This is a genomic window from Pseudomonas sp. NFACC46-3 (assembly GCF_900114515.1).
In the GTDB taxonomy this organism is placed as follows: Bacteria; Pseudomonadota; Gammaproteobacteria; order Pseudomonadales; family Pseudomonadaceae; genus Aquipseudomonas; species Aquipseudomonas fluorescens_Q.
On record NZ_FOTH01000019.1, the window covers coordinates 1 to 115,032 of the forward strand.

Here is a 115,032-nt window from a genome sequence, read left to right on the forward strand (position 1 = left end):
CAGTGGCAAGAAGAAAATCGTTCGCTGGCGCTATCAATGTTCAACCTTTTTGCGCCAGACATTTGTCGAGTGGGCTGCCCACAGCATCAATCAATCGGTATGGGCAGGGGCGTACTATCGCCAGCAGAAGGCCAAAGGCTGCTCTCATCAAGCAGCCCTGAGGGCACTGGCTTTTAAATGGATCAGGATCGTTTATCGGTGCTGGAATGCTGGATCCCAGTATGACGAGAGCGTCTATTTACAAGCCTTGGCCCGCCACGACTCGCCTTTGATAAGAGCACCGGAGGCAACGAAAGCATGTTGACGGAAGAGCTCAGAGCGTGAAGCAGCCCCAAGGCCAGTCACTGAGGTGTATCAGGTTGATGTAGTCAGCTTCATTGGGGGTGCTTCGCACCCCAGCGGGAGCAAGCTCCCTCGCCACGGGAGTTATCTTCCGGCTGCAAAGCCCTTTTCAGAAACTCCGCCGTCCGGCTTTCCCGGCAGGCCGCGACTTCCTCCGGAGCCCCGCAGGCCACGACGTTCCCACCTTGGGAACCTGCGCCCGGGCCGATGTCGATGACCCAGTCACTCTGTGCCACGACGCGCATGTCATGTTCCACCACAACCACCGTGTGACCGTCCTCCACCAGGCGATTCAACTGTACCAGCAAGCGGTCGACGTCTTGGGGGTGCAGCCCGTTGGTGGGCTCATCCAACACATACAACGTCGCCCCCCGGGCCTTGCGCTGCAGTTCTGTCGCCAGCTTGATCCGCTGGGCTTCGCCGCCGGACAGTTCCGTGGCCGGTTGGCCCAGGCGCAGGTAGCCCAACCCGATATCCTGCAGCACCTGCAATGAGCGCCTGGCCGCCGCTTGCTCGGCAAACACCTCGAGTGCCTGGTTCACGGTCAGTTGCAGCACTTGGGAAATGTTCAAGCCCTGCCAGTTCACTTCCAGGGTCTGCGGGTTGTAGCGCGCCCCGTGGCAAGTGGGGCAGGGTGCGTACACGCTGGGCATGAACAGCAATTCCACACTGACGAAACCCTCGCCCTCACAGGTTTCGCAACGGCCCTTGGCGACGTTGAAGGAAAACCGTCCGGCATCGAATCCCAGTGCTTGCGCCTGCGCTGTCGCGGCAAACAGTTTGCGCACGTGATCGAACAGCCCGGTGTAGGTGGCGAGGTTGGAGCGCGGGGTGCGGCCGATGGGTTTCTGGTCCACCTGCACCAGCCGCCTGACCGCCTCAAGCCCAGCGCTAACGCGTCCGCCGCTGGTTTGCACGGGTTCGTCTTCCAGGCTTTGTTCATCGGGTTCGGCGTTGGGGCTGGCCTGGCCCAGGTGGGCGCCGACCAGATCCAACAGGGCCTGGCTGACGAGGCTGGATTTGCCTGAGCCGGAGATGCCGGTCACGGCGGTGAAGCAACCCAAGGGAAAGGCCGCGCTCAAGTTGTCGAGGTTGTTGCGGGTGATGCCTTCCAGGCGCAGCCAATCCCTGGGTGTCCGAGGGCTGCGTGCCATAACGTGTTCCTCGCCAAAGAGGTAGGCGCGGGTGCGTGATTCCGGCACTTGGCCGAGGCCTGACGGCGGACCGCTGTAGAGGACTTTCCCGCCTTGTTCGCCGGCGTCCGGGCCGACGTCGATGAGCCAGTCGGCCCGGCGCATGGTATCGAGGTCATGTTCGACCACAAACACCGAGTTGCCCGCTGCCTTGAGGCGTTGCAGGGCGCCAAACAGCGCCTCGCTGTCGGCCGGATGCAGGCCGGCGGAGGGTTCGTCCAGCACGTAGATCACCCCGAACAACTGGGAATTGAGCTGGGTCGCCAGGCGCAGGCGTTGCAGTTCGCCGGACGAAAGCGTCGGCGTGCTGCGTTCCAGGGCGAGGTAGCCCAGGCCCAGGTCGATCAGGGTGACGATCCGTTCCAGCAGCTCGGCGGCGATGCGTTGGGCGGCCAGGCGTTTCTCCAGGGAGAGATTGGGCGTGTGGCGCGCGTCGGGCCCACCCGCGTGCGGGTTGTCGCCCCTGGCGGCGCGTTGCTCGCGGGCTTTTCGGGTTTGCTGGTGGCTGAGGACGTCGCCCGTTTCTTCGGCCTGTTCCAGGTAGTCGGGTGCCAGGACGCGCTTGAGCACTTCGGCCAACTCAAGCAGCGGCAGGTGCGACAGCTCGGCGATGTCCAGGCCGGCAAAGGTCACCGTCAACGCCTGGCGTTTGAGCCGCTTGCCTTCGCACACGGGGCAGGGGCTGGCGCGCATGTATTGCGCCACGCGTTTGCGCATCTGCGCGCTTTGGGAGTGCATGAAGGTGTGCAGCAAGTAGCGTCGGGCGCCACTGAACGTGCCCTGGTAGCTCGGTTCGAGCTTGCGTTTGAGAGCAGCGCGGGTCTGGGCCGGGGTGAGCCCGGCGTATACGGGAACGGTAGGGGTTTGTTCGGTGAAGAGAATCCAGTCCCGCTGCTGCTTCGGCAGGTCGCGCCAGGGGATGTCGACGTCATAGCCCAGGGTCACCAGGATGTCCCGCAGGTTCTGCCCCTGCCAAGCCATGGGCCAGGCGGCCACGGCGCGCTCGCGGATGGTCAGCGACGGGTCCGGCACCATGGAGGCTTCGGTCACCTCATAGACCCGGCCCAGGCCATGGCATTCCTGGCAGGCACCTTGTGGCGTGTTGGGCGAGAAGTCTTCGGCATAGAGCATCGGTTGGTCGGCCGGGTAGCTGCCGGCGCGGGAGTAAAGCATGCGAATCAGGCTCGACAGAGTGGTGACGCTGCCCACCGATGAGCGTGCGCTGGGGGTGCCGCGCTGTTGCTGCAAGGCGACTGCCGGCGGCAGGCCCTCGATGCTGTCCACGTCCGGCACGCCGACCTGGTCGATCAGGCGCCGTGCGTAGGGTGCGACGGACTCGAAATAACGACGCTGTGCTTCGGCGTAGAGCGTGGAGAAGGCCAGCGATGACTTGCCGGACCCCGACACACCGGTGAACACCACCAGGGCATCGCGGGGGATATCCACGTCGACGTTCTTGAGGTTGTGTTCGCGGGCGCCACGCACCCGGACGAAACCGGTGCCTTGCGGCAAGTCAGCGGTTGAAGCGGGGGCGTGGCGCGGATGCATCGGGCATTCCTTGTGGACGTTGGTGCAACGTTTAAGGGCGTTATGGCGCTGCATTATGGCGATGGCAGAGTGGACTGGACCAGGATACCAACGGTGAACATGGCACAAAAGTGGGCACGGTCCTGTGGCGAGGGAGCTTGCTCCCGCTGGGGTGCGAAGCGCCCCTAATGAAGTTGATGACTCACAGCAATGACAGGCTTTAGGGCTGCTGCGCAGCCCAGCGGGAGCAAGCTCCCTCGCCACAAAGCGGTATGGCCCACATCCACGACCTTGTCATGGAAGACCTTTGTGGCGAGGCTTAAGTTTTTTCCCAAGTTGATTTCAATCAAGGGCCGAAGATGGGGCCGGCCCCTACCATGATCGCCAAGATCCTGTCTTTAAGCCCTGGCGTCCATGACCCCTCCCTTTGTGATGCTGCACCTATCCCGCTTCTGGCTCCGTGGACTGTTCGTTTTCCTGCTGTTGTTCACGGGCCTGGCCCAGGCCAAGGACTACGGCGACACCCCGCAACAGCGCATCCACCATGTCCTGGGCCAGACCGACGCGATCTCCGAGCCCGAAGGGCGGTTCAAGGTGCGCACGCTGTCCGCTGCCGGCAAGGTCCTGGGCTATGTGTTCCAGAGCCTGGACGTGGTGGACATTCCCGCCTATTCCGGCAAGCCGATCAACGTCCAGGTCATTCTCGATCCTGCAGGGGTGATCCTCGATGCCTATGTGCTCGAACACCATGAGCCGATTCTGCTGATCGGCATCGCCGAAGAAAAACTCCACGCGTTCAGCGCGCGCTACAGCGGCATCAAGGTCAACCAGCGGGTGGTGGTGGGGCATTCCAGCGACCCGAATGCCGTGACCGTGGATGCCATCGCCGGGGCTACCGTGACGGCGATGGTGGTCAACGAAGTCATCATGCGTGCCGCCCACGATGTCGCGGTGTCCCTGGGCCTGGTCAAGGGCGATGCGGGATTGGCCGTGGCGCCGGCTCGTGTGCGCGAGGACATCTACGAGCCCGCCGACTGGAAGACCCTGACCGGCAACGGCGCTGTACGGCGCCTGCACCTGACTCGCGCTCAAGTAGACGCCAGCTTCAAAGGCACCGACGCCGAACAGGTGGAAGTTGCCAGCGCCGCCCAGGCCGACGACACGTTCATCGACCTGTACGTCACCCACCTCAACCCGCCCACCATTGGCCGCAATCTGTTGGGCGATGGGCAATATCGCACGCTGATGAGCGAGCTCAAACCCGGCGAACAAGCCATTGCCGTGATGGGCAGCGGGCGCTATTCCTTCAAGGGCTCGGGTTATGTGCGCGGCGGCATTTTCGACCGGGTGCTGGTGCGTCAGTTCGGCGACGTCATCAGTTTCCGTGACATGGACTTCCAGCGCCTGGATGACGTGGCCGCCGAGGACATGCCTGAGTTCGACGAAATGGCGGTGTTCATCGTTCGCGCGTCCCACCGTTTCGACCCCGGTTCGCCTTGGAGCCTGGAGCTGCTGATCCGCCGCCAGACCGGGCCGGTCAGCGGTATTTTCAGCAGCTTCGAGCTGGCCTATCAATTGCCGGAGCCCTACCTGGAGCGGCCATTGCCGACCGCCGAGCAACTGGCGGCCGCCGAAGAAGCGAGCCGGCCGATGTGGCTGACGCTCTGGTATCAGAAAAGTGTCGAAATCATCGTGCTTGGCGTAGCCCTGCTGGTGCTGACGGCGATCCTGTTTTTCCAGGATTCACTGGCCCGGCGGCCGACGCTGTTGCACTGGCTGCGCCGCGGCTACCTGGTCTTCACCGTGGTGTTTCTGGGCGGCTACGCCTTGGCGCAGTTGTCGGTGGTCAACGTGCTGACCTTCGTCCACGCCTTGTTCGAAGGCTTTCGCTGGGAACTGTTTCTCACCGATCCGCTGATCTTCATTCTCTGGGTGTTCACCGCCGGCAGCATTCTGCTGTGGGGACGTGGGGTGTTCTGCGGCTGGCTGTGTCCGTTCGGCGCGTTACAGGAGTTGATCAACGAACTGGCGCGCAAGCTCAAGGTGCCCCAATACGAGTTGCCGTTCGCCGTGCATGAGCGGCTCTGGGCGATCAAGTACATCATTTTGCTGGTGCTGTTCGGCGTTTCGCTGGAGTCGATGGCCACCGCCGAGCGGCTGGCCGAAGTGGAGCCCTTCAAGACCGCCATCACCCTCAGATTCGACCGCCAGTGGTGGTTCGTGGCGTACGCCGTGGGCCTGCTGGTGATCAACCTGTTTACTCGCAAGGTCTATTGCCGCTACGTCTGCCCGCTGGGCGCGGCCCTGGCGATGCCGACCCGGCTGCGGCTGTTCGACTGGCTCAAGCGCCGCAAGGAATGTGGCAACCCCTGTCAGCTGTGCGCCAAGGAATGCGAGATCCAGGCGATTCATCCCGATGGCCGGATCAATGCCAACGAATGCCATTACTGCCTCGACTGCCAGATGACCTGGCACAACGAAAACAAATGTCCGCCGCTGATCAACAAGCGCAAGAAGCGCGGCAAGGCGGCCGTGAGCGATCCGCAACTGATTCCCGTGGTGCAGGTGAACCCGGCGCCTTGAGGCCCCCAATGGCCTGTCCCTTGACCGTTTCATTCTTCATGGAGCACACAGCATGAGCGATAAAAAAAACCAAACCCCGGGCGTGGTGGAAGAACCCAGGGGTGTCAGCCGGCGCAGTTTTCTCGGCACTGGCGCGGTAACCGGTGCCGTACTGGCCGGCGCGACGGCGCTGGGGGCCGGGACGTTCACCCGTGAGTCCTGGGCTGCGGCGGCCAAGGAGGCCAAGTCCAAGATTCACGTCGGGCCTGGGGAGCTGGACGAATACTATGGTTTCTGGAGCGGCGGCCACCAGGGCGAGGTGCGGGTGCTGGGTGTGCCATCGATGCGTGAGCTGATGCGTATCCCGGTGTTCAACGTCGACTCGGCCACCGGTTGGGGCCTGACCAACGAAAGCAAGCGCATCCTGGGCGACAGCGCCAAGTACCAGAACGGCGATTGCCACCACCCGCACATCTCCATGACCGACGGCAAGTACGACGGCAAATACCTGTTCATCAACGACAAGGCCAACTCGCGGGTCGCGCGTATTCGCCTGGACATCATGAAGTGCGACAAGATCCTCACCGTGCCCAACGTGCAAGCCATCCACGGCCTGCGCCTGCAAAAGGTGCCGTACACCAAGTACGTGTTCGCCAACGCTGAGTTCGTGATCCCGCACCCCAACGACGGCCATACCTTCGACCTGCAGGACAAAAACAGCTTCACGATGTTCAACGCCATCGATGCCGAGAAAATGGAAATGGCGTTCCAGGTGATCGTCGACGGCAACCTGGACAACTCCGATGCTGACTACACCGGCAAATACGCCGCCAGCACCTGCTACAACTCCGAGAAGGCCTACGACCTGGGCGGCATGATGCGCAACGAGCGCGACTGGGTGGTGGTGTTCAACATCCCGCGCATCGAGGCGGCGATCAAGGCCGGCAAGTTCATCAACCTGGACGGCTCCAAGGTGCCGGTGGTCGATGGCCGCAAGATCGATGGCAAGGACTCCGAATTCACCCGCTACATTCCCGTGCCGAAGAACCCCCACGGGCTCAATACCTCGTCGGACGGTAAATACTTCATCGCCAACGGCAAGCTGTCGCCTACGGTCTCGATGATCGCCATCGATCGCCTGGACGATTTGTTCGCCGACCGCTTCAAGGACCCACGCGAAGTGATCGTCGCCGAGCCGGAACTGGGGCTCGGGCCATTGCACACCACGTTCGACGGGCGCGGCAATGCCTACACCACCTTGTTCATCGACAGCCAGGTGGTGAAGTGGAACATGGACGAGGCCATCCGCGCCTACAAGGGCGAAAAGATCAATTACATCAAGCAGAAACTCGACGTCCAATACCAGCCTGGCCATAACCATGCGTCTCTCACCGAAACCAGCGAGGCGGACGGCAAGTGGTTGGTGGTGTTGTGCAAATTCTCCAAGGACCGCTTCCTGCCCACCGGCCCGCTGCACCCGGAGAACGATCAACTGATCGACATTTCCGGTGAAGAAATGAAGCTGGTGCACGACGGCCCGGCCTTCGCCGAACCGCATGACTGTATTCTCGCGCGGCGCGATCAGATCAAGACCCAGAAGATCTGGAACCGCAACGATCCGTTTTTCGCCGACACCGTGGCCCGGGCGAAGAAGGACGGCATCAACCTGGAAACCGACAACAAGGTCATCCGCGACGGCAACAAGGTGCGGGTGTACATGACGTCGATGGCGCCGGCCTATGGCCTGACGGAGTTCACCGTCAAACAAGGCAATGAGGTCACGGTGACCATCACCAACATCGACCAGATCGAGGACGTGTCCCACGGCTTTGTCATGACCAACCATGGCGTCAGCATGGAGATCAGTCCGCAACAGACCTCATCCATCACCTTCACCGCCGACAAAGCCGGCTTGCACTGGTACTACTGCAGCTGGTTCTGCCACGCGCTGCACATGGAGATGGTCGGGCGCATGCTGGTTGAAAAGGCCTGAGTCATTCACTAGGGAGACAGGCGCAATGACCGGGAATATGCAGCATCCAAACGTTCGTCGACTGGTCATTGCCCTGGTGTTCAGCCTGCTGTCGGGCGGCGTGCTCGGCGCGCCGCAGCCGATCACCGATTTGCCTTTGCAGGCCGAGGGCGACCAGCAATGGCGCCTGCCTGCGGGCCAGTACCGGGGCTCGTTCAGCATCGACCAGCCCATGACCCTCACGTGTGCGCCGGATGCGGTATTCCAGGGCCTGGGCGAGGGCAATGGCGTGATCATTCGCGCCCCGAACGTGCGGGTCCAGGGATGTACGTTCCTGGATTGGGGCCACGACCTGACGGCCATGAACGCGGCCGTGTTCATCCAACCGGTTGCCCAAGGCGCGGTGGTGCGTGGCAACCGGATGCAGGGCCAGGGCTTCGGTATCTGGGTCGATGGCACGCGGGACGTCAGCTTGATCGACAACCGCATCCAGGGCGACCCCAGCCTGCGCTCCCAGGACCGTGGCAATGGCATCCATTTGTATGCCGTACACGGCGCCCGGGTCATCGGTAACCAGGTGCGCGAAACCCGCGATGGCATCTACATCGACACCTCCAGCGGCAACCTGCTCCAGGGCAATGTCCTGGAGGACCTGCGCTACGGCGTGCATTACATGTTCGCCAACGATAACCGCCTGCTGGATAACGTCACCCGGCGTACTCGCACCGGTTATGCCTTGATGCAAAGCCGCCAGTTGACGGTCATCGGCAATCGCTCTGAACAGGATCAGAACTACGGGATCCTGATGAACTACATCACCTATTCGACCCTGCGCGACAACTTCGTCACCGACGTGCGCGACGGGTCCACCGGCGACACCATGATCACCGGTGCCGAGGGCAAGGCCCTGTTCATCTATAACTCATTGTTCAACCGCATCGAAGGCAACCATTTCGAGCGCAGCGCCGTGGGTATCCACCTGACGGCGGGCTCGGAGGATAACCGCATCGCCGGCAATGCCTTCGTCCACAACCAGCGCCAGGTCAAATACGTGGCCACGCGGCTGCAGGAATGGTCGGTGGATGGCCGTGGCAATTATTGGAGCGACTACCTGGGTTGGGATCGCAATGGCGATGGCTTGGGCGATGTCGCCTATGAACCCAACGACAACGTCGATCGCCTGCTGTGGCTGTATCCCCAGGTGCGCTTGTTGATGAACAGCCCGGGGATCGAACTGCTGCGTTGGGTGCAGCGAGCCTTCCCGGTGATGAAATCCCCCGGGGTGATGGACAGCCATCCGCTGATGGAAACGCCTGTCCAGCCCCCGCCACGCAACAGTGCCCAGGAGGACGCGTCTTGAACGTCGTCGAGATCGAAGGCGTCAGCCAGTACTATGGCGATGTCGCCGTGCTGCGCGGGCTGGACTTGAACCTGGCCCAGGGCGAAGTGCTCGGCCTGTTCGGGCATAACGGTGCGGGCAAGACCACCACGATGAAGCTGATCCTCGGTTTGCTGCGGGCCAGCGAGGGGCAGGTGCGTGTCTTCGGCCGCGCGCCCAGTGACCCGAGCGTGCGGCAGATGCTCGGTTATCTGCCCGAGAACGTGATGTTCTATCCGCAATTGAGCGGGTTGGAAACCTTGCGCCATTTTGCCCGGCTCAAAGGCGCTGCACCGGAGCAGGTGCAGCGCTTGCTGGAAGAGGTCGGGCTGGCGGGTGCCGCGACACGGCGCGTGAAGACGTATTCCAAGGGCATGCGCCAGCGTCTCGGCCTGGCCCAGGCGCTGCTTGGCCAACCGCGCCTGTTATTGCTGGATGAACCGACCGTGGGCCTGGACCCGATCGCCACCCAGGACCTCTATCAGTTGCTCGACCGCCTGCGTTGGCAGGGCACCAGCATCATTCTCTGTTCTCATGTCCTGCCTGGTGTGGAAGCTCACATCAACCGCGCCGCGATTCTCACCCGGGGTCGCCTGTTGGCCCTGGGCAGCCTGGCCCGCCTGCGGGAGGACGCCGGGTTGCCGACGTTGATCCGCGCTTCGGGCCTGTCGCGGGCCGATTGGCTTCGCCAGCATTGGCGCAGTGAAGGGCACGCCACCCAAGGCTGGGGCGCCGAAGGGGTGCAGGTGTCCGCGCCGGATGGCAGCAAGCTTAAATTGCTGCGCCAGTTACTGGCCCAGGATGACCCGTCGGATGTCGAGATCAAGCCGCCGTCGCTGGAGGATTTGTACCGTCATTACATGGTCCGTGCCGCGGCCGAGGAGACCCGCCTATGAATCCGGTCTGGAACATGGCTCGCAAGGAATTCAGCGATGGCCTGCGCAATCGCTGGTTGTTGGCGATCAGTCTGTTGTTCGCGGTGCTGGCGATCGGCATCGCCTGGCTCGGCGCGGCGGCATCCGGTCAACTGGGGTTCACCTCGGTGCCGGCCACGGTGGCGAGCCTGTCCAGCCTGGCGACCTTCCTGATGCCGCTGATTGCCTTGCTGTTGGCCTATGACGCGATTGTCGGCGAGGACGAGAGCGGCACCTTGCTGCTGTTGCTGACCTACCCGTTGGGCCGCGGACAATTGCTGCTGGGCAAGTTCGTGGGGCACGGCTTGATCCTGGCCCTGGCCACCTTCATCGGTTTTGGCTGCGCGATGCTGGCTATCGCCCTGTTGGTGGACGATGTCCAGTTGAGCCTGCTGCTCTGGGCCTTCGGTCGCTTCATGGTGTCCAGCACGCTGCTGGGCTGGGTGTTCCTCGGGTTGGCCTATGTGCTGAGCAGCTTGTCGGCAGAGAAATCCACCGCGGCCGGATTGGCGCTGGGGGTGTGGTTTTTCTTCGTGCTGGTGTTCGACCTGGCGTTGCTGGCATTGCTGGTGCTGAGCGAAGGGCGCTTCAGCCCGGAACTGTTGCCATGGCTGCTGCTGTTCAACCCTACCGACGTGTATCGGCTGATCAACCTGTCCGGGTTCGATGCGGCGTCCAGCGGCGCCGCGGTGCTGACCTTGGGCAGCGACCTGCCGGTGTCGGCGCCTTTGCTCTGGCTGTGCCTGGGCCTGTGGATGGCGGTGCCGTTGTGGCTGGCCTATCGGTTGTTCAATCGCCGATGCCCGTGAATTTCAATCTTGATAAGGGAGCATGCAACGATGAACAGGGTGTATTTCAAGGCGGGTCGCCTTTGGGTCGGGGTATTGATGTGCCTGGCACTGGCGGCCTGCGGCAAGGCCGAGCCACCCGCGGCCAGCGAGGCCGCGCTGGCGTTCCATCCCAGTGACGAATGCCATGTGTGCGGCATGGTCATCACTGACTTTCCCGGACCCAAGGGCGCGGCGGTCGGGGCAGGGGGCGTAAAGAAATTCTGCTCGCCGGCGGAGATGCTGGGCTGGTGGTTGCAGCCGGAAAACCATCGGGCCGACGTCAAGCTGTATGTCCACGACATGGGCCGCAGCCATTGGGACACACCGGATGACGCCCACCTGATCGACGCCCGGACCGCCTACTTCGTCATCGGCAGCGGGCTCAAGGGCGCCATGGGCGTTGTCCTGGCTTCGTTCTCCGACCCCCAGGCGGCACAAAAACTCGCCAGCGATACCGGTGGTCGGGTGCTGCGCCTGGAAGACATCGACCAGGAACTGCTGGGGCAGGCGACCGCCATGTCGCCGATGAGTCACTGATATTGCCTGCACACCGAACCGCCTTTGTGGTGAGGGGATTTAGCGAAACGTCGCACCGCCTCGCTGGGCTGCGAAGCAGCCCTGAGACTTGACAGCGCGCTGTGTCAGGTTGACTGCATTCAATTTGCTTGGGGCTGCTTCGCAACCCAGCGGGAGCAAGCTCCCTCGCCACAAAGGTATTCCATATCAGGGGTGTGGGTGGTGGCGGCACCGTCGTGTGCGCCGATCTTCTCATCCCATGGAAGCGTCCACCCGCTACCCAAGTAGCATACGTCGACTCGACGCGGCTTCGTACACTCAGGGCTCCTATCACGCACCCGTCGGAGGCGAAGATGCAGCAGGCCCAGAGCGAAGGTGTGGTGAGCGCCATGTCCCAGGCCACGGACGTCCAGCAGGTGGCCCAGGAGTTGGCGCGGCAGTTGTTGCACCCGCACCTGGGCTTCGTGCTGTTTTTCTGTTCCGCCGAATATGATCTGCCGGCCCTGGGCCAGGCGCTGTCCCAGAGTTTCGGCGGGATTCGCCTGGTGGGCTGTACCAGCGCCGGTGAAATCACCGCGCAAGGTTATGGTCGCAACTGCGTGACGGCGGTGGGTTTCGATCACCGGCACTTTTCCATCGCCGCCGAACTGATCGGCGAGATGGAGCACTTCAGCCTGATCGACGCCCAGCAAATGGTCGAGCGTCTGGCGAGTGGCTGTCGCAGCAACGCCCTGGCCCCGATCAAGGGCCACAGCTTCGCCTTGACCCTGCTCGATGGCCTGTCCAGCCGCGAGGAAATGGTGCTGGCGGCCTTGAGCGCCGCGCTGGGAGACATCCCGCATTTCGGCGGGTCGGCCGGCGATGACAACTACCTGACTCACACCCACGTGTACTTCGAAGGCCAGTTCCACAGTGGCGCGGCCGTGGTGGTGCTGATCAACACCTGGCTGGAATTCGAAGTCTTCACCACCCATCACATCCTGCCCCGGGAGGAGAAATTGGTGGTGACCGGCGCCGACAGCGCCTCGCGACGGGTCTACGAGCTCAACGCCGAACCCGCCGCCGAAGAATACGCCCGGCACATCGGCGTGCCGGTGAGCGCCCTCGACTACCGGGTCTTCGCCGCCCATCCACTGGCGGTGCGCATCAACGACCAGTACTACGTGCGCGCCATCCAGCAGGTGCATCCGGACCTGAGCCTGAGTTTCTACTGTGCGGTGGAGAACGGCATCGTGCTCACCGCCATGACCCCCGGGCCCTTGCTGCACAACCTGCAAACCTTGTTCGACGGTTTGCAGGCACGCCTCGGCGACTTGCTGCTGACCATCGGCTGCGATTGCTTTCTCCGGCGCCTGGAGCTGGAAGATCGCGGCGGCCTGGAGCAGATCGGCCAGTTCCTGCGCGAACAACGGGTGATGGGGTTCAACACCTATGGAGAACAGTTCAATGGCATGCACATCAACCAGACGTTCACCGGAGTTGCCATTGCCCGACATCGCGTCCCCGGCCATCGCTGAGCTGCAGGCCCAGCTCGCCGCCCAGCAGCATGAAAACCGCAAGTTGCGGCGCATCAATGAGGCGCTGATCGAACGGGTGGAGTCCGGCGTAACTCGGGGCAACGACCCGTACGCGGCGTTCCAGCACTCGGTGGTGCTGGCCGAGCAGGTGCGCGAGCGCACCGATGCATTGAACCAGGCCATGGCCGAACTCAAGGCCGGCAATCACTTGCTGGGCGAGGCGCGGCTGCGGGCGGAAACCGCCCACCGGCATCTGATCGACGCCATCGAAAGCATCTCCGATGCGTTTGTGCTGTTCGACGAGCAGCAACGCATTGTCCTGTTCAACAGCCGCTTCAAGGCCTTCTGGGCCAACAGCCGGGTGCGCATCATCGCCGGCATGCGCCTTTCCGAGGTCAAGCGCTTGATGACCGCCAACGGGCTGTTCAGCGAAGAGCCCCGGGGCCAGGCCGACGAGCATGTGCTGTATCGCTTGCAGAACGGACGTTGGTTGCAAGTCAGCGAGCGGCCGACCCAGGAAGGCGGGCGGGTGATCCTGTTTACCGACATCACCGACGTCAAGCTCAGCGAAACCGTGCGCCGCGAGCAGGCCATCGCGCAGAAATCCCATTTGTTGCAGCGGGCGGTGGACAACCTGTCCCAGGGCGTGGCGATGGTCAATGCCCAAGGCGTGCTAGAGCTTTGGAACCGGCGCTTCCTGGAACTCAGCGGCTTGGCTCCGGTGGCTGCCCATCGGCCCTTCAACGAGGTCATCGCCGACAGCGAGCTGCACCTGCTGACGCCAACCAGCCGTGACAGCAACGGGCGGCTGATTCACGAAAGCGAACAGCGCCTGTCGGATGGCCGGGTCCTGGAGATCCGCACCCACCCGCTGCCTACCGGCGGTTATGTCAATACCTTCACCGACATCACCGAGCGCTATCAGCACGCCGAAGCCCTGAGCGAAAGCGAGCGCTGGATCCGCCTGATCACCGACCATGTGCCGGCGCTGATCGCCTACCTCAACGCCGACCTGGTCTACGAGTTCACCAATAAGGTCTACGAGCAATGGTATTGCTGGCCCCGTGGCGTGATGCTCGGCCAGAGCCTGCGCGAGGCCCACAGCGAGCAGCATTACCAGCGCCTGGAAGCCTACGTGGCCCGGGCGTTGGCGGGGGAGAGCGTGACGTTCGAGTTCGCCGAGACCAACATCAACAACCAGGAGCGCTACATGCTGCGCTCCTATGTACCCAACCGCCTGGCCAACGGTGAAGTGGTGGGGATTTTCGTGCTGATCCGCGACATCACCGAACGCCGGCGCACCGCCGAAGCGCTGCACCAGGCCTACCAGAACCTGGAACAGCGGGTCCAGGAACGGACCGCCGAACTGACTACGCTCAATGACCAGTTGCTGCGCGAGATCGACGAGCGCAGCCGGGTGGAATTGCGCCTGCGGGAGGCCAAGCGCGAGGCCGAGCAGGCCAACCTGTCGAAGACCAAGTTTCTCGCAGCGGTCAGCCATGACCTGCTGCAACCGCTCAACGCTGCCCGGTTGTTCACCAGTGCCTTGCTTGAGCGCCGCGAGCCGGTCGCCAACGCGCAACTGGTGCGTAACGTCAGCAATTCGCTACAGGACGTGGAGAACCTGCTGGGCACCCTGGTGGACATCTCCAAGCTGGACGCCGGGGTGATCAAGGCCGACGTCGCGCCGTTCGGCCTCAGTGAGTTGCTCGACAACCTGGCCGCCGAATACGCCCAGATCGCCCGCAGCGAAGGGCTGGAGCTGCACTTTGTCGGTTGTTCGGTGCTGGTGCGCAGCGACATGCAATTGCTCGCGCGGATCTTGCGCAACCTGCTGAGCAACGCCATTCGTTACACCCCCAGCGGGCGGGTGGTGCTGGGTTGCCGGCGACACCGCCAGCGCGTGTCGATCCAGGTCTGGGACAGCGGCATCGGTATTGCCGAGAACCGCCTTGAGGAAATATTCCAGGAGTTCAAGCGTGGCGACGTGCAACGCCCGAACCAGGACCGTGGGTTGGGCCTGGGCCTGGCGATTGTCGAAAAAATCGCCGGGATCCTCGGGCACCGGATCCAGGTGCGCTCTTGGCCGGGCAAGGGCTCGATGTTCTCCATCGACGTGCCGCTGAGCGCCACCGCGCCCAAGCCGCTGCCGTGCCTGGACATGAGCGAGCCAATGCTCGAGCGACTGCGCGGGGCGCGGGTCTGGGTGCTGGATAACGATGCAGCGATCTGCGCTGGCATGCGTACGTTGCTGGAGGGTTGGGGTTGCCAGGTAGTGACCGCGTTGTCGGAACAGGACCTGGCCCGCCAAGTGGACAACTACCATGCCGAGGCCGACTTGTTGATCGCCGATTATCATCTGGACAACGATCAGAATGGCGTCGATGCGGTGGCCAGGATCAACGCCCGCCGGGCCTCACCGATCCCGGCCATGATGATCACCGCCAACTACAGCAACGAACTCAAGCAGCAGATCCGCGAACGCGGGCACACCCTGATGCACAAGCCGGTGCGGCCGATGAAGCTCAAGATTGCGATGAGTCATCTGTTGGGCCAGCTCCCGAACCATTGAGTCGGACACCGTTTGTGGCGAGGGGATTTATCCCCGTTGGGCTGCGAAGCAGCCCCAGGATCTGTCAGACGTACTAAATTGTTAGGTTTTAGGGCCGCTTCGCGCCCCAACGGGGATAAATCCCCTCGCCACAGGAAAGTGTTAACCGTGTCCCCCCGGTCCAAACAGGGGGACCGGTTCAGCGCCGCAAATAAGCCCCGAAATCAATATCCCCGGCACTGAGGATCGCCTGCACCCGGTTGTGCACGTTGAGTTTGCGCAGGATCGCCGAGACGTGGGCCTTGACCGTGGTTTCGGCGATGTCCAGGGTGTAGGCGATCTGTTTGTTCGACTCGCCCTTGGTCATGCGTTCGAGCACCAGCAGTTGCTTGCGGGTCAAGGCCTGGAGCAGTTCCGGCGGGAATGCCGGTGTTTCGTTCAGGCGGCGGCCCATCGGGCTTTTTTGCGTGCGAATGATGTCGGGCGGCAGGTACACGTTGCCGTTGAGGATCTGCTCGATGGCGTCGGTCATCTGCGAGCGTGGCGAGGATTTGGTGATGAAGCCCACCGCACCATAGGTGATAGCCTGCAGCACCACCTGTTTGTCCTGTTCGGCGGAGACAATCACCACGGGGATGGTCGGTGCCTCGTTGCGCAGGTTGATCAGGCCATTGAGCCCGTGCATGCCGGGCATGTTCAGGTCCAGCAGGATCAGGTCCAGGTCGTCGTGCTCGGCGGTCAAGGCCAGGGCGCTGTCCAGGTCGGCGGTCTCCATGACCTCGCTGCCCGGAAAACCGTCGCTGATGACGTTGTGGATGGCTTCGCGAAACAGTGGGTGATCGTCGGCTATCAGGATTTTATACATGGCCATTCACCTCGTTATTGTCGTGTGGGGCAGGGCAGTTGCACGCACTTCTTGCAAGATCAGGGAAAAGGTTCGGGCCGGGCCGCTTGCAGGGGCAGGTTGGCCGCCTCCCAGGCATCGAGGCCATCGCGATACCAGTACACATGGTTATAGCCCATGGCAGTGGCGCGTTTTACCGCGTTCCAGCTCAGCCAGCAATCGGCGCGGCAATAAAAGACCAACGGTGAATCCAACCGCCCGCCGGTGGCCGTGCGCAGGTGATGGCTGAAGTAGTCCTGCCAGGTCGGGTCGAGGTCGCCGTCACCGGTATTGGCCAGCCACAGGCTGCCAGGGAGGTTGGCGTGGGGTTCGTTGTCGATGAAACGCCCTTGGACCCACGGCCGGCGATAAACGTCGATCAGCACCGGGGGCGAGGCCTGCTCAAGCAGCTGTTGCAGGGCCTGGGTATCGAGGGTCTGGGCGCCGTCGACAGTGGCGGGCGTCGGGCTGCGGTATTGGGCGATGCGATAACCCTGCGCCGAAAACAGCGCGGTACCGGCCTGCGCGACATTCAGCGCCAGGCCCAGCAGGAGGATCGCCAGCAAACGGAGCATAGGATTTATCCTTTTTGTTATGCGCCCATTACATGCCAGGGTCGAGGTCTTGTGAATGCGACCATAGACAGGAAAACCAGTACTAAAGTAGTAATTTTGGCCATGAGCCCTGCACAGAACCCCCGTGGGATATGGGTATGGGGCAATTCAATTGGCCTTGCGCAACGCCGCATGCTGCGGATTGAACGTCCACACCGCCAACAGCGCGAACACCAGGGTCAACCCCACGCACACCGCCATCGCCAGCAGGTTGAACTGCTCGTACAGCGCAAAACGCACCAACTCCACGCCGTGGGTGAACGGGCTGACCGAGCAAAGCCAGTACAGCCAAGGGCTGGCTTCCTGCATTTTCCACAGCGGGTACAGCGCCGAAGACAGGAAGAACATCGGGAAGATCACGAAATTCATCACCCCGGCGAAGTTTTCCAGTTGCCGGATGGCATTGGACAGCAACAAGCCCAGGGCGCTGAGCATCAGGGCCACCAGCAACAGGGCCGGCAGGGCCAGCAGCAGGCCCATGGTCGGTGGCTGGATGCCGTACAGCCAGGCGATAGCGAGAAAGGCATAGACCTGCAACAGTGAGATCAGCGAGGTCGCCAACAACTTGCTCGCCAGCAGGAAAGCCCGGGGCAAGGGGCTGGTGAGCAACACGCGCATGCTGCCCATCTCCCGGTCGTAGACCATCGACAGCGAGCCCTGCATGCCGTTGAACAACAGGATCATGCAGGCCAGCCCGGGCACGATATACACCTCGTAGGGGATGTAGGTGTCGTAGGGCGCGATGATGGCGATGCCCAGTGCCGCGCGAAAACCGGCGGCGAACACCAGCAGCCACAGCAGGGGCCGTACCAGGGCACTGAGCAGCCGTGTGCGTTGCAGCACGAAGCGCAACCATTCGCGCGTCACGATGCCGCTGAAACATTGCCAGTACGCATTCATGGCCGGACTCCCGTGGCGGTCAAGTGGGTGAAGGCCGAACCGAGGGTGCCCCCGTGTTCCAGGCTCACCGCGTCGGCCTGGCCGCTGGCGACCAGACGGCCCTGGTGCACGATCAACAGGTCGTCGCTGGGCTGCACTTCGTCGAGCAAGTGAGTGGTCCAGAGCACGCTGATGCCTTGCTCGCTGCACAGTTGCCGGATGTGCAGACCCAGGGCGAGGCGGCTGGCCGGATCGAGGCCGACGCTGGGTTCGTCGAGCAGCAGCAAGTGCGGTTCGTGGAGCAGGGCGCGGGCGATCTCCACCCGGCGTCGATGGCCACCGTTGAGGTCGCGTACCCGCTCGTGGCGGCGCTCCGTCAGGTGCTGGCGGGTCAGTTCGGCGTCGATGCGGGCGCTGCCCTGGCGCCGCGAAAAACCGTGCAGCGCCAGGTGATAGCGCAGATTCTGTTCAATGCTCAGGTCCAGGTCCAGCGTGCTCTGTTGGAACACCACACCCAACTGGCGCAGGGCCGGTCTTGGTGATTTCTGCAGGGAATGACCGCCGATGTGGATCTCGCCACGTTGCAGGTCGTACAGGCGTGTGAGCAGGGCGATCAGCGTCGACTTGCCGGCACCGTTGGGACCCAGCAGCGCGGCGAAACGGCCTGCGGGCAGGCTGAAGTTCATCTGCTTGAGAGCTTCGCGCGCGCCATAGGCAAAGCTCAGGTCGCTGACCTCCAGGGCGTTCATGGCGTGACCACCACGCCCCAAGGGTAGCGCCCGACTTTCACCGACTTCAGGACCTTGCGGCTCTCTACATCGATCACCGAGACATCGCCGCTGACGCCGTTGGTCGCCAGCAGCTGCTTCTGGTCCGGGGTGAACGCCAGTTGCCAGACCCGTCGGCCCACCAGCAGGTAATCCAGCACTTCGAAGGTCTTGGCGTCGATCACCGCCACATGGTTGGCCGGGCCCAGGGCGACGAACGCCAGCTTGCCGTCGGCGCTGAGCTTGATGCCCACTGGTTGGACCTTGTCCGGGTGCACGCCCTTGATCTGGAACGTCAGGGTCTTGAGCACCTGGCGCGTGGCGACGTCGAGTACGGTCAACGTGCCGCCGATCTCTGCCGAGGCCCAGAGCTGTGTACCGTCGCGATTGAACTCGACGAAACGTGGCCGCTGGTCCACCAGGGTGTTGTCGGCCAGGGTCTGGGTGCTGGTGTCGATCCAGTGCAGCATGTTCGTGGTTTCACTGGTGTTGACCGCCCACTTGCCGTCAGGGCTGACGGCCATGCCTTCGGGTTCGACACCCACGCCGATCTGGCCCAGCACTTCGGAAGTCTGGGTGTCGATCACCGTGACCAGGGCATCGTCTTCGTTGGAGACATACAGCCAGCGGTCGTTGGGGTGCAGGGCGAACTGCTCCGGGTCCTTGCCGGAAGGCAGTTCCTTGATGATCTTGCGGGTGGCGACGTCCATCACCTGGACCCGGTCCGAGTCGCTGGCGCAGATGTACAGCAGGCGATTGTCGTGGGACAGCAGCAGGCCCCGGGGGCGCTGGCCAACCGGCAGGGTCTCGATGACTTCCAGGCTCTGCATGTCGATCAGGCTCAGGCTGTTGTCCTTCTCGTTGGAGACCCAGGCGATGCTGGCGGCGGCGGGGCCGGCAGCCAGCAGAACAGCGCCCAGGGCAAGGACTTGGCAGAGCAGGGCCGGTTTGAACAGCGGGCGGCACATGGCGGTTTTCCTTATTGTTGTTTTCGGTCAGGGGTAACGGCAGCTCACTTCGGGCCGGTCATAACCCAGGCTGTCCATTTCATTGGAAGGGTGGAGAAAACCGTCCTGGGGCGAGGTGCTGACCAGTGCCCGGGGCTGGACCAGGGGAATCGGTTGGCGCAACTGGCCGTTCCAGGGCCGGTAGCTGAGCTTGCGACCCTTGAAGCCGTCCAGGGGCAACTGGTCGCTGAGGGCCAGTTGGCGAATGGCGAGCGGGTCGTCCTGACGCAACTTGCTCACGGCGCTGGCGATGCTGCGCACGGCGATCCAGGCAGCAAAGTCGCGGTCGTTCATCCAGCGTCCGGCCAGGGCTTCAAAGCGTTTTTGCAGTTGCGCCGCGCCGTAGGTTTCCACGGTCTTGTGCCAACCGGTGGGCGTCAGCCCTTGGGTGCCGGCCACCGGGCGTGGGTACCAGGTCTGGTAGGGCAGGTATTCACCGAAGTCGCCGCGCTCATCGGCCACCAGCACCACGTCGTACTCGGCGGTCTGGGTGAACAGCGGCATGTCGGCCTGGGCGCTGCGGCGCTGGTCGTTGTCGAACTGCCAGGCCTTCTCGGCGACGATCTTCATGCCGAAGCGTTTCATGGCCCGGCGCAATGCGGCGGCATAGGCCTGGTCCTCGGGCGTCTGGCCGACGATCAGCAAGGCCCGCTGCCATTTACGCACGACGCTGAACTGCACCAGGGCATCGGCGAGCATGGCGCGGTCGGGCAGGCTGTGCAGCACGTTGCCCAGGCAGTCGGTGGTGCGCAGGCTGTCGTCGGGGCTACCGGCGTTGAATAGCAGGCTGTCGGGCAGGGCGGCGCTGAGTTGGCGCAGGCTGGCGGCCGGTGCGTTGACCACGAACAGCCGCAGGCCCTGGTCATGTTGGGTCCGGGCGGCCTGGAGCAGCGCTTCGGGAGTGTCGACGCTGGTGCTTTCCAGGCGGTAGTCGTGCTTGAGAAAACGCCCGGTGCTGCTGCTGTCGACGATCGCCAATTCAGCGCCGCGCAACCCGGCATCGGCCGGTTCGGCAATGACGTTGGATAGCAACGGGCCCGGATCGGGACGGTAACCCAGGTAGCCGATGCGCACTTGCAGCGGCGTGGCATCGCCCGCGTGAGCAGTTGCCGCTGCCAGCAGAGAAACCAGGGCGTAACTGACGAGCCGGCGCATGACATCCTCCATTGCAGGTAGCGCCAGCATAGAAAGCCCAGGGGCATGGGGAAATATGCAGAAAGTACCGCCGGTGCAGTACCAAGGTAGTAACTCACCTTGGAGGTCGGGGTTTTAGCATGCAGGCATCGTCATTGACCAGGAGGGGGCAGACCATGCGGATTCTCAAAGCGCTGCTGTTGCCGTTTCTGCTGATCCTGAGTTTGATCGGGGTTGACCGTCCCAAAACCGGGAAACCCCCGCTCCCACAGGGTGTAGGTGTCAATTCAGGGCTGGAGCGCTAGCCATGTCAGCCCTCTGGCGCATCAACCTCTGGGTCTCCGCCTTTTTCGCCCTGGTCACCCTGGCCTGTGCAGTCCTGCTGCTGCACCAGGCCATGGCCGATGTGAAACGAGAGCTGCAATCGGCCGAATCGGTGGTGCATTACCTGCGCGAAACCGCCGAGCGCGATCCGGCCAGTCTCCAGCCGCGGTTGACCGGCAGCCTGCGGCATGTGCGGGTCCGTTGGCTGGCCCCTGGGGAGTTGTTCCCGGCGAATGAATCCGGAATGAAGGCCTGGCTCGGCCGCCGGTTACTGGATGACGGACCCGCGGCTCAGGTGGTGGATTTGCCGGACGGTCGGCGGGCCTGGATTGCCGTCGACCCTCGCGATGAAATCGACGAGATTCTCGATTCCTTGGTGCAACTGTTGTACGTCTGTGCCCTGGCGCTGTCGCTCAGCCTGTTGGTGATTCGTTGGGGGGTACGCCGGGGCATGCGCTTGCTCGATGAGCTGCTGCATGCGTTGCGTCAGGTCTCAGCCGGGAACCTGCAGGTGCGCCTGGGCACTGAGGGTGTCCCGGAGGCGCAGCATCTGGCGGGGCATTTCAATCGCATGACCGCTGCGCTGGCCGAGGCCCAGGCCGATAACGCCCGGCTTACCCAGGCCTTGCTGGCCGTGCAGGAACAGGAGCGTACCCAGCTGGCCCAGACCCTGCACGACGACTTGGGCCAATACGTGGCCGGCATTCGTGCTCGCGCCTGCCTGCTGCGGCTGTTGATGGATCAGCCGCTGGCGCTGGAGCAGACCGTCAGCCAGCTCGAAGAGCATTGCGAGCATTTGCAATCGGGTTTCCGGGCACTGGTGCATGACTTGTACCCAGTGGTGTTGCAGTACCTGCCATTGTGCGAGGCCATCAGGCTATTGGCCGGGCAATGGCAGGCCAGCCAGGGCATCACCTGTCAGGTGTGGATCGACAAAACACTGCCGTCCTTGTCCGGTCCGGACAAGACCCACTTGTATCGTTTGTTGCAGGAAGCGTTGACCAACGTTGCCCGGCATGCCGGCGCCACGCAGGTGCGGATACGCCTGCAACACCGCGCCGGGCGCCTGCGGTTGCTGGTGCGCGACAACGGTTGTGGAGCGACGCAACCATCGCGCGCCGGTGTCGGCTTGCACTCGATGTCCGAGCGGGCGCGCAGCCTGGGCGGTGAGCTGCGCATCCTCAGCCAGGCTGGCGCCGGTTGGGCGCTGGCCTTGAATATCCCCCTGGAGGAGTGATGAACATTCTGTTGGTGGACGACCATGCGGTGGTTCGGCAGGGCTATGCCAGCCTTTTGCGGGTGTTGATGCCGGACCTGCAGGTCCGCGAAGCGGCGACCGGTGAGGAGGCGTTGAGCCAGGTGCAGGAGCAGGTGCCGCATCTGGTGATCATGGACTTCGGCCTGCCCGGTATCAGTGGCTTGGAAACCACCCGCCGGCTACGCCATCGCCTGCCGCAACTGCGGGTGCTGTTTTTCAGCATGCACGATGAATTGCCCTTGGTGCGCCAGGCATTGGACGCTGGCGCCGCGGGCTACCTGACCAAGAATTCGGCACCCCAGGTGCTGGTCGACGCGGTGCGGCGAGTGCTGGCCGGGCATGTCTACATCGAGCAATCCCTGGCCACGCAACTGGCCTGCACCCGTTCGCGCCAGGATGTCGACCCGCGGCTGCAATGCATGACTCAACGGGAGTTGGAGATCTTTGTCATGCTCGCCAAGGGCACCCCCGCCCGCACCATTGCCGAACAGCTGTGCATCAGCGCCAAGACCGTGTCCAACCATTTGACGCTGCTCAAGAGCAAGTTGCAGGTCAGCTCCCATGCCGAGCTGGTGCACTTGGGGATCGATATGGGGGTGGTGCGGGTGGCGGGGTGAATCCCAGGTTCATTGTGGCGAGGGAGCTTGCTCCCGCTGGGGCGCGAAGCGGCCCTGAAACCAGGCACCTCGGTAGGACGGATTGACTGAGTTGGCCGGCGGAGGGGGGCTGCTGCGCAGCCCAGCGGGAGCAAGCTCCCTCGCCACAGGGGGTTGTGGCAATCCTTACTGATCCCAGGAAGTCGGGCAACCGGTACAGCCCTCCATATTCGCATCCTGGAAATTCCCGTAGTGCTGGCGAGAACCGCTCAGGTTGGCCTGTTCCAGGTTGCTTTCGCCGAGCTTGGCTTCCTGCAGGTTGGCGTCGCGCAGGTCGGCGCCCTTGAGGTCGGCCTTGCTCAGCCAGGCCATTTCCAGGTCAGCGGCCTGCAGGTTGGCACCCTGCAGGTGCGCGCCGGACAAGCGGGCGAACTGAAGGTAGGCGGCGGTCAGGTCGGCGCGTTGGAACTGCGTGCCTTGGGCGAACAGACCCCAACCCTGGATCGCCTTGAGCGTGGCGCCGCTGAAGTCCGCCAGGCGCAGGTTGCTTTGTTGCAGGCTGGCACGGGTTAGGTTGGCGCCCTGCAGTTGGGCTTTCTCGAGGTTGGCCAGGTCCAGCCGTGCGTGCCGCAGGTCGGCGTCGCGCAGGTCGGCACCGCTGAGGTTCATTTTGCGCAGGTCCTGGTTCGCCAGTTTTGCACCGCGCAGGTTGGCGCCGGGGCATTGGCTGGATTCGGCGATGAGGCAGCCGTTGAGGGTGAGCGGGGTGTCGGTCTCGTCGGCGTTGGCAAAGGCGCCAACGAACAAAAGCAGCAATGACAAGCATCTCATGGCATGAGCTCGGGCAATTGTGGGAGCTTGCTCGCGATAGCGCCATGTCAGTCAACATGAATGCCAGCTGAACCACCGCTATCGCGAGCAGGCTCGCTCCCACAGGGGATTGTTGTATCGATTAGGATTCAGGTGGGATTGGGCTATTTCTGCGCCGTCGCCTTATCCCAGCTCGGAATCTTGAATACCCAGAACGACCCACCCTGGGCCACCGGCTTGGTCAGTTCGGCCATGTCGCCGCCCCACAACGGTACGGCACCACCGTAGCCGACGGTCACGCCGATGAATTGCTCGCCGTCCTGCTCCCACGTGATGGGTGGGGAAACGATGCCGCTGCCGGTCTGGAACTTCCAAAGCTCCTTGCCGGTTTTCGCATCAAAGGCCTTGAAGAAGCCGTCGCCGGTGCCGGTGAACACCAGGTTGCCCTTGGTCGCCAGTACGCCGGCCCACAGTGGCAGCGGTTCCTTGTGCTCCCAGACTACCTTGCCGGTGGTGGGGTTCATCGCCCGCAGGCTGCCAACGTGATCGTCGTACATGCGCTTGATGCGAAAACCCATGCCGAGGTAGGCCGAGCCCTTCTTGTAGTTCACTTCCTCGGTCCAGTATTCCTCTTTCCACTGGTTGCCGGGGACGTAGAACAAGCCGGTGTCCTGGCTGTAGGCCATGGGATTCCAGTTCTTGCCGCCGAGGAAGGGCGGCGAGACTTCCACCGGCTTGCCCTTGGTTTCACCCGGCAATGGCTTGGCCGGACGCTGGCCGGGGTTTTCCACCGGGCGGCCGGTCTTGAGGTCGATGTGGCTGGCCCAAGTGATGTTGTCGACGAACGGGAAGGCGTTCTGCAGCTTGCCGTTGTTGCGGTCCACCACGTAGAAGAAACCGTTGCGGTCGGCGTGTGCGGTGGCTTTGACCACCTTGCCGTCCTTGTCCTTGTAGTCGAACAGCACCAGCTCGTTGTTGCCGGAGAAGTCCCAGGCGTCGTTGGGCGTGTGTTGGTAGAACCACTTCACTTCGCCAGTGCTTGGGTCGACGCCCACCTGGCCGGAGGTGTAGAGGCTGTCGTAATCGTGAGGGTTGCCGTCCTTGGCCGTGCGCGCCCAGGTGTTCCACGGGCCAGGGTTGCCCGCGCCGACGATGATGGTGTTGGTCTCGGCGTCGAAACTGGCGCTCTGCCAAGGTGCGCCGCCGCCGTGGCTCCAGGCTTCGACCTTGCCGGTTTCAGTGGTCTTGTCGTCGGGCCAGGAAGGCGCCTTGACATCGCCCGTCGGGGTGCTGTCCTTGCCGTTGAGGCGGCCCATGTGGCCTTCGACGAACGGGCGCATCCAGACTTCTTCGCCGGTATCGGGGTCGCGGGCGAACAACTGGCCGACCACGCCGAACTCATCGCCGGAACTGCCATGGATCAGCAGGACCTTGCCACTGGTCTTGTCCTTGATCAGCACCGGCGCCCCGGTCATGGTGTAGCCGCCGGCGTGGTCGCCGAACTTCTTGTTCCACACCACTTTGCCGGTGTTCTTATCCAGGGCGACGACTCGCGCGTCCAAGGTGCCGAAGTAGATCTTGTCGCCGTAGATGGCCGCGCCACGGTTGACCACGTCGCAGCACGGGCGAATGTTGTCCGGCAGCCGGTGGTTGTAGGTCCACAGGCGCTTGCCGGTCTTGGCGTCGAGGGCGAATACCCGCGAGTACGAGCCGGTGACGTACACCACGCCGTCGCTGACGATGGCCTGGGATTCCTGGCCGCGCTGCTTCTCGTCGCCGAATGAGTAGGACCAGGCCGGGGTCAGCTTGAACACGTTCTTGTCGTTGACCTGGGCCAACGGGCTCCAGCGCTGGGCGTTGGTGCCCATGCCGTATTGCAGCACGTCCTGGGTGGTCAGGTGGTCGTTGGCGATGTCTTCCCAGGTGACGGCAGCGCGCGCCAACGGACTCGTTGACAGACTGCCGGCCAGCAGCAAGGCGACCGTCAGGGAGGAGAGGGCGGGTAGCGTTTTTATTCTCATGGTGGCAGTTCCCAGTGAAAGGTTTTGGCCTGACTAGGGTGAGTGGTGCCACGACCCGGCCGATACGGAAAAAGTCCCGCCCTTGCCGGGAAGACTTCCCAAACCGCCTGTCTTTACGACCTGCGTCGGATGGCCTGCTACCAAGGAACTAGATCCCGGCCACCAAAGCAGCATTCGGCTGGGGCAGGGCGGTTCCTAAGATGACGGCACGGCTTCTCACAGAGGTCTTGCGTGCAATCCAGAGGGCATAACAATGACAACAAAACGCAACGCCATCATCGCTACCGCACTGCTGATGGGGCTGACCGGCGCAGGCTCCGCATGGGCCCATGGCAACGTAGTGCCCCAGGCAGTGGAAACCAAGGGATTGACCCCGATCAAGGACACCAACCTGCCGCTGGACGGTGATGGTTGGGCCGCCCAGAACCCCTATCGCAGTTCCCCCGAGCGTGACAAAGCCATAGAAATCGGCGCTTCGGCCTACAACCAGAACTGCGCCGCGTGCCATGGCCTGGAGGCCAAGTCGGGCGGCATCGCCCCGGACCTGCGGATGCTGGACGCCGCCGAAGCCGGGGATGAATGGTTCGTCGAGCGCGTACGTCACGGCGCGGTGCGCGACGGCCGAGTCTACATGCCGAAAATGGCCGACTACCTGAGCCAGGAAGCCTTGTGGGCGGTGCGCACCTATCTCGACAGCGTACACGTCGAGGAGTGATCGCCATGCGCCTGTTCGCGTGGGTGATGTGCAGCCTGCTGCTGTGTGGCCAGGCGGCGCAGGCGCAGGTGCGCAGCTACGACCAGATGATCGCCTCCGGTGAGTTGAAGGTCGCGGTCTACAAGGACTTCGCGCCCTACAGTTTTGAGGATCACGGGCAACCCAGGGGCGTGGACGTGGAACTGGCCCAGGCCCTGGCCAAGGCGCTTGGCGTGCGTCTGCAATTGATGTGGGCACCACCGGGCGAGAAGCTTGATGACGATTTGCGCGATTACATCTGGCGCAGCAGCCCGCTGCACGACCGACAACTGGCCGACCTGATGATGCGTGTGCCGTACGACCATGACTACGTGCAGAAGCGCAACGACATCGGTGAGCTGGAAAATGCCCAAGTGGTGATGTTCGGACCTTATCAGCAGGAATGTTGGCAGGTGGCATATGACCGCCGCCGACTGGATTCGGTGGGCAGTGTCGCAGTGTTCCAGCAACACCCCATCGGGGTGGAAGTCGACAGTGTGCCGTCGTTCTACCTGACCTCGGTGTTCAACGGCATGCTCAGTGCCAAGACCCGCCATTACTCCGGTGTCAGCCAGGCCTTCAAGGCCATGCAGGCCGGGGAGGTGGACGCCGTCATGGCCATGCGCGGTGAGGTCGATTGGCAAGTGCACGAGGCGGCTGATCCGCAACTGGCGCTGGCGGAAAACGCCTACCCGAACATGGGCAAGCAACGTTGGGAAATCGGCATGGCGGTGCATGAAAGCAACCGTCAGTTGGCCTATGCGGTGGAAGAGGCGCTGGAAGGCTTGATCCGCGACGGCAGCGTCAAGACTCTTTATGCCCATTACGGCCTGCGTTACGAAGTGCCGGAGATGTATCAATAGGAGCGCAGGGATGAAATGGGCCATGTGGTGCCTGCTGTGGTGCGGCCTGCCGACGATTGCGCTGGCGGCGGTCGAACCGGGGAAGGACCCGGTGCCGTCGGTGATGTGGGCCTTTTATCACAAGCAATTGCTGGGGGACGCGCCGTTCGTGTTCGATGACCGGGTGCGCCTGCTGGCCCCACCCTTTGCCGAAGACGCACGCCAGGTGCCACTGGAAATCGATGCCCGGGCCTTCACTGGCGACGTCGTACGGGTGCTGGCCTGGGCCGAACTGAACCCGTTGCCGAAAATCGTCGACTTCCAACCGGGGGCGCGTGTGCTGCCCTGGTTGTCGATCCGTATTCGTATCGAACAAGCCACGCCGCTGCGTGCTGCCGTGCAGACCCGCGATGGCCTGTGGCACGTCGGCTCGACCCTGATCGACGCGGCCGGTGGCGGCTGCACCGCGCCCAGCGTGGTGCGCACCCAGCCAGGTTGGGAGGAACACTTGGGCGAGGTGCTGGGCGCCCGCTATCCCCGGGGCGATTCGAGCCGCTTGCGCCTGCAGGTCGCTCATCCGATGGATAACGGCCTGGTGAGCGGTATCCCGGAATTCTTCCTCAACCAGGCGCAACTGCTGGACGCCGACGGCCAGGTGCTGGCGCGCCTGGAGCTGTTCCCGGCGGTCAGTGAAAACCCCAACCTGGGCTTCGACATCCGAGGCCCGGGCCAGACCCGCCTGCTGCTGCGCGACAACAGCGGCAATACGTTCGAGGCGGCGATCCCCTGACCACAAGGAGCGCGCCATGCGCTGGTTGTTGCTGATGTTCCTGAGCCTGTGCTGGCCGACGTGGGCCGGGACGAACTACGCGCTCAAGCCCCGGCAGATCGCCGAAGGCACCTGGCTGCTGGAAGGCAGCACCGAGAATTTTGCCAAGGCCAACGGCGGCAACATCGTCAACACCGCGTTCATCGTCACCGATACCGGCGTGGTGGTGATCGACACCGGACCGTCGAAGCGCTACGGCGAAGCCCTGCGCCAGGCCATTGCGGCAACGACGGATAAGCCGGTGATCCAGGTCCTGCTGACCCATCATCATCCCGATCACGTACTGGGCAACCAGGCCTTCAGCGACGTCCCCATCGGCGCCTTGGCCGGGACCACGGACCTGCTGCGCCAGCAGGGCGACGCCATGGCGGAGAACATGTACCGGCTGGTGGGCGACTGGATGCGCGGCACCGAGGTGGTGCTGCCCACCCAAGCGTTGACGCCCGGTGTGCTCAAGGTGGGCAATCACGCGTTGCGGCTGCTGCAACTGGCCGGGCACACCGGGGCCGACCTGGCGATCCTCGACGAAACCACGGGCGTGCTGTTCGCCGGCGACCTGGTGTTCTACGAACGCGCCCTGACCACCCCCAACAGCCCGGGGCTGGAGGTCTGGCTCCAGGACCTCGACACCCTGCAGGCCTTGCCCTGGAAACAGATCGTGCCCGGCCACGGCCCAGTGGCGACCGGCGCCCAACCCTTTGCGCAGATGCGCGATTACCTGGGCTGGCTCGACCAACTGATGCGCGACGGCGCGGCTCGCGGCGACGACATGACCGAGATGATCCGCAGCCCCATCCCCGAACGCTTCGCCGGGATCAGCCTGAGTCGTTATGAGCTGATTCGCAGTGTCAGCCATCTCTATCCGCGCTATGAGCGGGCGGGGATGAAGCGGGTGGACGCCCAATGACCGTTGGCTGAGCAAATCCTCTGTGGCGAGGGGATTTATCCCCGCTGGGGCGCGAAGCGGCCCTCTATCTTCTGCCGACTATCGGGGTGACTGGACGGGCTCATGGGGCTGCTGCGCAGCCCAGCGGGGATAAATCCCCTCGCCACAAAGGGAGGTGCTCGCCCAACTGAGACCACATTGCCGAACTGTGTTTAGCAGAGTTTTTTAAAAATCAGCAGGTTGTGATTTTTTTCATGAAGGCTTGCTCCCGCAGGGCTGCGCAGCTGCCTGAAGCATCCAAAAGCGCGGTGTTCCAATTCGCTAACCTAACAGTTCTGTTAGTAGTCGCCTGATGCAGTACCCACTACCCTTCAGTTGCACGTCAAAACTTACTAGGTGTCATCCTATGCCTACCCAACACGAATCGTTGCTCTGTCGATACCATTACGACCCGCTCGACCGTTTGATCGGCTGTACGTTGCTGAATGGGCCTGAATCACAGCGTTTCTACTGCAGAAAGCGCCTGGTCACAGAGATTCGAGGCACGATAAAAAATTCAATATTCCAATACAACGACCAGCTACTCGCGCAACAGTGTCATGGCGTTAAGTTTGACACTGCGCTGCTGATAACCGATTGCCAGCGGTCGGTGTTGCACACGCTCAGTGAAAACAGCCAGCGACAACCCATCGCCTATTCACCTTACGGCCATCGCCCCACTGAACGCGGTGTAGCCAGTTTGCTGGGGTTCAACGGCGAACGAGCGGATCCGGTGACCGGGCATTATTTATTGGGTAATGGGCGTCGGGCGTTCAGCCCGGTGTTGATGCGATTTAACAGTCCAGACAGTTTTAGTCCGTTTGGGGAAGGTGGACTAAATGGATATGCATACTGCTTGGGTGACCCGATTAATAGATGCGATCCTACAGGGAACAACCCACTGGAATGGTTAGGCCTGAAAACAACGCACGTGGGTGAAGGTCTTTGGACAAAGAAAGGGGTCACCAGCTTTAAAGGAAAACGTGCGTTAAAAAGAATTCACGCTTTAGATGAAGCGATTGAGGCGATTAAACGTGATGCTCAGAGGCAGCTCTTCCAAGCAGATAACAAGGTATTGAACCCGGGGGGCGGCCCCCAAAAAAACACCACGCCACAAACCGGAATCCGACTTGATAACCTTGCTTATAAGGCGGCGCGCCCTGAAAACCATCCGTTTTCTTCACTGGCAGGCAAAATCCTAGAACCTCATTTAGAGCCGATGCAGCGCCAAGCGGCCATCGAACAAACTAAGCATCGTGGTATCTTCGAACATTTGGAGAAGAAGGTGTTACCGGATAGAAACGAGTATCTTGCAGACGCCCTAGAAGACAACAGTCTCAAGTTCGACGAGGAAATAGTTGATGCATATAAACTTAGGCTGCGATTGTATGCACTGAAAGCGAGGTCTGAGTCTGGTTTGGTTGCAGAGCAAAACCGAATTCGCGATAAATACTTGACTTATTTTCCTTGAGGGCATCGCCCCGGAAATAGTTGAATCCGTATCGCGCTAGACTGCAATCAGCCACATTTCAAGAGGTTGCTACATTGGTGAAGGAACGTAACCGAGCTCACGCATAAAGTACTTGCGCGTGGATAGAAAGACCTTAAGCAGACTGCATTGGACAGATGCCCAAGAAGTTGTGGTTTTTTACCGACGAGACCGCCGCACAAACGTCAGGGTGCTCAAATAAGAGGGAGCAGTTGCTCATTCCCTCTCCACGGGGGCGTTGCGTTGGCCGACCAAGCCGCCTTTGACATGTACCAAGGAACTAGAAAACTCAACACTGCGGGCAATTGTTGCCAGCGGCCCTGGGGCCAAGAATCTGCGACAGACCGGGAAAATTTCCCGGGTATAACAATAACCGCAGAGGTAGCCGTCATGAGTCAACCCGCACGTCGCCAACCGTTCGCCGTGAGCCTGCTGCTCAGTGCCATGCTGCTGTCCGGTTCGGTCCTTGCAGCCGTGACCGATCAGGAAATTCTCCAGGACCCGAAGAACCCCGAGCAGATCGTGACCAACGGCCTGGGCGTCCAGGGCCAGCGCTATAGCCCGCTCGACACCCTCAACACCGACAACGTCAAGGACCTGCGGCCGGTCTGGGCGTTTTCCTTCGGTGGCGAAAAGCAGCGCGGCCAGCAAGCCCAGCCGATGATCAAGGACGGGGTGATGTACCTCACCGGTTCTTATTCACGGGTGTTCGCGGTGGATGCGCGCACCGGCAAGAAACTGTGGCAATACGATGCGCGCCTGCCCGATGACATCCGCCCTTGCTGCGACGTGATCAACCGTGGCGTGGCGCTGTATGGCGACCTGGTGTTCTTCGGCACCCTCGACGCCAAGCTGGTGGCCTTGAACAAGGACACCGGCAAAGTGGTGTGGAGCAAGAAGGTTGCCGACCACAAGGAAGGCTACTCCATCAGCGCCGCGCCGTTGATCGTCAATGGCAAGCTGATCACCGGCGTGGCCGGTGGCGAGTTCGGTGTGGTGGGCCAGATCAGTGCCTATGATCCGAAGAACGGTGACCTGTTGTGGACCCGTCCGACCGTGGAAGGCCACATGGGTTACGTCTACAAGGACGGCAAGGCCGTCGAGAATGGCATTTCCGGCGGCGAGGCGGGCAAGACCTGGCCGGGCGATCTCTGGAAAACCGGCGGTGCCGCACCTTGGCTGGGCGGCTACTACGACCCGGAAACCAACCTGCTGCTGTTTGGTACCGGTAACCCGGCGCCGTGGAACTCCCACCTGCGGCCTGGCGACAACCTCTATTCGTCGTCGCGCCTGGCCCTGAACCCGGACGACGGCACCATCAAATGGCACTTCCAGAGCACGCCTCACGACGGCTGGGATTATGACGGTGTCAACGAGCTGATCTCGTTCAACTACAAGGAAGGCGGCAAGGACATCAAGGCGGCAGCGACCGCCGACCGTAACGGCTTCTTCTACGTGCTCGATCGCACCAACGGCAAGTTCATCCGCGGCTTCCCGTTTGTCGACAAGATCACCTGGGCCACTGGCCTGGACAAGGACGGGCGGCCGATCTACAACGAGGCCAGCCGTCCGGGCGCTCCGGGCAGCGAAGCCAAGGGCAGTTCGGTGTTCGTCGCACCGGCCTTCCTCGGCGCGAAAAACTGGATGCCGATGGCCTACAACCAGGACACCGGGTTGTTCTACGTGCCGTCCAACGAATGGGGCATGGACATCTGGAACGAAGGCATCGCCTACAAGAAAGGCGCGGCGTTCCTCGGCGCCGGTTTCACCATCAAGCCGCTGAACGAGGATTATATCGGCGTGCTGCGGGCCATCGACCCCAAGACTGGCAAGGAAGTCTGGCGCCACAAGAACTTCGCGCCGCTGTGGGGCGGGGTTTTGACCACCAAGGGCAACCTGGTGTTCACCGGCACGCCTGAAGGGTTCCTGCAGGCGTTCAATGCCAAGACCGGGGAAAAGGTCTGGGAATTCCAGACCGGCTCCGGCGTGCTCGGTTCGCCCATCACCTGGGAAATGGACGGCGAGCAATACGTCTCCGTGGTCTCCGGCTGGGGCGGCGCGGTGCCGCTGTGGGGGGGCGAGGTGGCCAAGCGCGTGAAGGACTTCAACCAGGGCGGGATGCTCTGGACCTTCAAGTTGCCGAAAGCGTTGGTGGCCAAACGCTGATATCCGCACTGAACCGTGGCGAGGGAGCTTGCTCCCGCTCGGCTACGAAGCAGTCGCCAACCCGGCGGGCCAGTTTTTCGGCCATGAACCGAGGTAAGGGGAGCGCTTCGCACTCCAGCGGGAGCAAGCTCCCTCGCCACAAAGGTATCTGCGATGGGTTCACGTTCGCGGATGCCTTGCTCTGAATCTACGACCAAATAACGAGAGTCCCCCTGCCAACGACGCATTCGTCCGCCGCGCGGGGCTCTCTACCATCGGTCTATCGCCTGTCCCGCGACAGGCATCGACCAGGCAGAGGCCCATCATGATCTACGCACAACCCGGAACTCCAGGCGCCGTCGTTTCCTTCAAGCCGCGCTATGGCAACTTCATCGGCGGCGAATTTGTCGCGCCGGTCAACGGCGAATACTTCACGAACACGTCTCCGGTCAATGGCGAAGTCATTGCCGAATTCCCGCGTTCCAGCGCCGCCGACATCGACAAGGCCCTGGATGCCGCCCATGCCGCGGCCGATGCCTGGGGCAAGACCTCGGTGCAGGACCGTTCCCTGGTGCTGTTGAAAATCGCCGATCGTATCGAGCAGAACCTGGAAATCCTCGCTGTCAGCGAGACCTGGGACAACGGCAAGGCCGTACGCGAAACTCTCAATGCCGACGTGCCGCTGGCGGCCGACCATTTCCGTTATTTCGCCGGCTGCATCCGCGCCCAAGAGGGTGGGGCGGCCGAGATCAACGAACTGACCACGGCCTATCATTTCCACGAGCCGCTGGGCGTGGTCGGACAGATCATCCCGTGGAACTTCCCGCTGCTGATGGCCGCCTGGAAACTCGCCCCGGCCCTGGCTGCCGGTAACTGCATCGTGCTCAAGCCGGCTGAACAGACGCCGCTATCGATCATGGTCTTCATCGAGCTGGTCGCCGACCTGCTGCCGCCCGGCGTGCTGAACATCGTCCATGGTTTCGGTCGCGAGGCCGGCGAAGCCCTGGCCACCAGCAAGCGCATCGCCAAGATCGCCTTCACCGGTTCCACCCCGATCGGCTCGCACATCATGAAATGCGCCGCCGAGAACATCATCCCGTCCACCGTGGAACTGGGCGGCAAGTCACCGAACATCTTCTTCGAAGACATCATGCAGGCCGAGCCGGCCTTCATCGAGAAAGCCGCCGAAGGCCTGGTGCTGGCGTTCTTCAACCAGGGCGAAGTCTGCACCTGCCCATCCCGGGCCCTGGTGCAAGAGTCGATCTACGCGCCGTTCATGGCCGAGGTGATGAAAAAGATCGCCAAGATCAAGCGTGGCAACCCGCTGGACACCGAGACCATGGTTGGCGCCCAGGCGTCCGAGCAGCAATTCGACAAGATCCTGTCGTACCTTGAAATTGCCCAGCAAGAGGGCGCCGAGCTGCTTACTGGCGGTGCTGCCGAGCGACTCGAGGGGGATTTGTCGAGCGGCTATTACATCCAGCCGACCCTGCTCAAGGGCCACAACAAAATGCGTGTGTTCCAGGAAGAGATCTTCGGCCCGGTAGTGGGCGTGACCACCTTCAAGGACGAAGCCGAAGCCCTGGCGATCGCCAACGACACCGAGTTCGGCCTCGGTGCCGGTCTCTGGACCCGCGACATCAACCGCGCCTACCGCATGGGCCGGGCGATCAAGGCCGGTCGCGTGTGGACCAACTGCTACCACCTGTACCCGGCGCACGCCGCGTTCGGTGGCTACAAGAAGTCCGGTGTCGGCCGTGAAACCCACAAGATGATGCTCGATCACTATCAGCAGACCAAGAACCTGCTGGTGAGCTACGACATCAATCCGTTGGGGTTCTTCTAATCCCCGACATCGAGTGAGTGAACACTGTGGCGAGGGAGCTTGCTCCCGCTGGGCCGCGCAGCGGCCCCAAAAGTAATCATCAAGCACTCAAATGCAGTGCCTTGAAGAAGGGGCGCTTCGCGCCCCAGCGGGAGCAAGCTCCCTCGCCACAGGTGCCCGCTCTGCAGTAGTACCAACGCACTCCCTCCACCGCTTCGAAAGTAGCATTCGAGCCTTGGGCGGGGTATGCATTAATGACTTGCCGGAATCGCCCGGTACAAGAAGAGGAAAGACCCATGTGGACTAAACCCGCGTTTACCGACCTGCGTATTGGCTTTGAAGTGACGATGTACTTCGCCAACCGATGAGTGCCAGCCCGGCCTGACGCGTTCAGGCCGGGCTACCCATTGGTCTGATTGCAATCGCGGTGGGATGCTTTAGGCTCAAGGTATCCCAAGACAATAACAACAGGCTTACCGATGAGCCACGTACCTGAAAAGATGAGCCTCAGCCCGCTGCGCAAGTTCGTTTCCCCTGAAATCATGTTCGGTGCCGGTTGTCGGCACAATGTCGGCAATTACGCCAAGACGTTCGGTGCACGCAAGGTGCTGATCGTCACCGATCCCGGGGTCATCGCCGCCGGTTGGGTGGCCGACGTCGAAGCCAGTCTCCAGGCCCAAGGCATCGACTACTGCGTCTACAGCGCGGTCTCGCCCAATCCGCGGGTCGAGGAAGTGATGCTCGGTGCCGACCTTTACCGGGAAAACCATTGCGATGTCATCGTCGCGGTGGGCGGTGGCAGCCCGATGGATTGCGGCAAAGGCATCGGCATTGTCGTTGCCCACGGTCGCAATATCCTCGAGTTCGAAGGCGTTGATACCCTGCACGTGCCCAGCCCACCACTGATCCTGATCCCCACCACGGCGGGGACGTCGGCGGACGTGTCGCAGTTCGTGATCATCTCCAACCAGCAAGAACGGATGAAATTCTCCATTGTCAGCAAGGCGGCGGTGCCGGACGTGTCGCTGATCGACCCGGAAACCACCCTGAGCATGGACCCGTTCCTGTCCGCCTGTACCGGCATCGACGCCCTGGTGCATGCCATCGAGGCGTTCGTGTCCACCGGTCACGGGCCGCTGACCGACCCCCATGCCCTGGAAGCCATGCGCCTGATCAATGGCAACCTGGTGCAGATGATCGCCAACCCGGCGGACATCGCCCTGCGGGAAAAAATCATGCTGGGCAGCATGCAGGCCGGGCTGGCGTTTTCCAACGCGATCCTCGGCGCGGTTCATGCGATGTCCCACAGCCTGGGCGGCTTCCTCGATTTGCCCCATGGTTTGTGCAACGCGGTATTGGTTGAGCACGTGGTGGCGTTCAACTACAACTCGGCGCCGGAGCGTTTCAAGGTGATTGCCGAGACGCTGGGCATCGACTGCCGGGGGCTCAACCACCGGCAGATCCGCACTCGGCTGGTGGAACACCTGATTGCCCTCAAGCACACCATCGGCTTCCACGAGACGCTGGGCCTGCATGGCGTGAGCACCTCGGACATTCCGTTCCTGTCGCAGCATGCGATGCACGACCCGTGCATCCTCACCAACCCTCGGGAGTCGAGCCAGCGGGATGTCGAGGTCGTCTATGGCGAAGCCCTCTGACGAGCAGCAAAAAGCCCTGGCGGGGCTGTTGGGGCTGGGCAATCACTCAACGCGCAAGAGTCACTACCCGGAACTGGCGGCGCGCCTCGATGAACTGGAGCAGGCCCGGCAACATCTGCAGCAGCTCAATGATCAACTGGAACAGCGGGTGGCCGAGCGCACCGACGCGTTGCTGGAGGCCAACCACAACCTGCAGCAGCAGATTGTCCAGCGCGAACTGATCGAGCAACAGTTGCGCGATGCCCGGGACGCCGCCCAGGCCGCCAACCGCAGCAAGGACAAATACCTGGCCGCCGCCAGCCATGACCTGTTGCAGCCACTCAACGCGGCCCGCCTGCTGATCGCCACGTTGCGTGAGCGCCAGTTGCCTACCGCCGAACATGTACTGGTGGAACGGACTCATCAGGCGCTCGAAGGGGCCGAAGACCTGCTCACCGACCTGCTGGACATTTCCCGGCTGGACCAGGCCGCCGTCAAGCCCGACCTGGCGCCGTATCGGCTGGATGAGTTGTTGGGGCCGCTGGTTTCCGAATTTCAATCGGTGGCCGGCGCCGCGGGGTTGGAATTGCGGGTGCGGTTTGGCGATGAAGCCGTGCTGACCGACCTGCGATTGATCAGCCGTATCCTGCGCAACCTGCTGAGCAATGCCTGCCGCTACACCACTCAGGGCGGTATTCTCCTGGCGGCCCGGCGCCGGGGAGGGCGCTTGAGCATCGAGGTCTGGGACACGGGGCGGGGCATCGCTGCCGATTGCCTGGAGTCGATTTTCCTCGAATTCAACCAACTCGATGTCGGCCGGGCGGCGGATCGCAAAGGCGTGGGCCTGGGGTTGGCGATTGTCGAACGTATCGCCCACATCCTCGGTTACCGGGTCAAGGTGCGTTCTCGGCCGGGACGGGGCTCGGTGTTCAGTATCGAGGTGCCGCTGTCCAGCGAAAAACCCCTGCCAGTGTCCCAGGTTCCGGTACAGGCGGTCGCGGGCAACCCGCTACCGGGGCGGCGTTTGTTGGTGATCGACAATGAGTTGAGCATCTTGCAAAGCATGGCGGCGTTGTTGGGGCAGTGGGGCTGCGAAGTCTTGACCGCCACCGACGAAGCGGGCGCCCTGGATGTGCTGCAAGGCCGTGTGCCGGAGCTGATCCTGGCGGATTTCCACTTGGATCACGGGGTCGTGGGCTGTGAAGTGGTCAAGCACCTGCGCGAGCATTTCCACCAGGCGATCCCTGCGGTGATCATCACCGCCGACCGCAGCGACCAGTGCCGCCGCGCCTTGCGCAAACTGGGCGCGCCGCTGCTCAACAAACCGCTCAAGCCTGGCAAGTTGCGGGCGGTGTTGAGTCAGATGCTCGGGTAGGGGGCCCGAGGCAGGCCTCACCTGGTGAGGTCCCCGAAACCGTCTCCACCACAATCCCCAGTGGCAGCGAGCCTGTGCGCGATAATAATTCAGTGTTATGTTATCCGTTTCCGTTTGGCAGGAATTCTCATTCCCTGCCTTGCACGGACCAACGACCTCCATCCGAGTAAAGCCATGAGCCTACCTTCAAGCATGACGAGCCCGTCCGGCGTCATCGCGCCTTTATTTGCAATCAGCGCCACCAAAACCCATGTGCGCATGCTCGCCATCGATGCCTTGCGAGGTTTCGTCATGCTGCTGATGCTGGTGGATCATGTTCGCGAGACATTCCTGCTGCACCGTCAGGTCACCGACCCCATCGATGCGCTGAGCGTGACCCCGGACCTGTATTTCACCCGCCTGCTCAGTACGCTCTGTGCCCCGGTCTTCATCTTCCTCACCGGTTTGTCGGCCTGGCTCTACAGCCAGAAACACACCGCCGGCCAGACCTCGTTGTTCCTGCTCAAGCGTGGCCTGTTCCTGGTTTTCCTGGAACTGACTTTCGTGTGTTTCGCCTGGAACGCCGAGTTCCCGCCCAAGACACTGTGGTTGCAAGTGATCTGGTGCATTGGCATTTGCATGATTGTCCTGGCTGCGTTGTTGCACCTCAAGCGCAGTTGGCTGATCCTCCTCGGCGTTGCCATCGTTGCTGGACACAATCTGTTGGACGGTGTGGTGCCAGGGCCTGACTCGCCGTTTTTCGTGCCGTGGTCGATTCTTCATCAACGGGCATTCATCGATATCACCGAGTTCACCCGGGCCCGTACCACGTATCCGGTGCTGCCGTGGATCGGCGTGATCCTGCTGGGCTGGGTCATCGGGCCGTGGTTTGGCAAGGATGTTGAACCCGCCGTGCGCCTGCGACGGTTGTTCAAGATGGGGCTGGGCCTGCTGCTGGCCTTTGTGCTTATCCGTTACCTGAACGTGTACGGCGACAAACCCTGGCTCCAGACCGGCGACGCGCTACGCACCTTCATGAGCTTCATGAGCGCGACGAAGTATCCGCCGTCGCTGATGTTCCTGATGCCGACCCTGGGAATAGGGCTGATGTTGCTGGCACTCTTTGAAAAAGCCCAGGATCGGGGAGCCATCGCGCTGTTGGCGATCTATGGCGGCGCACCGATGTTTTTCTACCTGCTGCACCTTTACGTGCTCAAGGCCCTGTACCTGACCGCCGTTGCCATCTGGGGCACCAACCAGGGTACCTATTTCGGATTCGATGATTTACCCATGGCGTGGTTGTGGAGTGTGTTGCTGGGTGTCGTGCTGTTTTTTCCGACACGTTGGTTTGCCGGGCTCAAGCAACGGCGGCGTGATATCGCGATCCTCAAGTATCTCTGACTCGCGGGGGCTCTGGTCGCGCGAACGGTGGCGATCAGGGCCATTAAAATGCCGTCATTTGGTCGGCGTTTTTGTCAGGAATGTAAAAAGACGTTTCGGTCTGTTTATTTCCTTATGTAAACTCCCCCCGCTGCGACAATCGGACACGGCCGCGCCATGCCCGATGAACACCGTTCGCAGCGTCCCTCACCCCAGCTGAAGCCAAGACCTACAAGAAGTCAGCGCCGGAGAGATATAAACGAGAGGCCGACGTATTGCTCGGCCCTGTAGGTCCATCCTCCGGTCCTTCTCGATAGCCGCCCTGCTGGCGTTGCCGGCCATGGACGTGGGCTATCCGTGATCAGGACAGGTGGACGGAATGGCGTTCATCCTAGGGATACACACATGTTGAAGAAAACACACACGGCGCTACTGGGCCTGGCGATGGCGATGGGTCTTGCGACCACGCATGCCGCCGAGCCAAAAAAAGTGGATGTCTTGCTCATTGGTGGGGGCATCATGAGCTCGACACTCGGCGTCTGGCTCAATGAGCTGGAGCCGGGCTGGACCATGGAAATGGTCGAGCGCCTGGACGGTGTTGCCGAAGAGAGCTCCAACGGCTGGAACAATGCCGGTACCGGTCACTCTGCGCTGGCCGAGCTGAACTACACGCCGGAAGACAAGAACGGCAAGGTCGATATCTCCAAGGCCATCGAAATCAACGAAGCCTTCCAGATCTCCCGTCAGTTCTGGTCCTGGCAGGTCAAGAACGGCGTGTTGAAGAACCCGCGTTCGTTCATTAACTCCACGCCGCACATGAGCTTTTTGTGGGGCGACGAGAACATCGCGTTCCTGAAGAAGCGCTACGAAGCCCTCCAGGCCAGCCCGTTGTTCGCCGGCATGCAGTATTCCGAAGATCGCGAGCAGATCAGCAAGTGGGTGCCGCTGATGATGCAAGGGCGTGACCCGAGCCAGAAAGTCGCGGCCACTTGGAGTCCACTGGGCACTGACGTGAACTTCGGCGAAATCACGCGTCAATTCGCGGCTTACCTGCAAACCAAGCCGAACTTCTCCCTCAAGCTGTCCAGCGAAGTGGAAGAGATCACCCGCAACGAAGACGGCACCTGGCGCGTTTCGTACAAGAACCTGAAAGACGGTACCGAAACCGAGACCGACGCCAAGTTCGTGTTCATCGGCGCCGGCGGTGGTGCCTTGCACCTGCTGCAGAAGTCCGACATCCCGGAAGCGCGTGAATACGCGGGTTTCCCGGTGGGTGGTTCGTTCCTGGTCACCGAAAACCCGACGGTTGCCCAACTGCACCTGGCCAAGGCCTACGGCAAGGCTTCGGTGGGCGCACCGCCGATGTCGGTTCCGCACCTGGATACCCGTGTGCTCGATGGCAAGCGCGTGATTCTGTTTGGCCCGTTCGCAACCTTCTCCACCAAGTTCCTGAAGAACGGTTCGTACTTCGACCTGCTGACCAGCACCACCACCCACAACGTGTGGCCGATGACCAAGGTCGGTATCGAACAGTACCCACTGGTCGAGTACCTGGCCGGTCAACTGATGCTGTCGGATGAAGATCGCTTCAACGCCCTGAAAGAGTACTTCCCGGAGGCCAAGCAGGAAGACTGGCGCCTGTGGCAGGCCGGTCAGCGCGTGCAGATCATCAAGCGTGACGAAGAGAAGGGCGGCGTACTGAAACTCGGTACCGAAGTGGTTGCGTCCCAGGACGGCAGCATCGCCGGCCTGCTGGGTGCCTCGCCAGGCGCCTCGACCGCCGCACCGATCATGCTGACCGTGCTTGAGAAGGTCTTCAAGGACAAGGTCGCCAGCCCGGCCTGGCAGGAAAAACTGCACCAGATCGTGCCAAGCTACGGCACCAAGCTCAACGATAACCCTGAGCGTGTCGCCCAGGAATGGGCCTACACCAGCGAGGTCCTGCAACTGGATCCTCCGCCGGCGATCGGCAAGCCAGGCGCCACCGCGGCACCGGCCAAGCCGGCCGCTGCCCGTGAAGCCAACCCAGCGGCTGACATGGCGCTGTAAACCGGACGCCGTCTGGTGAGGTACAAAAACGCCGCTCATTGAGCGGCGTTTTTTTTGGGCTCGGTTAACCCTGTGGGAGCGAGCCTGCTCGCGATGGCGCACGCTCAGTCAGCATCAATGCTTGATCTGCTCAACATGCGAAGGATCATCTGCACTTGCCCGCATTCACCGCTTGTTCAAACCTGTACCGCTCCAGTCGCCACCGCGAAGGCGAGCATCACCAGGCTGACGCCCCAGGCCCAGAAGAACGTATAGGCCATGTGCTTGCGCAGCTCTACGCCGGACAACGCCAGCGCCAGGTACACGCTGGGCACCACCGGGCTGATGGAGAATCCGGTGTTCTCGCCGATCAACATGGCCCGGGCCACGGCCTCGAGGGGGACACCCGCGGCAGCGGCCACGTCCCTGATCACTGGCAGCAAGGCGAAATAGTAGGCATCCGGTGAGAAGATCATCCCCAGAGGGACGCCGAAGAAACCGACGATCACATGCAGATATTGGGCGGAACCGGCTGGCATGGTATCGATCAGTGCCAATGCCATGCCGTCGGACATCTTTGCGCCGGAAAGCACGCCCAGCAGAACGGCGGCGGCCATCATCACCAGGACCATTTGCAGCGCATCGGCCGCATGGGCCTTGAGGCGTTCGGCCTGGGCGTCCAGGGACGGGAAATTCAAGGGCAGGGCGATGCCCAATCCCACCATGAAACAGGCATACAAGGGAAAAATGCCGGTGAACAGGCACGCCAGGATCCCACCGGTCAGCGCCACGTTCAGCCAGTAACGCAGTCCTCGCGGGGAGAGGGCGAGTTCACGGTCTTGGGGTTGCAGGCTGTCCATGTCACAGGTTGCAGCCGCGCCCAGCGACATCGGTTGGCGACGTTGGGCGCGCAAGCCCAACACTGTCGCGACAACGAGCATGCACGCCAGGCCCACCATCTGCACTGGCAGCAAGCCTAGCCACAGTTGGGTGGCATCCAGCCCCGACACTGCGGCGGCGCGTGCAGTCGTTCCACCCCAAGGGACCATATTGATCACGCCGGCCGTGGTGCCCACCAGGCACAACAGCATCGCCGGGCTCATGTTCAGGCGTTTATACAAGGGCAGAAGGGCCGGGATGGTCAGTAAGAATGTGGCGGCGCCGACGCCGTCGAGATGGACCACTGACGTCACCAATACCGTCACCAGTGCCACGGCCAGCGGCTTGCCGCCCGTGCTGCGGATCAGCAGGTTGACCAAGGGATCGAACAATCCCCGGTCGCGCATGATGCCGAAGAACAGGATGGCAAACAGAAACAGTGCTGCGGTCGGGGCCACCGTGATCAGGCCGGTCTTGATGAATTCGCCGATCTGCCCGAGATTGAAGCCGGCCAGCAGGCAAACGATCACGGGAAGGGTGGTGAACGCCACCACCGGGCTGATCCTGCGTAGCAATATCAACCCGATAATGGCGAGCATCATCAGGAAACCCAGGGTTGTAATCATGTTGCAGCCTCTCTTTTTTATTGTTGTCGAAGGTTCGCGGGCGAAGTCGATCAGCCTTGCGGTCCGGGCAGGCGCAAGGCCAGAAGCAGGTAACTCAGGCTCTTGCCGTGACGATCAAGACCGCAACTGCGGTTCACCCCGCCCTCCAGGGCGTCCTCGAGCACGAAATTCAGCGCATTCAGGTTTGGCAGTTCATAGCGATGCACCTTGGAGGGCTGTCGCGTCGCGAATTGCTCGGCCACTCGGGCGCAGGTCAATTCCCGTAGCAGCCATGGATAGTGGGCCGGATCGTGGGGGAACAGGGCGATGCTGAGAATGTTGCCCTTGTCGCCAGCACGGGCATGGGCATAGTCGGCGAGGGTGACTAGGTTCATCAGTACCACTCCAGGGTTGTATGGATTTGATCTCGCGGTAGCAGGAAACTGCGGGTGGTAACGGTCTCGGAGAGGTGTCGCCGGACGCCACCGCCGCCCGCCGGCCCGTTGGTGTAGAGCGACTCGACCTCTGCCAGCAGGGCCTCCACCAGCCGTCGGTCGGTGTGAGTCAGGCCGATCCGCACGCGCACATCCTCCAGGGCGGGCGCCTGGGCCAGTTGCTGTTGCAGGTATCGACCGCCCTGGTCGTTGAAGAGGCTGGCGACCCCGGACAGGTCGATCCAGGGCTGGACCCCGGGTGCCAACTGGTCGAAGCGCTGCAGCAGGATTTCCCGCGCCAGGGCGGCACGCGCCACGGCGCCGGGGCCTGCGTAGGATATTTCCGCCTCGCCGAACCAGAGGCCTCGCACACCCGCCAGGCCCTTGAGTGTGTCGGGACGCGGATGACCCAGCAGGCCACTGATTTCAACACGGTCATCGCCCAAGTCCTGTACACGGGCCTGGCCCAGGTCCAGCACCACGTCCGGGGTCAGATAGCGTCGAGGGTCGTGTACTTCGTAAAGGAGCTGCTCCTTGACCGTCTGTTCGCTGACCCGTCCGCCGCTGTTGCGGGTTTTGCCGATGATCAGGCGGCCATCCTGATGGACTTCAGCAATGGGGCAGCCGAGATTGGCCGGGTCCGGAACGTCTTTCATTCCAGGATGGGCAAAATAGCCACCCGTGACTTGGGTGCAACACTCCAGCAGATGGCCAGCGGTGGTGGCGATCGCCATTTTCTGCCAATCGTCCGCCGACCACCCCAACCCATGGCGGATCGCGCCTACGGCCAACGACGGATCCGCGACCCGGCCACACAGCACGATGCCAGCGCCCTGGGCCAACGCCTGGGCGATACCGTCGGCCCCGGTGTAGACGTTCACCGCCACGGGCTGCTCCAAGGGCTCCGAGGACAGCCATCGTTCGTAACGGGGCGGTGTTTCTTCCAACAGATCATCACCCAGCACGCAGGCGATTTTCAGTGCAGGGAAGCGGCCCGCCAGCGTCTGGCGCAGCCGTTGCGCGGCCGCCCTGGGATTGGCGGCGCCGCCGTTGGTGATTATTGGGATGCCAGCCTCGATGCACACGTCGAGCATGGGTTCGAGGAAATCGAACAGGCGCACGGAATATCCCGCTTGGGGATCCACGCGCTTGCGTAGTTGCGCCTCGGCCAGGGTCCGTTCAGCCAGCAGTTCCAGCATGATGTAGCGTTGGCCGCCGCGTTGTGCCAGGTCTTGGGCCAGACGCAGGGCGGCGTCGGGTCGATCATTGGCGAAACCGGCGCCGCAGCCGACGAGAATTGTTTTTGTCATGTCGTTTTCCACTGAGGGGTGGCCCCATAGTGGAGAGACTGGATTGTTCTGTGAATTTTAAAGGTAGAATCAATTGATTCATTAATTTTATAAGTTGGCCATGAACGTTACTTTTCGACAGCTTCGTGCCTTTATCCTCATCGCCGAGACGTCGAGCTTTACCCGCACGGCAGAACAATTGCACCTGTCCCAGCCGGCGCTGAGCTATAGCGTCCGCAAACTGGAAGAGAGCATGGGGCTGCAGTTGCTCGCGCGTAATACCCGCAGTGTCGAGCTGACCCCGGCCGGTGAGCATTTTCTACCCCAGGCGCGGCGCATGCTCCGGGACATGAACGACGCCGTGCGCGATGCTCGCGACACCCTGAGCCTGAGCCGTGGCACGCTCCGGCTGGCCGCCTTGCCCACCGCTGCGGCGTCATTCCTGCCGATCGCCATCGCTTCTTTCCAGCACGAGAACCCTGGCGTGACGGTGAGCTTGTTGGACGGCCGCGCCGGGGAAATCATGGGCTGGGTGCAGCGAGGGGAGGTGGACGCCGGCATCAGTTCGTTGCCTGACGATCTGTCCGGACTGAGCTTTGTGCGCCTGTTGGATGACAATCTGGTGTTGCTGAGCCACAAAGACCCGCAGCGTGACGGCCAGGGCGACTGGAAGCGGCAACCCTATATTGCCCTCACGCCTGACACCAGCATCCGGCCCCTGGCTGACGCTGCGTTGCGCTATTTGAACGTCGACCCTGTGCCGGCCTGGGAAGTGGCGCACATGAGCACGGCCACGGCCCTGGTGCGCGAAGGATTGGGGTTTTCTCTGTTGCCGGCCAGTTGCACGGCGGTGTTCAACATTGGCGAGCAGTGTGCTGTCACCGCCATCGACCAGCCGGCGAAGCGCTCGATAGGCCTGTTGCAACGCAAGCCGGTGGCTCAATCACCTTCGTTGAGTCAGTTCATGCAGCATTTGCGGCAGGTGCTGCACAAGGACGATGTCAGCCACGGACACTGAGGTTGATCGGGCCACCGCGCTATTGAGTGCCAAACATTGCCGTCCAATAGATCCCGGCATCGCTTTTCGGATCGCTCGCGTACCCGGCGCCCAATTCACGAAACTGCGGGTTCATCAGGTTGGCGCAGTGCCCCGGGCTGGCTAGCCAGCCGTCCACCACCTTGAGCGCAGTGTCCTGTCCGGCGGCGATGTTCTCGCCAATCAACTGGCCCAGATAGCCGGCCAGCTCGGCGCGGTCGCCCGGCATGCGGTTGTCGCGGTCCTTGTGGTCGAAGAAATTGTTGTTGGCCATGGCCCGGGTGTGGTTCACAGCGGCCAGGGCCAAGGTGGCGTTCCAGGCCAGCGGCGTGGTGGCGGCGAAGGTTTCGGTGCCACAGCGACGCGGCTGGGTGCGGGCACTGTTGATCAGTTTCAGCAGCTTCTGGCCCTCGGCTTGCCAATCACCCAGGCGCGCCGACAACAGTGGGCGCGCCAGCACGATGCGCCATTCGCGGTCCAGGCGGCTGACGCCGATGTCGATGAACTGCGGGTCGAGTACTACCTGGCAGAAGCTTTCCTGGACGGCTTTCATGGCTGATTGTGCGTCGCGCGGCCCGGACAGGCTGATGGCCTGCACGTTGACCATTGGATAGGCCGCCCGCGCCAGCGCCTGCTGCAGGTCGCCGATGCCGTTGGCCGACAGGATCAGCCGGGAATCCATCGCCAGCGGTGGCAACTCCAGCGAGGCCTGGCCGGCACAGCTTTGGGACTGGCTGCGGTAAAGGTTGATGGACTCGACCAGTTGCGTCTCTTCGGTGGCCGTGGCACCGGTGGTGAATAGCAGGCCCAGCGACAGCACGACAAGACCCATGACGGATGAAATGGCACGCATGTAAATCTCCCTTGAGCGGACGGCGCCTATGATGCGCAATTTTTGCCCCGCTGGGGCAACGGTATTCACGCTCTTTTGAAATCCCTTGGAACGGCACCGTTGGGTAGCGTTCGGGATGATCCTCAAATAGTGGGATCAACTTTCAGGCGAATAAGTCCATTTCCGTCGTTTCAAGGCCATAAAATCGCAGATTATCAGCTCATCCAGTTCCCGCCATCGACGTTATAGGTCTGCGCGACCACGTACTCGCTCTCCGCCGAGGCGAGGAAAATCGCCATCCCGGCGAGGTCCTCCGCCGTGCCCATCCGGCCATAGGGCACCTGTTGCCCTGCCTGGCGCTTCTTTTCCCCCAACGGCAGGTTTTCGTGGCGGGCGAACAGCGCATCCACGCCATCCCAATGCTCGCCATCCACCACGCCGGGGGCGATGGCGTTGACGTTGATCCGATGCTTGATCAGATCCAGCCCGGCGGACTGGGTCAGGCTGATCACCGCTGCCTTGGTGGCGCAATAGACACCGACCAGCGCTTCGCCGCGCCGACCGGCCTGGCTGGCCATGTTGATGATCCGGCCGCCATGGCCCTGGCGGATCATCTGCCGCGCCGCCGCTTGCAGGGTGAACAGCGTGCCGGCGACATTGATGGAAAACAGCCGCTCGTAGCTCTGGCGGGTGATTTCCACGATGGGCGCCAGGTCGAACAGCGCGGCGTTGTTGATCAGGATATCCAGCTTGCCCACCCGGGCCACCACGGCGTCGATGGCCTGGTCGATCGACGCCTGGTCCGTCACATCCATTTTGACCGCGTAGGCGCTATCGCCCAGTTCGGCGGCGGTGGCCTGGGCTCGCTCCAGGTCGATATCGGCGATCGCCACTGTGGCGCCTTCGTTGATGTAGGCCTGGGCGAATGTCCTGCCGATACCGCGGGCGGCACCGGTCACCAGGGCACTTTTTCCTTCCAGTCGTTTCATGGGTTGTCCTGTCTTCAGTCTAGGTGGTAGGCGGCGCACACAGCCGTGTGGCGAGGGAGCTTGCTCCCGCTCGAGTGCGTAGCACTCGCCGATGTGGGGCCGCTGCGCGACCCAGCGGGAGCAAGCTCCCTCGCCACAAAAAGGCCGGGGCCAATCGTTATAGCTTTGGATACCCAGCCCGCTTCATTTCCCGCTCGGTGCTCGATTGTGCCGAGGCCAGCGCCTGTTCCACCGTGACCTGTCCGGTGAGGGCGACGGTAAACAGCTGGCCGACGGAGGTGCCGATGGCTTGGAGCTCTGGAATCGTCACGTACTGGATGCCCACGTACGGCACCGGTTCGTCGCCAATGGCAAGCCGATTACAGCAGCGCCCGTGGAGGCCGACAAACGCAGGGAGGATCGTGCGTTGATACTTTTTTAACGCCCTTGAGTGCGACAGGTGCGGGTTAAAAAAGTATCAGTGACCGGTCAGGCCGAGGCTGGCGAAGCGCTGCGCACTCGGCGTAAGGTGCCCGCTATAACGATAAAAGAGGCGCGACATGCCTGATCCCCGAACGCCCCTGTTCGAGCAGCGACCAGCCGAACTGGAAGTCATCCTGCCTGAGCCCGAACACAGTTTTCGCTGGTACGAGCATGATTACCCGTACCCGATGGCGCGCTGGAACCATCACCCCGAATTTGAAATCCACCTGATCCGCCAGGGCAGCGGCAAGCTGTTGGCGGGCGACTACATCGGTCCGTTTGGCCCTGGCCACGTGGCGATGATTGGCCCGGACTTGCCCCACGATTGGATGGGCGACCTGGCGTCGGGCGAGCACCTGCCCGGGCGCGACGTGGTCTTGCAGTTCGACGGTGCCACGCTGCTGACCTTGCGCCGAACCCTGCCCGAACTGGGCGATCTGCAGGGCCTGTTCGAACGCGCCCGCCGCGGCCTGGCCTTCGGCGGCAACACCGCGCGGCAGGCTGCGCACCTGCTGGAAGCCATCGGGCCGGCCCAGGGACTGGCGCGGTTGGCGCTGTTCCTGGAACTGCTTCACACCCTCAACCAAGCCCCTGGCGACGAAGCCTTGAGCCTGGCGAGCCCTTGCTATGCGCCGACCCTCGATGCGCGCAGCTCCGAGCGCATCCACAAAGCCTTCGAATACTTGCAGGCCGAACTCACCGGCGACCTGCGCCTGTCGGTGATCGCCCGCCAATTGGGCATGAGCGAGCCAGGCTTCTCGAGGTTCTTCAAGCGCATCACCGGGCACGGTTTCATTGACTTGATGCGCAAGCTGCGGGTCCAGCGTGCCTGTCGCTTGCTGTTGCAGAGTGAAATGCCCGTGACCGATATCTGTTTTGAAGTGGGCTACAACAACTTGTCCAACTTCAACCGGCATTTTCGGATAGAAATGAACCAGACCCCCAGCGAGTACCGGCGGGGCGCTTTTGCCCCTGCTTGACGGAGCCTGCCATGTTGACCGTCGTTGAGCAGCCAGTGTGGGAGCCGAGCTTGCTCCCGCAGGTAATGTTGTTCACTCAAGGCCGGCGATATACCCGTGGCGAGGGAGCTTGCTCCCGCTGGGGCGCGAAGCGGCCCCAAGACCTGCCTTCGCAGCATCTCCCAGGTTCGGTGTTCAGTCCGGTACACCTTTTTGATGCTTCTTCAACCGATACGCGAACTGTGCCCGGCTCAGCCCCAATGAGCGTGCGGCCGCTGCCAGGTTGCCGCTGCTCAGTTGCAGGGCTTCGTTGATCAGCCGTGACTCCAGCCCGTCAATGGAGAAGTCCGAGTCCAGTTGGCTGAGGGACTGGAGCAACGCCGGTTTTTCCGCGGGGTCGTTGGCAGCCATGCCCATCGGCGAGAGACCGCCGTGCAGGTCCACGGAATACGCGTCCACCGGCAGTTGCTCATTGCGAAACAGATGGACCAGGTCAATCGCCTGGCCTTCTTCGCTGGCGATCAGGCCGCGCTCGATGAGGTTCTGCAATTCGCGCACGTTGCCCGGGAAGTCATAGCGCAGCAGGACCTTCAAGGCGCGCATGGTCAGGCCCATCGGGGTGCGGCCGTATTCCTGGCAAAAGCGCTTGAGGAAGGCATTGATCAGCAGCGGTATGTCATCGCGACGCTCGCGCAAGGGCGGCAAGGCGATGGGGTAGACGTTGAGCCGATAGAACAGGTCTTCACGGAACGCGCCGTCCGCCACGGCCTTGCGCAGGTCGATGTTGGTGGCCGCCACGACCCGTACATCGACCTTGATGCCGTGGCCACCACCGATCCGTTCGATTTCCCGCTCCTGCAAGGCGCGCAGCAACTTGCTTTGCCCGGCCAGGCTCAGGCAGGTGATCTCATCCAGGAACAACGTGCCGCCATGGGCTCGCTCGAAACGACCGGGACGTGAATGGGTGGCCCCGGTATAGGCACCGCGTTCGACGCCAAACAGTTCGGCTTCGATCAGGTTGTCGGGGATGGCCGCGCAGTTGAGGGCGATGAACGGACCATCGCGTCGGCGACTCAGTTGGTGCAGCTGGCGGGCGAACATCTCCTTGCCGACGCCGGATTCGCCGCTGACCAGCACGGTGGCGGGGGTCAAGGCCACCCGCTGCAAGGCTTGGGTCGCGGCGTTGAAGGCGGCGCTGGCACCGATCAGCGGCTGTTCGCTGTCCGGCAGCGGGGCGGTGCCGGCAACGCTGTCGGACTGGCTGTCGGTGCGCGCGACGACCGCTGGCGGTGAGGCGTTGAGGTAATTGAGGTCCTGCTCGACATCGCCCCATTGCTCGGCGGTCTTGCCGACGACTCGGCAGCGTTCGTGTCCCATGCCTCGGCATTCCACTTCGCGGAAGATCACCAGTTGCCCGAACAACCCGCTGACGAAACCGATGGCATAGCCCAGTTCGGTCCAGCACACCGGATCCTGCCCGGTGCCATAGGCGGCGACATGCTCGTCGGCCTCACAGGAGTGGTGCCAGAGAAATTCCCCTTCATAGAACCCGGAGTCGGCATCGAACTTGAAATGCAGCGGCTCGACCTTGGTCATGCCTTCAAGGGTGTGCAGATGCGTGCCGGCGCGAAATACCGCCGCGGCATCGGCGTGGGGCCAGCGTTCGCGAATCAGCCGGGCGTCCCGGGCGCCGGAGGAATAGCCGGTGCGGGTGAGCATCCCACGGGCCTGTTCCAGCCCCTGGCGTTCGATGATTTCCCGGCGCAACGCACCGAAGGATGAACTGTGCAGCAGCAACATGCGTTGGTCGTTGAGCCAGATACGGCCATCGTCGGGGGAGAAAAACAGACATGCGGTGAGTTCTGCCGTCGTGGGCGAGCTGTTGTCGGTCAGCTCGTTGCTGTCACCCCGTGGACGGAAGTGCTCGGTGGCGATCCGGTGATCCGGCAATTGGCAGTGGGGATTATTCATTGTTATGCCCCTGATGGCGGGTGATCGAAATGATCATCTGGCGAGATAGTTATTAAGCATAACTTTATCAAATGAACAAGTGGCAGCTGGCCAACGGCCACGTCGGCAGATGCGTCATCAGCCTTGCACTCGATGCAGAGCATTGATCCAGAGCCCTGCGCCAGGTTTATCAACGTCCGCAGGCGAAACCGGCACAGCGCTTGCTCAAGCACTTGCACGGCGTGCGTCGATACCTTCCAGGTGCGGCAAACGATGACAACAAAAAAGAGCCGGGAGTGTTAAATGTCTGCATCCAAAAGCCACCTGTTGTCCCAGGTGATCGAGTCGGAATGTGTCTTCAACGGTGACTGGGTGCCTGCGTCGGGGCCGCTGCAATCGATCATTGAACCGGCCACCGGTGAGCGCTTGATGCGCTGTGCCACGGCCGACTCCGCCGACATTGCCAAGGCCAGCCGCGACGCAGCCCTGGCGCAGCCGGGTTGGGCGGCGCTGGGCCCGCGACAACGCGCGGCGATCTTCCGCAAGGCCGCCGAGGTGGCAGAGCATTCCTTCAACGAACTGGCACTGTACGTGGCTCGGGAGTCCGGCGCCGCGCTGTTCAAGGGGCAACACGAAGTGCGCGAAGCCATCGTGCTGTTGCATCAGGCCGCCGGCCTGCTGTCCCAGGCCCATGGGGTGGTCCTGCCCAGCGAGGCGGGGCGCCTGTCCTATGCGCGGCGCCAGCCCCATGGTGTGGTCGGCGTGATTTCGCCCTTCAACTTTCCCCTGGTGCTGTCCATGCGCTCCGTTGCGCCAGCCCTGGCGGCGGGCAATGCGGTGGTGCTCAAGCCGGATCCGCAGACCCCGGTGAGCGGCGGTTTTCTCATCGCTCGTTTGTTCGAGGTGGCAGGGCTGCCCAAGGGCCTGTTGCAAGTGTTGCCCGGCGCGGCGGATGCCGGTGAGGCACTGTGCCGTGACCCTAACGTGCGCATGATCGCCTTTACCGGTTCCACGGGTGCCGGTCGCAAGGTCGCTGAAGTCGCCGGGCGCAACCTGAAGAAGGTCGCGCTGGAGCTGGGTGGCAAGAACCCGCTGATCATTCTTGAAGACGCCGACCTCGACCTCGCCGCCCGCAATGCGGCCTGGGGCGCCTGGCTGCATCAAGGGCAGATTTGCATGGCCACCGGGTTGATTCTCGCCCATGAATCCATCGCCGAAGAACTGACCCGCAAACTGGTGGAAAAGGCCCGGGCCTTGACGGTAGGCAACGCCGCCCAGGGCGAAGCCGCGTTGGGGCCGCTGATCAATCAGCGGCAACTGAAACGGGTGCACGACATCGTCAGCGACTCCGTGCGCGCCGGCGCCCGGCTGGAGGCAGGCGGCGAGCACGATCGACTGTTCTACCAGGCCACCGTGCTCAGCGGCGTGAAACCGGGCATGCGTGCCTTCGACGAGGAGATCTTCGGCCCCGTGGCAACGGTGGTCAGCTTCGCCACCGATGATGAAGCCGTCGAGTTGGCCAACCGCACCGAGTACGGTTTGGCGGCGGCGATCATTTCGTCGTCGGTGGGCCGGGCCATGGCCATCGGTGAGCGGTTGCAGTGCGGCATGTTGCACATCAATGACCAGACCGTCGCCGATGAGTGCATCAACCCGTTCGGCGGGCGCGGCGCCTCGGGCAATGGCGGCAGCGTCGGCGGCCCGGCGGACTGGGACGAATACACCCAATGGCAGTGGGTGACGGTCAAGGACAAGGCGCCGGTCTACCCCTTCTGACAGACAGGTTTACAGGGCCCGATGAGCTGAGGGCCCTGCGAGTACACAAAAATAATAAGAGGACTCAACATGAAACTCGACAACAAGATTGTGCTGGTCACCGGTGTCTCGTCAGGCATTGGTGCTGCCACGGCAAGCCTGCTGCGCACTCATGGCGCCCACGTGATTGGCGTCGACCTCAAGGCGCCGCACATGACCCTGGACGGTTTTGTGCAAGGCGATTTGAGTAGCGCCGAAAACATCGAACGGTTGCTGCCGCAGCTACCCGCACGGCTCGACAGTCTGTGCAACATCGCCGGGGTGCCGGGCACCGCAAACCCGCAACTGCTGGCGCGGGTCAACTACCTTGGGTTGCGCCACTTGAGCCGTGCGCTGCTGCCGCGCATCAACGCTGGCGGCAGCATCGTCAATATCGCCTCGATCCTCGGCGCCGAATGGCCGTTGCGCCTGGAACAGCACAAGGCGCTGGCGCGCATCGAGGATTTTACCGCCGCGCAAGCCTGGCTGGCCGACCACCGGGTGCCGGACCAGACCTGCTACCAGTACTTCAAGGAAGCCTTGATCGTCTGGACCTACCTGCAGGCCCAACCCTGGTTTCTTGAGCATTCGGTGCGCATGAACAGTGTTGCGCCAGGCCCAGTGTTCACGCCGATCCTCGACGACTTCGTGAGCATGCTCGGCGAGGCCCGGACCCAGGCCGATGCCCATCGCATGAAACGTCCTGCTTACGCCGATGAGGTGGCGGCGGTGATCGCTTTCCTGTGTGCCGACGAGTCGCGCTGGATCAACGGCGTCAACCTGCCGGTCGATGGTGGATTGGCCTCCACCTACATCTGAATGCGCATCCGTAGAACGGTGCAAGCCGCTACCCAAGCGTGTTGGCTGCAAAGCCATGCCCAAAAATAACAATAATGAGAAGCGTCCATGGATAACCTCAAAGATTGCTTTGGTTTCAAGCATTGCGCCCTGTTCCTGGCGTTATGCAGCACCGGTGTGATGGTCGAAAGGGTCCAGGCCATGCAAATGGACCTGGGTGACTCCGACTGGAAACTGCGCTGGGACAACACCATCAAGTACAGCCAGGCCTGGCGCCTGCGAGGGCAGGGCAGCCGCCTGACCAACGCCTCGACCGCCAACGGTCTGTACCCTTCGATCCAGAGCCAGGGCGACAAGAATTTCAGTCGCGGCCTGGTCTCCAACCGCCTGGACCTGTTTTCCGAAATGGACCTGAGCCGGCAAAACTATGGTCTGCGCGTGAGCGGCGCAGCCTGGTACGACGATATCTACAACAAGGACACCGACAGCAGCGAGCAGCCCCACTTCCTCAGCGAAACCCGCAAGCTCCACGGCCGTGACGCGGAAATTCTCGACGCCTTCGTGTTCCTGCGCGGTGACCTTGGCGAAGACTCCCAGGGCGTGGTGCGCGTGGGCCGGCATAGCCTCATCTACGGTGAAAGCCTGTTCTACGGCGGCAACGGCATCGCCAATGCCCAGGGACCGAGCGATGTGGTCAAGTTGCTCAGCGTGCCGGGGACCCAGTTCAAGGAGATCCTGCGGCCGGTCAATCAGATTTCCGGGCAGTTGCAGATCAACCCGCAGTTGTCGGTGGGGGCTTACTATCAGTTCGAGTGGGAGCGCTCCAACGTTCCCGGTGCCGGCAGCTACCTGAGCGATGTCGATGCCATTGGCTACGGTAGTGGTCCGTTGCGCGAAGTGTTTGGCAACGACACCGTCAATGCCGGTGACTTGAAGCCGCGTAATTCGGGGCAGGGCGGTATGCAGATCCGCTACAAGCCTGATGGGACCGAACTGGAGCTGGGTTTCTACGCCGCGCAGTACCACGACAAAGCCCCGAGTGGCCTGTACGCCTACCTCGACGGAGCCGCCTCGGCGGCCACTGGCTTGCCGATCCTGGGTTCCTATCGCCAGGTCTACGCCGAAGACATCAAGACCGCCGGCGTCAGTTTCTCCACTGCCCACGGGCCGTTCAACTTCGCCGGTGAAACCTCCGTGCGCTGGAACGCGCCGCTGGTCAGCAATCTGCAAGTGGTCGCGCCAGGCCTGGACGTCGATGGCGGTAACGATGAGCTGTTTGCCCGAGGCAAGACCGCCCACGCCAACCTGTCGGCGATTTACCTGTTGTCGCCCACCTCGTTCTGGGACGGCGGTTCCGCGCTGGCCGAACTGGCCTGGAACCGTACCTTGAGCGTCACCAAGAACGCGGCGGCCCTGGACTCCAATACCACCCGCGATGCCACGGCGTTGCGGGTACTGCTGGAACCGGCGTACTTCCAGGTGATCGACGGCATCGACCTGACCGTGCCGATTGGCATGGGCGTGGTACTCGATGGGCGTTCGTCGGCCGTCAGCAAGGCAGGCTTCGGCAACACCCACTCCGGTGACTGGAGCGTCGGGGTCAAGGCGACTTACTTGCAGCGTTGGGACGTCGGCCTGAACTACGTGAACTTCTTCGGCGCACCGAAAGCCGGGCTGCGCGAGGACGGCAATTTCAGTTACGGACAGTCGTTGGCCGACCGCGACTTCGTCTCGCTCTACGTGAAAACCTCATTCTAATAAGGTGGATTCGCCATGCAGAACAACACATTGCTCAACACCTGCCTCCTGACGCTGGCCCTGGCCGGGGTGAGCCTGGCCCAGGCGGCGGTGTCGCCTGAACAGGTGGCACGCCTGAAGACTGAACTCACGCCCCTCGGCGCCGAGCGCGCCGGTAACGCCGATGGCAGCATCCCGGCCTGGGACGGTGGCTACACCAAGGTCGTGGCCGGCTACAAGCCGGGCGATAAGCGGCCCGATCCGTTTGCCGGCGACAAGCCGCTGTACTCGATCAAGGCGTCGAACATGGAGCAGTACGCCGGCCAACTGGCGGAAGGTACCAAGCTTCTGCTGAAGAAATACCCGGACTACCGACTGGACGTGTACCCCACTCATCGCTCGGCGGCGGCACCACAATGGGTGTATGACAACACCGCCAAGAATGCCGGCCGCGCCACGTTGGATGTCGAGACCGAGAAAGTCAGCGGTGCCTTCGGCGGCATTCCGTTCCCGATCCCGGACAACGGCACGCAGGTGTTGTGGAATTACCGCTTGTCCTGGCAGGGGGCCGAGACCATCAGTGCGCCGTTCGATACGTGGCTGATGACCGCTGGCGGCAAGAAAGTCCAGGCCACCCGTGCCCTGTTCAGCTACCAGTTTCCCTACTATTCCGAGAACGGTAGCCCGGAACAATTCGCTGGCAAGTACCAGGTCGGCAAGTTATTGACTGAGCTGCCATCCTCCAAGGCCGGTGAAGGCCTGATGACTCATTGGGACCTGGACCCGGGCAACCGTGCGGCCTGGCAATACCTGGTCGGCCAGCGCCGAGTGCGTCGGGCGCCGAACATCGCCTATGACACGCCGGACTTCGTCACCTCTGGCGTTGGTCTGTTCGACGAAGCGTTCATGCTGTTCGGCCCCACCGACCGCTACGACCTGAAGCTGGCGGGCAAGAAAGAACTGATCGTTCCCTACAACAATAATCGCGCCGGCCTGGTCAAGAGCGACGAGCTGGTCAAGCCGAACTTCCTCAACCCTGACCTGGTGCGCTGGGAGAAGCACCGGGTCTGGGTGGTCGAGGCCACGCTCAAATCCGGCAAGCGCCATGTGGTGCCGCGTCGGACCTATTACATCGATGAGGATTCCTGGCAGATCCTGTTGGTCGACGGCTATGACGCCCAGGGCAAGCTGGGACGGCAGATGTATTCGCTGACGCTGTTGGCCCCGGACATGCCGGTGCTCACTTCACAGGTCATGTGGGGCAGCTACAACCTCGATACCGGCGCCTATTTCCTCAATTCGTCGAGCAACGACCTGGCGGTCCAGTACCAGAAGATCGCCACGCCTTCGGCGTCCTTCTACACCCCGGATGCCATGGCGAACGAAAACATGCGTTGAACCCTGGAGCACCGCGGCGGGTGAGAGGCTCGTCGCGGATGCTGGCGATTTTCGAAGTGGGAAAAGACATGAACGTTGAACAATGCTTTGCGAGTTTTGCCCGGCGCTGGGGAGCCTGTGTCCTGGCGTCGTGCCTGTTGGCCAATAGTGCCATCGCGGCACCGGCCACGACCTTCGCCGCGCTCCAGCAATCGGCCTTACCGACGGCCAAGGCACCGCGTGCGGTGTTGCTTGGCTTGACCCGGGCCGGGGAGCGTCTGGTGGCGGTCGGTGAGCGCGGCATTGTGTTGCTCTCGGACGATTCCGGGACGACCTGGCGCCAGGCCCGCGTGCCGGTCAGTGTCAGCCTGACGGCGGTGCAATTCGTCGATGCCGAGCAGGGTTGGGCGGTCGGTCATCTGGGCGTGGTGTTGCACACCCAGGACGGCGGGGAAACCTGGCAAAAGCAACTCGACGGTCAGCGTGCCATCGCCTTGGCGGTGCAGTTCGCTGAGCGCGATGTCAATCAACCCGACGGTACCAGCCACTTGGCGCAGGCACGGCGCATGCTCGATGACGGACCGGATAAACCGTTTCTCGACCTGTACTTCAGTGACCGCCTGCACGGCTACGTCGTGGGTGCCTACAACCAGATCTTCCGTACCGACGACGGCGGGCGAAGCTGGCAGCCGTGGATGCGGCATGTGGACAATCCCCAGGGCTTGAACCTGTATGGCATCCGCGCCGTGGGCAACGATCTGTGGTTGGTGGGTGAGCGCGGTTTGCTGTTGCGTTCGACCGACGCAGGGCAGTTATTCCAGGCCTTGAAGTCGCCGTATGAGGGCAGCTTCTTCGGTCTGCTCGGCACCCGCGACGGGGCCTTGGTGGTCTATGGCCTGCGCGGCAACGCCTGGTGGTCCGGGGATCGTGGCAACAGTTGGCGCCGCCTTGATACCGGTATCGAATCGACACTGGCGAGTGCCCTACAACTGCGCGACGGCGGCCTGTTGTTGGCCAGCCAGAGTGGTGAGCTTTTATTCAGCCATGACCAGGGGCGAAGCTTTGACAAGCGGCAGAGCCGCAGCGGCGGGACCCTCGCTGCCGTGCAACAGGCGGTCGACGGCAGCCTGACCAGTGTCGGCTTGACCGGCGTGGCCGCTGACCAGGATCCGCGGGCCGCAGGTCAACCTTGAAACTTCACGGTGTAGCGCTATCGGGCCACGGCTCGTGCAACAGGAGTCAAACTTGAAAGACGATAAAACTCAAACCGTGATCGGCCGCCAGGAAGACTTTGACCGGGCGTCTGGCAACTTCGCTGAGCGAGCGATCTTCAACCATCGACCGCTGGTGATCCTGCTATGCCTGCTGGTGACGTTGGTGCTCGGTTGGCAAGCCACGCGCATCGGCATCAATGCCAGCTACGAGAAGACCATTCCCACGGGGCATCCCTATGTCGCCAATTTCCTGGAGAATCGCAAGGAACTGAGCGGCCTGGGCAACTCGCTGCGCATCGCCGTGGAGGTCAAGCAGGGGAGCATTTTCACCAAGGACTACCTCGACACCCTGGCCAGGCTCAACGACGAGCTCTATCTGCTGCCGGGCGTCGACCGCCCCTACATGAAATCATTATGGACCCCGACCACGCGCTGGACCGCCGTGACCGAAGACGGGCTCGACGGCGGCACGGTGATCCCTGACGACTACGATGGCTCGGCCACCAGCCTCGAGCAGGTGCGAACCAACGTGGCCCGTTCCGGGGAAGTCGGTCAATTGGTCGCCGGCAACTTCAAGTCCAGCGTGATTTTCGTGCCGTTGCTGGAAATCAATCCGCAGACGGGCAAGGCGCTGGACTATGGCGAGTTTTCCCGACAACTGGAGGCGCTGCGAGACAAGTACCAGACCGATGACCTGCGGATTCATGTCACTGGCTTTACCAAGATTGTCGGCGACCTGATCGAGGGCATGACCCAGGTACTGCTGTTTTTCGTGGTGGCGGTGCTGGTGACGGTCTTGGTGCTGTTTGGCTACACCCGTTGCGCGCGAAGCACCTTGGTGGTGGTGATCTGTTCGCTGGCGGCGGTGCTTTGGCAACTGGGGTTGCTGGCGCTGCTCGGTTATGAACTGGACCCATACTCGGCCTTGGTGCCGTTCCTGGTGTTCGCCATTGGCATGAGCCATGGCGCGCAGAAGATGAACGGCATCATGCAGGACATCGGCCGTGGCACCCACCGGGTGGTCGCCGCGCGCTATACCTTCCGCCGACTGTTCGCCGCCGGCATCACCGCTTTGCTCTGCGATGCGGTGGGCTTCGCGGTGTTGCTGCTGATCAACATTCGGGTGATCCAGGACCTGGCTATCACCGCCAGCCTCGGGGTGGCGGTGCTGATTTTCACCAACCTGATCCTGCTGCCGATCCTGCTCAGCTATATCGGCGTCAGCCCGGCGGCAGCGCAACGCAGCCTGAGTGCGGAAACCACCGAGCAACAGGCGCAGATCAAGCATCCCCTGTGGCGTGTGCTCGATTTGTTCACCCAGCGGCGCTGGGCCACGGGTGCCATGTTGACTGGCTTGCTGTTGGCCGCGTCTGGTTTTGCCGTGAGCCTGCACCTGAAAATCGGCGACCTGGACCCCGGCGCTCCAGAGTTGCGTGCCGACTCGCGCTACAACCGCGATGCGTTGTTCATGACCCAGAACTATGCGGCCAGCTCGGATATTTTCGTGGTCATGATCAAGACCCCCGAGGATCAATGCACCCGTTACGCCAGCTTGTCCGCGGTAGATGCGCTGGCCTGGCAACTGGAGCAATTGCCCGGCGTGGAATCGACCACCTCGATGGCCGCGCTGAGCAAGATCGCCACGGTCGGTTATAACGAAGGCAACTTCAAATGGTATGAACTGATCCCCAATGACGGTGCACTGGGTGCCGTGCAAACCCGTGCCCCGCGAGAACTGTTCAATCAGGGCTGCTCGATGCTGTCGCTGTACGTTTACCTGGCCGATCACAAGGCTGACACCTTGAACCGGGTGGTGGAGGCCAGCGAGCAGTTTATCGCCGGGCACCAGATGCCGGAGGTCAAGTTCATGCTCGCGGCCGGCAGTGCGGGTATCGAAGCGGCGACCAATATCGTGGTGAAGAAGTCCATGCGCGAGATGCTGTTCTGGGTCTATGGCGCGGTCAGTCTGCTATGCCTGGTGACCTTCCGCAGCTGGCGCGCAACCCTGTGCGCGATGCTGCCGCTGATGCTCACCTCGATCCTGTGCGAGGCGCTGATGGTGGGGCTGGGTATGGGGGTGAAAGTCGCGACGCTGCCGGTCATTGCACTGGGCGTGGGCATCGGGGTCGATTATGCGCTCTATGTGTTGAGCGTGATCCTGGCGCGAATGCGGGCCGGTGACACCTTGGCCCAGGCGTATTACCAGGCGCTTCTGTTCACCGGCAAAGTGGTGTTGTTGACGGGCATGACTTTGGCTGTGGCGGTGTCGACCTGGGCGTTCTCGCCGATCAAGTTTCAAGCTGATATGGGGATTTTGCTGGCCTTCATGTTCTTGGTGAACATGCTGGGAGCCTTGATCTTGCTGCCGGCGTTGGCTTGGTTGCTGTTGCCGCAGAGGGTGTTTTTAAAAAAGCCTGAGTTGAGTCGGCAGGGGCGGTGGGTTCGAGGGTGATGGGGGATATGGCACTGCGCAGTACCTGCGTTAAGCCAGCGTGGTTAATGGGCCGCCGAGATCAACGCCCGCCGCGAGGTGGCCTGATAGCCGACCTGGTTCTTTGGTGATCGCGTTTCCTCTGTGGGAACGAGCTTGCTCGCGATGACGGTGGTTCAGTCACATGCATGTCGGGCTTGCCGGCCTCATCGCGAGCAAGCTCGCTCCCACAGGGTTTTGTATCGAATCTAGGTGTCGTGAACACATCACCATCCCCAGAACTGCAGCCACCAGCCATAACCCACCAGGCTGCTGGCCAAGACCAGGCAGGCCATGGCAGGCCATCGACGGATCGGTGGAGTCTGCGCCTGCTGCAGGCGTTTGCAGCCCAGCCATAAACTCCAGGCTATCGCCGCTATCAGCAATACGGCCCGAGCCGGTTGTACCCATTCCAGCAGTAGACCTTCATAGCGCAGCAGTTTGACCGTGGTGGCCGACAAGCCGAGGAACAACCCTGCACCGCCAAGGGGCGTCAGGGTGATGGCTAGGGGCGGATATTGTGTGCTGTCACCTGAGAGGCGTGCCGCCAGGCGCATCAGCAGCATCAGCGAAGTGCCTATCAGTAGCGCACTCATGCCCAGGTACGCGAAGATGCAAAAACCATCGAGCCAACTGAAACTGTCATTGAGTTGCGGATAGTGCGTCAACAGCCACCAGGGCGCGTTGTCCTGGAGTGCCCAGAGCCAATCATGACTGACCAGCCATTGGGCCAGGCTTTGCTTGAGGTCGATGAACCATGGGCTGACAGTCCACTGGAAGGCGCCCATGGCCAGGCCGATGACACCGAACAACAGCAAGCGAACATCCCAGGGCGAGAGGGTGTTAGCCGTCGAGTGCAGGATTTCGTCGCTGCTGGAGCGGGCAATCAGGCGCACCGCATCGCGCTGGCCGCTGCAGCGACCACAGGCGTGGCAATCGGCGGCGCCACGCATGCGGCGGATGTCCAGCAAGGGCGCGCAGTTGGGAGGAGGGCGACGCGGTGCGGGATTTTCCAGCCAGCGTTGTTCGTCCACCTGAAAGTGCACCGGCGCCAAGCGAGCGAGCAGGGAAAAGACGCCGCTGACCGGGCACAGGTAACGGCACCACACCCGCTTGCCCCGGGCGAACAACAGGCCGACGATCACCGCAGCGACGGTCGAGCCGCCCAGGATCAGCAACGCCGCCTGGGCGTAGTCGTAGACGCTGATCAGTTGACCGTAGAGGGTCGTCAGGCAGAACGCCAAGGTCGGCCAGCCAGCCCAGCGCAATCCGCGCGGCACCCCTAAGCCCTTGCCGTACTGGCTGGCCCATTCGCTCAAGGCGCCTTCCGGGCACAGCACGCCACACCAGAGCCGCCCGAACAACACGATCGACAGCAACACGAACGGCCACCACAGGCCCCAGAACAGAAACTGCGCCAGCAGCGTGAGATTGTCGAACAGGCGTGCCTGGCCGCTGGGCAATGGCAGCAGGGCCGGCACCACCAGCAGCACCGCGTAGAACAGCACCACCACCCATTGCACGGCACGAATGGTTGCACCGTGGCGCCGCATGCCGTCGCCCAGGCGTTGGAGCCAGGGGTTCAGGTCGGGCATGGCAGGTTTTCCGCCTTGCGTTGCCGCAGCCAGCCCACGACGACGCCCCAATAGCCCAGCCACACCAGCAGCGTCATCGCACTCGGGCTGGCCCGATACCCGGTGAAGTCCGCCAGGAACCCGCCGAAACCATGGCCGTCATCGAGTATCGCACTGCTGTCCCACAGTGCGTCGCCAATGGCGCGATACACCGCCTCGGGCCAATCCATCGCGAGCAGTTGCCCGCCGACGCGCTCGATACCGCTGACCAGCAACGCCGCCCCCAACATCAGCAGGATCGCTTCGCTGATGGCAAAGAAACGCGGCCATGAAATGAACCGGCGGCTGCTGTGCAGCAACGAGACGGTCAGCAGCGACAGCACCAGCCCGGCCAGCGCGCCCGCAGCGAACAAGCCCAGTTGCGGCCCTTGCAGGCGCCCACCGGCACCATACAAGAACACCACGGTTTCACTGCCTTCGCGACTGACCGCCAGCAGGGCCAGCACCAACAGGCCCAGGCCGCCCTGGCGGCTCAGGCGCTGGTCGGCGTGGCGCGCCAGGTCATGCTTGAGCGTCCTTGCGTTTCGATGCATCCAGCCGACCATCTGCACGATCAGCAGGCTGGCGACCAGTGCCAGCGACGCTTGGAACCATTCATTGGCCGTCCCGCTCATGGCCTCGCCGGCCAGCAGGATCAGGCCGGCCAGCACGCCCGAAAGCAACAGGCCCAGCGCCGCGCCGGTCCATACATAGCGCAACAGCTGGCTGGCCTGGTGTTGCCGGCTGACCCAGGCCTGGAGAATCCCGATCACCAACAACGCCTCGACGCTTTCGCGCCATACAATGAACATCGATTGAGTCATGCAAATGCCTCCTGCAGACCAACTACTGCGCGAGAATCCCGCCCTCGGGCAGTTGCGGATTGAATTCGTCGAAAAACGGATAGTGCCCCGGGCGCAGTGGGTGGATGACCACGAAGGTCGTGACACCGGGCGAGAGCACTTTCTCGACGCGCAAAGGCGTGCTTTCGAACTCCGCCGGGCCTTGGCCGATGTTCTTCAGCACGATCTTGAAGCGTTGCCCGGCCGGTACTTCCAGTTGCGACGGCGTGAAATGCCCGTCGCGTATGCTCAGCTCGTAGGTCGGCAGTTCGGCATGGGCGATCGAGGGCAGCAGCAAACCGGCCAGCGTCAACCAGGCCAGGCGTCGATGAGGCGCGACGTGCCGTGGGCAGGATGAGTGGCGCATGCTCAGTACCCGCCTTTTTTACCGATCCCGGCGTAGACGAATTCGTAATGCAGTTCGCAACGTTCGAACCATGGCGCCACGCCGGTTTCCTTGTCGGTATGACGGCCGAGGGAGCCATGGCCGCCAGGTGGCAGGAGGGTGAACGTCAGTTGATATTTGCCAGGGCCGAGCAGCTTGACGTTGTCGCCATAGTGCGGCCCGTCGTTGGCGACCATGGCGTGGAAGTCACCCTTGAGTTCGGTGTCGTTGCCTTGTTTCTTCAGTTGGAACGACACATTGAGGTAGGGCACGAAACTGCCTTCCTGGAAGCCCTGCTTATTGTCCGCCGTGGCGCGGATGTCGGCCTCCAGGTGCACGTCGGAATCGGCAGTGGCGCGCATCATCCCGGCCGGGGCCATTTCAATCGGCTGCAAATACACCGCACCGACCTCCAGTCCCGGGCACAGTTGCGGTTCGCCGATGGGGTATTCCTTGGCCTGGGCCAGCGGTGCGAGAAACAGCAGGGCCAGAGGCAGAGTTGCAAGTGTGCGCATGATGACTTCCTGGTTGGCTAAATGATGGCGCCGAGTCTAGGAAGCTTTGCTGCGAATAATAATGATTCTTGTCAATTTTCAGCGCGAATTTTCCAACAACGAGTGACGACTCGTTCCTGCGCGGTTGTTCTTGATCGCGATCAAGGGGCACGGCGCCCCGACGCGGTAGGGTGCGGGTACACCCATCCGTTATACGGGGTCGTCATGGCAAAGCCCTTTCCCATCAGTCCCAAACATCCCGAGCGCATTTGCTGGGGGTGTGATCGCTACTGTCCGACCAGTGCGCTGGCCTGCGGCAACGGTGCCGATCGAACGATGCATCCGGCTGAGATGATTGGGGAGGATTGGTATCTGCACGGGGATTGGGGGTTGGAGCTGGTCGATATCACCGCCAAGGTCATCGATCCAAGCGCCACTCACCCGAAGGAATGAAATAACCTGTAGTGAGGGGCCCCCTGTGGCAAGGGAGCTTGCTCCCGCTCGGCTGCGAAGCAGTCGTAAACCGGCGGGTGGGGTGTGTCTGATGCTGCGCATTTGGCAGGTTTAGGGGCCGCTTCGCAGCCCAGCGGGAGCAAGCTCCCTCGCCACAATGGATCATACGCACCTTAGAGCTTCGGCAACTGCCCGATCCGCCCCATCATCTCGGTCACGATCTGCAAGTCCAACAGGAACTGCTCGACCGTCTTGAACTCGTTGTCGTTGTGACCGGTGTACTTGACGTCGGGCATGGCCAGGCCGAATTGCACGCCATTGGGCAAGTCATGAACCGAAGTGGCGCCGGCAGAGGTGCCGTATTTGTGTTCCATGCCCAGGTTTTCACTTGCCACGGCCAGCAGTGCCTTGACCCATTCCCCCTCGGGGTTGCGGTACATCGGCTCGTCAATGGAATAGTCGAAGGCCACCGCGACGTGGGACTTCTTGCTCCAGGCGGCCAGTTTGTCGGCGATTTCAGTCTTGAGGGCTGCTGTGGTCTTGCCCACTGGCACTCGCAGGTTGACCGCCAACTTGAAGGTCTTCTCGTCCATGCCGACGTAGGTCAGGGACGCGGTCAGCGGGCCCATGAAAGCATCGGAAAAACCAATTCCCAGTTTGCTGCCCAGATAGTCCAGGCCCCAGTTGTCGGCGGCATAGCGGGCGGCGTCGGTGATGTGGTTGCGTTTGAGCGCGACCTTGCCGTTCAGGCTATTGATGAAGTCCAGCATCCTTGCCACCGGGTTGACGCCTGACTCGGGTTCGGAGGAGTGGGCGGACACGCCAGTGAAGGTCAGTTGGACATCCTTGCCGACAACCTGGCTGGCCACCTCGAAGTGACCGCCATTGCGCTTGGCATAGTCGGTACCGGCCTTGAGCAGGCTGGTAGCCAGTTCGGCGGGCTTGTCGCTGGCGAAGGTGGCAACGGACGTCGACGGAATCTGATTGGTCGCCAGGCCGCCCGTCAGCGCGGTAATTTCTGCTCCCTTGCCCTGTGCAGCGCGTCGGGTAAAGTTCGCCATGATGGTGCCATAGCCTTTCTCGGCGATCACTACGGGGTAGCCGCCATCCAGCGCCAGGTTGTAGTTGGGCGTCGGGTTGCGTTCGAAGTAATAGGGGATGGCGTCGCCAGTGGTTTCCTCGGTGGTGTCGACCAGCAGCTTGAAGTTGCGCGCCAGCGGCAGTTTCTCTTCCTTGATGATTTTCATGGCATAGAGCGCGACCACGATGCCGTTCTTGTCGTCCTCGGTTCCGCGGCCATACATGCGGTCGCCCACCAGGGTGACCTTGAACGGGTCGAGGCGGGTGCCATCTTTCAACACCCAGTTTTCCGGCGTTACCGGCACCACGTCGGCATGGGCGTGAATGCCGACGACTTCGTCACCGCCGCCTTCGAGGGAAATCTCATAGACGCGGTTGTCGACATTGCGGAAGTTGAGGTTGAACGCTTCGGCCAGGCTTTTGATCTTGTCGGCGATCTTGAGAAATTCCGGGTTCTCGTGCTGGGCGACGCCGTCCTTGCGAAAAGTCGGGATGGCGACCAGTTCCTTCAGCGTCTCGGTGGCCGCTTGGCCGTATTTCACTCGGGCATAGAGACCTAACAGGCGATGGATTTCATTCTGCTGTTCAACTGAAAGGGTTTTGTTGCCTTGGAACGCGCTGATGGCCGGGCCGAGGTTCGCGGCTTTGCCCGGGTCGCTCTTGGCCACGTCGGCCAGGAACTGCCTGAAATCGGTGGCTGAGGTGTTGGAGAAGGTTTTGACGATGGCTGCGCCCTGTTGGGCGGTGATGTTGGCGAGTGCTGGTGTGGTGATCGAAGCGAGGCTGGACAGCAGCAGGGTGGTCACTGCCAGATGTTTGAGCGAGAAGTCCATTGCTGGGCATTCCTTTGCAGGCGGTAGGAGACAAGTGTCTGATTTGATGACACAAACGCTTGCAACCTAACACCGCGAGGAAAGGGTGGGGGAGTCCTGCAGGAAAATCTGTCGCACAGCGAAGCAAAAACGGCGCAGAAATGAAAAATGGCGCAGGGCCATCAAACACCCGAAAACCCATGTGGCAGCGAGCCTGCTCGCGAAGGCGGCGATACATTCAGCCTCAATGCAAGCAGGCCCACCGCTATCGCGAGCAAGCTCGCTGCCATAGGTGCGCATTGCTTAATGCGGTGCGCGGGGGATCGTCTTGAGCAGGTCTTCAGGGCTGATGTGGCCGACCACGGGCTGCGCCGTGCTGCCAGGTAACGGCAGGTCGAGGATGTGTCCCTTGATCTTGCCGACCACGTGCATTTCGCAGGGTTTGCAATCGAACTTCAACGTCAGCACTTCATCACCGTGTATCAGCTGCATCGGCGCCACCTTGGTGCGCACGCCAGTGACCCCCTTGGCCTGCTTGGGGCAGAGGTTGAACGAGAAGCGCAGGCAGTGCTTGGTGATCATCACCGGCACTTCTCCCGTTTCCTCGTGGGCCTCGAACGCCGCGTCGATCAGCTTGACGCCGTGACGATGATAGAAGTCCCGGGCCTTCTGGTTGTAGACGTTGGCCAGGAACGACAGGTGCGATTCCGGGTACACCGGCGGCGGGTTGGTCTCGGCCTTGCGGCCACCGCGTGGGTGGGCTTTGATGCGGGCGCTGGTCAGGGCCTCGATGGCTTCGCGGCGCAAGGCCTTGAGCTGCGAGTTGGGGACGAAGAACGCCTGGGGTGCATCCAGCTCGATCGCGGTGGCGTGGTATTCGGTGGTGCCCAGTTGGCCGAGCAGGTCGTGCAATTGCTCCAGGGCCTGTTCCGGCTTGTTGGCCTGGCCGAACGGTCCGTCCAGGGCGACGCTGGCGCTGATGCCTTCTTCGCTGGTGGCGGTCAGTTCCAGGCGCTCTTCGCGCAGGCGCGCAACCCAGGCCAGGCCGACGCGGCGTTCGGAGGAGGTCTTGAGCAACGCCTGCTGCCAGTTGTGGTCCAGGTTGCGGCTCAACGGGTGGTTGGGGCGCAACTGGTACATGCCGGCCGGCATCTCGTTGGGTTCGACACGGTAGCGGTAACGCTTCTGGCCGTCCTCTTCGAACTCACCCTTGGGCTCGGCGATGTTGGCGCGGAAACCGACGACTTCGCGCTTGACCAGCACATTGAGGCCGTCGCCGTTGGACAGCGGATCGAAGGTCACCACTTGCAGGTCACGTTTGCCGACTTTTTCCACCACGCCCACCGGCACGCCCGTAAAGGTCGGCGAATCGAAGGCGCCGATGTCGATCTTGCGTTCGCTGACGAAATAGTCGGTGCTGCCACGGTGGAAGGTCTTGTCCGGGTCGGGGACGAAGAAGTGCGCGGTGCGGCCGCTGGACGCGCGGGCCAGGTCCGGACGGTCTTCGAGGACATCGTCCAGGCGCTGGCGGTAATAGGCGGTGATGTTCTTCACATAACCCATGTCCTTGTAGCGCCCTTCGATCTTGAATGAACGCACGCCGGCTTCGACCAGGGCGCGGATGTTGGCGCTCTGGTTGTTGTCTTTCATCGACAGCAGGTGTTTTTCGTAGGCGACCACCCGGCCCTGGTCGTCCTTGAGGGTGTAGGGCAGGCGGCAGGCCTGGGAGCAGTCGCCACGGTTGGCGCTGCGGCCGTTCTGCGCGTGGGAGATGTTGCACTGGCCGGAAAACGCCACGCACAGCGCGCCGTGGATGAAGAACTCGATGGCCGCCTCGGTCTCGTCGGCGATGGCGCGGATTTCCTGCAGGTTCAGCTCACGGGCCAAGACCAGTTGCGAGAAACCGGCCTGGTCGAGGAACTTCGCTCGGGCCAGGGTACGGATGTCGGTCTGGGTGCTGGCGTGCAGCTCGATGGGTGGAATATCCAGCTCCATTACCCCCAGGTCCTGGACGATCAGCGCATCGACGCCGGCATCGTACAACTGGTGGATCAGTTGGCGGGCTGGCTCCAACTCGTTGTCGTGCAGGATGGTGTTGATGGTGGTGAACACACGGGCGTGGTAGCGATGGGCGAACTCCACCAGCCGGGCAATATCGCCCACTTCGTTGCAGGCGTTGTGACGTGCGCCGAAACTCGGGCCACCGATGTACACGGCGTCGGCGCCATGCAGGATGGCCTCGCGGGCGATGGTCACGTCGCGGGCGGGGCTGAGCAATTCCAGATGATGTTTGGGCAAGGACATTTGTTTTTAGTCAGGCTGGTCACGGTCGAAGCGAGCATTGTAGCCGCCAGGCGCCTTGCAGGCACCTGTGGACTTGGGTTTGCACGACCTTGACCGATACGCGGCGGTCTTGCGGGGATTACCCAGGCGTCGAGCCGGCACTGCACCAGCGGTTGCGCCCGGTGTTCTTGGCCAGGTACAGGAAGGCGTCCGCGGCCCTGATCAGCATGGCCGGGGTGACGTCCTCGCCGCTCGGCTGGCAGGTGGTGACGCCCGCGCTGATGGTCACGATGCCCGAGGGATGGTCGCCATGTTCAATGTTCAAGGCCCTGACCGCTTCGAGGATTTGCTGCACGACCCTGGTGGCGCCGGCGCTGTCGGTGTTTGGCAGCAGCACGGTGAACTCTTCACCGCCGTAGCGGACAGCCAGGTCGCCCGGCCGCTTGATGGTCTGCCTGAGCGCGGCTGCAATCGCCCGCAGGCAATCGTCCCCGGCGGCATGGCCGTATCTGTCGTTGAAACGCTTGAAGTAATCGACGTCGAGCATGATCAGGGCCAGGGACGAACCCTGGCGCCTGGCCAGGCGGATCTCATCGGCCAGGGCGATGTCCAGCCGCCTGCGGTTGCCCAGCCCGGTCAGGCTGTCGGTCAGCGCCATGTCGCGCATGGCCTGGTGGGCGCTGCGAATCTGCTTCTCCATGGCCATGCGGTAGCGCAGTTGGCTCAACACGATGAGCCCGAAGCCCACCAGTATCGCGATCAGGAAAATCAGCACCAAACCGGTCTTGAACAGGTCGCGGCGCCAGGGCGCGATGATCGATTCGCGGGACAAGCCGGCTTCCACCACCAGCGGGTAAGTGGTCAGCGCCCGGTAGCCGTATAGGCGCTCGGTGTCGTCGACGACGGCCTTGGCTTCGGCAACCCCTTGGTTGGAGGTGGGTAAATGTTCTCTGAAAATCACGCTGTTAACCAGGCTCTTGCCAATCACCGAAGCGACGAAGGGACGTCGGACCAGGATCGTTCCGCTGCGCTTGGCCAGGACCAGCGCGCCTTTGCCATCGATTTTGAAGTCGCCGTAGTAGTCGACGAAATAGCTCACCTTAACTGTTCCCAGCAATACGCCGGCAAACGAGCCATCGGGGTTGTTCAGGCGGCGGGAAATGGGGATGATCAGGTCATTGGTGGAACGGCTCTTGACGACGTCACCGATGCGCACGCCTTGATCGTTGTGGGTGCGGTGGTATTGGAAGTAATCGCGGTCGGCGTTGTTCGCCATTTCCGGGATCGTCTCCTTGTCCGTCACCAGCCATTGGCCGTCCGGGCCATAGATAAACAACCCGTGCAGTTGCGGCATGATGGCGGCCTGCTGCACCAATAGTTTATGGATGCGTGGGATATCCATGTTCTGCAGGCTATCGCCCTCCACCCGTTCGGCGAGGGCGGCGGTGACCACATCCACTTGTCGAATGGTGTCTTCAGCGTGCTGGGCCGTCGCCCGCGCCAGGTTCGTCACTGAATCCCGGGCAGATGCAAAAGCGGCGCGGTAGTCGCGCCAGGTCCGCCAACCTTCGACGGCCAGGAAGGCCACAACCACCACCAGCATGAAGCTCACGGTGAGCCGCAACGCCGCTCCGGCCTGGGCGCTCTGAGGAGAAAAGACCTCATCAGTGTTTTCAATCTTTGGCTCTGGCCGTTTGCGTCCGAGCATCAACATTTCCTTTTACGACGGGTCTGCACACTATTGATGCGCAGCCTATCTTATTCGATTTCAGCACGTTAGCTTGCTACGACGAGGCAGGTACAACCGGCGACACACGATTGGGGAGAGAGGTTTCATGAAAGTTGGCGTCATTTCCGACACCCATGGTCTGCTCCGCCCGCAAGCGCTGGCAGCATTGCAAGGGTGTGAGCGTATCATCCATGCCGGTGACATCGGCAGCCCCGAGATCCTGGATCAATTGGCGTCGATTGCGCCATTGCACGTGGTGCGCGGCAATAACGACCTGGGGGCCGATTGGGCTGGGCCGCTTGCTGACCGCCTGCAATTCGACCTGTGTGGATGGCAGGTCTTGCTGGTTCACGACATTGCCGATGTACGGGACTCGCTCGACCCGGGCGTGAACTGGGTGATCAGCGGCCATTCCCACAAGCCGGGCATCGAACGGCGTGGCGACCGGTTGTACCTGAACCCTGGCAGCGCCGGCCGGCGGCGGTTTACGCTGCCGGTGACGCTGGCGTTGGTCGAGGTGAGCGCTGGCGCGATCGAGCCGCGGCTGGTCCAGTTGCTGGAGTGATGGACACGCTTACTTGAAGTATTTGTCAACGTAGGATTGGATTTCCTTGCGCATGAAGCGCCCGGATTCATCCGCCCGCTCTTCCCAGCCGAACACGCACGCGGTGACGATGCCGTCGAAGCCGGTCTTGGCCAGTTCACTGAAGAACAGGTCCCAGTCGATCTCGCCCTGGTGCATGTCCATATGCTGGTGGACGGTGACCTTGGCGCCGGGTGGGTTGACGATGTAGCGCAGGCCGGACGAGGCCTTGTGATTGTAGGTGTCGGCGATGTGGACATGGGCGATCATCGACCCGGCCTCGGTGATCATGGCTTTCATGTCATCGCCGAAATAGAAGGTGTGCGGCGTGCAATAGAGGAACTTGACGTTGTTCGAACCGAGGGTCTTGAGCATGTCGAGGGCCGGGTACAGTGTCTCGCACCAGTCCTCCGGGTGAGGTTCGACGTTCAGCGTGACGCCTTCTGCCTCCAGGACAGGCACCAGTTCTTCCATCGAACGCCACCAGGCCGCTTCGCTCGATTCGTGGCTGTGCACACCACCGCAGCAACTGACTTTATGCCCGCGATCAGGCGACGGCCCACGGCCGAACTCCGAGTTCATCGTCGTGCAACCCATTTCCACGGCGATCTGGATGGCCTCCTTCCAGTAGTTCACCGCTGCCCGGCGTTCGTCTTCGTGGGGGCTGGCCCAGCGATACATCGGCAGCAGCGAGGCCAGTTGCAGATCGTGATCGCGCAGGGCTTTCTTGAACTCGGCGATGCGTTCCTTGTGGGCGCGGGGGCGTACCCACCAGGGCAGGAAATCTTCCCGTGGCGACAGTTCGAGGTATTCGAAACCGAGCTCGGCAGTCTTGCGGCACAGGTCCGGCAGGCTCAGGTGGCGATGCATGTAGGGGTCGAGGGCGATTTTCATTGTTGTTCTCCTTAGGAACGCTCATTACCCGTGGCGAGGGAGCTTGCTCCCGCTGGACTGCGCAGCAGTCCCAAGACGGGGCCGCTTCGCAGCCCAGCGGGAGCAAGCTCCCTCGCCACAGGGTTATTTTGACTGACGGGTGTCGGGTCAATAGGCGACCCACGCAGCATCCTGGTTGGCCGATTCCACGCAGCGTTCGATCCAACGCACGCCTTCCACGCCGACGTCGATGTCGGGGTAGCGCAGGGCGGCCAGCACCTCGCTGTCACCGCGGTTCGCTGCATCCATGGCCAGGGCGAAGCGGCGATAGAGATTGGACCAGGCTTCGAACAGCCCTTCGGGGTGGCCACCACCGATGCGGTCGTCCTGCAGCGCGTCGGCGTGCAGGTAGCCCATGCCGCGTTCCAGGGCCTGCGCAGGTTGGCCCTGGATCTCGAAGCTCAACTGGTTGGGCCGCTCGTCCCACCATTCAAGGCTGGCCCGGGAGCCGATCACGCGGATTTTCTGCCCGTGCATGGAGCCGGCATTCACAGCGCTGGACCAGACCATGCCCATGGCGCCGCCTTCGTATTCCATCAAGGTGTAGGCGTTGTCTTCCAGCGGTGCGCGACTGGCGACGAAGCTTTGCCGGCTGCACATCAAGCGTTTGATCTTGAGATCGGGCAACATCACCTTGGACAAATACAGCGGGTGCGTACCGACATCCCCCAGTACATAGCTGGGCCCGGCCTGGCGCGGGTCGACGCGCCACTGGGTGGCCTGGTTCTGCGCCTCCACCGGGGCGCAGTGAAAACCATGGGCAAACTGCATGTGCACCATGCGGATCTCGCCCAGTGCCTGCGCCGCGATCATCGCCCGGGCCTGCTCGATCAACTGGTGCCCGGCATAGCCGTAGGTCAAGCCAACGATGCGTCCCTTGGCGTGCGCCAGGGTGCGCAGCGCCTCGGCCTGCTCGAGGGTAAAGCACAGCGGCTTTTCGCAGACCACATGCAGCCCTGCTTCCAGGGCGGCGCGGGTGATGGCGTAGTGGGTGCCGTTGGGCGTGGCGATTGACACCGCTTCAATCCCGTCGGGACGTTGTGCTTCCAGCTCGAACAGGCTGAGGTAGTCCGGATAGCAACGCTGGGGGTCGATACCCAGTTGCTCGCCAAAGGCTCGGCCACGGGCTGGATCGATATCCAGCGCCGCGGCAACCAACTCGAAATTCCGGTCGCGCAGGGCGGCCGAGCGATGGATGTAGCCGATCTGGCTGTGCTCGCCGCCACCGACCATGGCCCAACGGATGGGCCGCGTGATTGTTTTGCTGCCGTTGATCATGACGTTGTCCTTGTGTGATCAGAAACCGATGCGGGCCAGGTAGGCGCGGCTGGCGGCCACGTCGTCGAGGCTGCTCCCGGCGTTGCGTGGGTCACGCTCCTGTTCGACGGTGATGCAACCCACATAACCCAGTTCATGCACGAGGCTGTGCAGCGCCGGGTAATCGATGACGCCCCGCCCGATGGGGCACATCACGCCCCGGGCGCAAGCGTCGAAGAAGCGGATGCGTTCGTTCAGCACCTGGTCGAACACCGCCGGGTCGATGTCCTTGAAGTGCAGGTAGTCCAGGCGATGGGCGTAGGTGCGCAGCGACGCGACCGGGTCCATGCCCGCGTAATAGAGATGCCCGGTGTCCAGGCACAACCCGGCGACTTCATCGGGAATGTCGTCCACCAGGCGCGCCAACTCGTCGGCGAACTCGATGTAGCCCCCGGCGTGAGGATGGATGACGGCGCGGATGCCGTATTGATGCCAGGCGATGTCAGCGATGGCGCGGATGTGCGCCATCATCGTGTTCCAGCGAGCATCGTCCAGGCGCGGGGCGCGGTCCGAGTGACCGGCTGCGTAGTCGCGCGCCTCGTGGCCCCAGTCGATGATCACCAGGTACGGCCCGGCGAAGCGTTGGCCGAGCTGTTTTTCCATGGGGGGCAACTGCCTGAGCAACGTGCAGATGTCGTGGGCCTGGCGCAGCAGTCCAGGCAGGTTGGCGGGGTTGACCAAGTCGTCGAAGATCGTCCCGGCAACCACGTGCAGGCCGTGTTCGGACAAGGCCGGGCCTACGTCTTCGGCGTCCAGGGGCAAGTAACCATAAGGCCCCAGCTCAATGCCGCGATAACCGGCCTCGGCGGCTTCGCCAAGTACCCGGCGCCACGGTGGCAGGAACGGGTTCTTGACGTCATCGACGCCCCAACAGCAGGGTGCTGTACAGATGTGAATGGCCATGGAAGCTCTCCGGCTGTGTTTATTGTTATGGGCTGGACTTGATGCTATTGCGTTGCTGGGGAGGGGGCCATGGGGTGTTGGCTTAATCTGTCAAAACCCCTCATGATGCCGGGCAGAGGTGTCAAAACATGTCAGAAAAGCCACGCCGAATGCTTCGCCCCACCATGGCTGATGTCGCCCGGGAGGCCGGGGTCAGCTTGTCTACCGTCGACCGGGTGTTGAACCTGCGCGCCGATGTGCGCGCCGATACCGCCCAACGTATTGCCGCGGCGGCCGCGCGGTTGGGGTTTCATGCCAAGGGCGTTATCGAGCAGCGGGTGCTCAACGACCGCCCGACCTTGCGGCTTGGCTTTCTGTTGCAGAAAAGCGGCGTACCTTTTTACCAGGGGCTGGCCCATGCGTTGTCGAACGCTGCCGCGACCTGCACGCGAGCACGGATTCGCGTGGTCATCGGCTACTTGGACGACCTCGATCCGGTCATCGTGGCGCAACGCATCCTGGCCCTGCGCGATCAAGTGGACGGCCTGGGCGTGGTGGCGGTGGATCATCCCCGGGTCCGGGAGGCGGTTGCGCAATTGCGCGAGACAGGGGTTTCGGTGGTAGCGCTGCTGTCGGAGCTGTCCAGCGCCAGCGGCACGGGGTATGTCGGGTTGGACAATCGACTCACGGGCCGCACGGCAGGTTGGTTCATCAGCCGTCTGGCGAGTCGACCCGGGGCGGCGGCCGTCATGCTCAGCAGCCAGCGTTTCCAGTGCCAGGAATTGTGTGAGCTGAGCTTTCACAGTTATCTGGCCGAGCACTCCAGCGAATGGGAGCTGCTCGCGTCGCGCCTGACGCTGGAGGACGATGAGTTCGCGTATGGCAACACGCTGGATTTGCTCACCGCAGAGCCTGACCTGGTAGGGCTTTATGTGGCCGGTGGTGGCATCGCCGGCGTATTGCGGGCCTTGCGCAGTCTCCAGAAACAGAAGATTCGCTTGCCTGTGGTGGTGTGCCATGACCTGACGCCGTTGACACGCGAGGCGTTGAAGACGGGGCTGGTCCAGGCGGTGCTGTCTCATCCCGTCGTGACCATGGCCGAACAGGCAGTCGAAGCCCTGGTCGAGGCAGCGACTGCCACCTCGCCAGGCCCGGCGCCGAGGCGGGTGGTGTCGCTTCAGATCGATGTGCCGGAAAGCACCTGAATGTTTGATGCATTCTCAGCCGCCGCTTTCGCGAACAGGCTGGTTCCGTCGGCTCCTGGGTATTAAGCCTCTTGGCCTGCTTGAGCCTCTGTCAGGGTCGGATAGTCCGTATAACCCCGCTCGTCGCCCTGGTAGAACGTCGATGCGTCAGGGGCGTTCAGCGCCTGGCCCCGTTTGAAACGCTCCACCAGGTCCGGGTTCGCCAGAAACGGCGTGCCGAATGCCACCAGGTCTGCTTCTCCACGGCTGATGGCAGTGGCCGCGCGATCGGCACTGTAGCCGCCATTGGCGATGTACGGCCCGCCAAAGCGGCGTTTGAGTTCCAGGAAGTCGAACGGACCTTCGCCCAATTCCACGATGTGCAGGTAAGCCAGGCCGTAGCGGCTGAGCATTCTGGCGGTGTAGTCGAAGGTCGCTTGCGGGTTGCTGTCGCTCATCGAGAAGTAACTGAAGATCGGCGACAGGCGCACGCCGACACGGCTGGCCCCGAAGACTTCGATCACCGACTCGACCACCTCCTTGAGGAAGCGGGCACGGTTCTCGACCGAGCCGCCGTAGGCATCGGTGCGTTGGTTGGTGCCGTCACGCAAGAACTGGTCGATCAGGTAGCCATTGGCGCCATGGATCTCCACGCCGTCGAACCCGGCAAGCTTCGCGTTGGCCGCGGCCTGGCGGAAGTCGGCGACCACACCGGGGATTTCATCGAGCTCCAGGGCCCGTGGCAGCTCATAGGGCTTGAGACCTTCGGCGGTGTAGATCTCGCCATCGGCCTTGATTGCCGAAGGGGCTACGGGTTGGGCGCCGTTGACCTGCACCAGCGGATGAGAAAGACGGCCTACGTGCCAGAGCTGCAGAAAGATCTGTCCGCCCTCGGCATGAACTGCGTCGGTCACCTGTTTCCAGCCGGTGATTTGCTCAGGGGTAAAGATCCCTGGCGTTCTCAGGTAACCCTTGCCCTGGGCCGACACCTGGGAACCTTCGCTGATGATCAGGCCGGCGCTGGCGCGCTGGCTGTAGTACTCGGCCATCAGGGGCGTGGCGGCGTCACCGGTACCTGCGCGGCTGCGGGTCATGGGGGCCATGATCATGCGGTTTTTCAGGGACAGCTTGCCGACTTGGGCGCGGGACAGCAGAAGATCGAGACCGACGTTGCTCATGATGTTCACCTCTATGGGATTCGGACAGTGGATCAGGGTTGAGTCGAGGAGCGGCTAGGCCAGCCGACCCTCTTGCTGCAAAACGGTGCCGATGCGCTGGATTTCCTTCTCGCCTTTTTCCAGTGCGGCTTTGCTGGTGTGCACGGAGTAGTAGCCCATCACCAGGTCGTGGGGATGCTTGACTGCGGAGCCGAGCACGAAGGACGTTGCGCCTTGGGCAACCATGTCGATGGCCCCGCCGGATTCATCGAAGACCACCATTTCCCCGGCATTGACGGTGTCGCCAGCGTTGAGACGGCCGCTGCTGACCGCCAGCCAGGCGACGGTGTGCCCGGCGGGTGGCGTGTAGCGCCAGCGTTGCTGGTCTTTCAGTTGCACGGCCAGGTAGTTCATGTCCGCCGGGGCTGCAACGCTGCTGCGAGCCGCGCCATATTGGCCGAGCAGCACCCGCACCGGACCTTCCCGGGGGATATCGGCGGGTGCCAGGTAGACGCTGTGGGCCGGAGCGTTTTCTTCAGCGGCCGGCAGCGCGACCCAAAGCTGGAAACCGTGGATCGACGAGCTGCCGACTGGCCGGGCGTCGTGCCATACGCCGTTACCGGCTTGCATCCACTCCATGCCTCCGCTGGGCAGTACACCCGATTGCCCAGTGGTGTCTTCGTAGGCCACCTGACCTTCGATCATGTAGGTCAGCGTCGCGATCCCGGAATGCGGGTGCATGCCGAAACCTCTGTGCAGGGCGTCAGCGTTGAAGGCGAAGTGATCGAGAAACACGAATGGCTTGCAGAGCTGGCCGAGGTCACCCGGGCTCATGAGACGCGTAATCGGCCCGTGGCGGTGGCCGGCGGTGCGGTGGACGACGGCCCGCGGTGGGGCGGTGACGATGCTGTTCATGGTATCCCTCACTGATTTGGGCATCGGGCTTCGATGGGCGAAGGATAAGCACCTGGCAATCGATTGATTAGTCGATACAATCGGATTGAACTCGTCCAAAAAATGAAGGAATGGCGACCCGATGCTCGATCTGAACGACGTCGCACTGTTTGTCCAGGTGGTGCGCAGCGGCAGCTTTGCCGAAGCGGCGAGGCGCTTGGGCATGCCGTCCAATACCGTGAGCCGGCGCGTCCAGCAGTTGGAGGCGCAATTGGCGACGCGACTGCTGCAACGCTCCACCCGCAAACTCACGTTGACCCAGGTGGGGCAGGGGTTCTACGAGCGTTGCGTCAGCGCCGTGGACGGGCTGACCGAGGCGGGACAGGAATTGATGAAGGGCAGCGATGAACCCAGTGGCCTGGTGCGTATCGCGGCGATGGCGGATTTCTTCGATTTTTTCCCGATGCAATGGGTGGCGGACTTCCTCGCCGCGCATCCCCGGGTGCAGCTTGATTTCGTACTCAGCGATGCCCGTGTCGACCTGATTGCCGACCGCATCGACGTGGCCTTTCGCGGCGGTCCGCTACAGGACTCCGGCTATGTTGGGCGCCAACTCATCAAGAACGACGGTGACGGCATGGTTGCGAGTCCCGCTTACATTGCCAAGCGCGGTGTGCCGACTTCGCTGCAGGACCTGGCTCACCACGACAGCGTGAGCTTCGCCCATCCCAGCGGCTTGAGTCACTGGCGGCTCATTGGCCCAGACGGGGCCGAGCAGGAGGTGCAGGTTCCCAGCCGCTTCAACGCCAACACCGCTCAAGCGCAGCGCAAGGCTGCCGTTGCGGGCCTGGGCATCGCCGTGCTGCCCTCGGCGCTGAGCCGCGTGGACTTGGAAGCCGGAAGACTGGTACGTGTGTTGCCACAGTACCAGCGCATCGGCTTTGGTTTGAATGTGCTTTATCCGAGCCGGCGCCAATTGCCGCTGGCGGTCTCGGCGTTCATTGGGCTGGTGATGGAAAAGCTGGAGCTCAAGGCGTTTCCGGCGCGGTTGAACTGAGCTGGCCATTACGATCCGAGTCTGTGCCCACCGTTTGATCCTGGTTCAGCGAAGTGCATCGCAGAATCCGCGAATCGCTTCGCAGGCCTGGCGCAAGGACGCATCATCCAGAGCGTAGGCAATGCGAATGTAAGGGCCAAGGCCGAACGCGCTGCCGTGTACCGCTGCCACGTCCGCTTCATCGAGCAGCGCGTGAGCGACATCTTCATCGGTGTGCAGCATCCGTCCTCCGGATGAGGTACGGCCGATCAAGCCGGCACAGGAGGCGAACGCATAGAAGGCTCCACCCGGGCTTGCGCAGGCGAGACCCGGCGTGGCATTCAGCAGCGCCACCATCAAGTCGCGACGACGCTGAAACGCGGCACGGCTTTCGCGAATGAAGTCCTTGGGACCTTCCAATGCAGCCAACGCTGCTTGTTGGGAGATTGAGCTGGCGCCCGAGGTCTGCTGCCCTTGGAGTTTTTCCATGGCCTCCAGCAGCCAGCGTGGCCCGGTGGCAAAGCCGATGCGCCAGCCCGTCATGGCATAGGCCTTGGAAACCCCGTTCATGGTCAGGGTGCGCGAAGCCAGCCGTGGTTCGACTTGGGCAAGGGTATAGAACACCTGATCATCGAAGATCAAATGCTCGTAGATGTCGTCCGCCAGGATCAGCACGTGAGGATGGGCCAGCAACACGTCGGCCAGGGCCTGCAGTTCTTCCCGGCTATACACCGCACCGGTCGGGTTGGACGGCGAATTGAGGATCAACCAGCGGGTCTGCGGGGTGATCGCCGCATCCAGCGCGGCGGGCGTCAACTTGAAGCCGCTGTCGGCATCGCAGGTGACAATCCGGGACTCGCCACCACAAAGCTGGACCATCTCCGGATAACTGACCCAATAGGGTGCCGGCACAATGACCTGGTTCCCCTCGTCAAGGGTCGCGGCCAAGGCGTTGTAGATGACTTGCTTGCCACCGTTGCAGACCAGGGTGTCCTGCCAACTGACATCCAGGCCGTTTTCCCGGCGGAACTTGGCGGCCACGGCTTCACGCAGGGACCGTACGCCGGCGATCTGGGTGTAGCGGGTATGCCCCTGTTCGATGGCCTCGATCGCCGCCTCGCGAATGTGCTTGGGCGTATCGAAATCAGGCTCGCCGGCACACAGCGAAATGATCTTCGCACCCTGCGCCCGGCGCTCGGCCACCCGGTCCATGATCCGATAGGTCGCCGAGGGTTGCGCACGTGCCAGACGCGGATTCAGTCGTTGGATGCCGACGCTCATGCGCGGGTTCTCCACTCGGTCAGGTTCATCAGTTCCAAGGTCGAGCGGCCTTCGGTCAACGCTTGCATCATCTGGGCTTCCTTGTTGGCGCGTGCTTCGCCTTCGGCCAGGGTTCGTGCCACATCCGCCTTGGGGATGATGATTACACCGTCTTCGTCAGCCACCACCAGGTCGCCTTGGGCAACGTGGGCACCGTTGAAGTTGAACGGCTGGCCCACCGACGGCGCGCTGGCCTTGATCGTGCCTTTGACCGAAATGCCTCGGGCAAATACCGGGAACCGGCGTCTTTTCAGCGCCGCGATATCCCGCACGCCACCATCGATGACCAAGCCGACCACGCCCGCTGTTTCAGCTGCCACGGTGAGCACTTCGCCCCAATAGCCGGCGATGAAACTACCCGTGCCCACGACCAGCACGCTGCCACGGGGTACGCGTTCCATGGCCAGGTGCAGGGAAAGGTTGTCACCCGGCGAGCATTCCAGTGGGTAAGCGGGTGCGGCGATGAAGGCACCGTCCCAGACCGGGCGGATCGCGCTGTCGACCGCGCAGGGCTGGTGGCAGGCTTCATACAGGGTCGAACTGCCCAAAACCTTGGCCCGGGCTTGAAAATCCTTGGGGAACAGGAGCGTGGTCATCAGACTTTCCTCTGCAGGCTGTGGTAGCCCAGCGCGGCGCGGGCTTCTTTCAATGTCTTGCCTTGGGCGATCAGGGCACGGATGTCGGCCTCGACCGATTCGATCTGCCGGGCGCAGGCCGCCACTTCCGCGGCCCGGTCACGGGGGACGATCACCACGCCGTTGGCGTCGGCGACCACGATGTCACGGGCACAGACCCGGGCGGTGCCGATGGACACCGGCTGGTTCACCGACTGCACCTGCACGCGGTCCTTGCCGGTGCGCATGAAGCGGCCTTTGCTGAAGATCGGATAGCCATCGCCCAGGGCCTTGTTCACGTCGCGGCAGACACCGTCGACGACGGTGGCTGCGATCTGCCGCGAGCCTGCGTACTGGGTCATGATGTCGCCCCACACGGTGCAGTCGGTGCGGCCGCCATTGTCGATGACCACCACGTCGCCAGCAGCCACGTCTTCGATGAAGTCGCCCACCGTGCCTGGCGGAGTGCTAGCCGAAACGTATTGCACGGTAAATGCCGGCCCGACGATGACTTGGTTGTAGTTGTCCAAGGGGGCTACGCCGAGGCATTGGCCGGGCAGGCCGAGTTTGTCCAGTGCGTCGGAGATGCCTGGGGTGTCCAGGCCTTCGAACAAGGCGACCAGGCTTTTATCTTCAAGGTTCATCAGGCGTGCTCCACGTGGATGGCTTCGAACTGGGTGTCATGCATCACTTCGGCGACCGAGCGACCGCTGCGGACCGCCTCGACCATGCCGTCCTGGCGGCGGGCGATGCGCTCGCCCAGGTCGAGCACCTTGTCGATGTGGGTCTGGGGTATGAAGACGGTCCCGCAGTTGTCGGCAATGACAAAGTCGTTTTCGCTGACATCGACGCCAGCGACGGGGATGGTCACTGCCGCGTCGATTTGAATGACGCGGTTGCGGGCACTGACCATGGTCACGCCGCGGCCAAACACCGGGTAGCCAATGGCTTCGCTGCCGTCGATGTCGCGGCTGAAGCCGTCGATCACTGTACCGCGCACCTGCTTGCCGACCGCGGCGTTGGCGAGAATGTCGCCCCAGCAAGAGATGCCTTCGATTCCACCCGCGATCACCAAGACGCGATCATCGCTGTCGATCTGCTCCAACACCGGGGTAATCAGGTGGACCGTGGGGGCGTTGTCGGATTTAGCGGCCAGCAGCACGGTGCTGGCGCGGCCGACGATCTTCGGGCAACTCCATAATGGGCGCAGTCCAACGGTGGCTCCCGGCAACCCGAGGAAATCCAGGGCGTCGGACACCGTGTTGGTGTCCAGCGCCGCCAAGCGATCCAGCAAACTCATAGCATTCATGGGCAAACCCCTAAGGTGGCGGAGGGGCCCAGTGTCGAGGAGGAGGTTTCATAGGTATATTACTGATAACGTAATCCAAAGATACGCTGAACCTATGGATCGCCCATGATCAACTTCCGTTTGATTCGTCATCTCTGGCTGTTCCTGGCGGTTGCCGAGGAACAGAATTTCGGTCGCGCGGCCAAGCGCCTGGGCATGTCCCAGCCACCGCTGAGCGAGCAGATCCAAGTGCTTGAGCAGGCGCTCAAGGTCAAGTTGTTCGAGCGTTCGCGACGAGGGGCGCAACTGACCCCCGTGGGGGCGGCGATCCTACCGGCGGTGCGTAAATTCGCCGATCAATTGGAGCGCCTGGAACTGGCCGTGGAAGAAGCCGTGGCGGGGCAGTCGGGAATGCTGACCATCGGTGCGATCTCCACTGCCATGTTCGATGTGTTGCCAGGGTTGATCGAGCAACTGAAGACCGAGCATCCGTACCTCACCGTGTCTGTCCGGGAGATCGACAGTGTCGAAGCCGTGCCGGCATTGGAAGCCGGAGACATCGACCTGGCCTTCGCCCGGCTGGACGGGGACCTGGGTCATTCGATCAGGTCATTGCCGTTGAGGGAAGATCGCCTGGTGGTGGCCTTGCCCAGCGATCATCCCCTGGCTTCGCGGACACGGATCAGCCTGTCGAGCCTGTCCACCGAGCCCTTGGTGATGTTTTCCCGCAAGGTCAGCCCGGTGTACTTCGATAATCTGATCGCGACCTGCCGGGCCAGCGGCTTTTCGCCTCGGGTACTGCATGAAGTGCGCTCCGTTGCCTCGCAAATAGCCTTCGTCAGCTATGGCCAGGGCATCGCGCTGGTGCCGGCGTCGTTGAAGAAAATGGCGCCGCAGAACGTGGTGTTCCGACCACTCAGCCAGAAGCTCAACGTCGTGACCACCGCCGTGGCCTGGAATGCCGGACGGCTCAATCCGCTGGTGGAGGAGGTGGTGGCACGTTTCCAGGGGCGAGGAGGAACAGAGGGTTGATTGATAGGTTTGGCATATCACGGCAATCCCGAATCAGGAATTTACAGAACTCTGGATTGCCCCGATATTGCGAGCCTGAATGCCAGCAATGCGTCCTGGCACACTCTGTTCACTCAAGGAATGACTCACGTGCCCCCAGTCGAAATGTTCTCTGAACTGAAACTCCCTCTGACCGTGGAGGGTGTTGCACTGAACGTCGCTACTCTGCGGCGTGAGGGCGAGCGTGCCCCTATCCTGTTCCTGCATGGGTTTGGGTCGACCAAGGAAGACTATGCCGACATCGTGCTGCACCCGGCATTCGATGGTCATCCGTTTGTCGCCTATGACGCACCGGGTTGCGGCGAAACCCAGTGCGCCGACCTTTCCCGGATCAGCATTGCGCTCCTGCTGGAAACGGCCCTGCAGGTACTGGCGCATTTCGACATCGAACGCTTCCATCTGGTGGGCCATTCCATGGGCGGGTTGACCGCACTAATGCTGGCCCATCACTTCCCTGGCCGGGTGCTCAGTTTTGTCGATATCGAAGGCAACGTGGCCCCGGAAGACTGTTTTCTCAGTCGACAGATCGTGGACTATCCGAGCGGTGATCCCGAGGCGTTTTTCACCGCCTTCATCGAGCGTGCCCGTCACGCGCCGGCCTACGCCAGCGGTCTTTATTCGGCGAGTCTCAGGCATAAGGTCCGCGCTGGCGCCGTGCCGGGGATTTTCCAGTCCATGGTCGAACTCTCCGACAATGCCGACCTGATGGGCAAATTTCTCGGCTTGCCGTGCCCGAGGATGTTCATGTTCGGCGAGCAGAATGCCTCGTTGTCCTACCTGTCGCACCTTCAGGCCGAAGGCGTCCGGTTGGCGCCGATCGCCGATTGCGGGCATTTCCCGATGTACTCCAACCCCGTGGCGATGTGGCAACAGATCGCCGATTTCCAGGCCGGTGTCGTGGCGGGATAAGCCCGTTATGCAGCACCTCAATACCGTGGCGAGGGAGCTTGCTCCCGCTGGCTGCGCAGCAGCCTACAAGCTGAACGCAATCAGCCTGACAGACCTTGGCGACGGGTTTGGGGCCGCTGCGCAGCCCAGCGGGAGCAAGCTCCCTCGCCACAAAGGCATTCCCTCTCCAAGATGTGGATGTCAGGGGTGGCGCTACCGCGTGCATCGACCTTCTTGCCACACCGCTAAACCGCTCTTGTGGCGAGGGAGCTTGCTCCCGCTGGCTGCGCAGCAGCCTAAAAGCTGGACGCAATCCGCCTGACAGACCTTGGTGATAGGTTTGGGGCCGCTGCGCAGCCCAGCGGGAGCAAGCGCCCTCGCCACCGGTTCCGTATGTCTCAGCTGCAAACAAGGCTCGCCTTGTTCCCTTGGGCATCCCCCCGGCAGTAGCCCATTTTTTTCCTTCCCAGCAACGATAAAAACCCTCGTTTCGCAAATTCCCGCCTGCCAACACAATCGCCTCGACACCTCATCTCGATAGCCGCAACCGCAGAACAACAAGAAAGCCGAACCCGAGGCGGCGCCATGCCCGCCTGAATCAAACCTATTGTCGGAAGTGCACAGACATGCCTGTTGAACCCCTACACATCGATACGCTCGTCATAGGCGCCGGCCAAGCCGGCATAGCCATGAGTGAGCACTTGAGCCGGCAAGGCGTGCCGCATCTCGTGGTGGAGCGAAGCCGCATTGCCGAAGCTTGGCGCACATCACGTTGGGATTCGTTGGTCGCCAATGGTCCGGCCTGGCATGACCGTTTTCCGGGGTTAGAATTCGAGGGACTCGGTCCTGATGACTTCGCGACAAAGGACCAGGTGGCCGATTATTTCGAAGCCTATGCCAACAAGTTCAACGCACCGATCCGTACCGGCGTGGAGGTCAGGAAAGTCGAGCGCAATGTCGGCCGTCCGGGGTTCACCGTTGAAACCTCTGAAGGCTTGATCGAGGCGATCCATGTCGTCGTCGCCACCGGGCCCTTCCAGCGACCGGTGATTCCACCGATTGCGCCGGACATGGCGACGGTCACCCAGCTTCATTCGGCCCAGTACCGTAATCCCCGGCAATTGCCCGAAGGGGCTGTGTTGGTGGTGGGCGCCGGGTCGTCGGGGGTGCAGATCGCCGATGAACTGCAGCGCGCCGGCAAACAGGTCTATCTCTCGGTGGGCGCCCACGATCGTCCGCCCCGGGCCTATCGCAACCGCGATTTCTGCTGGTGGCTGGGCGTGCTGGGCGAGTGGGACGCGGAGGCGGTCCAGCCGGGCAAGGAGCACGTCACTATCGCGGTGAGCGGTGCCCGTGGTGGCCATACCGTGGATTTTCGCCGGCTGGCCCAGGAGGGCATCACCCTGGTGGGGCTGACGAAATCGTTCAATGGCAGCGTGGTGACCTTTGAGCCGAATCTGGCCGAAAACATCGCCCGCGGCGACGAAAACTACCTGGCGCTGCTGGACGCCGCCGACGCCTACATCGCCCGCAACGGCCTGGACCTGCCGATCGAACCTGAAGCTCGTCATCGGCTGCCCGATCCGCAATGCCTGACCCAGCCGATCCTGGAACTGGACCTGGTCGCCGCCGGCGTGACCAGTGTCATCTGGGCCACCGGCTACTCGGTGGATTACAGCTGGCTGAAGGTCGACGCCCTCGGTGCCAATGGCAAGCCTCGGCATCAGCGTGGCGTTTCCAGGGAACCGGGCCTGTATTTCGTCGGCTTGCCCTGGCTGTCGCGACGGGGCTCGGCGTTCATCTGGGGCGTCTGGCATGACGCCCGGCATATTGCCGACCACATCGTGAAGCAACGCATTTATCTCGCCTATCAGGATGCTGCCCAGCGCCAGGCGTCGGCACTCGACAGCGATTCACAGCGTTCGAAAACCAGCCTCACGGGAGTTCGTTGATGCCTACTCACACGCGTATTCGCATGTTCAATACCAAGGACACCTACCCGAACCAGACGCTGGACAACGATCTGTGCCAGGCCGTGCGCGCCGGCAACACCGTCTACGTGCGCGGCCAGGTCGGCACCGACTTCAACGGTCAACTGGTGGGTTTGGGCGATCCTCGCGCCCAGGCCGAACAGGCCATGCGCAACGTCAAGCAATTGCTGGAAGAGGCCGGCAGTGACTTGAGCCACATCGTCAAGACCACGACATACCTGATCGACCCGCGTTATCGCGAGCCGGTGTACCAGGAGGTCGGCAAGTGGCTCAAGGGCGTGTTTCCGATCTCCACCGGCCTGGTGGTCAGTGCCCTGGGCCAGCCGCAGTGGCTGATGGAAATCGACGTGATTGCGGTGATCCCCGAATAAGGAGTGCGGCATGACTTTTTCCATCGTCGGGCGCTGCGCCGAAACTGGCCAGTTAGGCATCGCCATCAGCTCCTCGAGCATTGCCGTGGGTGCCCGTTGTCCCTGGTTGCGAGCCGGCGTCGGCGCGGTGTCGAGCCAGAACATTACGCTGCCGGCCCTGGGCCCGCAGGTTCTCGATGAATTGGCCAGCGGCCTGACCGCGCAAGCGGCGCTGGAGCGGACCCTGGCGCGCAACGGCTACGGCCAATACCGGCAGGTGGCGGTGATCGATGCCGAGGGCCGCACGGCGATTTTCAGCGGCGAGCATACCCTGGGCACCCACAACGCCGTGGCCGGTGAGCAATGCGTGGCGGCTGGCAATCTGTTGGCCAACGCTGCGGTGATCGAGGCCATGGTCACGACCTTCGAGCGGGGCGGTGGTTGTCTTGTGTCACGCTTGATGAGCGCGTTGCAGGCCGGGCAGGCGGCGGGTGGGGAGGCCGGAGCGGTGCATTCGGCGGCGCTGTCGGTGGTCGATGACCTGACCTGGCCCATCGTCGATCTACGGGTGGATTGGGCCGAGGAAAACCCCATCGGCGAGCTGGAAAAACTCTGGCTCGTCTATCAGCCGCAATTGCAGGATTACCTGACCCGTGCGCTCAACCCGACCCTGGCGCCGAGTTATGGAGTGCCGGGTGATGAGTGAGCCGCGCAGTCGCGCGCTGCTTGCCGAGCTGGTGAGCTTTGCCACGGTCAGCCGCGATTCGAACCTGGCCTTGATCGAGTGCGTGCGCGACTACTTGCAAGGGCAGGGCGTGCACAGCGAGCTGATCTACAACGCCGAGCGAACCAAGGCCAACCTGCTGGCGAGCATTGGCCCGGCGGTGCCCGGTGGCGTGGTGTTGTCCGGGCACACCGATGTGGTGCCGGTGGACGGGCAGGCCTGGACGGTCGATCCGTTCTGCCTGACCGAGATGGACGGTAAATGGTTCGGGCGCGGCACGGCGGACATGAAGGGTTACCTGGCCTCGGTGCTCGCGGCGGTGCCGGTGTTCTTGTCCAGCCCGCTTCGGCGACCGGTGCACCTGGCGTTTTCCTATGACGAAGAGGTGGGTTGCCTGGGCGTTCACAGCTTGCTGGAGGTGTTGGTTCGGCGAGTTCCGCAACCGGCCCTGTGCCTGATTGGCGAACCCACCCAACTCCGACCGGTGCTGGGGCACAAAGGCAAGCTGGCGATGCGTTGTCATGTGCGAGGGGCGGCCTGCCATTCGGCCTACGCCCCTTATGGGGTCAACGCCATCGAACAGGCGGCGCGCCTGATCGGGCGGTTGGGCGAGATCGGCGCGCAACTGGCCGAACCCTCGCGGCACGACCCGCGCTTCGACCCGGCGTTTTCCACAGTGCAGGTCGGGGTGGTCCACGGCGGCACGGCGCTGAACATCGTTCCGGCGGACTGCCGTTTCGATTTCGAAGTGCGCGCCTTGCCGGATTTCGATCCCCTCGTGGTGGCTGAGCAATTGCAAGGTTATGCCGAGCAGACCCTGCTGCCGGCCATGCAGGCGGTGGCGGGGGATACGGCTATCCGCTTCGAACCGTTATCGGCCTACCCGGGCCTGGCCACTTCGCCGGACAGCGCGGCCGCCCGACTGGTTGCGCAACTGTGCGGCAGCGACGCGTTCGGCACCGTCGCCTTTGGCACCGAAGGCGGCCTGTTCCATCAGGCCGGGGTGCCGACGGTGGTCTGTGGCCCCGGCAGCATGGACCAGGGGCACAAGCCCGACGAATACGTGAGCGTTGAACAAATGGCCGCCTGCGACCGCTTGATGGATCGACTGGCGAGCTATCTCTGTGAACCCAATGATTGCTGACCGCAAGGTGCCTGAGGAGGACGATTTCAATGGAAGGAGATTCCTCGCGGTCAGCCAGGCGACACCCATGAACAGGCCGACAAGAGCCTTTGCTGTAGACCTTGCCGCCCGTATTTACGGTCACTTTTGAGTCCCGTCACCGGCTCGTGCGGGCGAGCCGGTATTTTCGAGGAACCGCTTCATGTCCAGATCCTTGCGTTGCAATATCGCGTGTGCATTGGCGTTGTTGAGTTCAAGCGTCATGGCCGCGCCCCAGAGCTTGACCGTGATTTCCTTCGGCGGCGCCACCAAGCAGGCCCAGGACAAGGCCTACTTCCAACCTTTCAACGCCAGCGGCGCGGGAAACATCGTGGCTGGCGAATACAACGGTGAATTGTCGAAGATCAAGGCCATGGTCGCCGCCGGCCACACCAGCTGGGACGTCGTCGAAGTGGAGAGCCCAGAGCTGTTGCGTGGTTGCGAGGAGGGGCTGTTCGAGAAGCTTGACCTGGGGCGCCTGGGCGACCCGGCGAACTATGTGCCGGGAGCACTCAATGAATGTGGGGTCGCCACCTACGTCTGGTCGATGGTCCTGGCTTATGACCAGAGCAAGCTCGCCAAGGCACCCAAGTCCTGGGCGGATTTCTGGAACGTTGCCGAGTACCCAGGCAAGCGCGGCCTGCGCAAGGGCGCCAAGTACACTTTGGAAATCGCCTTGCTGGCCGACGGGGTCAAGGCGCACGACGTGTACAAGGTGCTGAACACCCCGGAAGGCGTGTCCCGGGCATTCGCCAAGCTCGACCAGATCAAGCCGAACATCCAATGGTGGGAAGCCGGCGCGCAACCGGCGCAGTGGTTGGTGGCGGGGGACGTGGCGATGAGTGCGGCCTACAACGGACGCATCGCGTCGGCGCAGAAAGAAGGCATGAAGCTGAGCATCGTCTGGCCGCAGAGCCTCTACGACCCGGAGTACTGGGCCGTGGTCAAGGGCACGCCGAACAAGGCCCTGGCCGAGCAGTTCATTGCCTTTGCCAGCCAGCCGCAGACCCAGAAGGTGTTTTCGGAAAACATCCCTTATGGGCCGGTGCACCGCAAGACACTGGCGCTGTTGCCGACGGCGGTACAGGAACAGTTGCCCACCGCCGAGGCCAACCTGGCTGAAGCCCAAGCCGTGGACGCGGAGTTCTGGGTCGACCATGGCGAGGAACTGGAGCAACGCTTCAACGCCTGGGCCGCTCGCTAGAAACATCCCTTGTGGCGAGGGAGCTTGCTCCCGCTGGGCTGCGCAGCAGCCCCAACACCAGGCGCCTCGGTGTATCAGCCTGACCGCGTTCGGCTTGCATGGGGTCGCTGCGCAACCCAGCGGGAGCAAGCTCCCTCGCCACGGGGTTGGTGTTTTACTTACAGGCCGGGGCGGGCAGTTGTGCCTGGCCTGTCGTGGCTCAAGGCAGCCATTGCCTGAACTGTTCCTTGCAGTAGTCGACAAACAACTGCGCCGGCTTGGTAAGGTGCGCGCGCTTGAGCCAGCCTGCCACCAGTGCCGAACCGGTCACGTCCTCGGCGATGTCGACGCACACCAGGTGTTGCCCATCGTAGGTGCAGGTGGAGTGCGGGCGGGTCACCAGTACGGCAAAACCAAAGGACTGGCCGACCATGCCCCGCACCATCTCGATGGACGGCGAGCTGAAGACAATGTTGGGCGCCAGGCCCAGTTCCTCGAAGATGCTCACGAAATAAGTGCGACTGGGTTGCACATCCAGCAGGATCATCGGTTCGAGGGCCAGGTCGCGCAGCGACACCTGGGCCTGGTCGGCGAAGCGATGCCCCACCGGCAACAACGCGTAAGGGCGTTGCGGCGCCGTCAGCGCTTCGGTCTCGATGGTACTGTCGAGGTCGTGTTCATAAAAAATCGCCAGGTCGAAACGCCCCCCCGTGAGGCCTTGCACTAGTTCCTGTTGCTCGCCATCCTGCACGCGGATTTCCACCCCCGGGAAGCGCTCGCGAAAACCCGCGATCAGCCGTGGCAGGTAGAGCGGGGCGACGGTTTCGAAGCAGCCGATGTCGATCTGCCCGCTGACCACATCGTTATCGGCCAGCGCGTTCTGCTCGAACTCCCGGGCCATGCGCAGCAGTTCCTGGGCCTTGCGATAGAAGCGCGCGCCGCCGGGCGTCAGCGATACTCCCTGGGCGTGATGACGAATGAGCAATTGCACACCGAAACTGTCTTCCAAGCCCTTGATGGCGGAGGCGATCGACGGTTGGGCGATGTACAGCTTGCGAGAGGCTTCGGCGACGCTGCCACATTCGACGGTGGTGACGAAGTACTTCAGCTGACGCAAGGAATAGGACGCCACGGCACACCTCGATCCGGATGATTTCTGCCTACCTTACCTTGTGCACGGAGGGCGATGGGCGGGCATTGATGCGGATTTTGCTGGGCAGTGACGATATTCAGGCTGGCTTGGGGACGAGCGCCGGAAAAAACGCCTGCCCAAGGATCGTTGGCAGGCGTCGGGAAAGACCGGCGAAGACCCGAAGGATATCGACGGTGTGCCAGGTTATGTCGAACGGAGGGAACCTCACCGGAATGCTTAAATCGTTGCCCGCAATTCACGTGGCGACAGGCCATAGCGTGAGCGAAAGCGCACCGCAAAACGTGAGGCCGAGGCGTAACCGCAGGCTCCGGCAATTTCACCGATGGGACGAGACGTTGTTTGCAACCATTGCAACGCCGTCGCCAGTCGAACGCCTTCCAGGATGCTCCTGAAACTGTCCCCCTCATTCGCCAGTTGGCGGCGCAATGTCGACTCACCCAGGTTAAGTTGCTGTGCAACGCTCGCCACCGTCCAGTCTCTCTCCGGGCTGCCCATCACCATCTGCTGCACACGTTCGCAAATGGGATCGTTGCGCCCCATCAGCAAAGGTCCGATCTGGCCACCAAGGCACAGGCTCAGAAGAACCGCTTCCCCATAGAGCGTGCGTAATGCGTCCGGGGCGTTCGCATTGATGGAGGCCAACAGCTGATTCCATGCCTGTGTCGTGTGCCTGTCCAGAGGGACGCACAGATCGGTCTTCAGTGCACCGCGACGGCTCATGATCTGTTGGCTATATCGGCTGCTGAAGTTACGCAGTGTCGAGAGGGGAAAGGTGACCGCATCGGCGATGTAGTGACCGTGAGGGCCGGGGAAGTTCGAGATACCAAGCTCGCGTCCGGCCGGCATCAGAATCAGATGTTGCGGCCCCGCGCGCATCTCCCGGTCATCCCATTGCAACAGTTTTTCCCCCTGCCGCACTCGACACAGAGTGGTCGCGAACACCGGTACCCTTGACAAGCTAAGGGGCTGTCGCGCCTGTATGACACACGCATCGATAATGTTTTCCCGGTGCTGTATGCCGTCACAAGCGCGCATCGTTTTTAACGTCCGTAAGTTGAAGTGATCGTCGCTTTGGCCAGGACGTTGGCATTGAGCATGTATCCAACCAAGGCTCCACTGGCCTCACCGTCGAGGGGTAGCTTATCGACTTTCAATGCCCATACGGTGAATTGATAGCGATGGGGCTTATCCCCTACAGGTGGGCAAGCCCCGCCGAATCCTGGCTGGCCATAGTCGGTTCGCCCTTGTACGGCACCGGCAGGCAGGTTCGCTCCCACTCCTCTTGGCAAGCTATTGGTAGAGGCGGGTAGGTTGACCACCGTCCAATGCCACCAACCGCTACCCGTCGGCGCATCGGGATCATAGACCGTGATCGCGTAACTTTTGGTCCCCGCGGGGGCGTTTGTCCAGGAAAGCTCAGGAGACGTGTTGCCACCTTCGCAACCGAAGCCCTGGAACACTTCGCGACTGGTCAGCGGACGGTTGTCAGCAATATCCCGGCTGGTCAGTGAGAAGTCGGCAGCGTATCCACTGAATGCTACGGCCATGGTGAGTGCAGGCAGGAGTGACCTGATTTTCATCGTGATTCCATCTGGGGCTTAAAAGTGAAGCTCGAGTCTAGGATGAACAAAGAGTGGTTACTGTGCCGAAACGCTCGGCCAAAGTGCCGAAATGCTCGATTGACTACCGACCTGTGTTAACCAGGCGCCATTCCAGCACCTGGGCCATTTGAAAGCGGACTCGGTGGCGATGCCGATATCCAGGGACATCTCGTTCATGTTCGCTTCGCGCCGGCTGTTCGTCAGGGGAGGTCTGCAAGGTTATCAAGTGATCGTGCCCGTGAGTGCGGCTTCATGGGCTCGGATACCGAATATTTAGGTGCTATTGATATGCTATTAAGGTATTTAAATTAATATTTTTATAGCTTTAAAGTCGTGATCTTCAGTCTTTTCACCTACTGTGAGGTTCACCAGACCATGGCTTTCAAGCGTTCTGCGCTCACCTTGTTGGTTTCCCTGGCGGCCACTGCGCTGCTCAATCCCTTGGCCCATGCCGAGGGCAAGATCAGCATCGCCCAGCAATTCGGTATCGGCTACCTGATCCTGGACGTGGTGCGCGACCAGCAGCTCATCGAGAAGCATGGCAAGGCCCAGGGCCTGGATATCAAAGTGGACTGGAACAGCATTTCCGGCGCGACGGCGATGAACGAGGCCTTGCTGACCGGCGCCCTGGATGTGGTGTCGGCGGGCGTTCCGCCGATGCTGACGATCTGGGATCGGACCCGCGGCAAGCAGAACGTCAAGGCCATCGCCTCGCTGGGGTCGATGCCCAACTACCTGCTGACCAACAACCCGAACGTGAAGAGCCTCAAGGACTTCACTCACAAGGACCGGATCGCTGTCCCGGCTGCGGGGGTCGGATTCCAGTCGCGCACGTTGCAGATCGAAACCGCCAAGGTGTTCGGCAACGATCACTTCAAGAAATTCGACGACATCTCGGTCAGCCTTCCGCACCCGGATGCGACGGCGGCGCTGATCGCCGGTCAGTCGGAGATCAATTCACACTTCTCCAGCCCACCGTTCCAGTACCAGGCACTGCAAAGCCCCAATGTGCACAAGGTGCTCAGTTCCTATGATGTGCTGGGCGGGCCGGCGACGTTCAACGTGCTCTACACCACGGAAAAATTCCACGACGAAAACCCCAAGACCTACAAGGCGTTCTACGATGCCTTGGTGGAGGCGCAAGGCATCATCAAGGCCGACAAGCCGGCCGCTGCCCAGATCTACATCCGCGTTGAACAGTCCAAGTTGCCGCTGGCGCTGGTGGAAAAAATCGTCACCGACCCCGAAATCGACTTCACCGTCGTTCCGCAACGCACCTACATCTATGCTGAAAAACTGCATGAACTGGGCGTGTTGAAAAACAAGGCCGACAGCTGGAAGGACTATTTCTTCGAAGAGGCCCATGCCGACGCCGGCAGCTGAATCCGGGCCGATTATCCGTTTTCGGCACAATTGCCCGACCGGCCCACGGGGCGGAATGGAACTTGCCTGAGCTTTGACCCGTAAGCCCTGGAATCATCAAAGGTCGGGTCAATGAACAACTCCAACATGGCGCAGCCAGCGGTCTCGTGGGACCTGTTGCCGACGCTGCCGATCAATCGGTTCCGCACCGCTGACATCGATGAGCACGCCCGCAACATGGGGGGTTGGCAGGTCTGCTATGACCAGTTGACCCCCGGGCGTTTCGACGGTGAGTTGATCGAGTTCCGCTCGGACTGGATGCAACTGGTGCGCGACCGCTCTAATCAGGCCATGACCAAGCAAGGCATGGCCTGGGAGGGCGCCATCACCTTCAGCGTGCCGCTGAGTGCCGATGGACCGGTCTTTTGCTCCGGGCACCCGATTATCGAGCCCAGCCTGTTGGTCGCCCGCGGCCAAAACCTGCCCGAGCTGCGCACCCCCCAGCATCTGGATCTGCTCGGTGTCGCCATCGACGAGCAGGCGTTGGAACATGTGCTGGAGCGCCAAGGCAGTCGCTTTCGAATTACCGATCTTCCCAAGTGTTACCGTCTTGGCAATTCGACGCTGCCCGCCGAGCTTGCGGCGTTGTTCGATGAGCTTGAAGGGGGCGAGCAGGGGCGTGATTCGTTGCTGGGGTACGAGTCGATTCGCCGGGGCCTGCGGGACACGGTGATGTTGCACATATTGGAACTGGTGGCGCCTGACGAAGCGCCGCCGCTCAGCCCCACGGCGCGCAAACGCATGGTCGACCGCGCCCGGGAATATGCCTTGACTCATGTCGATGAGCCGCTGTCGATCCTCGACCTGTGCAATCACATCGGTGCCAGCCGACGCAAACTGCAGTATTGCTTCCAAGAGACCCTGGGCATCAATCCGGTGGCTTATCTGCGGGCGTTGCGCCTCAATGCGGTGCGCCGTGAGCTGCGCAATGGCGATCAGGTGCTGGGTGTGCAGGAGGTGGCGGCACGCTGGGGGTTCTGGCATTTGAGTCGGTTTTCCAGTGATTACAGGACCCTGTTCGGCGAAACCCCATCACACACCTTGCGTCGCACGCATCTGTGCTGAAAACGGATAACGGCTGACCGACCGGCTCCCTAGGATGACCCCGACACCACATGGTCGGAGGGGCATTCGATGCACCAAAACAAAAAAACAAACACCTGGCACTGTACGTGGTTAACCCTGGGGCTGATCGGTGCCTGCACCGCTGCCCATGGCACCGAAAACGGCGCACCGACCACGGCGGTCGGGGTCTATGATTTCGGCGCCGGCATGATGCCGCCGGCCACGCCCTTCGGCACTGTCGGCCTGCGCACCGCGTTCTATTCGGCCAACGTGCAGAAAGATCGCCACGGCAAGTCCGTGGACAACAATTTCTCCCTGGATGTCTTGTCCATCGGCGTTGCCTATATGCGCATGACCGATTACACCGTGCTGGGCGCCAAGTATGGTTTCGGCGCCGTCGTGCCGTTTTTCCAGATGGACGCTTCGCTACAGGTGCAGACCCCTGTCGGTCCGCTGGACCTTGCGGCCGACCCGTTTCGCCTGGCTGATATCCAGGTGCTGCCGGTTATCCTGCAATGGACCCTGTCGCCGAACCTGTTCGTCAATGCCCAGTTCCAGATCCAGGCCCCCACCGGCGACTACGACAAGGATCGCTTGATCTCGCCGGGCCTCAACCACTGGACCTTCTCGCCGATCCTCAACGCCACCTACATCTCCGACAGCGGCTTCGAGGTGTCTTCGAGCTTTGAGGCCGACATCAACACCCGCAACCACGCCACCGACTACAAGAACGGCGTCGAATACCGCCACGAGTTCGCCGTGGGTCAACACGTTGGCCCTTGGACGGTGGGCGTGGGCGGCTATTACTACCGGCAATTCACCGATGACGATGCGCCGGGCCTGGAGGCGGGCAATCGCGCCCGGGTGTTGGCGGTCGGGCCGGCGGTGAGCTACTTCAAGCCCGGCATTCCACCGGTGTGGCTGCATGTCTACAAGGAGCTCGATGCGCGCAACCGCGCCGAGGGCTATACCGCGGCGCTGCGTATTTCCCACAGTTTCTAGAAGGGGCTCGTCATGAACCAATCAAGTTCCGCTTCAACGGCGGCCACCCCATCGCGCCAGGCCAGTTGGCGCGAAGGCGCAGTACTGATGCTGGGCAGCAGCCTGACGATCATGGGGGCGGTGATGGTCACGCCGATCCTGCCCCGGTTGGGTGCCGAATTCGGTCCCTTGGAACCGCGCGCCGATCTGTTGGTGCCGTTGGCAATCACCGGTCCGGCCCTGGCGATTGCCGTGTGCGCGCCGTTGGCTGGCTGGTTGGCCGACCGGGTTGGCCGTAAGGCTTTGCTGGTGATTGCCACGGTGCTCTACGCCTTGCTCGGTGCATTACCGGCGCTGCTCGATAACCTGCCTTCGATTGTCGGTGTGCGGCTGTTGTTCGGGTGCACGGAGGCGGCGGTGATGACCTGCTGCGCGACGCTGATCGCCGACTATTGGCAGGGCGAGGAGCGGTTGCGTTACGTCAACCGGCAGGTGGTGACCATCGGCCTGGTGGGGGCGCTGTTTTTCGTGGTGGGCGGTGTGCTCGGCGAGCACTCGTGGCGTGCGCCATTCCTGTTGTATCTGCTGCCACTGCTGCTGGTGCCGGCCATGATGAAAGTCCTCTGGGAACCGCCGGTGACGAAGCAGCAGAAGGTCGAGCAGCGCGTCGATGAGTCGGCTCCGGCCAAGGTCGCCGTGCTGCCACTGCTGGTCGGCTACCTGATGATTCTGGGCGGCATGGTCTTGACATTCATCATGCCTATCCAGGCGCCGACGTTGTTGGTCAGCCTGGGCGTCACCTCCAGCACGCTGATCGGCCTGGCGGCGGGGCTGAGCCTGTTGGCGACCTTGGGCGGTTCGCTGATGTGGCCGTTGCTGCGCCGTCGCTTCGGCATCGCCGGTTGCAACGCATTGTTGCTCGGCTTGATGGGCCTGGGGCTGTGGTTGCTGATGCGCGGACAAAGCTACAACGCTGTGCTGGTGGCGGTGTTCATCCAGGGCCTGGGGGCCGGGTTGCTGGTGCCCAATGTGATGGCGCCGGTGATGAATGCCTTGACCGCCAACACCCGCGGCCGGGGTTTGGGCGGGTTTACCTCGTGTCTGTACGTCGGCCAATTCGTCAGTCCGCTGGTGGTGGCGTCGGTGGTTGTCTTCGCCGGTGACCTGCGTCACGCCATCCAGTGGCTGGCCCTGGCCAGTTTTGCCTTGGCACTGCTCTGGGTCATTGCCGGCCTGCGCGCAAGGGGCCAGGGGCAGGCGAGCACCGTCGGATCACATCAATCGTCGTGACATAAGGAATCTGAAACATGGGTATGCAAGACATCCACCATCTGATGGACAGTGAAGACGCCACGGCGCTGGCCGAGTGGGTCAGGCGTGGCGAGATTCAGCCCGGCGAACTGCTGGAAACCGCCATCGAGCGCCTGGAGCGGGTCGAGCCGCAGCTCAATGCGGTGGCCGAGCGTTTGTACGATTCGGCCCGGCAAGCCGCGCGCACGCCACAGGTTGGCCAAGGCTTGCTGGCCGGTGTGCCAACCTTGATCAAAGACCTGTTTTCGCCGGTCCACGGCGCGGCGATGACTAACGGCTCACGCGCACTGGGCGACTTCCGGGCGGATTTCGAATCGGAAGTCGTGACGCGTCTGCGTCGTGCCGGATGTCAAGTGATGGGCACCAGCACTTCGCCGGAGTTCGGCACCTCGTACTCCACCGAGTCCGCGCGCTTCGGCGCCACCCGCAACCCCTGGAGCACCGACCACAGCGCCGGTGGCTCCAGCGGTGGCGCGGCGGCGTTGGTGGCGGCCCGGGTGGTGCCGTTCGCCCATGGCAACGACGGCGGTGGTTCATTGCGGGTGCCGGCGTCTTGCTGCGGTGTGTTCGGGTTCAAGCCCAGCCGTGGCCTTATGCCGTCGGGGCCGATAGTGGGCGAGGGCTGGGCGGGGATGGGCACGCCCCATGCGATTACCTTGTCGGTGCGCGACAGTGCGGCGCTGCTGGACGCCACCGCCGGGAGGGACCTGGGGGCGCCCTATGCCGCGCCGGTCCAGGCGTTGCCGTATGTGATGGCGGTGCAGGCTGATCCCAAGCCGTTGCGCATTGCTCTGGTCGAGCAACTCGAGCCTTGGCCTACGTCACCCCAGAGCCTTCAGGCGGTGGGCGAGGCCGCGCGGTTGTGCGAGTCCCTGGGGCACCGTGTCGAACCGGTGAGCCTGCCGGTGGGATTGCTGGAGTTTCTCGACCACGTGTTCACCATCATTGGCGCCAGCTCTCGTCACTATGTCGACCTGCTGGGCCAGATGCGTGGGTTTGCCGTGCAGGCCGAAGAGCTGGAGGTGCGCACCCGGATCATCTTGCGGGACAAGGGCAACGTCAGCGGCGCCCAATATGCCGCGGCGGTGGAATGGATTCATGCCCTCGGCCGGCGGTTGGCGGTGTTCATGCAGGATTATGACGTGATCCTGAGCCCAGTCCTGACCCGTGAACCGGTGCTGATTGGCGAGCTGGATCTGCAGGATGTGTGCATGAGCCTGGATCAATTGATCGAGCGCTACCACAGCTATTCGCCATTCACTGCACTGTTCAATGCCAGCGGCCAGCCGGCGATGTCCGTGCCGTTGTCCTGGAGCGCCAATGGCCTGCCGATGGGGGCGCATTTTGCCGGTCGCTTTGGCGAGGAAAACACTTTGCTGGCCCTGGCCGCCCAACTGGAGCGCGCCCAGCCCTGGCGTAGCCGAGTTCCACCGGTCAACGCCTGTCGGCGGTGAAACTGGGAGCCTGCTCGCGAAGGCGTTGGGTCAGTCGGCATCATGGTTGACTGATAGTCCGCTATCGCGAGCAAGCTCGCACACAAACGGGATTTTTGCGGGTAGGGCTCTGGGGTTGTTACAGAGCCCTTGAAGGTCAGTAGCGGATCATCACCGACTTCAGTTCGGTGTAATCATCAATGAATGCACTGCCGAATTCACGGCCTATTCCTGAAGATTTACTGCCGCCAAAAGGCACCGCCGGGTCGAGCAGGGTGTGCATGTTCACCCATACCGTGCCGGCTTCGATGGCGGGAACCATGCGCAGGGCTTTGCCCAGGTCGTTGGTCCAGAGACTGGCGCTCAGGCCGTAGGGCGTGTCGTTCATCAGCTCCAGCAGTTCCTCTTCACTGTCGTAAGGGAAGAACGTGGCGATCGGGCCGAAGGTTTCTTCGTTGAGCAGGCTGTCGTCGCGGCGATTGGCGAGGATGATGGTCGGCTCCACATAGCAACCGGGTCCATCGATCAGCTTGCCGCCGTGGACGATGGTGTTGTTCTGTGCGCGGGCCTTGGCGAAGAATTCCGCGAGTTTGCGCTGGTGCTGGCGGTTGGTCACCGGGCCGAATTCGGTGCGTTCGTCCAAGGGCGAGCCGATGGTGAGTTTGCTCAGGCGCTGCGCCAGTTTGTCCATGATCGACTCGATCTGCGAGCGATGAACAAAGAACCGTTCCGCTGCTGCACAGATCTGTCCCGAATGCAGAAAGCCGGCCTCGATGATGCCGTTGACCGCCACCTCGGGATCGATATCACGCAGGAACCCCGCCGCATTCTTCCCGCCCAGTTCCAAGGTTGCACGGGTCAACCCGGCGCCCATGGCCGCTTGGCCCACCGCCAGGCCGGTGGGCACGGAACCGGTGAATGAGACCTTGTTGGTGCCTGGGTGTTCGATCAGCCCTTTGCCCACTTGGCCGCCGCCGGTCAACACATTCAGGGCACCGGCCGGAAGGCCGGCCTCGATGGCCAGTTCAGCGATGCGCAGGATGGTCAGCGGGGTGAACTCGCTGGGCTTGATGATGATGCTGCAACCGGTCACCAGGGCTGAGGCCAATTTCCAGATGGCGATCATGGTGGAAAAATTCCACGGTACGATACCGACCACCACTCCGACCGGTTCGCGCAAGGTGAATGCGGTATAGCGTTCGCCAGCGAAGGAGGGCAGTGATGGGGTGATCGTCTCGCCGTTGATCTTGGTCGCCCAGCCAGCGTAGTAGCGCAGGAAATGTGCGGCCTGGTCGACTTCGAAGGCCCGGGAGACGTGGATGATCTTCCCCGACTGGCAGGTCTCGATCTGCGCCAGCTCTTCGCGGTTGCGTTCCAGCAGGTCTGCCAACTTGAGCAGCACATGGCCGCGGACCGCGGGTGCCGTTTGGGACCACTGCTTGAAGCCGCGGCGGGACGACTCCACCGCCACATCAATGTCGCCGGAAGTGGCGTCGCTGACCTGGGCGATGACTTGGCCGTTGGCAGGATTGACGACGTCAAGTGTCTGGCTGCTCTGGCTTTCGACGTAGCCACCGTCGATGAACAGGGCGTGATGTTTGCCGAGGAAGGCTTCGACCTGAGGCAGCAGGGCAATATCGCTCATGAGGGTTTCCTGATCACGAATAGGGAAAGCCCCGAGGGTAATCCCGGCAGGATCATCCAGCTTGACTGTGCCTGCCGCGCCGTATGTCTGTGGCTGCCAGCCTGGGTGGTTGGCAGCCAGGAGCAAGGCCTCGTGCAGGCAGGGACAAGCCAGCCAGGCCGGTTTGCGATCAGATTCGGGTTTCGACTTGATGGCATAGGGGCGGGCGATGTTTCTCCAGACCAACAAACAGAGACTGGCGTTGACTGCGCAGGTGCAACGCGTGCTGACCGGCGAAACGGAGGACACGCCACAGCTCGACGCGTATCCGCAACTGCGCACCGTCCTTGAGCAGCATGCACGGCAGGTGGCGAGCGCGACTGCACATCTGCATCAGGTCGAAGCACAAGTGCAGGCGCAAACCCTGCAATGGCAGCACTGCGAGCGTGAGATGCACAGGGTTCGCCAGCAATTGGAGCAAGCCCTTGAGCGCGAGCAGGCGCTTGAAGTTCGTCTGGGCGAACACAGCCAGCATCTACAGCAACAACGCCAGGATGCGCAGATCTGGGAGTTGCTGCAATCGACCTTGACTGAAGGCTGCTGGGATATCACGGTCGTCAACGGTGACCTCCAGCACCCGGCCAGTGGCATGCGCTTTTCCAGTCAGTTCCGTTCGCTGCTGGGGTATGGGCCGGATGACTTGCCCGATGGCTGGGATGCCCAGGTCGGCATCACCCACCCGGACGACTTGCCCAAGATCATGGCCATTTTCGATCAGGAAATCCTTGGCTCCCAGGGCAGCGGTGAATACGTCTTCGAATACCGGATGCGCCACAAGACCCGGGATTACATCTGGTGTCGTGAACGCGGTCGGGCGGTACGCGACTCGCATGGGCAACTGGTGCGGGTCATTGGTGCGGTGCGTGATATCAGCGATGAGCGCTCGGCCCAGTCCACCCATCAGCGCATGCTCGAACAGAACCAGGTGACCTACGCCCAGATTGCCACGGTGGTGGGGGTGATCAAGGGCATTGCCGACCAGACCAATCTGCTCGCCTTGAACGCCGCGATTGAAGCCGCCAGGGCCGGAGATGTCGGGCGCGGTTTCTCAGTCGTGGCCGATGAGGTGCGCAAGCTGGCGCAGAGCACCCGGCAGGCGACCCATCAGATCCAGACCATGTTGCATCAGCACAAACAGTAAGCCGAGCGGGAGCTGCCGTCGGGGCAGCTCCCGCCACGTTCAGAACGCAACCGCCACGGTTCTGGCCGTTGAACATCGAGTCCCAGTCCTTGGAGTAACGGCTGTAGCGATAGGTCAGGTCCGGTGTCCAGGGCAGGTCGGCGAAGGTGTAGCCGGCTTCGCCGTACCAGGCTTTCTCCGGGCCCGCGTCCTTGTCCTGCCAGGCGTACTCGAAGGAGAAGTGGGCGTTTTCGATGCCAGCATTGCCGGCGCCGCGCAGGCTGTAGATGTCCATGCCTTCGTGCTGTTTCTGGAAGTTGCTGGCGTAGCGGTCATCGACATCGATGCCATGGATATAGGCCAGCCCCAGGGTGCCAGGCGCGGCGGTGTATTCCAGGGTTGGCCGTCCCGTAGAAACTGCCCAGGTTGCCGAGTGTCTGGTCGATACTCAGGCCATACTTAATGAAGCCTTCGCGCCAGCTTGAACCACCGGTGGAGCCGTCGTAGTTCTTGCGGCTGTTGAACAGCCCGTAGACCGCCAGGAAGTTGCCGATGACGGTGGTATCTTCGTCGGAATAAAGCTCATAAGCCTGGGCCGGTGAATCGGCGACCAGCAGGGCGATGCCCAAGCCGATGGGCATTGCGCAGCAGAGGTGTACGGCGTGTGTGCCCCATGGTGGAATTCCCCAGTGCGATTGGACAGTAGAGCGCGCATTAAGGGGAGAGGTACCCAGGGAAGTCTTTCACCTGCCTGCCATGGAGTTGATCCAGGCCGCCAGCGCGGCGGTGTTGGCAGGCAGCAACAAAACCGGCGGCAGACATGGGCAAGACGCCCGGCGCGGTGCGGCGCAGAGTAAGGCTACACGCAACGCCGTTTCGATCAGGGACTGGTTGGGGAAGGCATGATCGCCGGTTCCTGGACGGCTGTGGCATCCATACTAAAAATCCGCTTTCGAGGACCTTGCACCATGTCGATCAATGACAGGCTCACCGAGCACTTGAACCGGGGTTCGGTGGGCTTTCCCACCGCGTTGGCCAGCACCATTGGCCTGATCATGGCAAGTCCCGTGATTCTCACCGCGACCATGGGCTTTGGCATTGGCGGCAGCGCCTTTGCCGTGGCGATGCTGATCGCCGTGGTAATGATGCTGGCCCAGGCGACGACGTTTGCCGAGGCGGCGTCGATTCTCCCGACCACCGGCTCGGTCTATGACTATATCAACTGTGGCATGGGACGTTTCTTCGCGATTACGGGCACCTTGTCGGCCTATCTGATCGTCCATGTGTTCGCCGGAACCGCCGAGACCATCCTGGCCGGCGTCATGGCCCTGGTGAACTTCGAACACCTCAACACCCTGGCCGAATCGGCAGGTGGCTCCTGGTTGCTGGGCGTGGGGTTCGTGGTGGTCTTTGGCGTGCTCAACGCGTTCGGCGTCAGCGCCTTTGGCCGGGCCGAAATCATCCTGACGTTCGGCATGTGGACCACCCTGATGGTGTTCGGCGTGCTGGGCCTGATCGCCGCTCCGGCAGTGGAGTTGGAGGGCTGGTTCGGCGCGTCCGTGGTGGGCACCGATATGGTCACGGTGCTGTCGCTGGTGGGCATGGCCATGTTCATGTTTGTCGGCTGCGAATTCGTCACGCCGCTGGCACCGGACCTGCGCCAGTCCGCCCGGACCATGCCCCGGGCCATGATGCTGGGCTTGTTCAGCGTCGCCACCTGCATGTTCATCTACGGTGCGGCGATGAAGCGCCAAGTGGAAAACGTGCTGCTCGATGCCACCAGCGGCGTGCATCTGCTGGATACCCCCATGGCGATTCCACGCTTCGCCGAACAGGTCATGGGCGATATCGGCCCGATGTGGCTGGGCATTGGCTTTCTGTTTGCCGGTGCGGCGACCATCAACACCCTGATGGCCGGCGTACCGCGGATTCTCTACGGCATGGCGGTGGACGGTGCGTTGCCGAAAATCTTCACCTATCTGCACCCGCGCTTCAAGACGCCGTTACTGTGCATCCTGGTGGCGATGCTGATTCCGTGCCTGCACGCGTGGTGGCTGGGCGGCAATACCGACAACATCATGCACCTGGTGCTGGCCGCGGTGTGCGCCTGGAGTTTTGCCTACCTGCTGGTGACCGTGTCGGTGGTCAGCCTGCGGATTCGTCGTCCCGATCTGCCGCGGGCCTATCGCTCGCCGTGGTTCCCGTTGCCACAGATCCTGTCCAGTGTCGGCATTATGCTGGGCATGTGGTTCATCACACCGCCCGGCATGAACCCGGCAGACATCTACGTGCCCTTCGCGGTGATGCTCGGTGGCACGGCAGCGTACGCCTTGTTCTGGACCCTGGTGGTACAGAGGGTCAATCCATTCAAGCCAGCGTCGGTAGAAGACGTGCTGGCCAAGGAGTTCTCCCATGAACCAGGGCAACTTGCGGGCGAGTTTGTCGACCCTGCTGCAAAAACTGTCTGAGTTGTTCAGCGCCCAGCGCACCCCGGCCGGGTATCGGCCCGGGGTGACCCTGGAACACCTGCGGCGCAACCTGGCGCTGGCGCGATTCGAGGTGGCGGGCCCGACTACGGCGACGGCAGCCACCGACGATGGCAGCTTGCAGTTGGAGATCGTCGAACGCACCGAGTCGCAGTTGTTGATGCACCTGGTGATGACCGAGTTCGTCCTGCGCGTGCCTGCCTCCCGAGAGGGCACGGCGCGCCTGGAGCTGCACCACGGCGGGGCTGTTCGGCGCAGTGGTATTCGCTGCCGGCAGCGGGACGGGCGCAGTGACCTGGCGGCCCGGTTGCAGGCGGCGGTGGAGCAGGATCTTGTGCTGTATCAGGCCCTCATGCCCCTGGATTTCAAACGGCTGCGCATCGATTTGCAGGGACGCCAGTGGTGCGTGCGCCTGGAACACATGGGCGGTAGCGAAGTGGTCAATCGCATGCCGGCCTTTCGTCGGTATATCCCGTTGAGCCGCGAGCAGCGCTGCGTCTTGTTGGCAACCTTGAGCGGTCTGCAGCGGGTACTGGCAACGCTCTGATTCTGTTGTGCTGCCCTGGCATCATTCCTGCTACTGCTCTGGCGATCAGGTACTTGTTGCGTGCATATAGATAACATGTTAACTATTGCCGCACAAAAACAATAAGCCACTGCGGAGAATGCCATGAGCATGCAACAGGTTGGGCAGGACGGTCTGGACACCTGGAACCGGGATCTGCGGGCGACTTGCGGCCACTTCGATACCGAGCTGGCCTTCAATCGTTCGCTGTTTATTGGTGAAGTGTCGAATTTCCATCGGGGTGGCCTTACCCTCGCGAACCTGCGCACCAACGCCGGTAGCATCAAGCGTCACCTACCCAACGCGGATCACGACGATGACCAGGATTGCTTCCTGGTCAGCCAGCGCAGCGGCTACTGCCGCATTACCCAGAACGGCTTGAGCATTCAGCTGGCACCCGGTGAACTGCTGCTGATGGATTCCGTGGGGGCGCTTGAGATCAGCCCGTTCGGCCTGATCGAGCACGCGGTGCTGTCCTTGTCTCGCCAGGACGTGTCGCGACAACTGGGCGGGGAGACCAAGACTTTCGGCAAGGTTTCGTCCAGCAAGGCGTGTGGGCGGATGCTGCATGTCTTGATGGACCAGCTGTGCAGGGACACACCCGACGGCGAGGGCGCCGCGGGCGAGGGTGAAGCGTTGCAGAGTGCCTTCGTTTCGCTGTTGGGCTCGGCCTTGGAGCACAGTAGCGATGCCCGTGATGAGGGGGTTGCGTTGCAGGGCAGCCATCTGCGCAGCTATGTACAGAAGGTCATCGACGAGTCACTGACCCAGCCCGGCCTCAGCCCGGTGGGCCTGGCCAATCGACTGAATATTTCGGTGCGGCATCTGTATCGATTGTTCGAAGAGCAGGATGACAGCGTTTGCCGCTATATCCAGCGGGCCCGGCTCAAGCGCAGCGCTGATGACCTGACCAATCCGTTCCTGCGGGACGAGTCCATTACCTCGATTGCCTACAAATGGGGCTTTACCGATTCGGCGCATTTCAGCCGTTCGTTCAAGAAGCAGTTCGAGCTGTCGCCCAAGGAGTTTCGTTCCAGCCGTTTGCAGGAGGGGCAAGGGATGGCTTGAATGAGGTCGTCGTTGACTGGATGATCGCTATCGCGAGCTTGCTCGCGATGACGGTGGTCCATCCACCCTCACCGCAAGCTGACTCCCCCCACTCAGGTTCAGACCTCCGGCAACGTCGAACCCCCGTCGACCACCAAAGTCTGCCCGGTCACATAACTGGCCAGGCTCGATGCCAGGTACAGCATGGCGCCGGCGATGTCACTCGGTTGGCCCAATCGACCCAGCGGCACTCGGCGGGCAATGTCCTGGTTGACTTCATCGTCGCCCAGGTTGGCCATGGCCGGTGTCGCGATCATGCCCGGCTCGACCCCATTAACGCGGACATTCTCGGCCGCCAGTTCCAGCGCGGCATTGCGAATGAAACCATTGACCCCGGCCTTGGAGGCCGCGTAGTGGCTGAGCCCTGGATACGCCACCCGCGGGCCGGTGACCGAAGAGGTCACCAGCACGCAGCCTCGGCCCTGGCGTCGGAACATCGGTAGCGCGGCCTGGGTCAGCCAGAACAGCGCCGACAGGTTCACCGCCAGCGTACGCTCGAGCATCGACGGGGTGATCTCGGCGAACGGTGTCAGCGGAAAATACCCGGCGTTGTGCACCAGGGTATCCAGCCTCCCCAAGCGCTGCTCCAGCTCGGCCATCATCCCGAAGACCGCCGTTGCGTCGGCCAGGTCAACCCCCACCGCTTGTACCTGACAGCCCTCGGCAGTCAATTCGTCGGCCACCGCTTCGGCGCGCGCCAGGCCAAGGTCGGCGATGACCACGCGAGCCCCACGCAGGGCAAACGCTTCAACGATGGCCCGGCCAATGCCCTGGGCGCCGCCCGTGACCAATACGGTCTGGCCGCTGAAATCCAGATCCTCAGACATCGCTGGCCGCCATCCGGCTGAAGGCCAGTGTCGGTACATCGACAATGTTGGAGCCGCCATCGGCCACCAGCGTCGCCCCGGTGATGATCGACGCATCAGGGGAGGCCAGGAAACGGCAGACGTTGGCGATTTCCTCCGCACTGGCCGGCCTGCGCAACGGCACGTCGGCGCAGACCCGGTCATACGCCTGTTGCAACGTTTCGCCATGGAACTGCATCAGTGCCTGCATTTCTTCATCGGCCATGGGGGTGCGGACCCAACCTGGGCAGACTGCATTCACCCGTACGCCGTGAAGCCCGTAATCCCTTGCCAGGGAGCGGTTGAGGCCCAACAGCGCATGCTTGGCTGTGGTGTAGCCGCACACGTGGGGGCCTGCCGCCAACGAAGCAATGGAGGCAATCAGCACAATGTTGCCGGCGCTTTCCTGCAGCAGTGGCAGGCACGCCCGGGCGCTGTAGAAGGCGCTGTCGAGGTTGCTGCGCAGGGCCGCTTCCCAGGCCGATGGCTGAGTCCCAGTGGCGCTGCCCATGCCCAAACCACCGGCACAGGCGAGCAGCACGTCGAGTCGGCCATGACGCGTGAAAATCTGCTCGACGAAGCCGTCCCAAGTGTTCGGACAGGCCGCATCGCCCACCAGCACCAGGCCGCCGATGTCCTCGGCGAGTGCTTCCAGGGGCTCGCGACGGCGGCCGATCAGCACCAGGTTGGCGCCTTCGGCGGCATACAGGCGGGCGCAGGCGGCGCCAATGCCGGTACCGGCACCGGTGATCACCACGGTACGTGATTCAGGCATCGGGATACTCCGTCTGATTGAGTACCTGGCAGTAGGAACTGACCGGGAAATTGGAGAACTCATCGAACGACGCACCGGCGTAGCCGAAGATCTTGCCGTCGCTGCGGTGCTGTTGCAGGTCGATCAGCACCAGGCCCAGGGTCGGGATGATTTTTTCCCGCCAGACGAACAGGTACAACTGATCGGCGATCTTGTAGGTGTCGCAGCGATCGGTGTCGCACAGGCCTTGTTCAACGCCCTTGAGACACTGCCACGAGTAGAACTGGTCGTTGAGGTAAATGTGTTCGTAGACTTCGCTCGGGCTGTAGCGATACAGGTTGCGCAGCCCCACCAGTTCGGTGGTCGGTGCGTGCGGGCACAGGCCAGGCTGCCAGGGACGATCGAGGCTGCCGTGCAGGAACTGCGCTTGAACCGAGGTCAGGGGCTTGCCGGCCAGCGCCCGGCTGTAGAGGCCTTCGCCGGTTTCTTGCTGGCTCGGCATGCGGCCGATCACGGCGGTGAAGGCGGCGTTGGCGGTATCGAGCACCAGGCTTACCGACAGCGTCAGCTCGCCTTCGCGCTTGATGAAGTCCACCAGGTACAGGCCCGGGCGTACGGATGTGGCCCGGTAGGTCGCGCTGCCGTTGGAGTGCCCATCGGCGGCGTTCCAGGTCAGGGTGTCCTGCTCGAAGCGGTGCTCGATCTGCCAGCCATTGGCGAAATGCAGGGTGAAGGTCTTGCTGTCCAGGTCGGCCAGGTTTGGCAGGATGAAAGCTTCGGGGGCAAAGCCATCGGCCAGGGCGCCGACGGTGATCCAGTCTGAAGATGTGCTCATTACAAGGCTCCGGTGGTTGAATTAGCCACACGGATCATGCGGTGCCGGGTAACGGCGGCCTATCAACCAAATGGTTGATCAGAGGAACAGTGCGCTGACCAACTCGGTACGGCTGCTCACACCTACCTTGCGAAACAGGTGGATCAGGTGAGTCTTGATGGTCGGCAAGCCCACCTCCAGCTCCCGGGCCAATTGCTTGTTGCTGACGCCTTGGCGCAGCAGCCAGGCAATCTGGCGCTCCTTGGGCGTCAAGTCGCCCAGTGGGTCCTCATGGCTGGGCAAATGGGCCGCGGCCAGTTGCAGCAAGGCCTGCAACGCGCTGAGTTGGCTTAGATGCTGACTGGTGAAGATGCCTTGCTCGGCAGTGCGCAGCAACGAAATCGCGGCTTGGGGCTGACCGTCCCGATGGGCGAAGACCTCCACCACGTCGACCACGCCGTAGCGCTGCAGGAAGTCGTGATAACGATGGTTGTCACGTCGCGGTTGGCGGGTCATCGCCAGGCTCAACGGCACCACGGCCAACTCGCTGGACACGCAGTGGCGCGGATGCAGCGGATCAAATTGGCGATAGTTGTCCAGATAGTCGCGGTGCATCTCGCCGCTCATCCTGTGCAGACTGAAGTCGTGGACCTGCAGTTGCCGATCAACGCAGTAGAACGCCGCCCGGCTGACGGGAACGAGCTGGGTAAATGCGTGCAGGCACTGGCCGGCGATGTCCTGGGTGGGGATGAGGTTCATGGTCGCACCTTCGCCGAGAGGGCTGCCGGTTGGGCCGACAGCCAAGTACGATCAGGCTACCGCGAAGTAGTGTTTGACGAAACTCTCGCTGACCACTTCCCACAGCACTGGCGTGCCCTTGGTCACGAACCAGCTGTCGCCGGCCTTGTAGCGGGTGCTCTGGCCGGTGGCCTCGTCGGTGAGCACCACTTCACCGGTGACCACGGTGGCTTGTTCGGCGAAGGGATAGACCATCCGGAACTTGCCTTGGGTGGTACCGAAGTAGGCGCTGCTGACGGGGTCGGTTGGTGCGCCGAAGGTCATCTTGCCGAAGGCTTTGACTTCGCCTTCGAGAATCTGCGAACCGAGATCGGCGACGGTGCCCCAGGCGTCCAGGTCGGACAGCTGGATGTCTTTTTTGACGGTGATAAGGGGCATGGCAGTGACTCCTGATGATTAAAAAATAGCGAAGTTGGAAGGGGGGCTTGTGGTGAGGGATTTATCCCCGCTGGGCGCGCAGCGACCCCTGAAAAAACCTGCATCTGTGCTGCTTATGGGGCTGCTTCGCAGCCAGCGGGGATAAATCCCTCGCCACAGGGTGTATGTTCAGCCACTCATCTCAGCGACGGCCGTTCCAGTAGCCCGACAGCTGATGCCAGGACTTGCCGGCGGTCAGCAGCAATGGACGAATGGCGTCTTTGCCGATGATGGTCGGGCGCCGGATCGAGCTGACCAGGTCGTAGCGCGCCGAGCCTTCGCTCATGCCTTCGGCCAGCACCTTGCAGATGATGTGGCTCGGCGTGACGCCAAAGCCTGAGTAACCCTGGACGAAAAACGCGTTGCTGCGCCCGGGCAGGGTACCGATCTGCGGGAACAGGTTCGGGCTGCACGCCATCGGGCCACCCCAGGCCAGGTCGATCTTCACGTCCTTGAGGTACGGGAAGATCTTCAGCATCAGGCGCCGGTTCCAGGCCTTGAGATCCTGGGGGATGTGCTCCACCAACGGCGTCGCAGCACCGAACAGCAGGCGGTTTTCGTTGGTGACGCGGTAGTAGTCGATCACCGGGCGAATGTCACTGTAGGCACCGCGAATCGGGCTGATGCGCTGGATCAGTTCGTCCGACAACGGCTCGGTCATCATCTGGAAGGCGTAGGTGTTGATGGTCGAGCGATGCAGCTCCGGTTCCAGCTTGTTGAGGAAACTGTCGCAGGCCCACAGCAGCTTGCTGGCCCTGACCGAGCCGCGCCCGGTACGCACGGTGATGCGCTCGCCATAACTGACTTCCAACGCCGGGCTGTTCTCGAAAATCCGTACGCCGTGGCTGACCAGGGCCTTGGCCTCACCCAATAACAGGTTCAGTGAGTGCACATGCCCGCCGCCCATGTGCAGCAAGGCGCTGCCGTAGGCCTTGGAACCGATGATCTGCTGCACCTCGGAGCCGCCGAGAAACCGGATCTCGTGTTTGCTATTGACTGACTTGAAGTCTTTTTCCCAGGCCCGCAAGGTTTTCTCCTGGCGCGCGTTGAAGCCCATGTAGCCGTAGCCGTGGCAGAAGTCGGCATCGATGGCGTACTTGGCGATACGGTCCTTGATGATGTCGGCGCCCAGGTCGCTGATCTCGAAGATCTGGCGCAGGCCGTCTTCACCCACGTCCTTCTTGATCTTTTCCAGGTCATGACCGATGCCGGCCATAATCTGCCCGCCATTGCGCCCAGTGCCGCCGAACCCCAGGTAACGCGCCTCCAGCACCACGATGTTGGTGATGCCTTTTTCGGCGAGCTCCAGCGCGGTATTGATCCCGGAGAAACCGCCGCCAATGACCACAACATCGGCGTCCACGTCCTGTTCCAACGTGGGGAAGCTGAGGTTGTATTTCTTGGTGGCCGTGTAATAGGTGGGCGTTTCGATATTGATCATGACGCAACCTGACAAAGTGAAAGGAAACTCCGTTGCCACGCCTTCGCAAGGCATTGCAGGGGATGGCCCTATTAAGAGCCTTGGCAGGGCGCTTGTCTTGATCATCCGTGCCGGGGGATTTGACCGAGCGCGCCATGGCGCCGAAAGCTGCCCCATGAAAAGTACAATCTTGGATCTGGAAGGTGCATTTTTCACCCGCCTGTGATTGCCCATACTGGACCGGCCTTAATCACTGATCCCGCTGTTTGCGCAACCTCAGGTTGCCGGGCAGAGACGGGATTGGCAGATGCCAATAATAAAAGAGCCTGTCCATGAAAAAGCCAAACCCGCTGCTCGAAGACCTCAAGCCCCTCCTGCCGGTCATTGCCGCCAATGCCTTCCAGGCGGAGAAAGACCGTAGCGTCCCTGCCGAAAATATAGCCTTGCTCAAAAGCATTGGCATGCACCGGGCCTTCCAGCCGAAACCCTACGGTGGCCTGGAGATTTCCCTGCCGCAGTTCGCCGATTGCATCGCGCTGCTGGCCGGTGCCTGTGCCAGCACGGCCTGGGCCATGAGCCTGTTGTGCACCCACAGCCATCAGTTGGCAATGTTCCCGGCCAGGGCCCAGCAGGAAATCTGGGGCGATGATCCCGATGCCACTGCCAGCAGCAGTATCGCGCCGTTTGGCCGCACCGAGGAAGTCGAGGGCGGTGTGACGTTCAGCGGTGAAATGGGCTGGAGCAGCGGCTGCGATCATGCCGAATGGGCGATCGTTGGGTTTCGCCGTAAAAACGCCGAAGGCGCCCAGGACTATTGCTTTGCGGTGCTGCCGCGTAGCGACTATGAGATTCGCGATGACTGGTTCGCGGTGGGCATGCGCGGCAGTGGCAGCAAGACGTTGATCATCGACAACGCTTTCGTGCCGGAATACCGGATCCAGAAGGCCAAGGACATGATGGAGGGCAAGTCCGGCGGATTCGGCCTGTACCCCGATAGCAAGATCTTCTACTCGCCATACCGCCCTTACTTCGCCAGTGGTTTTTCCACGGTCAGCCTGGGCGTGGCCGAACGCATGCTGGAGGTCTTTCGCGAGAAGACCCGCAACCGCGTGCGGGCCTACACCGGTGCGGCAGTCGGTGCCGCTACCCCGGCGTTGATGCGTCTGGCCGAGTCGACTCATCAGGTGGCCGCGGCCCGTGCCTTTCTGGAGAAAACCTGGCAGGAGCACGCCGAATACGGTGAGCGCCACGAATACCCCAGCCGGGAAACCCTGGCGTTCTGGCGGACCAACCAGGGTTACGCCACCAAAATGTGCATCCAGGCCGTCGACCGCTTGATGGAGGCGGCTGGCGGCGGCGCCTGGTTCGAGAACAACGAGTTGCAACGGCTGTTCCGCGACGCCCACCTGACCGGCGCCCATGCCTATACCGACTACGACGTTTGTGCGCAGATTCTCGGTCGTGAGTTGATGGGCCTTGAGCCTGATCCGTCCATGGTTTGACCGCCTGTTCGTTGTACCCCTAGAACAATAATCGAGGCCGTCGCTCGAGGCGGCCGGGAGTCTTGCATGTCCAGTCTTTGTGATACCGCTTTCGATACCCGCGCATTCCGCCGGGCCCTGGGTAACTTCGCCACCGGCGTGACCGTGGTCACCGCTGCCACTGAAGATGGCCGCAAGGTCGGTGTGACGGCCAACAGTTTCAATTCGGTGTCCCTGGACCCGCCATTGATCCTGTGGAGCATCGACAAGCGTTCGAGCAGCCATGGTGTGTTCGAAGCCGCCAGCCATTTTGCGGTGAACGTGCTGGCCGCCGACCAGATCGACCTGTCGAACAACTTCGCACGACCCAAGGAGGACCGCTTCGCTGAAATCGAATTCGAAACCGGCGAAGGCGGTGCCCCGGTGTTTGTCGATTGCTCGGCGCGTTTTCACTGTGAAAAATTCCAGCAGGTCGATGGCGGCGATCACTGGATCATGATCGGCAAGGTCGTGGCGTTTGATGATTTCGGACGCTCTCCATTGCTCTATCACCAGGGCGCCTACTCGATGGTGCTGCCCCACACTCGCATGACCAGACGGGAAGAGGGTCAGTCCCCCAGCAGTCACTTCCAGGGGCGCTTGAGCCACAACCTGTATTACCTGATGACTCAGGCACTGCGGGCTTACCAGGCAAGCTACCAGCCGCGTCAGTTGTCCACCGGCTTGCGCACCAGTGAGGCACGAATGCTGATGGTGCTCGAGAACGATGCCGGGCTGAACCTGTGCGACTTGCAGCGGGAGGTGGCGATGCCGGTGCGCGAAATCGAAGAAGCCGTGGCCAACCTCAAGCGCAAGGGCCTGGTGACCGATGAAGGCGAACGGGTACGCCTGACTGCCAAGGGCATGGATGAGACCGAAGGGCTCTGGGCTATCGCCAAGGAACAGCAGGACAAGGTGTTCGGCCAGTTCGGCGAGGCCCAGGTGGAGCATTTCAAAGCGGTGCTCAAGGGTGTGATCAAGGGCGCTTGAGCTGAAACATGCATCAAGGCTTGGCACCAACCCCTGTGGCGAGGGAGCTTGCTCCCGCTGGGCCGCGAAGCGGCCCCAACACTCCAAGCTCAGATTGCCTGACACTCCGCTGCGACTGATCCAGGGGCTGCTGCGCACCCCAGCGGGAGCAAGCTCCCTCGCCACAGAGGCCTCGCTTGATCCAGATTCTGTGAACGGATGGTCCGACATGGGTTGGAAGCTGTTAAGATTTAGTTAACTCATTAACTAACTCTTCTCGCGAACCCCATCCATGCCCAAGCCGCGCCAATCCTTGACTCTGACCCTGCTCCAGGCCCGTGAAGCGGCCATGGGTTTTTTCCGGCCTTCCCTCAATCAACATGGCTTGACCGAGCAGCAATGGCGAGTCATCCGCATTCTTAGCCAGCACGATGAGCTGGAGATCAATCGCCTGGCCGAATTGGCCTGCATCCTCAAGCCCAGCATGACCGGCGTGCTGGTGCGCATGGAGGCGGCAGGCATGGTGGTGCGGCGCAAGGCTGAACAGGATCAGCGGCGAGTGCTGGTGCGCCTGGCGCCGCAAGGGCAGGCGAGCTTCGATTCGATGAGCCAGAGCATGGAAGCGAACTATCAGCGTCTGCAGGACAAGTTAGGGGAGGAAAAATTGCAGACGCTTCTGGGGTTGCTCAATGACCTGAAGGCGATCAGGCGCTGAGGCTGGTCTACTTTTGTGGTGAGGGAGCTTGCTCCCGCTGGCAGGCCCAAAAGTCTTGAATTCACTGTCGGATTCAAGGGGCCCGCTTCGCGACCCAGCGGGAGCAAGCTCCCTCGCCACGGGGTTTGTGGTGCTGTCAGTACACACCGCCAGCCGCAGGCTTTGGTGTGTCCTTGAACGTCGCCGCCAATGTCTGCAAGCCCCGCATCAACACCGTCGTATCCACGCCCACCGCGACAAACGCCGCGCCGAGTTCGATATAGCGCCGGGCCAGTTTTTCATCGGCACTGAGAATCCCGGCTGCCTTGCCGGCCTGACGGATGCGGGCGATGGCGTCTTCGATGGCCGCTTGTACCTGCGGGTGGCCGGGGTTGCCGCGAAAACCCATGGAGGCGCTCAGGTCCGCCGGGCCGATAAAGACCCCATCGACACCGTCCACCGCGGCAATGGCGTCCAGGTTAGCCAGGCCCTCGCGGCTTTCGATCTGCACCAGCAAACACATCTGCTCGTCGGCTTTGTCGAGGTAACCGGGGATGCTGTTCCAGCGTGACGCCCGGGCCAGTGCGCTGCCGACACCGCGTACGCCATGGGGCGGGTAGTGGATGGCGCGCACCAGTTCGCGCGCCTGGTCGGCGCTTTCCACCATCGGCACCAGCAGGGTCTGCACGCCAATATCGAGCACTTGCTTGATCAGCGCCGTGTCACCGATCACTGGGCGTATCACCGGCTGGCTGGGGTAGGGGGCCACGGCCTGGAGCTGGCCGAGCAAGGTGCGCAAGTCGTTGGGCGCGTGTTCACCGTCGATCAGCAGCCAGTCGAAGCCGGCGTTGGCCGCCAGTTCCGCACAGTAGGCATCGGCCAATCCCAGCCACAGGCCGATCTGCGCCTCGCCGCTGCGCAGGCGTTGCTTGAAGGTATTGATGGGCATGTCCATGAAACGGTCTCCGATCAGACGAAACGGCAGGCGATGGAGCCGAGCATGTCGTAGTCGACATGGAAGGTATCGCCGGGGTTGGCTGCCACGGGGCGGGTGAAGGAACCACCGAGAATGATCTGTCCCGGTTGCAGGGTGACGTCATAGGCCGCCAGCTTGTTCGCCAGCCAGGCCACCCCTTTGGCCGGGTGATTGAGCACCGCCGCCGAGACGCCGGACTCTTCGATCACGCCGTTGCGGTACAGCACCGCCGGCACCTTGCGCAGGTCGATCTCGGTCGGGAGTACGGCGCGACCGCCCATGACCACGCCGGCATTGGCGGCGTTGTCGGAAATGGTGTCGAACACCTTGCGGGTCGCCTTGGTCTGCGGGTCGATCTGCTGGATGCGCGCATCGATGATTTCCAGCGCCGGAATCACCCATTCGGTGGCGTCGAGCACGTCGAAAACCGTCACATTCGGGCCTTTCAAGGGCTTGCCGAGGATGAACGCCAGCTCCACTTCCACCCGCGGCACGATGAAACGCTCGAACGGGATGTCGGTGCCTTCGTCAAAGAACATGTCGTCCAGCAGCGCGCCGTAGTCCGGCTCGGTGATGTTCGACGACACCTGCATGGCCCGGGAGGTCAGGCCGATCTTGTGGCCGACCAGCTTGCGGCCGTCCTTGATTTTCTGCGCGACCCAGGCGCGCTGAATGGCGTAGGCATCCTCGATCGTGATGTCCGGGTGATCGAGGGAAAACTGCCGCACCTGCTCGCGGGAGCGTTCGGCATGGTCGAGGCGGGCGGCGGCTTGTTGGATGAGGTTCTGGTCAAGCATGGCAAGGGTCTCTTATTGAGGGTTGACGATGGCGGCCTGTGTGCGCAGCACCAGCAAGCCACCAAGGGCGATGAGCAGGGCCAGCACATACAAGGCGAGGCTGGCGCTCTGGGTGGTGTCGCGCATCCAGCCGATCAGGTAGGGCGCGAAGAATGAGGCGATGCTGCCGAAGGAGCTGATCAGCGCGATACCGGCGGCCTGGGTGCCGTTGGACAGGAAGGCTGGCGGCAGCTGCCAGAACATCGGCAACGCCGCACTGGCGCCCATGCCGGCGACAATCAGGCCGCTGAGCACCAGGATTGGATTGCCGGGTGAGAACCCGGTGACCGCAATGCCCAGCGCGGCCATCAACAGCGGTACGCACAGGTGCCAGCGACGTTCGCGATGGCGGTCGGAGGAGCGCCCGCAGCCGATCATGAAGAAACAGCCGGCCAGGTAGGGCACCGCGCTGAGCAGCCCGACCTTGCCGTCGCTGCCGATGCCGGCGCCATGGATCAGGGTGGGCATCCAGAAGGCCAGGGTATTCACCGCCAACATCACGGCAAAGTACACCGCCACCAACAACCAGACCTGCGGATTGTTGAGAATCGCCGAAAACGAGGTGATGGATTTGCGCTGTTCTTCAAGGCTCAGTTGTTCGCGCAGCTGCTGCTTGGCGTGCGGTGTGAGCCACTTGACCGTCTCGAAATCGTCCGGCAGGCATTTGAGCACAACAAGGCCGAGCAGGATCACCGGCAGCCCTTCGATGACGAACATCCACTGCCAGCCACGCAAACCGCCAACATCATGGAAGTGCTCGAGAATGCCGCCGGACAAAGGCCCGCCAATCACCCCGGCCATCGGCACGGCGATGGCGAACAACGCGGTCACCTGGGCCCGGCGCCGGGCCGGATACCAACGGTTGAGAAAGACCAGGATGCCAGGAAAGAAACCGGCCTCGGCCACGCCCAGCAGAAAGCGCAACACGTAGAAACCGGCGGCGCTGTCGATAAGGAACATGCCGGTGGACAAAGCGCCCCAGACCACCATCAGCGTGGCGATCCAGCGCCGCGGACCGACCCGGTCCAGGGCCATGTTGCTGGGCACCCCAAACAGCGCATAGGCGATGAAGAACAGCCCTGCGCCGAAGCCGTAGACCGTGTCGCTGAACTGCAGGTCGGCGCTCATCTGCATCTTCGCGAAGCCGATGTTGATGCGATCAAGGTGGGCAAAGAGGTAACAGACC

At 62.3% G+C, this 115,032-nt stretch carries 97 protein-coding genes and 3 pseudogenes (1 of these 100 only partly in view); 54 read left to right on the forward strand and 46 right to left on the reverse strand.

Annotation, left to right across the window (positions count from 1 at the left end; genetic code table 11):
• Window positions 1–304: pseudogene (locus BM300_RS31190) on the forward strand (IS110 family transposase); the annotation flags it as partial.
• Between the two features lie 70 nt (window positions 305–374).
• On the opposite strand, the gene BM300_RS18645 reads toward BM300_RS31190, so the two are convergent.
• The gene (locus BM300_RS18645; RefSeq protein ID WP_092463542.1) at window positions 375–3,083 is read right to left on the reverse strand and encodes an excinuclease ABC subunit UvrA; all 2,709 of its coding nucleotides are present in this window, start codon (window positions 3,081–3,083) and stop codon (window positions 375–377) included.
• A gap of 393 nt (window positions 3,084–3,476) precedes the next feature.
• On the opposite strand from BM300_RS18645, the gene nosR reads away from it, so the two are divergent.
• The 8 genes from nosR to nahK all read left to right on the forward strand — a co-directional run bounded on the left by nosR (window position 3,477) and on the right by nahK (window position 15,323).
• Window positions 3,477–5,645 (forward strand): transcriptional regulator NosR, encoded by a 2,169-nt coding sequence (gene nosR / locus BM300_RS18650; protein WP_256571610.1) that lies wholly within the window; start codon window positions 3,477–3,479, stop codon window positions 5,643–5,645.
• A 52-nt stretch (window positions 5,646–5,697) separates the two neighbouring features.
• Window positions 5,698–7,617, forward strand: coding sequence for a TAT-dependent nitrous-oxide reductase (gene nosZ / locus BM300_RS18655; protein ID WP_092222080.1), 1,920 nt, complete (start codon window positions 5,698–5,700; stop codon window positions 7,615–7,617).
• 25 nt (window positions 7,618–7,642) lie between these two features.
• Window positions 7,643–8,956, forward strand: coding sequence for a nitrous oxide reductase family maturation protein NosD (locus BM300_RS18660; protein WP_092141447.1), 1,314 nt, complete (start codon window positions 7,643–7,645; stop codon window positions 8,954–8,956).
• Window positions 8,953–9,870 carry an ABC transporter ATP-binding protein gene (locus BM300_RS18665; protein ID WP_063321461.1) on the forward strand — a complete coding sequence of 306 codons (918 nt, stop codon included), beginning with the start codon at window positions 8,953–8,955 and terminating at the stop codon, window positions 9,868–9,870. Before BM300_RS18660 ends, BM300_RS18665 begins: the two co-directional genes overlap by 4 nt.
• Window positions 9,867–10,697, forward strand: a complete 831-nt coding sequence (locus BM300_RS18670) for an ABC transporter permease (RefSeq protein WP_003201419.1) — start codon at window positions 9,867–9,869, stop codon at window positions 10,695–10,697. Before BM300_RS18665 ends, BM300_RS18670 begins: the two co-directional genes overlap by 4 nt.
• A 30-nt stretch (window positions 10,698–10,727) precedes the next feature.
• Complete coding sequence (locus tag BM300_RS18675) at window positions 10,728–11,255, forward strand: nitrous oxide reductase accessory protein NosL (RefSeq protein WP_063321460.1); 528 nt, start codon at window positions 10,728–10,730, stop codon at window positions 11,253–11,255.
• Window positions 11,256–11,587: 332 nt separating this feature from the next.
• Window positions 11,588–12,751 (forward strand): nitric oxide-sensing protein NosP, encoded by a 1,164-nt coding sequence (gene nosP / locus BM300_RS18680; protein WP_063321459.1) that lies wholly within the window; start codon window positions 11,588–11,590, stop codon window positions 12,749–12,751.
• The gene (gene nahK / locus BM300_RS18685) at window positions 12,681–15,323 is read left to right on the forward strand and encodes a hybrid sensor histidine kinase/response regulator NahK/ErcS' (RefSeq protein WP_256575848.1); all 2,643 of its coding nucleotides are present in this window, start codon (window positions 12,681–12,683) and stop codon (window positions 15,321–15,323) included. Before nosP ends, nahK begins: the two co-directional genes overlap by 71 nt.
• 178 nt (window positions 15,324–15,501) lie before the next feature.
• Here nahK and BM300_RS18690 read toward each other — a convergent pair whose 3' ends face one another.
• The 6 genes from BM300_RS18690 to BM300_RS18715 all read right to left on the reverse strand — a co-directional run bounded on the left by BM300_RS18690 (window position 15,502) and on the right by BM300_RS18715 (window position 20,607).
• Window positions 15,502–16,167 carry a response regulator transcription factor gene (locus tag BM300_RS18690; RefSeq protein ID WP_053122521.1) on the reverse strand — a complete coding sequence of 222 codons (666 nt, stop codon included), beginning with the start codon at window positions 16,165–16,167 and terminating at the stop codon, window positions 15,502–15,504.
• Between the two features lie 59 nt (window positions 16,168–16,226).
• The gene (locus BM300_RS18695; protein WP_092463546.1) at window positions 16,227–16,760 is read right to left on the reverse strand and encodes a PQQ-dependent catabolism-associated CXXCW motif protein; all 534 of its coding nucleotides are present in this window, start codon (window positions 16,758–16,760) and stop codon (window positions 16,227–16,229) included.
• A gap of 147 nt (window positions 16,761–16,907) precedes the next feature.
• Window positions 16,908–17,699: an ABC transporter permease gene (locus BM300_RS18700; protein ID WP_063321456.1), complete on the reverse strand. Its 792-nt coding sequence runs from the start codon at window positions 17,697–17,699 to the stop codon at window positions 16,908–16,910.
• Window positions 17,696–18,427 carry an ABC transporter ATP-binding protein gene (locus BM300_RS18705; protein WP_092463548.1) on the reverse strand — a complete coding sequence of 244 codons (732 nt, stop codon included), beginning with the start codon at window positions 18,425–18,427 and terminating at the stop codon, window positions 17,696–17,698. Before BM300_RS18705 ends, BM300_RS18700 begins: the two co-directional genes overlap by 4 nt.
• Entirely contained in the window at window positions 18,424–19,413 is a 990-nt protein-coding gene (locus BM300_RS18710; protein WP_092141429.1) for a YVTN family beta-propeller repeat protein, read from the reverse strand. Before BM300_RS18710 ends, BM300_RS18705 begins: the two co-directional genes overlap by 4 nt.
• A gap of 27 nt (window positions 19,414–19,440) precedes the next feature.
• Window positions 19,441–20,607, reverse strand: coding sequence for an ABC transporter substrate-binding protein (locus BM300_RS18715; RefSeq protein WP_092141426.1), 1,167 nt, complete (start codon window positions 20,605–20,607; stop codon window positions 19,441–19,443).
• 286 nt (window positions 20,608–20,893) lie between these two features.
• Here BM300_RS18715 and BM300_RS18720 point away from each other — a divergent pair, with 286 nt between their 5' ends.
• Both BM300_RS18720 and BM300_RS18725 read left to right on the forward strand, forming a co-directional pair.
• Entirely contained in the window at window positions 20,894–22,147 is a 1,254-nt protein-coding gene (locus tag BM300_RS18720; RefSeq protein WP_092463550.1) for a HAMP domain-containing sensor histidine kinase, read from the forward strand.
• Window positions 22,147–22,785: a response regulator gene (locus BM300_RS18725; RefSeq protein ID WP_092222092.1), complete on the forward strand. Its 639-nt coding sequence runs from the start codon at window positions 22,147–22,149 to the stop codon at window positions 22,783–22,785. Before BM300_RS18720 ends, BM300_RS18725 begins: the two co-directional genes overlap by 1 nt.
• 165 nt (window positions 22,786–22,950) lie before the next feature.
• Here the strand turns inward: BM300_RS18725 and BM300_RS18730 are convergent, their stop codons facing one another.
• Window positions 22,951–23,595, reverse strand: a complete 645-nt coding sequence (locus BM300_RS18730; RefSeq protein WP_092141418.1) for a pentapeptide repeat-containing protein — start codon at window positions 23,593–23,595, stop codon at window positions 22,951–22,953.
• A gap of 143 nt (window positions 23,596–23,738) precedes the next feature.
• Entirely contained in the window at window positions 23,739–25,595 is a 1,857-nt protein-coding gene (gene exaA, locus BM300_RS18735) for a quinoprotein ethanol dehydrogenase (RefSeq protein WP_092463551.1), read from the reverse strand.
• 253 nt (window positions 25,596–25,848) lie between these two features.
• Here exaA and pedF point away from each other — a divergent pair, with 253 nt between their 5' ends.
• From pedF to mqo, 12 genes are all read left to right on the forward strand, one after another.
• Complete coding sequence (gene pedF, locus BM300_RS18740; protein ID WP_063321449.1) at window positions 25,849–26,310, forward strand: cytochrome c-550 PedF; 462 nt, start codon at window positions 25,849–25,851, stop codon at window positions 26,308–26,310.
• A 5-nt stretch (window positions 26,311–26,315) separates the two neighbouring features.
• Window positions 26,316–27,191: a substrate-binding periplasmic protein gene (locus BM300_RS18745; protein ID WP_092463553.1), complete on the forward strand. Its 876-nt coding sequence runs from the start codon at window positions 26,316–26,318 to the stop codon at window positions 27,189–27,191.
• Between the two features lie 10 nt (window positions 27,192–27,201).
• Complete coding sequence (locus BM300_RS18750) at window positions 27,202–27,960, forward strand: quinoprotein dehydrogenase-associated SoxYZ-like carrier (RefSeq protein ID WP_092222100.1); 759 nt, start codon at window positions 27,202–27,204, stop codon at window positions 27,958–27,960.
• Between the two features lie 16 nt (window positions 27,961–27,976).
• On the forward strand, window positions 27,977–28,906 hold the full coding sequence (locus BM300_RS18755; protein WP_092463555.1) for a quinoprotein relay system zinc metallohydrolase 1: 930 nt from the start codon (window positions 27,977–27,979) through the stop codon (window positions 28,904–28,906).
• Window positions 28,907–29,291: 385 nt separating this feature from the next.
• Window positions 29,292–30,395: an RHS repeat-associated core domain-containing protein gene (locus tag BM300_RS18760; RefSeq protein ID WP_092463557.1), complete on the forward strand. Its 1,104-nt coding sequence runs from the start codon at window positions 29,292–29,294 to the stop codon at window positions 30,393–30,395.
• 408 nt (window positions 30,396–30,803) lie between these two features.
• Window positions 30,804–32,579, forward strand: coding sequence for a PQQ-dependent methanol/ethanol family dehydrogenase (locus BM300_RS18765; protein ID WP_092141400.1), 1,776 nt, complete (start codon window positions 30,804–30,806; stop codon window positions 32,577–32,579).
• A gap of 304 nt (window positions 32,580–32,883) precedes the next feature.
• Complete coding sequence (locus BM300_RS18770; protein WP_063321443.1) at window positions 32,884–34,404, forward strand: acetaldehyde dehydrogenase ExaC; 1,521 nt, start codon at window positions 32,884–32,886, stop codon at window positions 34,402–34,404.
• 275 nt (window positions 34,405–34,679) lie between these two features.
• Window positions 34,680–34,751, forward strand: coding sequence for a pyrroloquinoline quinone precursor peptide PqqA (pqqA, locus tag BM300_RS18775; RefSeq protein ID WP_003253598.1), 72 nt, complete (start codon window positions 34,680–34,682; stop codon window positions 34,749–34,751).
• 132 nt (window positions 34,752–34,883) lie between these two features.
• Window positions 34,884–36,041: an alcohol dehydrogenase-like regulatory protein ErcA gene (gene ercA / locus BM300_RS18780; RefSeq protein WP_092222169.1), complete on the forward strand. Its 1,158-nt coding sequence runs from the start codon at window positions 34,884–34,886 to the stop codon at window positions 36,039–36,041.
• Window positions 36,025–37,395, forward strand: coding sequence for a hybrid sensor histidine kinase/response regulator (locus tag BM300_RS18785; protein WP_092141394.1), 1,371 nt, complete (start codon window positions 36,025–36,027; stop codon window positions 37,393–37,395). The genes ercA and BM300_RS18785 overlap by 17 nt, the downstream gene beginning before the upstream one ends.
• 174 nt (window positions 37,396–37,569) lie before the next feature.
• Window positions 37,570–38,775: an acetyltransferase domain-containing protein gene (locus BM300_RS18790; protein WP_092463559.1), complete on the forward strand. Its 1,206-nt coding sequence runs from the start codon at window positions 37,570–37,572 to the stop codon at window positions 38,773–38,775.
• Between the two features lie 384 nt (window positions 38,776–39,159).
• On the forward strand, window positions 39,160–40,803 hold the full coding sequence (gene mqo, locus BM300_RS18795; RefSeq protein WP_092141388.1) for a malate dehydrogenase (quinone): 1,644 nt from the start codon (window positions 39,160–39,162) through the stop codon (window positions 40,801–40,803).
• Window positions 40,804–40,979: 176 nt separating this feature from the next.
• Here mqo and BM300_RS18800 read toward each other — a convergent pair whose 3' ends face one another.
• Genes BM300_RS18800 through BM300_RS18810 form a run of 3 tightly spaced genes read right to left on the reverse strand, consistent with a single transcriptional unit; the run spans window position 40,980 to window position 44,010 of the window.
• A complete protein-coding gene (locus BM300_RS18800; RefSeq protein WP_092344982.1) occupies window positions 40,980–42,287 on the reverse strand; it encodes a CitMHS family transporter in 1,308 nt (435 codons plus the stop codon).
• Between the two features lie 50 nt (window positions 42,288–42,337).
• Entirely contained in the window at window positions 42,338–42,661 is a 324-nt protein-coding gene (locus BM300_RS18805; RefSeq protein WP_003201468.1) for an AtuA-related protein, read from the reverse strand.
• Window positions 42,661–44,010, reverse strand: a complete 1,350-nt coding sequence (locus BM300_RS18810) for an acyclic terpene utilization AtuA family protein (RefSeq protein WP_092463561.1) — start codon at window positions 44,008–44,010, stop codon at window positions 42,661–42,663. Before BM300_RS18810 ends, BM300_RS18805 begins: the two co-directional genes overlap by 1 nt.
• 100 nt (window positions 44,011–44,110) lie before the next feature.
• Here BM300_RS18810 and BM300_RS18815 point away from each other — a divergent pair, with 100 nt between their 5' ends.
• Window positions 44,111–45,007 (forward strand): LysR family transcriptional regulator, encoded by an 897-nt coding sequence (locus tag BM300_RS18815; RefSeq protein WP_092222118.1) that lies wholly within the window; start codon window positions 44,111–44,113, stop codon window positions 45,005–45,007.
• A gap of 19 nt (window positions 45,008–45,026) precedes the next feature.
• Here BM300_RS18815 and BM300_RS18820 read toward each other — a convergent pair whose 3' ends face one another.
• The 3 genes and pseudogenes from BM300_RS18820 to BM300_RS18830 form a co-directional block, all read right to left on the reverse strand.
• Window positions 45,027–45,878 carry a CAP domain-containing protein gene (locus BM300_RS18820; protein ID WP_063321438.1) on the reverse strand — a complete coding sequence of 284 codons (852 nt, stop codon included), beginning with the start codon at window positions 45,876–45,878 and terminating at the stop codon, window positions 45,027–45,029.
• A 194-nt stretch (window positions 45,879–46,072) separates the two neighbouring features.
• Complete coding sequence (locus BM300_RS18825; protein WP_072344801.1) at window positions 46,073–46,846, reverse strand: L-iditol 2-dehydrogenase; 774 nt, start codon at window positions 46,844–46,846, stop codon at window positions 46,073–46,075.
• A gap of 157 nt (window positions 46,847–47,003) precedes the next feature.
• A pseudogene (locus tag BM300_RS18830) lies at window positions 47,004–47,186 on the reverse strand (sugar ABC transporter substrate-binding protein); the annotation flags it as partial.
• Between the two features lie 199 nt (window positions 47,187–47,385).
• Here BM300_RS18830 and BM300_RS18835 point away from each other — a divergent pair.
• Window positions 47,386–48,288 (forward strand): AraC family transcriptional regulator, encoded by a 903-nt coding sequence (locus BM300_RS18835; RefSeq protein WP_092463563.1) that lies wholly within the window; start codon window positions 47,386–47,388, stop codon window positions 48,286–48,288.
• Window positions 48,289–48,462: 174 nt separating this feature from the next.
• On the opposite strand, the gene BM300_RS18840 is transcribed toward BM300_RS18835, so the two are convergent.
• Entirely contained in the window at window positions 48,463–50,238 is a 1,776-nt protein-coding gene (locus BM300_RS18840) for a sigma-54-dependent Fis family transcriptional regulator (RefSeq protein WP_092141379.1), read from the reverse strand.
• A gap of 282 nt (window positions 50,239–50,520) precedes the next feature.
• Between BM300_RS18840 and BM300_RS18845 the strand changes: the two genes are divergently transcribed.
• The 6 genes from BM300_RS18845 to BM300_RS18870 all read left to right on the forward strand — a co-directional run bounded on the left by BM300_RS18845 (window position 50,521) and on the right by BM300_RS18870 (window position 59,589).
• Window positions 50,521–51,993 carry a benzaldehyde dehydrogenase gene (locus BM300_RS18845; RefSeq protein WP_092141376.1) on the forward strand — a complete coding sequence of 491 codons (1,473 nt, stop codon included), beginning with the start codon at window positions 50,521–50,523 and terminating at the stop codon, window positions 51,991–51,993.
• A 69-nt stretch (window positions 51,994–52,062) separates the two neighbouring features.
• The gene (locus BM300_RS18850; RefSeq protein ID WP_069970856.1) at window positions 52,063–52,830 is read left to right on the forward strand and encodes a coniferyl-alcohol dehydrogenase; all 768 of its coding nucleotides are present in this window, start codon (window positions 52,063–52,065) and stop codon (window positions 52,828–52,830) included.
• A gap of 87 nt (window positions 52,831–52,917) precedes the next feature.
• Window positions 52,918–54,567, forward strand: a complete 1,650-nt coding sequence (locus tag BM300_RS18855; protein ID WP_092463566.1) for a DUF1302 domain-containing protein — start codon at window positions 52,918–52,920, stop codon at window positions 54,565–54,567.
• 15 nt (window positions 54,568–54,582) lie between these two features.
• Complete coding sequence (locus BM300_RS18860) at window positions 54,583–55,944, forward strand: DUF1329 domain-containing protein (RefSeq protein WP_092463568.1); 1,362 nt, start codon at window positions 54,583–54,585, stop codon at window positions 55,942–55,944.
• A 68-nt stretch (window positions 55,945–56,012) separates the two neighbouring features.
• Window positions 56,013–57,116 carry a WD40/YVTN/BNR-like repeat-containing protein gene (locus tag BM300_RS18865; protein WP_092463653.1) on the forward strand — a complete coding sequence of 368 codons (1,104 nt, stop codon included), beginning with the start codon at window positions 56,013–56,015 and terminating at the stop codon, window positions 57,114–57,116.
• A 52-nt stretch (window positions 57,117–57,168) separates the two neighbouring features.
• Entirely contained in the window at window positions 57,169–59,589 is a 2,421-nt protein-coding gene (locus tag BM300_RS18870; protein WP_063321431.1) for an efflux RND transporter permease subunit, read from the forward strand.
• A 245-nt stretch (window positions 59,590–59,834) separates the two neighbouring features.
• On the opposite strand, the gene BM300_RS18875 is transcribed toward BM300_RS18870, so the two are convergent.
• From BM300_RS18875 to BM300_RS18890, 4 genes are read right to left on the reverse strand one after another with little or no spacing between them, the layout of a single operon-like run.
• Complete coding sequence (locus BM300_RS18875; protein WP_092463570.1) at window positions 59,835–61,202, reverse strand: 4Fe-4S binding protein; 1,368 nt, start codon at window positions 61,200–61,202, stop codon at window positions 59,835–59,837.
• Window positions 61,190–62,044, reverse strand: a complete 855-nt coding sequence (locus BM300_RS18880; protein ID WP_092463572.1) for an FTR1 family iron permease — start codon at window positions 62,042–62,044, stop codon at window positions 61,190–61,192. The genes BM300_RS18875 and BM300_RS18880 overlap by 13 nt, the downstream gene beginning before the upstream one ends.
• 22 nt (window positions 62,045–62,066) lie before the next feature.
• Window positions 62,067–62,429: a cupredoxin domain-containing protein gene (locus BM300_RS18885; protein ID WP_063321428.1), complete on the reverse strand. Its 363-nt coding sequence runs from the start codon at window positions 62,427–62,429 to the stop codon at window positions 62,067–62,069.
• Between the two features lie 2 nt (window positions 62,430–62,431).
• Window positions 62,432–62,962, reverse strand: coding sequence for an iron transporter (locus BM300_RS18890; RefSeq protein ID WP_063321427.1), 531 nt, complete (start codon window positions 62,960–62,962; stop codon window positions 62,432–62,434).
• A gap of 204 nt (window positions 62,963–63,166) precedes the next feature.
• On the opposite strand from BM300_RS18890, the gene BM300_RS18895 reads away from it, so the two are divergent.
• Window positions 63,167–63,394, forward strand: a complete 228-nt coding sequence (locus tag BM300_RS18895; RefSeq protein ID WP_027911723.1) for a DUF3079 domain-containing protein — start codon at window positions 63,167–63,169, stop codon at window positions 63,392–63,394.
• A gap of 173 nt (window positions 63,395–63,567) precedes the next feature.
• Here BM300_RS18895 and BM300_RS18900 read toward each other — a convergent pair whose 3' ends face one another.
• The 3 genes from BM300_RS18900 to BM300_RS18915 form a co-directional block, all read right to left on the reverse strand.
• Complete coding sequence (locus BM300_RS18900) at window positions 63,568–65,307, reverse strand: dipeptidase (protein ID WP_092463574.1); 1,740 nt, start codon at window positions 65,305–65,307, stop codon at window positions 63,568–63,570.
• Window positions 65,308–65,589: 282 nt separating this feature from the next.
• Window positions 65,590–67,590: a peptidase U32 family protein gene (locus BM300_RS18910; RefSeq protein ID WP_092222137.1), complete on the reverse strand. Its 2,001-nt coding sequence runs from the start codon at window positions 67,588–67,590 to the stop codon at window positions 65,590–65,592.
• A gap of 118 nt (window positions 67,591–67,708) precedes the next feature.
• Window positions 67,709–69,277 carry a sensor domain-containing diguanylate cyclase gene (locus BM300_RS18915; RefSeq protein WP_092463576.1) on the reverse strand — a complete coding sequence of 523 codons (1,569 nt, stop codon included), beginning with the start codon at window positions 69,275–69,277 and terminating at the stop codon, window positions 67,709–67,711.
• A gap of 127 nt (window positions 69,278–69,404) precedes the next feature.
• Between BM300_RS18915 and BM300_RS18920 the strand changes: the two genes are divergently transcribed.
• Complete coding sequence (locus BM300_RS18920; protein ID WP_092463578.1) at window positions 69,405–69,863, forward strand: metallophosphoesterase family protein; 459 nt, start codon at window positions 69,405–69,407, stop codon at window positions 69,861–69,863.
• 9 nt (window positions 69,864–69,872) lie between these two features.
• Here the strand turns inward: BM300_RS18920 and BM300_RS18925 are convergent, their stop codons facing one another.
• The 3 genes from BM300_RS18925 to BM300_RS18935 all read right to left on the reverse strand — a co-directional run bounded on the left by BM300_RS18925 (window position 69,873) and on the right by BM300_RS18935 (window position 73,034).
• Window positions 69,873–70,775, reverse strand: a complete 903-nt coding sequence (locus tag BM300_RS18925) for a sugar phosphate isomerase/epimerase family protein (protein WP_092463580.1) — start codon at window positions 70,773–70,775, stop codon at window positions 69,873–69,875.
• 147 nt (window positions 70,776–70,922) lie between these two features.
• A complete protein-coding gene (locus BM300_RS18930) occupies window positions 70,923–72,092 on the reverse strand; it encodes a Gfo/Idh/MocA family protein (RefSeq protein ID WP_092345002.1) in 1,170 nt (389 codons plus the stop codon).
• Window positions 72,093–72,110: 18 nt separating this feature from the next.
• Entirely contained in the window at window positions 72,111–73,034 is a 924-nt protein-coding gene (locus BM300_RS18935) for a TIM barrel protein (protein WP_092345004.1), read from the reverse strand.
• Between the two features lie 128 nt (window positions 73,035–73,162).
• On the opposite strand from BM300_RS18935, the gene BM300_RS18940 reads away from it, so the two are divergent.
• On the forward strand, window positions 73,163–74,218 hold the full coding sequence (locus BM300_RS18940; RefSeq protein WP_092463582.1) for a LacI family DNA-binding transcriptional regulator: 1,056 nt from the start codon (window positions 73,163–73,165) through the stop codon (window positions 74,216–74,218).
• Window positions 74,219–74,280: 62 nt separating this feature from the next.
• On the opposite strand, the gene BM300_RS18945 is transcribed toward BM300_RS18940, so the two are convergent.
• Both BM300_RS18945 and BM300_RS18950 read right to left on the reverse strand, forming a co-directional pair.
• Window positions 74,281–75,375, reverse strand: coding sequence for an alkene reductase (locus tag BM300_RS18945; protein ID WP_092463584.1), 1,095 nt, complete (start codon window positions 75,373–75,375; stop codon window positions 74,281–74,283).
• 54 nt (window positions 75,376–75,429) lie between these two features.
• The gene (locus BM300_RS18950; protein ID WP_092463586.1) at window positions 75,430–76,269 is read right to left on the reverse strand and encodes a pirin family protein; all 840 of its coding nucleotides are present in this window, start codon (window positions 76,267–76,269) and stop codon (window positions 75,430–75,432) included.
• 121 nt (window positions 76,270–76,390) lie between these two features.
• Between BM300_RS18950 and BM300_RS18955 the strand changes: the two genes are divergently transcribed.
• Window positions 76,391–77,305, forward strand: a complete 915-nt coding sequence (locus tag BM300_RS18955; protein ID WP_092463589.1) for a LysR family transcriptional regulator — start codon at window positions 76,391–76,393, stop codon at window positions 77,303–77,305.
• A gap of 45 nt (window positions 77,306–77,350) precedes the next feature.
• Here the strand turns inward: BM300_RS18955 and BM300_RS18960 are convergent, their stop codons facing one another.
• From BM300_RS18960 to BM300_RS18975, 4 genes are read right to left on the reverse strand one after another with little or no spacing between them, the layout of a single operon-like run.
• Window positions 77,351–78,565 (reverse strand): pyridoxal phosphate-dependent aminotransferase, encoded by a 1,215-nt coding sequence (locus tag BM300_RS18960; protein ID WP_092463592.1) that lies wholly within the window; start codon window positions 78,563–78,565, stop codon window positions 77,351–77,353.
• Window positions 78,562–79,200, reverse strand: coding sequence for an RraA family protein (locus BM300_RS18965; protein WP_092463595.1), 639 nt, complete (start codon window positions 79,198–79,200; stop codon window positions 78,562–78,564). The genes BM300_RS18960 and BM300_RS18965 overlap by 4 nt, the downstream gene beginning before the upstream one ends.
• A complete protein-coding gene (locus BM300_RS18970; RefSeq protein WP_092463598.1) occupies window positions 79,200–79,862 on the reverse strand; it encodes an RraA family protein in 663 nt (220 codons plus the stop codon). Before BM300_RS18970 ends, BM300_RS18965 begins: the two co-directional genes overlap by 1 nt.
• Window positions 79,862–80,527: an RraA family protein gene (locus BM300_RS18975; protein ID WP_092463601.1), complete on the reverse strand. Its 666-nt coding sequence runs from the start codon at window positions 80,525–80,527 to the stop codon at window positions 79,862–79,864. The genes BM300_RS18970 and BM300_RS18975 overlap by 1 nt, the downstream gene beginning before the upstream one ends.
• Before the next feature lie 105 nt (window positions 80,528–80,632).
• Between BM300_RS18975 and BM300_RS18980 the strand changes: the two genes are divergently transcribed.
• The 7 genes from BM300_RS18980 (at window position 80,633) to BM300_RS19010 (ending at window position 87,896) form a co-directional block, all read left to right on the forward strand.
• Window positions 80,633–81,538 (forward strand): LysR family transcriptional regulator, encoded by a 906-nt coding sequence (locus BM300_RS18980; RefSeq protein ID WP_092463604.1) that lies wholly within the window; start codon window positions 80,633–80,635, stop codon window positions 81,536–81,538.
• Window positions 81,539–81,682: 144 nt separating this feature from the next.
• The gene (locus BM300_RS18985) at window positions 81,683–82,486 is read left to right on the forward strand and encodes an alpha/beta fold hydrolase (RefSeq protein WP_092463606.1); all 804 of its coding nucleotides are present in this window, start codon (window positions 81,683–81,685) and stop codon (window positions 82,484–82,486) included.
• A gap of 605 nt (window positions 82,487–83,091) precedes the next feature.
• Window positions 83,092–84,417, forward strand: a complete 1,326-nt coding sequence (locus BM300_RS18990) for a flavin-containing monooxygenase (RefSeq protein ID WP_092463609.1) — start codon at window positions 83,092–83,094, stop codon at window positions 84,415–84,417.
• Window positions 84,417–84,827 carry a RidA family protein gene (locus BM300_RS18995; RefSeq protein WP_003201555.1) on the forward strand — a complete coding sequence of 137 codons (411 nt, stop codon included), beginning with the start codon at window positions 84,417–84,419 and terminating at the stop codon, window positions 84,825–84,827. Before BM300_RS18990 ends, BM300_RS18995 begins: the two co-directional genes overlap by 1 nt.
• Window positions 84,828–84,837: 10 nt before the next feature.
• Window positions 84,838–85,512 (forward strand): DUF1028 domain-containing protein, encoded by a 675-nt coding sequence (locus tag BM300_RS19000; protein ID WP_092345014.1) that lies wholly within the window; start codon window positions 84,838–84,840, stop codon window positions 85,510–85,512.
• Window positions 85,505–86,674: an acetylornithine deacetylase gene (gene argE, locus BM300_RS19005; RefSeq protein ID WP_092463612.1), complete on the forward strand. Its 1,170-nt coding sequence runs from the start codon at window positions 85,505–85,507 to the stop codon at window positions 86,672–86,674. The genes BM300_RS19000 and argE overlap by 8 nt, the downstream gene beginning before the upstream one ends.
• Before the next feature lie 241 nt (window positions 86,675–86,915).
• Entirely contained in the window at window positions 86,916–87,896 is a 981-nt protein-coding gene (locus tag BM300_RS19010; RefSeq protein ID WP_371856933.1) for an ABC transporter substrate-binding protein, read from the forward strand.
• Window positions 87,897–88,095: 199 nt separating this feature from the next.
• On the opposite strand, the gene BM300_RS19015 is transcribed toward BM300_RS19010, so the two are convergent.
• The 3 genes from BM300_RS19015 to BM300_RS19025 form a co-directional block, all read right to left on the reverse strand.
• On the reverse strand, window positions 88,096–89,007 hold the full coding sequence (locus BM300_RS19015; RefSeq protein ID WP_092345018.1) for a LysR substrate-binding domain-containing protein: 912 nt from the start codon (window positions 89,005–89,007) through the stop codon (window positions 88,096–88,098).
• Window positions 89,008–89,244: 237 nt separating this feature from the next.
• Window positions 89,245–90,063 carry a helix-turn-helix transcriptional regulator gene (locus BM300_RS19020; protein WP_063321404.1) on the reverse strand — a complete coding sequence of 273 codons (819 nt, stop codon included), beginning with the start codon at window positions 90,061–90,063 and terminating at the stop codon, window positions 89,245–89,247.
• A gap of 5 nt (window positions 90,064–90,068) precedes the next feature.
• Window positions 90,069–90,608: a kinase inhibitor gene (locus BM300_RS19025; protein WP_092141300.1), complete on the reverse strand. Its 540-nt coding sequence runs from the start codon at window positions 90,606–90,608 to the stop codon at window positions 90,069–90,071.
• A 396-nt stretch (window positions 90,609–91,004) separates the two neighbouring features.
• Between BM300_RS19025 and BM300_RS19030 the strand changes: the two genes are divergently transcribed.
• The 5 genes from BM300_RS19030 to BM300_RS19050 all read left to right on the forward strand — a co-directional run bounded on the left by BM300_RS19030 (window position 91,005) and on the right by BM300_RS19050 (window position 96,862).
• Window positions 91,005–92,012, forward strand: coding sequence for an ABC transporter substrate-binding protein (locus BM300_RS19030; protein WP_092463656.1), 1,008 nt, complete (start codon window positions 91,005–91,007; stop codon window positions 92,010–92,012).
• 111 nt (window positions 92,013–92,123) lie between these two features.
• A complete protein-coding gene (locus BM300_RS19035; RefSeq protein ID WP_092463615.1) occupies window positions 92,124–93,116 on the forward strand; it encodes a helix-turn-helix domain-containing protein in 993 nt (330 codons plus the stop codon).
• A 69-nt stretch (window positions 93,117–93,185) separates the two neighbouring features.
• Window positions 93,186–94,118, forward strand: a complete 933-nt coding sequence (locus tag BM300_RS19040) for a SphA family protein (RefSeq protein ID WP_092463617.1) — start codon at window positions 93,186–93,188, stop codon at window positions 94,116–94,118.
• 12 nt (window positions 94,119–94,130) lie between these two features.
• Window positions 94,131–95,387 carry an MFS transporter gene (locus tag BM300_RS19045; protein WP_092463620.1) on the forward strand — a complete coding sequence of 419 codons (1,257 nt, stop codon included), beginning with the start codon at window positions 94,131–94,133 and terminating at the stop codon, window positions 95,385–95,387.
• Window positions 95,388–95,404: 17 nt separating this feature from the next.
• Window positions 95,405–96,862 (forward strand): amidase, encoded by a 1,458-nt coding sequence (locus tag BM300_RS19050; RefSeq protein WP_092463621.1) that lies wholly within the window; start codon window positions 95,405–95,407, stop codon window positions 96,860–96,862.
• Between the two features lie 136 nt (window positions 96,863–96,998).
• Here the strand turns inward: BM300_RS19050 and BM300_RS19055 are convergent, their stop codons facing one another.
• Complete coding sequence (locus tag BM300_RS19055; protein ID WP_092463624.1) at window positions 96,999–98,486, reverse strand: aldehyde dehydrogenase family protein; 1,488 nt, start codon at window positions 98,484–98,486, stop codon at window positions 96,999–97,001.
• A 208-nt stretch (window positions 98,487–98,694) separates the two neighbouring features.
• On the opposite strand from BM300_RS19055, the gene BM300_RS31540 reads away from it, so the two are divergent.
• Window positions 98,695–99,666 carry a methyl-accepting chemotaxis protein gene (locus BM300_RS31540; RefSeq protein WP_092141278.1) on the forward strand — a complete coding sequence of 324 codons (972 nt, stop codon included), beginning with the start codon at window positions 98,695–98,697 and terminating at the stop codon, window positions 99,664–99,666.
• Window positions 99,667–99,718: 52 nt separating this feature from the next.
• Here BM300_RS31540 and BM300_RS19065 read toward each other — a convergent pair.
• Window positions 99,719–100,320, reverse strand: a pseudogene (locus BM300_RS19065) (hypothetical protein); the annotation flags it as partial.
• 293 nt (window positions 100,321–100,613) lie between these two features.
• Between BM300_RS19065 and BM300_RS19070 the strand changes: the two are divergent.
• The 3 genes from BM300_RS19070 (at window position 100,614) to feaR (ending at window position 103,764) form a co-directional block, all read left to right on the forward strand.
• Entirely contained in the window at window positions 100,614–102,113 is a 1,500-nt protein-coding gene (locus tag BM300_RS19070) for an APC family permease (RefSeq protein WP_092141271.1), read from the forward strand.
• Window positions 102,058–102,678 (forward strand): DUF3156 family protein, encoded by a 621-nt coding sequence (locus tag BM300_RS19075; protein ID WP_170862075.1) that lies wholly within the window; start codon window positions 102,058–102,060, stop codon window positions 102,676–102,678. Before BM300_RS19070 ends, BM300_RS19075 begins: the two co-directional genes overlap by 56 nt.
• A gap of 123 nt (window positions 102,679–102,801) precedes the next feature.
• The gene (feaR, locus tag BM300_RS19080) at window positions 102,802–103,764 is read left to right on the forward strand and encodes a transcriptional regulator FeaR (protein ID WP_092463627.1); all 963 of its coding nucleotides are present in this window, start codon (window positions 102,802–102,804) and stop codon (window positions 103,762–103,764) included.
• A 98-nt stretch (window positions 103,765–103,862) separates the two neighbouring features.
• Here feaR and BM300_RS19085 read toward each other — a convergent pair whose 3' ends face one another.
• The 6 genes from BM300_RS19085 to BM300_RS19110 form a co-directional block, all read right to left on the reverse strand.
• The gene (locus BM300_RS19085) at window positions 103,863–104,630 is read right to left on the reverse strand and encodes an SDR family oxidoreductase (protein WP_092141266.1); all 768 of its coding nucleotides are present in this window, start codon (window positions 104,628–104,630) and stop codon (window positions 103,863–103,865) included.
• The gene (locus BM300_RS19090) at window positions 104,623–105,423 is read right to left on the reverse strand and encodes an SDR family NAD(P)-dependent oxidoreductase (protein WP_092463628.1); all 801 of its coding nucleotides are present in this window, start codon (window positions 105,421–105,423) and stop codon (window positions 104,623–104,625) included. The genes BM300_RS19085 and BM300_RS19090 overlap by 8 nt, the downstream gene beginning before the upstream one ends.
• Entirely contained in the window at window positions 105,416–106,237 is an 822-nt protein-coding gene (locus tag BM300_RS19095) for a molybdenum cofactor biosynthesis F family protein (protein ID WP_092463631.1), read from the reverse strand. The genes BM300_RS19090 and BM300_RS19095 overlap by 8 nt, the downstream gene beginning before the upstream one ends.
• 78 nt (window positions 106,238–106,315) lie before the next feature.
• Entirely contained in the window at window positions 106,316–106,975 is a 660-nt protein-coding gene (locus tag BM300_RS19100) for a helix-turn-helix transcriptional regulator (RefSeq protein ID WP_092463634.1), read from the reverse strand.
• 51 nt (window positions 106,976–107,026) lie between these two features.
• The gene (locus BM300_RS19105; RefSeq protein WP_063321387.1) at window positions 107,027–107,392 is read right to left on the reverse strand and encodes a cupin domain-containing protein; all 366 of its coding nucleotides are present in this window, start codon (window positions 107,390–107,392) and stop codon (window positions 107,027–107,029) included.
• Window positions 107,393–107,573: 181 nt separating this feature from the next.
• Window positions 107,574–108,872: an NAD(P)/FAD-dependent oxidoreductase gene (locus tag BM300_RS19110; protein WP_092141250.1), complete on the reverse strand. Its 1,299-nt coding sequence runs from the start codon at window positions 108,870–108,872 to the stop codon at window positions 107,574–107,576.
• Between the two features lie 311 nt (window positions 108,873–109,183).
• On the opposite strand from BM300_RS19110, the gene BM300_RS19115 reads away from it, so the two are divergent.
• From BM300_RS19115 to hpaR, 3 genes are all read left to right on the forward strand, one after another.
• On the forward strand, window positions 109,184–110,353 hold the full coding sequence (locus tag BM300_RS19115; RefSeq protein ID WP_092463637.1) for a p-hydroxyphenylacetate 3-hydroxylase oxygenase component: 1,170 nt from the start codon (window positions 109,184–109,186) through the stop codon (window positions 110,351–110,353).
• Between the two features lie 66 nt (window positions 110,354–110,419).
• Complete coding sequence (locus BM300_RS19120) at window positions 110,420–111,361, forward strand: p-hydroxyphenylacetate 3-hydroxylase reductase component (protein WP_072347828.1); 942 nt, start codon at window positions 110,420–110,422, stop codon at window positions 111,359–111,361.
• 271 nt (window positions 111,362–111,632) lie between these two features.
• The gene (gene hpaR, locus BM300_RS19125) at window positions 111,633–112,055 is read left to right on the forward strand and encodes a homoprotocatechuate degradation operon regulator HpaR (RefSeq protein WP_092141241.1); all 423 of its coding nucleotides are present in this window, start codon (window positions 111,633–111,635) and stop codon (window positions 112,053–112,055) included.
• Between the two features lie 136 nt (window positions 112,056–112,191).
• Here hpaR and hpaI read toward each other — a convergent pair whose 3' ends face one another.
• The 3 genes in view from hpaI to BM300_RS19140 are tightly spaced (at most 14 nt apart) and all read right to left on the reverse strand, a layout consistent with a single transcriptional unit that may run on beyond the window.
• Window positions 112,192–112,989, reverse strand: coding sequence for a 4-hydroxy-2-oxoheptanedioate aldolase (gene hpaI / locus BM300_RS19130; protein WP_063321382.1), 798 nt, complete (start codon window positions 112,987–112,989; stop codon window positions 112,192–112,194).
• A gap of 14 nt (window positions 112,990–113,003) precedes the next feature.
• Complete coding sequence (gene hpaH / locus BM300_RS19135) at window positions 113,004–113,807, reverse strand: 2-oxo-hept-4-ene-1,7-dioate hydratase (protein WP_092463641.1); 804 nt, start codon at window positions 113,805–113,807, stop codon at window positions 113,004–113,006.
• A gap of 12 nt (window positions 113,808–113,819) precedes the next feature.
• A protein-coding gene (locus BM300_RS19140) for an MFS transporter (RefSeq protein WP_092141238.1) crosses the window boundary here: on the reverse strand, window positions 113,820–115,032 show its 3' portion. The gene runs 92 nt beyond the window's last position; 1,213 of the gene's 1,305 nt are visible here — the last part of the coding sequence; the start codon falls outside the window, past its right edge — the gene reads right to left on this strand; its stop codon occupies window positions 113,820–113,822.

Bases quoted from the DNA above. Each gene is read 5' to 3' on its own strand.
- BM300_RS18645 (WP_092463542.1), bottom strand. From the start codon at position 3,083: ATGCATCCGCGCCACGCCCCCGCTTCAACCGCTGACTTGCCGCAAGGC.
- nosR (WP_256571610.1), top strand. From the start codon at position 3,477: ATGACCCCTCCCTTTGTGATGCTGCACCTATCCCGCTTCTGGCTCCGT.
- nosZ (WP_092222080.1), top strand. From the start codon at position 5,698: ATGAGCGATAAAAAAAACCAAACCCCGGGCGTGGTGGAAGAACCCAGG.
- BM300_RS18660 (WP_092141447.1), top strand. From the start codon at position 7,643: ATGACCGGGAATATGCAGCATCCAAACGTTCGTCGACTGGTCATTGCC.
- BM300_RS18670 (WP_003201419.1), top strand. From the start codon at position 9,867: ATGAATCCGGTCTGGAACATGGCTCGCAAGGAATTCAGCGATGGCCTG.
- BM300_RS18675 (WP_063321460.1), top strand. From the start codon at position 10,728: ATGAACAGGGTGTATTTCAAGGCGGGTCGCCTTTGGGTCGGGGTATTG.
- nosP (WP_063321459.1), top strand. From the start codon at position 11,588: ATGCAGCAGGCCCAGAGCGAAGGTGTGGTGAGCGCCATGTCCCAGGCC.
- nahK (WP_256575848.1), top strand. From the start codon at position 12,681: ATGGCATGCACATCAACCAGACGTTCACCGGAGTTGCCATTGCCCGAC.
- BM300_RS18690 (WP_053122521.1), bottom strand. From the start codon at position 16,167: ATGTATAAAATCCTGATAGCCGACGATCACCCACTGTTTCGCGAAGCC.
- BM300_RS18695 (WP_092463546.1), bottom strand. From the start codon at position 16,760: ATGCTCCGTTTGCTGGCGATCCTCCTGCTGGGCCTGGCGCTGAATGTC.
- BM300_RS18700 (WP_063321456.1), bottom strand. From the start codon at position 17,699: ATGAATGCGTACTGGCAATGTTTCAGCGGCATCGTGACGCGCGAATGG.
- BM300_RS18705 (WP_092463548.1), bottom strand. From the start codon at position 18,427: ATGAACGCCCTGGAGGTCAGCGACCTGAGCTTTGCCTATGGCGCGCGC.
- BM300_RS18710 (WP_092141429.1), bottom strand. From the start codon at position 19,413: ATGTGCCGCCCGCTGTTCAAACCGGCCCTGCTCTGCCAAGTCCTTGCC.
- BM300_RS18715 (WP_092141426.1), bottom strand. From the start codon at position 20,607: ATGCGCCGGCTCGTCAGTTACGCCCTGGTTTCTCTGCTGGCAGCGGCA.
- BM300_RS18720 (WP_092463550.1), top strand. From the start codon at position 20,894: ATGTCAGCCCTCTGGCGCATCAACCTCTGGGTCTCCGCCTTTTTCGCC.
- BM300_RS18725 (WP_092222092.1), top strand. From the start codon at position 22,147: ATGAACATTCTGTTGGTGGACGACCATGCGGTGGTTCGGCAGGGCTAT.
- BM300_RS18730 (WP_092141418.1), bottom strand. From the start codon at position 23,595: ATGAGATGCTTGTCATTGCTGCTTTTGTTCGTTGGCGCCTTTGCCAAC.
- exaA (WP_092463551.1), bottom strand. From the start codon at position 25,595: ATGAGAATAAAAACGCTACCCGCCCTCTCCTCCCTGACGGTCGCCTTG.
- pedF (WP_063321449.1), top strand. From the start codon at position 25,849: ATGACAACAAAACGCAACGCCATCATCGCTACCGCACTGCTGATGGGG.
- BM300_RS18745 (WP_092463553.1), top strand. From the start codon at position 26,316: ATGCGCCTGTTCGCGTGGGTGATGTGCAGCCTGCTGCTGTGTGGCCAG.
- BM300_RS18750 (WP_092222100.1), top strand. From the start codon at position 27,202: ATGAAATGGGCCATGTGGTGCCTGCTGTGGTGCGGCCTGCCGACGATT.
- BM300_RS18755 (WP_092463555.1), top strand. From the start codon at position 27,977: ATGCGCTGGTTGTTGCTGATGTTCCTGAGCCTGTGCTGGCCGACGTGG.
- BM300_RS18760 (WP_092463557.1), top strand. From the start codon at position 29,292: ATGCCTACCCAACACGAATCGTTGCTCTGTCGATACCATTACGACCCG.
- BM300_RS18765 (WP_092141400.1), top strand. From the start codon at position 30,804: ATGAGTCAACCCGCACGTCGCCAACCGTTCGCCGTGAGCCTGCTGCTC.
- BM300_RS18770 (WP_063321443.1), top strand. From the start codon at position 32,884: ATGATCTACGCACAACCCGGAACTCCAGGCGCCGTCGTTTCCTTCAAG.
- ercA (WP_092222169.1), top strand. From the start codon at position 34,884: ATGAGCCTCAGCCCGCTGCGCAAGTTCGTTTCCCCTGAAATCATGTTC.
- BM300_RS18785 (WP_092141394.1), top strand. From the start codon at position 36,025: ATGGCGAAGCCCTCTGACGAGCAGCAAAAAGCCCTGGCGGGGCTGTTG.
- BM300_RS18790 (WP_092463559.1), top strand. From the start codon at position 37,570: ATGAGCCTACCTTCAAGCATGACGAGCCCGTCCGGCGTCATCGCGCCT.
- mqo (WP_092141388.1), top strand. From the start codon at position 39,160: ATGTTGAAGAAAACACACACGGCGCTACTGGGCCTGGCGATGGCGATG.
- BM300_RS18800 (WP_092344982.1), bottom strand. From the start codon at position 42,287: ATGATTACAACCCTGGGTTTCCTGATGATGCTCGCCATTATCGGGTTG.
- BM300_RS18805 (WP_003201468.1), bottom strand. From the start codon at position 42,661: ATGAACCTAGTCACCCTCGCCGACTATGCCCATGCCCGTGCTGGCGAC.
- BM300_RS18810 (WP_092463561.1), bottom strand. From the start codon at position 44,010: ATGACAAAAACAATTCTCGTCGGCTGCGGCGCCGGTTTCGCCAATGAT.
- BM300_RS18815 (WP_092222118.1), top strand. From the start codon at position 44,111: ATGAACGTTACTTTTCGACAGCTTCGTGCCTTTATCCTCATCGCCGAG.
- BM300_RS18820 (WP_063321438.1), bottom strand. From the start codon at position 45,878: ATGCGTGCCATTTCATCCGTCATGGGTCTTGTCGTGCTGTCGCTGGGC.
- BM300_RS18825 (WP_072344801.1), bottom strand. From the start codon at position 46,846: ATGAAACGACTGGAAGGAAAAAGTGCCCTGGTGACCGGTGCCGCCCGC.
- BM300_RS18835 (WP_092463563.1), top strand. From the start codon at position 47,386: ATGCCTGATCCCCGAACGCCCCTGTTCGAGCAGCGACCAGCCGAACTG.
- BM300_RS18840 (WP_092141379.1), bottom strand. From the start codon at position 50,238: ATGAATAATCCCCACTGCCAATTGCCGGATCACCGGATCGCCACCGAG.
- BM300_RS18845 (WP_092141376.1), top strand. From the start codon at position 50,521: ATGTCTGCATCCAAAAGCCACCTGTTGTCCCAGGTGATCGAGTCGGAA.
- BM300_RS18850 (WP_069970856.1), top strand. From the start codon at position 52,063: ATGAAACTCGACAACAAGATTGTGCTGGTCACCGGTGTCTCGTCAGGC.
- BM300_RS18855 (WP_092463566.1), top strand. From the start codon at position 52,918: ATGGATAACCTCAAAGATTGCTTTGGTTTCAAGCATTGCGCCCTGTTC.
- BM300_RS18860 (WP_092463568.1), top strand. From the start codon at position 54,583: ATGCAGAACAACACATTGCTCAACACCTGCCTCCTGACGCTGGCCCTG.
- BM300_RS18865 (WP_092463653.1), top strand. From the start codon at position 56,013: ATGAACGTTGAACAATGCTTTGCGAGTTTTGCCCGGCGCTGGGGAGCC.
- BM300_RS18875 (WP_092463570.1), bottom strand. From the start codon at position 61,202: ATGCCCGACCTGAACCCCTGGCTCCAACGCCTGGGCGACGGCATGCGG.
- BM300_RS18880 (WP_092463572.1), bottom strand. From the start codon at position 62,044: ATGACTCAATCGATGTTCATTGTATGGCGCGAAAGCGTCGAGGCGTTG.
- BM300_RS18885 (WP_063321428.1), bottom strand. From the start codon at position 62,429: ATGCGCCACTCATCCTGCCCACGGCACGTCGCGCCTCATCGACGCCTG.
- BM300_RS18890 (WP_063321427.1), bottom strand. From the start codon at position 62,962: ATGCGCACACTTGCAACTCTGCCTCTGGCCCTGCTGTTTCTCGCACCG.
- BM300_RS18895 (WP_027911723.1), top strand. From the start codon at position 63,167: ATGGCAAAGCCCTTTCCCATCAGTCCCAAACATCCCGAGCGCATTTGC.
- BM300_RS18900 (WP_092463574.1), bottom strand. From the start codon at position 65,307: ATGGACTTCTCGCTCAAACATCTGGCAGTGACCACCCTGCTGCTGTCC.
- BM300_RS18910 (WP_092222137.1), bottom strand. From the start codon at position 67,590: ATGTCCTTGCCCAAACATCATCTGGAATTGCTCAGCCCCGCCCGCGAC.
- BM300_RS18915 (WP_092463576.1), bottom strand. From the start codon at position 69,277: ATGCTCGGACGCAAACGGCCAGAGCCAAAGATTGAAAACACTGATGAG.
- BM300_RS18920 (WP_092463578.1), top strand. From the start codon at position 69,405: ATGAAAGTTGGCGTCATTTCCGACACCCATGGTCTGCTCCGCCCGCAA.
- BM300_RS18925 (WP_092463580.1), bottom strand. From the start codon at position 70,775: ATGAAAATCGCCCTCGACCCCTACATGCATCGCCACCTGAGCCTGCCG.
- BM300_RS18930 (WP_092345002.1), bottom strand. From the start codon at position 72,092: ATGATCAACGGCAGCAAAACAATCACGCGGCCCATCCGTTGGGCCATG.
- BM300_RS18935 (WP_092345004.1), bottom strand. From the start codon at position 73,034: ATGGCCATTCACATCTGTACAGCACCCTGCTGTTGGGGCGTCGATGAC.
- BM300_RS18940 (WP_092463582.1), top strand. From the start codon at position 73,163: ATGTCAGAAAAGCCACGCCGAATGCTTCGCCCCACCATGGCTGATGTC.
- BM300_RS18945 (WP_092463584.1), bottom strand. From the start codon at position 75,375: ATGAGCAACGTCGGTCTCGATCTTCTGCTGTCCCGCGCCCAAGTCGGC.
- BM300_RS18950 (WP_092463586.1), bottom strand. From the start codon at position 76,269: ATGAACAGCATCGTCACCGCCCCACCGCGGGCCGTCGTCCACCGCACC.
- BM300_RS18955 (WP_092463589.1), top strand. From the start codon at position 76,391: ATGCTCGATCTGAACGACGTCGCACTGTTTGTCCAGGTGGTGCGCAGC.
- BM300_RS18960 (WP_092463592.1), bottom strand. From the start codon at position 78,565: ATGAGCGTCGGCATCCAACGACTGAATCCGCGTCTGGCACGTGCGCAA.
- BM300_RS18965 (WP_092463595.1), bottom strand. From the start codon at position 79,200: ATGACCACGCTCCTGTTCCCCAAGGATTTTCAAGCCCGGGCCAAGGTT.
- BM300_RS18970 (WP_092463598.1), bottom strand. From the start codon at position 79,862: ATGAACCTTGAAGATAAAAGCCTGGTCGCCTTGTTCGAAGGCCTGGAC.
- BM300_RS18975 (WP_092463601.1), bottom strand. From the start codon at position 80,527: ATGAATGCTATGAGTTTGCTGGATCGCTTGGCGGCGCTGGACACCAAC.
- BM300_RS18980 (WP_092463604.1), top strand. From the start codon at position 80,633: ATGATCAACTTCCGTTTGATTCGTCATCTCTGGCTGTTCCTGGCGGTT.
- BM300_RS18985 (WP_092463606.1), top strand. From the start codon at position 81,683: ATGTTCTCTGAACTGAAACTCCCTCTGACCGTGGAGGGTGTTGCACTG.
- BM300_RS18990 (WP_092463609.1), top strand. From the start codon at position 83,092: ATGCCTGTTGAACCCCTACACATCGATACGCTCGTCATAGGCGCCGGC.
- BM300_RS18995 (WP_003201555.1), top strand. From the start codon at position 84,417: ATGCCTACTCACACGCGTATTCGCATGTTCAATACCAAGGACACCTAC.
- BM300_RS19000 (WP_092345014.1), top strand. From the start codon at position 84,838: ATGACTTTTTCCATCGTCGGGCGCTGCGCCGAAACTGGCCAGTTAGGC.
- argE (WP_092463612.1), top strand. From the start codon at position 85,505: ATGAGTGAGCCGCGCAGTCGCGCGCTGCTTGCCGAGCTGGTGAGCTTT.
- BM300_RS19010 (WP_371856933.1), top strand. From the start codon at position 86,916: ATGGCCGCGCCCCAGAGCTTGACCGTGATTTCCTTCGGCGGCGCCACC.
- BM300_RS19020 (WP_063321404.1), bottom strand. From the start codon at position 90,063: ATGCGCGCTTGTGACGGCATACAGCACCGGGAAAACATTATCGATGCG.
- BM300_RS19025 (WP_092141300.1), bottom strand. From the start codon at position 90,608: ATGAAAATCAGGTCACTCCTGCCTGCACTCACCATGGCCGTAGCATTC.
- BM300_RS19030 (WP_092463656.1), top strand. From the start codon at position 91,005: ATGGCTTTCAAGCGTTCTGCGCTCACCTTGTTGGTTTCCCTGGCGGCC.
- BM300_RS19035 (WP_092463615.1), top strand. From the start codon at position 92,124: ATGAACAACTCCAACATGGCGCAGCCAGCGGTCTCGTGGGACCTGTTG.
- BM300_RS19040 (WP_092463617.1), top strand. From the start codon at position 93,186: ATGCACCAAAACAAAAAAACAAACACCTGGCACTGTACGTGGTTAACC.
- BM300_RS19045 (WP_092463620.1), top strand. From the start codon at position 94,131: ATGAACCAATCAAGTTCCGCTTCAACGGCGGCCACCCCATCGCGCCAG.
- BM300_RS19050 (WP_092463621.1), top strand. From the start codon at position 95,405: ATGGGTATGCAAGACATCCACCATCTGATGGACAGTGAAGACGCCACG.
- BM300_RS19055 (WP_092463624.1), bottom strand. From the start codon at position 98,486: ATGAGCGATATTGCCCTGCTGCCTCAGGTCGAAGCCTTCCTCGGCAAA.
- BM300_RS31540 (WP_092141278.1), top strand. From the start codon at position 98,695: ATGTTTCTCCAGACCAACAAACAGAGACTGGCGTTGACTGCGCAGGTG.
- BM300_RS19070 (WP_092141271.1), top strand. From the start codon at position 100,614: ATGTCGATCAATGACAGGCTCACCGAGCACTTGAACCGGGGTTCGGTG.
- BM300_RS19075 (WP_170862075.1), top strand. From the start codon at position 102,058: ATGAACCAGGGCAACTTGCGGGCGAGTTTGTCGACCCTGCTGCAAAAA.
- feaR (WP_092463627.1), top strand. From the start codon at position 102,802: ATGAGCATGCAACAGGTTGGGCAGGACGGTCTGGACACCTGGAACCGG.
- BM300_RS19085 (WP_092141266.1), bottom strand. From the start codon at position 104,630: ATGTCTGAGGATCTGGATTTCAGCGGCCAGACCGTATTGGTCACGGGC.
- BM300_RS19090 (WP_092463628.1), bottom strand. From the start codon at position 105,423: ATGCCTGAATCACGTACCGTGGTGATCACCGGTGCCGGTACCGGCATT.
- BM300_RS19095 (WP_092463631.1), bottom strand. From the start codon at position 106,237: ATGAGCACATCTTCAGACTGGATCACCGTCGGCGCCCTGGCCGATGGC.
- BM300_RS19100 (WP_092463634.1), bottom strand. From the start codon at position 106,975: ATGAACCTCATCCCCACCCAGGACATCGCCGGCCAGTGCCTGCACGCA.
- BM300_RS19105 (WP_063321387.1), bottom strand. From the start codon at position 107,392: ATGCCCCTTATCACCGTCAAAAAAGACATCCAGCTGTCCGACCTGGAC.
- BM300_RS19110 (WP_092141250.1), bottom strand. From the start codon at position 108,872: ATGATCAATATCGAAACGCCCACCTATTACACGGCCACCAAGAAATAC.
- BM300_RS19115 (WP_092463637.1), top strand. From the start codon at position 109,184: ATGAAAAAGCCAAACCCGCTGCTCGAAGACCTCAAGCCCCTCCTGCCG.
- BM300_RS19120 (WP_072347828.1), top strand. From the start codon at position 110,420: ATGTCCAGTCTTTGTGATACCGCTTTCGATACCCGCGCATTCCGCCGG.
- hpaR (WP_092141241.1), top strand. From the start codon at position 111,633: ATGCCCAAGCCGCGCCAATCCTTGACTCTGACCCTGCTCCAGGCCCGT.
- hpaI (WP_063321382.1), bottom strand. From the start codon at position 112,989: ATGGACATGCCCATCAATACCTTCAAGCAACGCCTGCGCAGCGGCGAG.
- hpaH (WP_092463641.1), bottom strand. From the start codon at position 113,807: ATGCTTGACCAGAACCTCATCCAACAAGCCGCCGCCCGCCTCGACCAT.